Genomic DNA, 86,402 nt, shown 5'->3' with positions numbered 1-86,402 from the left:
ACACCACGGTGAAGACGGCCTATACGCTGGCCTGAGCACGGCCCTTAGGGGTTCTCTGGTTTGCTGCTTCTCTTTGCCGGGCCTTGTGCCCGGCTTTTTCATGGCGCGGTGGCGATCAGCCCAGCAGCGCTGCCCTGATGGTCTTGACGCCGTCGGCGTTGTCCCAGACCCCTTCTTCCAGCGCGGCATGAATGGTCTTGTCCAGCGCGGCAGCCAGCTGCTCGCGTGTCTGGGCAGCCTGGGGGCTGGCGTCCAGCACGATGCGCAAGGCGGTGGCCAGTGCCGTGATCTGGGCCGTGAGATTGACGACGGTGGTGTTGGAGCTCATGAATCAGTCCTTGAAAATGCGATGAACAAGGCAGCGAGCGGGGGGCGCAACGCGGGTCGCTCGGCTGTCGACGGCCCTCAGTGTCGCGCTGGTGGATACTGCTGTTAACGTGTCAACAATGAACAGCGGCCGCGAAGATTTCGCCTGGTTTCAAGGGCGGAAAGTCTTCAGATGCTTTGGGGTAAAGCGCCGGCAGCTATCGTTTTTGAGATCTATATAAGACAGGAGAGACAAGAGCATGAGTCTGAAGAGAGTCTGTATCTACGGTGCCGGTGCCATTGGCGGCTGGCTGGGCGTGGCGCTAGCCAGGGCGGGCTGCGAGCTGAGCGCCGTGGCGCGAGGCCAGACGCTGGCTGCGCTGCAGCACAACGGCCTGACGCTGGTGCATGGCGAGGAGCGCCAGACCGTGGCCGTCAATGCGCAGCAGGACCCGGCCGCCCTGGGCGTGCAGGATCTGGTGGTGATTGCCGTCAAGGCACCGTCCATGCCCGATGTGGCGCGTGCCCTCGCACCGCTGCTCGGCCCGCAGACACTGGTGCTGACCGCCATGAACGGCGTGCCCTGGTGGTTTCTGGCCGGTGGCGTGGATGCCAGCCTGCGCGGCCTGCAGCTCAGGGCCGTGGATCCGCAGGGCGAGATTGCGCGCGCCATCCCCACGCAGCAGGTCATTGGCTCGGTGGTGCATGCCAGCTGCTCACTCGACGCGCCGGGTGTGGTGCGCCGACATTTCGGCAACAGCCTCATCATGGGCGAGCCTGCGGCCCTGCCCGGCGATGCGACCACGCCGCGCCTGCTTGCGCTGGCCGAGCTGCTGCGCGCGGGCGGTATCGAGGTCAGACTCAGCGACAACATCCAGCGCGATGCCTGGTACAAGCTCTGGGGCAATATGACCATGAACCCCGTCAGTGCCATCACGGGCGCCACCACGGACCGGATTCTGGGCGATGAGCTGGTGCGCAACTTCATCACGGCCGTGATGCTGGAGGCCCGGGAAATCGGCGCGCGCATCGGCCTGCCGATTGCCGACAGCCCGCAGGACCGCCATCAGGTCACGCTCAAGCTGGGCGGCTTCAAGACCTCCATGCTCCAGGATGTGGAAGCCGGCAAGCCGGTGGAGCTGGACGCGCTGGTAGGCGCCGTGCGCGAGATCGGCGCCATGTGCGGCATGAGCACGCCGTTCACCGATGCGCTGCTGGGGCTGACGCGGCTGCGGGCGCAGCAGCTGGGCCTGTATCCGGTGTAAGGCTGTGGCGGGCAGGGCGGTCTTGGGCCTAGACTAGACGGCATGAGCACCACATCTACCCAGACCGCCACTCCCAAATCCACCTCCGCGCAGGACCGCCATTGGGCCACGCTGTGCGTGGTGACGACGACCGTGGGGCATTCGGCCGAGGCCGAGGACATGGCGCGGGCTCTGGTCTCGGCCAAGGCTGCGGCCTGCGTGCAGACCGAGCGCATCACCTCGTATTACGAGTGGGATGGCGTGCTGCAGACCGCTCCCGAATGGCGACTGACCTGCAAGACCCTGCCCGAGGCCCTGCCGCGGCTGACGCAGCTGCTGCGCAGCCATCACAGCTATGAAGTGCCCCAGATCACCATGCGCACCGAGCGCTGCCTGAACGACTATGCCAAGTGGATCAAGCAGCAGGTGCAGCTCTGAAGCCTGAATAAAAAAAGGAGCGCCTTGCGCGCTCCTTTATTGGGTTTCAATGCTGAATCTATCTGAAATCTTTATAGATAAAGCGCTGGCAGCTATGGTTCTTGCACTTCAGGACAGCAGGGCCTGGGCGAACTCGCGTGCGCTGAAGGTTTCCAGATCCTCGATCTTCTCGCCCACGCCGATGAAGTAGACGGGCACGGGGCGCTCCTGCGCAATCGCGGCCAGCACGCCGCCCTTGGCCGTGCCGTCGAGCTTGGTGACGATCAGGCCCGTGAGCTGCAGCGCATCGTCGAAGGCGCGCACCTGGGTCAGTGCGTTCTGGCCGGTATTGCCGTCAATCACCAGCAGCACCTCGTGCGGGGCCGTGCCGTCGGCCTTGTTCACCACGCGCTTGATCTTCTTGAGCTCTTCCATCAGATGCAGCTGCGTGGGCAGGCGTCCGGCCGTATCGACCAGCACCACATCCTTTTTGCGCGCCTTGCCGGCGGAGACGGCATCGAAGCTCACGGCAGCGGGGTCGCCACCGTCCTGGCTGATGATTTCCACGGTGTTGCGATTGGCCCAGACGCCCAGCTGCTCACGCGCGGCGGCGCGGAAGGTGTCGGCGGCGGCCAGCAGCACGGACTGCTCGCCGTCGGCCAGATGCTTGGTCAGCTTGCCGATGGACGTGGTCTTGCCTGCACCGTTGACGCCGGCCACCATGATGACGGTCGGGGTGTGCTCGCCGATGGTCAGCGGCTTTTCCAGGGGCCTCAGCAAATCGGTCAGCGCATCGGCCAGCAGCGCCTTGACGGCGGCAGGCTCGGTGGTCTTGGTTTCCTTGACGCGGCGCTTCAGGTCTTCCAGCAGATGCTGGGTGGCCTTGACGCCGGTGTCGGCCATCAGCAGCGCGTCCTCCAGCTCTTCATAGAGCCGGTCGTCGATCTGCGTGCCGGTAAAGACGGTGGCGATGCTGGAGCCGGTCTTGCGCAGACCGGCTTTCAGGCGCTCCATCCAGCTTTGACGGGAATTTGGGGCTTGCGGCTTTGCGGTAGGCTCGGGGGCTGCTACAAAATCCTGAGTGGCAGGCTGATCTTCGCCGGCCTTGGCTGTCGCACCGCCGCCAAAGGGCTTGCGCCACCAGGAGCTGCTGCCATTTTCGGCAGGCGCAGCAGGCGTATCCTGTGGAGCGGGCCTGATTTGCGGAGCAGGAGCGGGCGCCGCAGCTGCCTGGGCAGCGGGCGTGGTGTTCACCGCATCGGGTGAATTGGGCTTTTTCTTGAAAAAACTGAACATTGGCGGGTTTTTAGAATCGCATCATTCTATGAAACATGTACGCGCACTCCCTGTACTGGGCTTAATGGCCTGTTTGAGCGCTGGGGCAGCCTTGGCTGCGCCGGGCGCATCGTCGCAACCTGTGCCTGCTGCTGCCGCCACGGCGGCCGCGCCGCAAGTGCAGCAGTTCACGCTGAAGAACGGCATGCAGCTGATTGTGCAGCCCGACCGGCGCGCGCCTACGGCCGTGCACATGGTCTGGGTACGCGTGGGCTCCATGGACGAGGTCGACGGCACCACGGGCGTGGCCCATGCGCTGGAGCACATGATGTTCAAGGGCTCCAAAAGCGTCAAGCCCGGAGACTTCTCGCGTCGCGTGGCGGCGCTGGGCGGCCAGGAAAACGCTTTTACCTGGCGTGACTACACGGGGTACTACCAGCAGATTCCGTCCAACCGTCTCGAAGACGTGATGAAGCTGGAGTCCGACCGTTTTGCCAACAACCAGTGGCCGGACTCGGAATTCAAGAAGGAAATCGAGGTCATCAAGGAAGAGCGCCGCATGCGCACCGACGACCAGCCGCGCGCCATGCTGATGGAGCAGCTGATGGCGGCCACCTTCATGGCATCGCCCTATCGCCGCCCCGTGGTGGGCTGGATGAGTGACCTGAACTCCATGACGCCCGGCGATGTGCGCGACTTCCACAAGCGCTGGTATGTGCCTGCCAACGCCGCCGTAGTGGTGGTGGGGGACGTGAACGTCAACCAGGTACGTGCCTGGGCCGAGAAGTATTACGGCAGCATTCCTGCGCGCGCATTGCCGCAGCGCAAGCCGCAGACCGAACCCAGCCAGATCGGCGTGCGCCGCATCGAGGTCAAGCAGCCGGCCGAGCAGGCTTTTATCGCCATGGCCTATCGCACGCCCACCCTGAAGAGCGTGGACAAGCTGCAGGCCGAGGACAAGGATGCGCTGGCGCTGCTGGTGCTGTCCGCCGTGCTGGACGGTTATGACGGCGCTCGCCTGGAGCGTGCCCTGGTGCAGGGCGAAGGCCAGGCCAATGGCCGCGTGGCCGATAGCGCCGGCAGCTCGGCCAACATCATGGGGCGCGGGCCCAGCCTGTTCATGCTGACCGGCGTGCCGGCCCAGGGCAAGACCGTGGCCGATGTCGAGGCTGCGCTGCGCGCCCAGATCAAGAAGGTGGCCGATGAGGGCGTGCAGGCCGAGGAGCTGGAGCGCGTCAAGACGCAGTGGATGGCTTCCAACGTCTATGAGCGTGATTCCGTCATGGGCCAGGCCCAGAACCTGGGCAACTACTGGATCCAGAACATGCCGCTGGATGCCGAGGACAAGCTGCTGGCCGAGCTGCGCAAAGTCACCTCTGACGATGTGAAGGCCGTGGCCGCCAAATATTTTGGCGACGACCAGCTCACTGTCGGCACCCTGGTGCCTCAGCCTCTGCCGGCGGGTAGCAAGCCCCAGCGTCCCATGTCGGGCAAGGCGGATGCCGATAAATCCATGCACTGAGCGCAGCGGAGAAACATATGAAAACTATGAAAAAGATAGCTGCTGGCGCTTTTGTAGTAAGCGCTGGAATGGGTTTTCTGACCCAGTCTGCCTGGGCCTTGCTGCCGATAGAGCATTGGACCCAGCCCAGTGGCGCCCAGGTCTGGCTGGTGCAAAGTCCCGGCATTCCCATGGTGGATGTGCAAGTGGACTTCGACGCCGGCAGCCGTCGTGATCCCGAGGACAAGGTGGGCCTGGCGACAGCCGTGGCCATGATGTCCTCCAAGGGGGTCAAGGCGGCAGGCGATGCACCTGCGCTGGATGAAAACGGCCTGGGTCAGGCCTGGGCCGATTTGGGCGCCAGCTTTGGCGCCAGCGCGGGGCGCGACAGCTTCAGCTTCGGCCTGCGCACTCTGACCGAGCCCAATCTGCAGCAAAAGGCCGTGGCCCTGGCGGCGCGCCAGATCGCCTCGCCAAGTTGGCCGGAAGCCGTGTGGCAGCGTGACCGCGAGCGCTGGAGCGCCTCCATCAAGGAAGCCGATACGCGTCCCGGCACCGTGGCCTCCAAGGCCTTCCGCAAGGCTGTGTTCGGCAGCTCGCCCTATGGCTATCAGACCACGGTCGACAGCCTGGGGCGGATCGATGTTTCGGCCATGCAGGATTTTCACCGCAAGCTGATTGCCGCCTGCCGCGCCAAGGTCAGCGTGGTGGGAGCGGTCAATCGTCAGCAGGCCGATGCCATGGTCAAGCAGTTGCTGGGGCCGCTGCAGGCCACCAATGGCAACGACTGCCCGCCGCTGCCTGCCGTGGGCAAGGTGCAGGATCTGCAGCAAGCCAAGGTCGAGAACATTCCGTTCGAGTCGGCCCAGGCCCAGGTGCTGATCGGCCAGCCCGGCATTGCGCGTAACAACCCCGATTTTCTCGCCGTGATGGTGGGCAACCACATTCTGGGCGGCGGCGGCTTTACCTCGCGACTGATGGAAGAGGTGCGTGAAAAGCGGGGCCTGACCTATGGTGTCTCCAGCGACTTCTCGCCGGGCCTGGATCGCGGCGCCTTCATCATCGGCCTGCAGACCCGCCCCGATCAGGCGGCCGAGGCGCTCAAGGTCTCGCAGGACGTGTTGCGCAAATTCATTGCCGAAGGTCCTAGCGACAAGGAACTCAAGGCGGCCAAGGACAATCTGATCGGCGGCTTTGCCTTGCGCATAGACAGCAATCGCAAGCTGCTGGGCAATGTGGCCAACATCGCCTGGAACGGGCTGCCGCTCGATTATCTGGAGCACTGGACCGATCGCGTTCAGGCTCTGACCACCAAGGACGTGAAGGAGGCGATGCAGCGCATGGTTCAGCCCGAGCGCATGGTCACCATCACTCTCGGAGCCAAGCCATGAGCCGCAGTGCCATCAAGCTACACACCCCCGCAGGCCGCAAGGCGCTGGACAAGATGATTCACGAGTCCGAGCGCAAGGCGCAGGAGCTGGCAGCCAGCCGCCCGGCCCGCCCCGGAGCCAAGGCCGCCCAGCCTGCCGCAGCCAAGCCGGCGGCCACCGGGGCCGGTGAAATCCGCATCATCGGCGGGCAATGGCGTCGCACGCGCCTGGCCGTGGCGCAAAAGCCCGGTCTGCGTCCCACGCCCGATCGCGTGCGCGAGACCCTGTTCAACTGGCTGGGCCAGGACTTGAGCAACTGGAAATGCATCGATGCCTTCGCGGGCACGGGGGCGCTGGGTTTCGAGGCCGCATCGCGCGGCGCCAGCAGCGTCATCATGAACGAGCAGGATGCCGCCCTGGTGCAGCAGCTGCAGCGCCTTCAGCAAAAGCTCGATGCCCGGATGGTCAAGGTGCAGCGCGGCGATGCGCTGAGCTGCCTGAAGACCGTGGCGGGCCAGGATCTGATCTTGCTGGATCCGCCGTTCGGGCAGACCGAGCTGTTCGAGCCCGCGCTCAAGGCCGCCACGGCGGCCCTGAATGACGGCGGCTTCATTTATCTGGAAGCTCCCGAAGCCTGGGCCGAGGACCGCTTGCTGGAGATGGGGCTTGCGCTGCATCGCTATCTGAAGGCCGGCGCCGTCCATGCGCATCTGCTGAAGAAGCAGTAAACCTTTGCTGCCGAACCGAGGGCTGCTGGCGCTTTGAGCAAAGGCGTCAGCAGCTCTTTTTTGCATGGGTCAACGCTGTGCAGGCCTGAATGCATAATCTCTTGACTGCTGCACTGCAGCAGCCCTCACCCTCATCAAGACCCGCAGGAGAGAGATAAGCCATGAGCCAGGACCTGATTGCTGTTTACCCCGGAACCTTTGACCCGATCACGCTGGGGCATGAAGATGTGGTGCGCCGGGCTGCACAGCTGTTTGGCAAGGTCATCGTCGCCGTGGCAGCGGGCCATCACAAAAAAACGATGTTCACGCTGGAGGAGCGCATTGCCATGGTGCGCGAGTCCTGCGCCAATTATCCGCAGGTGGAGGTGGAGAGCTTTGACGGGCTGCTCGCGCATTTTGTGCTCGCACGCGGCGCCAAGGCCATGGTGCGCGGCTTGCGCGCGGTGACGGACTTCGACTATGAGTTCCAGCTTGCCGGCATGAATCGCACGCTGATGCCCGAAGTGGAAACCGTGTTCCTCACGCCCAGCGATCGCTATCAGTTCATCAGCTCCACCTTTGTGCGCGAGATTGCCACGCTCAATGGCGATGTGGACAAGTTTGTCTCCAAGGGCGTGCATGAGCGCCTGATGCTCAAGGTCGGCCGCAAGGCCTGAGCCTTTCAGCCTCCCTGGCTGGTCATCTGGCTGCGATAGCTGCTGATGGTCTCGTGGACAAAGCGCAGCTTGTCCCAGGCCGGGCCCGAAATGGCGAATGGATAGGCGTCGCCATGGCCCAGGCTGCGATTCAGGCTGTTGTGCAGCAGCGTGAGCGGCACCCACTGGGACTGCATCACCGAAAAATCGGGCGGCACGGCCCCCAGCGGGTTTTGAATGAGCTGCTGGCCGCGGCTCGGGATGTCCGGCACGGTAATGCAGGTGCCGTAGCTGGCTGCGGTCTCCAGCAAATCCACCATGTGCAGATAGTGCGCCCAGGTTTCGGCCCAGTCCTCCCAGGGGTGGGCCGTGGCATAGGCACTGATGAACTGATTGCGCCAGCTGTTGTCCAGCGGGTTCTTGCCGTAATGGCGCTGCAGCGCCTGGGCATAGTCCTGATTCTCATAGCCGAACAATGCCCTGAAGCGCTCCAGATGCTCGCTGTTCGCTATCAACTGATCCCAGTAGAAATGCCCTGATTCGTGGCGCAGATGTCCTGTCAGCGTGCGATAGGGCTCGTGAAAGGCCTGGCGGCGTTTGGCGCGCTCGTCGTCGTCTGCCTCGACGACGTTGAGCGTGATCATGCCGCTGGCATGGCCGGTCATGACGGGGTTCTGGCCGGGCAGGTCTGCGAGCAGGGAAAAGCGCGGCTCGGCCACGCGGTGCCCATGAGGGTCCAGCAGGCCCAGCCTGGCCAGGGTGTAGAACAGCCTGCGCTTGGCGATCTCGATCTTGGCCCAACGCAGCTCATTGGCGGGATCGCTGTCGTCGGGCAGCCATTCGGTCTGTCGGCAGGAAACGCACAGCGGCTGCGGGTCTGAAGCCTCGATCGCAAAATTGCACAGGCTGATGTTGTGGCGGTGGGCGCAGGGGCGATAGCGTGCGTCGGGAGACCCGATCGACGGCAGAATGCCGACGCGCAGCTGATCGGGCAGAAATGCCTGGCTTGCACCGCAATGCACGCATTGCAGGCTTTCAAAATAGATCAGGTGCCCGCAGGCCTCGCAGTTGAAAACTTGCATTCGAACACTTTAATGGGGAAGTCCGCTGACCGGAGTAGGAAAAAAAACAAAGCCAGCTCAAAAGCTGGCTTTGGGGCTGTAAGCGCTGCCCTTAGGCAGGGCCTTGCCTCAGGCGGGCCGCATCAGGGCCTGACCACGATGCTGTTGCGCACGTCGCGCACATGCTTGGTCGTGCGGGCAATTTCGCCGGCACGGGCTTTTTCTGCTTCGGATTTGGCAAAGCCCGACAGCTGCACGGTGCCGTTCATGGTTTCCACGCTGATGGCGGTTGCCGAGACATTCTTGTCTTCGGCCATCTTGGCCTTCACCGCTGTGGTGATGCCGGCGTCATCTACATAGGAGCCCACAGTCTGCTGGTCACGAGCCACCGAACAGGCTGTGGTTGCCAGCACGGTCGTCGCAGCGACCAGACTGAAAGCCAAAGCACGAGTCAGATTCTTCATATGGTTCTCCCTTGGTTTTGAAAAGGCGCAAAGCACGCCTGCGAAAGCTAGGAACGTCAACACGCTCCAAGAGTTACTTCCTGCGCGAGCGGCCCAGAAAGAAGGCCGTTGCCAGGGCCGCCCCGGTCGCAGCGGCGATCAGCACGGAACGCCCGGGTTGTTCCGAGACATACTTGGTGGTCGCATCCGCTGCTGTGTTTAACTGACGGCGTGCACGGTGCGAGCTGTCGGCCCAGAAGTTGATGCTGCGCTCGGCCAGGTCCTGTGCGCGGTTGGCCAGGTTGTCGATCAGCGGGTTCTCGCTGTCGTCGAGATTGCGTATATGACGCCCTGTGGAGTCTATCGCCTCGGAGGCCGTGCGCCTTGCGCGGCGTGCGGTGTCCTCAACCTTGTCGGCAACATCCTCGGCTACGTCGCGTGCTTCATTGACCATCTTGTGGGCGGCCTGCTTGCCTGAGTCCACGGCATCCTGCGCTGCGTCGGCCATCTTGTGCGCAGCATTCTGGGCAGATTGGGCGGCGTGCTTTGCCGTGTCCTTGACGTCGGCTGCCACATCCTTGGCGGCGCCCTTGAGATCTTCAACCGTGTCCTTGGCGTCTTTTACGGCTTGGCTCATTGTTTGGAACTCCCTGAAATCTAGAAATTTTCGTGACAGCGTGTGCAGTAACGCCGGTCTGCGGAACCCTGCCTCCAGGAGGCAGAAGTTGAGAACGATCATGGCGAATACTGGTGGTTTGTGCAATGTGCATGAACAAAGTTCTACACATTCGGTCGCTTGGTCATTTCTTCACGAGGCCCATCAGGAAGGTGATGACGGCCATGACCAGAAAGACGAAAAACAGAATCTTGGCAATACCTACGGCGCTGGCCGCAATCCCGCCGAAACCGAAAACTGCAGCGATCAAGGCAATCACCAGAAAGACAATGGCGTAGTGCAACATGGTTTTCTCCTTTCGAATGCAGACCGACAGGCATTGCTGTACGGCCATGTATTGACTGTAGAGAACTGCGCAGCCCAAGCTTGACGGTGAGCTTCTGTCACCAGGGTCGGGGTATTTAGGGACAGTCATGTAGGACTGCGTTGACCTGCGCACCGAGTTCAGGTGTTTGCCATTGTCAAGGGAATGACTGCCGAGATAGTGGTTCCCTTGCCGGGCTGGGATGCTACGGTGAGCCTGCCGCTAACGGCTTCGACACGGTGTTTCATGCCTGCCAGGCCATGGGAGTTGGGGCGCATGCTGGCCGGCTCGAACCCTTGACCATCGTCCTGAATCTGCACGGCCACATAGGTGGGATAGTTGTGCACCGTCACGATTACATGGCTGGCCCTGGCGTATTTTCCGATGTTGGTGAGGGACTCCTGTACGACGCGATAGACCGTCAGCTGCGTGGACTCAGGCAGGTCCACTTGCTCCAGGCTGCATTCCACCTCGATGTTGCTGCGATCACCGAATTCTCGGGTCAGGATTTCCAGGGCGGTGGTCAGGCCCAGGTTGGAGAGAGAAGAGGGGCGCAGGTCCTCAATGATGCGGCGTTTGAGTGCAATTCCGCTGTTGAGCGTCTCGATCAGATGGGTGATGCGTTCGGAGACGTCGGGTATCGAGGTGTCGATCTTGGACTTGAGGCGCGCTACGTCCAGTTTCGCGGCGGTCAGCAGCGAGCCCAGCTCGTCGTGCAACTCGCGTGCCAGGTGCGCTCGCTCATCCTCGCGCACCTGCTGCAAATGGGTGGCCAGCTCGGTGAGGGCCGCTGTGCGGTCGCGAACGACTTCCTCCAGACGATTGCGTTCATCGCGCTGAATCTCCTGCTCGCGCTGATGTGAGTGCTGCAGCGCATTGGCCTGTCGCAGATACATGAAGAAGCCCAGAATCCCCAGTGCGGTCACTGTCGCAATTCCCAGGCGTGACAGACCCAGCGTTTGTTCGATATCCGCGAGATTGGACTTGACGCGCTGGTCGATGCTGTCCATCAGGGTTTTGATGTGGCCCCGTATGGCATCCATGTTTTCCATGCCTACGTCGGTAAACATCACAAAGCGCCACGCTTCATCGTTGCCCTGGCGATAAAGGCGCAGGCTCAGCTCCATTTCGCTGGTCTTGCGCTCGACCTGGCGGGCCAGCGGAGTAAAGGTTGCCAGCTCTTTGGGATCCATGATGAAGATGCCGCGCAGCTCGTCCATGCTGCTGCTGATAGCGGCGGAGGCGGAGTTATAGGGCTCCAGATAGCGCTCCTCTCCTGTCAGCAGGTAGCCGCGCAGGCCGGTTTCCGCATCCAGCATTTGCTGCATCAGCAAATTGAGCTTTGCTCTGGTGGCTTGCGTCTTGGTGAGCGTGTCCAGAGCCTGCAACGAGCGCTTATAGCCTGCTTCATTAATGCTTACCATTAAGACTGCCGCAATGACTGCGATCGTCAGGCTGACTGCAATTTTGCGGATATTGGTCCAACGCATCTACTTCCTCTCACCTACAAGGCAATTACCTGATATTCTGCATAACCGTAGCGTCAACGACTGACATCATAGTGCGGGTCTTAAAATGTGATGCGCCCTGGAGATGAGCGCAGTTTCATGAAAAGAGGTGTTCATGATAAAAGTAGGCATAGTGGATGACCATGCGATTGTTCGCTCGGGGTTACGCCAATTCCTGTCGGAACATGTAGATCTGAGGGTCGTGGGAGAAGCGGGCAATGGGCGGGAGGCCATTGACCTGGTTCGGGAGCATGAAATTGACGTGCTGCTGATGGACTTGTCCATGCCGGGGCAAAGCGGCATCGATGCCTTGGCCATGCTCAGAGCCAAAGCACCTGATATGGGCATCCTGATACTAAGTGGATACCCTGAGGAGCATTACGCAATCAACTTGATTCGTCAGGGTGCCAGCGGATATCTCAACAAGGAGTGCGATCCTCAGGATATTGCAGAGGCCATCCGGACTGTGGCTCTTGGAAGGCGTTACCTGACGCCGGCAGTCGCAGATCTTTTGGCCCAGCAACTCAACCGCAAGGATGATGTTCCGGCACACGAGCAACTGTCGGAGCGTGAGTTTCAGGTATTTCTGAAGCTTGCGCGCGGCGAGACGGCTGGAGATATCGCCAAATCGCTTTCGCTGAGCGTGAAAACAGTGAGCACTTACCGGACAAGACTCATGGAAAAAATGGGCCTTTCCTCAAATAGCGACCTGACCTACTATGCGTTGAAAAATCGATTGATCGATTAATGGAAGCTCAAATAAAAAAGGCTTGAAATATTCAAGCCTTTTTTACTTTGCGTTATTTTCAAGATTTACTGGTATTTAAATCAATACAGAAATCGATAAGCGCATCTATTTCGTTGGATTTGTCAAATACGGCATCTGCGCCGAGTTCAAGGCAGCGCTGTCGTATATCGGCAGTCGCGTAATTGCTCAACACGAGCAACTTTTTCTGCGGTGGTCGATGTTGAAGGCTTGTGACGATGCCCAGACCGCTGCCCTCGCGCAAGAACAAGTCCACGATGACCAGATCCCAGGCGTCAGGGTTGTGGCTGAGCCAGCGTACAGCATCGGCTTCGGTCTCTGCCACCCCGACCGCTTCCACATCGGCAAGCTCCGCCATCGTCGCAATCAGGTTGTCGCGAATCGTGGGATTGTCTTCAACAAAAAAAGTACGCAGTTTCACGACGGTAGCAAGCTGATGAGGTGGACGCCAAGGATCAAGCGGTGAGAGTCATTTCAATTCGCAATGTGGAAAATCAACTACGGCCCATGAAAAAATCATTGTATTGTCATTTTTTGTAATTTGTGTTTGGCGTTCCGCAGACATCACAGGTTTTAACCCTAGCTATTTTCATCCTACTCCACTCCATGGAACGTGCATCAAGCATTTGAAGTTGTCCGACAGAAGATCGGCCAAAACCGACAATCAGCTTCAGTGCTTCTGCTGCCTGCTGGGTGCCTATCAGTCCAACCAGCGGGGCAAAGACGCCCATGGTTGAGCACTGAACCTCTTCGAATTCAGCCTCTGGCGGAAAGACGCATGCATAGCATGGGCTGTCGGGGTTGCGTGGATCAATGACCATCAGCTGGCCATCGACACGGATGGCCGCTCCTTCGATCAGGGGGACGCCGTGACGTACGCAGGCCGCATTGATAGCCTGGCGCGTCTTGTAGTTGTCGGTGCAGTCGAGCACGATGCTGGCCTCGGGCAGCAGCTCGTCGAGCAGGGTATCGGTTGCACGCTGCTGGATGCAGCGAATCTCGATCCCGGGATTGATGGCATGTACGGCAGTGCGGATCGATTCCACCTTGGGCATGCCTATGCGTTCGGTCGTGTGGGCAATCTGGCGCTGCAGATTGGTCATGTCCACGACGTCGTTGTCGACGATGGTGATGCGCCCCACACCTGCCGAGCCCAGATAGAGTGCGGCAGGCGAGCCCAAGCCGCCCGCTCCAATGATCACTGCATGCGCCGCCAGAATGCGCTCCTGGCCTTCGATGCCGATTTCGTCGAGCATGATGTGACGGGAATAGCGTAGCAATTGATCGTCATTCATCGGTTTGCTTCCATGGTTCCAAGAAAAAAGCCGGGCAAGCCCGGCTGATTTTGAGCGGGTTTCATAACCCGGTGCTTATTTTTTGCTCTTGTCGGATTCGCCTTTTTCGGGCGCTTTCTTGTCAGCGGGCTTTTTGTCTGCTGCCGTCGCGTCTCCGGGCTTCTCTTCGATTTTGCGCTCCGTCAGGGTTTTGCTGACCTTGACGGGCTGGCCCTTGAGCTTGTTCAGTGCCTGTTGCAGCTGAAAGTCCTTTTCAGACCCGAATTCGGGCAGGCGGCGTTCGGCGGCTGGCTTCTTGGCTTCCTCTTCCAGGCGCTTGCGCGCTTCCTCGCGGGCCTTTTCAAGTGAATCGTTCTTGACCTCCGCACCCTGTCCGCTGGACAAATGCTTTTCAAGGTCTGCTTCACGCATGCTCAAGGCAGCAAACAAATCGCCGTCTGCAGTCTCATCGACCATCACATCGGGCACGATGCCCTTGGCCTGAATGGACTTTCCGCTAGGCGTGTAGTAGCGCGCCGTCGTCAGCTTGAGAGCCGTATCGGGCCCCAGGGGGCGCACGGTTTGCACCGACCCCTTGCCAAAGGACTGGCTGCCCATGACGGTAGCGCGTTTGTGATCTTGCAGAGCTCCGGCAACGATTTCGCTGGCCGAGGCCGAGCCTTCGTTGACCAGCACCACCAGAGGCAGCTTTTTGAGGGCCGCAGGCAGGCGCTGCAAGGGGTCGCCAAAACCGCGCTGAGCGTAGAACTCGGGCGAGGCCTTGTAGACGGCCTTGCTTTCAGCCAGCTGGCCGTTGGTGGAAACCACGGGCACATCGGGGGGCAGGAAGGCTGCAGAGATGGCTACGGCCGCATCCAGCAGCCCGCCGGGATCGTTGCGCAGGTCCAGCACCAGTCCCTTGAGATTGGGCTCCTGCTTGTAGATTTCCTCGACCTTGCGCACAAAGTCGTCCACGGTGCGTTCCTGGAACTGGCTCAGGCGGATCCAGCCATATCCGGGCTCGATCACCTTGCCCTTGACCGATTGGGTCTTGATTTCTTCACGGGTGATGGTGACGGGGAAGCTGCGGCTTTCATCCTTGCGCAGGATGTTCAGGCGCACCTTGGTATTGGGTTCACCACGCATGCGCTTGACAGCGTCATTGAGCGTCAGGCCCTTGACGGCCGTGTCGTCGATCTTGGTGATCAGGTCGCCGGTCTTGAGGCCTGCTCGGAAAGCGGGCGAGCCTTCGATGGGGGAGACGATCTTGATCAGCCCGTCTTCCATGGTGATCTCGATGCCGACGCCAACGAACTTGCCGGAAGTGCCTTCCTTGAATTCTTTGTAGGTTTTCTTGTCGAAGTACTGGGAGTGCGGGTCCAGGCTGGAGACCATGCCGGAGATGGCATCGGTGATCAGCTTCTTGTCGCTGACCTGCTCCACATAATCGGTCTTGATCAGGCCGAAGACGGCCGACAATTGCTGGATTTCTTCAAGTGGCAGAGGCGTCACACCCCCGCGAGCCAGCGTCTGCAGGGATACGGTGGTCAACGCACCGGCGACCACGCCCACAGAGATCCAGCCTGCAATTTTGATTTTTTGACCCATAGCACCCCTTAAACCATTCGCAATATACACCTTGGACGGCGGAAGGCCCATGAGGTTCCACAGGCCTTTTGCCGTGTCAGCCCGGTTCAGACCGCGCAAGCGGCCTGAACCGGGGCGGTGAGGAGGTCTCTCTCAGGCCTTGCCCTGGGCCGCAACTGCCGCTGCTGCCTTGGCTGCGGCTTCGGCGTCGCCCAGGTAGTAGTGGCGGATGGGCTTGAGATCGGCGTCCAGTTCATAGACCAGAGGAATGCCGTTGGGCACGTTCACGCCCACGATCTGGTCGTCGGCGATGTTGTCCAGATACTTGATCAGGGCGCGGATGGAGTTGCCGTGAGCAGCAACGACCACGCGCTTGCCGGCCTTGATGGCGGGGGCGATGGACTCTTCCCAGAACGGCACAACGCGGGCAACCGTGTCCTTGAGGCATTCGGTCAGCGGGATCTGCTCGGGCTGCAGCTTGGCGTAGCGCACATCGCTGCGTTCGCTGCGGGGGTCGGTGGCTTCCAGGGCGGGAGGCGGCACGTCGTAGCTGCGGCGCCAGACCAGCACTTGCTCATCGCCATACTGCTTGGCCATATCGGCCTTGTTCAGACCTTGCAGACCGCCGTAGTGGCGTTCGTTGAGACGCCAGCTATGCACCACGGGCAGCCAGGTGCGGTCCATTTCATCTTGCACATGCCACAGGGTGCGGATGGCGCGCTTGAGCACGCTGGTATAGGCCACATCGAAGTCATAGCCTTCTGCCTTGAGCAGTTGGCCGGCCTTCTTGGCCTGTTCGACGCCGGTGGCAGTCAGATCCACATCGGTCCAGCCGGTGAAGCGGTTTTCTAGGTTCCAGGTGGATTCACCGTGGCGGATCAGAACGAGCTTGTACATGGATTCTCTCAAAGTAGCAAAGCAGTAATGACACAAAGTCAAAAGCGTGCATTTTAGAGGCTGGGCTTTGTCCGGGCATGAGGCAAGGAAAGCCGGAGCGATCCGGCGCCGGCCGGCGCGCTATTCCTGTAGCGAGCTTCGGGGATTGTGCGCAGCGCCCACTTGCGGCTCAGGGCGCGTCAACCGGGGCTATGGGCTTGCAGGCTGCAGGTTTGTGGCCCGTTGCTGCGGCCCGCAGGCTGGCCTGCCTCTAAAATCGTTCGGTTTGCCATCCCAAGGAATGACGTGAAATTCATCATTGATAACTGGTATTTGATCCTGATTGCCGTGGCTTCGGGTGTGATGCTGCTGCTGCCCGCGCTGCGCGGCGCGACCGGCGGTTCGCTGTCGGCCGCAGCTGCGGTGCATCTGATCAACCGCGAAAAAGCCGTGGTGCTGGACGTCTGCGAGCCCGAAGAGTTTGCCGCCGGCCATGTCAACGGCGCCAGGAACCTGCCGCTGAGCCAGTTGGAAGAAAAGCTGCCCACCACCGTCAAGAACAAGCAGCTTCCCGTGGTGCTGGTCTGTGCAACGGGCGCCCGCGCCGCGCGCGCCGAGGCGGTGGCCAAGAAGCTGGGTTACGAAAAGGCCCAGGCACTGGCTGGCGGCATGAAGGCCTGGCGCGATGCCGGCCTGCCGGTTGAAAAAGCCTGATCCGGCCCCAACTGAGAACCCTGACGCATGCAGCGTTGCATGCTGCATTGCAAAAACACCGAGGAAGTTGCCCATGCAAGCCGTGAAGATGTACACCACCGCCGTCTGCCCTTATTGCATCCGTGCCAAGCAGATTCTCCAATCCAAGGGCGTGGAGCAGATCGAAGAGGTGCGCATCGACTTTGATACCGCTGCCCGCGATCACATGATGCAGACCACGGGTCGCCGCACCGTACCCCAGATCTTCATTGGCGAGACCCATGTGGGCGGTTGCGACGATCTGATGGCGCTGGATGCCAAGGGCGGTCTGCTGCCTTTGCTGAAAGGCTGATGCATCTGCGCCGCCCATGCCGTCCCAGGACATGAATTTGCACTTTGTGCCGGATGCCAGGATGCATTCATTGGCGGCCACTGCATAATGCCAAGTGCTATTTTCTTGGAAATGCCTGCTGTGAGGATAGCTGCGTGCTGATCCTACGTGCAGGCATTTTCATTTCCCCCTCAAGATTTTTCTGAAAGACCAAGCTCATCATGGCCGAACAAGACAACAGCCCCGTGTTCCAGATCCAGCGCGTGTATCTGAAGGACCTGTCCCTGGAGCAGCCCAACTCTCCCGCCATCCTGCTGGAGCAAGAGCAGCCCAGCGTGGACATCCAGTTGGGCGTGGAAGCCACCCCCGTGGCTGAAGGCGTCTACGAAGTGGCCGTGACCGCCACGGTTCAGACCAAGATTCAGGACAAGACCGTGTTCCTGGTCGAAGCCAAGCAGGCCGGCATCTTCGAAATCCGCAACGTGCCCGAAGACCAGATGGGCGGCGTGATCGGCATTGCCTGCCCCCAAATCATCTACCCCTATCTGCGCGGCAACGTGGCCGACGTGGTGACCCGCGCCGGCTTCCCTCCCGTGCACCTGGCCGAAATCAACTTCCAGGCCATGTACGAGCAGCAGCAAGCGGCTGCCGCAGCACAGGCCGAAGGCCAGCTGCCCCAGTAAGCTGACGGCAATTGCTGATTCCTGCGATGTGCAAGAATCGGCAGCCAGGCAAAGAAAGAGGCCCTAGAGGCCTCTTTTTCTTGTGGGTTGTGCGCAAACTGCTATCAAAATTCAGGTATGAAAATTCTTGTCATCGGCGCTGGCGCCTGGGGTACGGCCATGGCCATCAGCGCGGCCACCCATAAGGACCAGGATCGCGTCAGCCTCTGGGCGCGGGATCCGGCGCAGGCGCAGCTCATGCAGGCCGAGCGTGCCAACAGCCGCTATCTGCCCGGCATCCGCTTTCCGGATGCACTCACGGTGGTCAGCGGCGATGTGATGGACCATGTGGCGGATGCCGATCTGATTGTGCTGGGCACGCCCATGGCGGCGCTGCGCCAGTGGCTGGGCCAGCTCAAGGATTGCCGCCGGCCCGTGGTCTGGCTGTGCAAGGGCTTCGAGGCCGTGGCCGCCGACGCCCCTGCCGGCAGCTATGGGCTGATGGCGCACGAGGTCTGCCAGCAGGTGGCGCCGCAGCTGCAAAGCGGTGCGCTCAGCGGCCCCAGCTTTGCGGCCGAGGTGGCACGCCAGCAGCCTACGGCTTTGGTGGCAGCCAGCGCCCATGAGGGCGTGAGCGAGCTGCTGGTGTCGGCCTTTCACGGCGAGGCCATGCGCGTCTATGCCAATCACGACATCGTGGGCGTGGAAGTGGGCGGAGCCGTCAAGAATGTGCTGGCCATTGCCACGGGTCTTTGCGACGGCCTGCAACTGGGGTTGAACGCGCGCGCAGCCCTGGTCACACGTGGCCTGGCCGAGATGACGCGTCTGGGAGTGGCGCTGGGCGCGCGCGCCGAGACCTTCATGGGCCTGTCCGGCCTTGGCGATCTGGTGCTGACCGCCACCGGCGATCTCTCGCGCAACCGCAAGGTGGGTCTGCTGCTGGCCGAAGGCAAGAGCCTGGAGCAGGCCGTGACATCGCTGGGCCATGTGGCCGAGGGCGTGTACAGCGCCCGCACCGTGCTCGCCCGGGCACGCCAGGTCGGTGTGGAAATGCCCATCACCGAAACCGTGGTTGCCCTGCTGGACGGCCAGCTGCCGGTCACCGAGGCCGTGCAGCATCTGATGGTGCGTGATCCGCGCGGCGAATAAGCCAAAAGCCAAAAGCCAATAAGCCAATAAGCCGATAAGCCGATAAGCCGATAAGCCGATAAAACGATAGCTGCTAGCGCTTGATATTCATGGATTTCAGATATTTTTCTATCTGAAAGTCAATGGATTAGGGCGGTAGTAGCTATTGTTTTTAATGGCGCTGACCGGCAGACTCAGGCGCTCCCGGCGCGCTACCTTGTCTCTCTGATGCTGAGCCAGGCACTCGCTGCCCCGCACAGCGCAATGACGAGCATGCCCAGCACGGCCCATTGGTCGGGGATATGGCCATAGACCAGCCAGCCGGCCAGCAGCGCGCAGGGAATCTGGCTGTAGAGAAACGGCGTGATGGTCGCGGGCTCGGCGTTTTCATAGGCCTTGAGCAGCATCAGATGTCCCACGGCGCTGCCTGCGCCCATGGCAATCGCGGCCAGCCAGAGTGCGGCGCTGTCCGGCAACTGCCAGGACCAGGGCAGGGCCATGCAGGTCAGGCTCAGGGCCAGCAAGCTGGTGTAGATCTGTGTGGTCAGCGGGCGCTCCTTGCCCGCCATGCGGCTGCTCAGGATCTGATAGGCGGTGTTGGCCAGCAGCTGCAGCGCAGGCCAGACGAGGGCCCAGCCGCTGAACTGGCCGCCGCCGGGCCGCAGGATGACCAGCGTGCCCGCAAAGCCCAGCGCCACCAGCACCCAGCGCAAGGGGCTGACCTGCTGGCCCAGCCAGAGCGCGGCCAGCAAGGTCAGGGCCAGCGGCGTCAGCGCCACGATGGCCGTGAACTCGGCCAGCGGCAGATAGCGCAGGCTGAGCATGGCCAGCGCATTGCTCAGGCAAAACAGAATGGCGCGCAGGCACTGAAAGCCCGGGCGCTGGGTGCGAAAGATGTCCAGTCCATGGCGAGCCACGCCAAAGCCCACGGTCAGCGCCGACTGCAGCGCATAGCGCAGCCACAGAGCCATCAGCAGCGGCAGCAGGGCGCCCGCATATTTGGAGCCCGTATCGAGTATCGAAAAACAGGCGCAGGCCAGCACCGTCAAGCCGATGCCCGTCAGCGTGTGGCGATGGACTGAAGGGGCGGAGTGCTGTGACATGGAAGAACTTGCCGGGCACTGCGCGGTGCCTGGAGAAAAGACTTCAGGTGATTTGGACCTGAAGCGCTTGATGAATAAGCGCTAGCTGCTATCGAACCAGCTAGCCATGGTGCAGTATGACGCCCGTATCGCATGAAACCGGCGCACACCAAACCAGTGCAGCCGAGCAAGGGCCGCCCCGCTGCGAAGGCTGCGTTCCCCTCCCTTAGCGCGCAGCGCGTAGAGAGAGGGGCGCCCGGCCAGGGGAAGGCGCGGGGCCGCCCAGGCAAAGCGCCTCAGGGGGAGCTTGAATTACAAGCCCAGTTCCAGCGCCAGCAGTTCTTCCACCGTCTGTCGACGGCGAATCAGCTGGGTCTGCGCGCCATCGACCAGCACTTCGGCGGCCAGCGGACGGGTGTTGTAGTTGCTGGACATGGAGCTGCCGTAGGCGCCCGTGTCATGAATCACCAGCAGGTCGCCCACGCTGGCGCCGGCCAGCGAGCGCGGCAGCACCACGCCGCCGTCGCCCTGGGTGAAGACATCGCCCGATTCGCACAGCGGGCCGGCCACTACGCTGTCCTGCGCGGGCAGGCTCTGGCCGTCGCGGCGCAGCACTTCCATGCCGTGGTAGCTGCCGTACATGCTGGGGCGCATCAGTTCGTTGAAGCCGGTATCGACCAGCACGAAGTGGTTGCTGCCCGCATTCTTGGTGGCGCGCACGGTGCCCAGCAGCACACCGGATTCGGCAACCAGGAAGCGGCCGGGCTCGAGCTCCAGACCCAGGCTGTGGCCCACCAGACTTTCGGCCTGCTTGCGCGCCGCATCCCACAGGCCGTGGTAGTGCTGGGTGTCGATGGTGGCATCGCCAGCACGATAGGGGATGGACAGGCCGCCGCCGGCACTGATGGCGTGCAGATCGACGCCAGCCGCCTTGGTGCGCTCGACCAGCTTGACCATGGCGCCGCAGACTTCCTGCAGATGGCCGTAGTCCACGCCCGAGCCGATATGCATGTGCAGGCCGGCCAGCACCAGGCCGCCCGCCTTGATGGCGTCCAGCGCGTCTTCCAGCTCGGTGTGCCAGATGCCGTGCTTGCTGTGCTCGCCGCCGGTGTTGGTCTTGTTGCTGTGACCGTGGCCGAAGCCGGGGTTGATGCGCAGCCAGACATGGTGGCCCCTGGAGACGGCAGCCAGCTGGTGCAGCATGTCGATGGAGCCCGCATTCACGGGAACCTTGTGCTCCACCACGGTGGCCAGCGTCGCCTCGTCCATCACGTCGGCCGTGAAGACGATGTCGGCAGGCTCGCCAAAGCCGGGCGTGAAGCCCGCTGCCAGCGCACGCAGGACTTCGCCGCGCGAGACCGCATCCACCTTCACGCCCTGCTCGCGCATGAGCTTGAGGATGTGGATATTGGAGCAGGCCTTCTGGGCAAAGCGCACGGTGTCGAAAGCCTTGAGCTGGGCAATGCGCTCGCGGATGGTGGCGGCGTCATACACCCACAGCGGCGTGCCGTACTGGTCGGCCAGGTTCCAGAGCTGTGCGGGAGAGAAGGGGTTTGCCATGGGCGGTCTCTTGAAAGGGAAAGGTTGCGCGCATCATGCATGCGCCTATCTATTCAGTCCAATAGCTTGATTTTTGAAGATCATTCAATCTTGATATGCTTTGCGCATGACCGATTCAGAAGCTTCTCAGCGCATCACCCATCGCCATATCGAGGTGTTCCGTGCCGTCATGACGGCCGGCAGCGTCACCGGCGCGGCGCAGCTGCTCTATACCTCCCAGCCCACGGTAAGCCGCGAGCTGGCGCGCATGGAGCAGCTGCTGGGCTATGCGCTGTTCGAGCGCGTGCAGGGCCGGCTGCGTGCCAATGCGCGGGCCTTGCTGCTCTGGGACGAGGTGCGGCGCAGCTGGCAGGGCCTGGAGCGCGTGATCGACCGTGCCGTGGAGCTGGGGCGTCCGCAAGGGGCGAGCATCAGCGTGCTGTGCCTGCCGGCGCTCAGCCATGCCTTGCTGCCGGGCGCGCTGGCACGTCTGCAGGCCAGTCACGGCGCAGTGGCAGTGAGTGTGAGCACCCAGGAGGCACCGCTGCTGCAGGAGTGGATGGCGGCCCAGCGCTTCGATCTGGGCCTGTCCGAGCTGGCCGATGCACCGCCGGGAACGCGCAGCCAGCCCTTGCCTGCCATGGACGAAGTGGCCGTGCTGCCCGCCAACCATCCACTGGCGCAGAAGACGCTGCTGAGCGAGAGGGACTTTGAAGGCGAATCCTTCATCAGCCTGGCACGCGACGACCCCTACCGGGCCCAGATCGATGCGGTGTTTGCCCGCGCCGGCGTGCAGCGCCGGCTGAGCCTGGAGACCGCCAGCGCAGTGGCCGTCTGCGCCATGGTCCAGCATGGACTGGGTCTGGCCGTCGTCAACCCGCTGACGGCGCGGGCCTGCGCCGGCCCGCAACTGGTGGTGCGGCCGCTGGCGTTCTCGATAGCGTTTCAGGTGCATATGCTGCTGCCGCTGCACCGGCCCGCCGATGCGGGCCTGCCCTGGCTGACTGCGGCACTGGAGCAGGAGGCACTCAGCCTGCTTGGGCACAGGCGCTGAGTTTGGCGATAGGGCTTTCGCAAGTGAGCTTGCGCAAACTTCTATGTTGCAGTGCACAATAAAGCGCCTGAATGCAAGGAGTTACACATGCCTGAATCCGCCATCCCTCACCGCACTGCCAGCGAGCTGCTGGACATCAGCATGGCCGTGCCTCAGGTCATCAACCACCGGCTCACGCGCATGGCGCTCAGCGGTCCGGTGCTCTCCGCGCGCGATCAGAAGGAGTTCACGCGCATGGTGGTGGAAAAGCAGGTCGCCTTCAGCCAAGCCTGGCTGACCATGGGGGCCGAAATGTTCAAGGTGCAGCAGCAACTGTGTCTGGCCTGGATGCGCAACCCCTGGACCATGAGCCAGAAGCTGCCCGTGGCAGCCGACAAGGTGGCGGCCAGAAGCCTGGCGCCGATTCGCCGCAAGGCGGTGGCCAATGCCAAGCGCTTGTCGCAGACCAGCCTGAAATAAGCGGCCACCGGCCGCCAAACCTAGACCCTGATGCGTTCTATGAGCCGCTGACTGGCCTCGTCCAGGCCCTTGAGCTCCACGCGGCAGCCATGCTGGCGCAGGCGCTCCATCACCTTGTCCAGCGCGCCCACGGCGGTGATGTCCCAGAAATGAGCACCACTCACATCGATGCGGGCCTGCCTGCCGGCCGCGGCACGCACGTCGAAGGCCTCGATCAGCGCATCGGCCGAGGCAAAGAACACCTGGCCGCTCACCGTCCAGGTATAGAGATCGCCGGCCTCGTCCAGGCTGCCCCGGACCTGCAGCATATTGGCCACCTTGAAGGTGAAGAACACGCCTGAGAGCAGCACGCCGGCCACCACGCCGGCGGCCAGATTGTGGGTGGCGATGGTGATGACCACCGTCACCAGCATCACCGAGCTGGACAGACGCGGGTGGCGCACCATATTGCCCAGGGACTTCCAGTCAAAGGTCGAGACCGACACCATGACCATGATGGCCACCAGAGCAATCACCGGCACCCGGGACACCCAGGGCTTGAGGGCGACCATCAGAATCAGCAGAAACACCCCGGCAAACAGGGTGGACAGACGACCGCGGCCGCCGTATTTCACATTGCCCACGGCCTGGCCGATCATGCCGCAGCCCGCAATGCCGCCGAACAGGCTGGCCGAGACATTGGCCAGGCCCAGGCCCGTGCATTCGCGGCTCTTGTTGCTGGGCGTGCCCGTCAGGTCGTCCACCACGGCTGCCGTGAGTACCGACTCCAGCAGGCCCACCATGGCAATGGCCAGGGCAGGCAGGGCGATGATGCGCAGCGTCTCCAGGCTCGCGGGGATTTCGGGCAGGGCGAACAGCGGCAGGCTGTCTGGCAGATGACCGAGATCGGCCACGGTCTTGAGCGGCAGACCCATGAAACTGGCCAGCAGTGTCAGCACCAGCACGCAGATCAGAGGTGAGGGAATGGCGCCCAGCGCCTTGAGCTGCAGTCGCTGTCCCAGCCAGGGCAGGCCGTAGATCAGGGCCAGGCCCAGGGCCAGCATGACCCAGGTGGCGGTGTTGGCGCCATGCAGATGCGGCAGCTGGGCTGAAAAGATCAGAATGGCCAGCGCGTTGACAAAACCCGTGCGCACCGAGCTGGAGACAAAGCGCACCAGAGAGCCCATCTTGCACAGGCCGAAGGCGATCTGCATGGCCCCGGCCAGCAGGCCTGCGGCCAGCAGATATTGCAGACCATGTGATGCGACCAGCGGCGCGGCCACCAGGGCCACCGAGCCGGCCGCTGCCGAGACCATGGCCGGGCGCGCGCCGAACACGGCAATCACGATGCTGATGATGAAGGAGGCGTACAGCCCCACGGCCGGGTCCACGCCCGCGACAAAGGAAAAGGCAATGACCTCGGGAATCAGCGCAAACGTGGCGACGGCACCGGCCAGCAGCTCGCGCGGTACGCTGGGCGCCCATTCGGCGCGCCATCGGCTCAGGGAAAAATTGGGGTTCATATCGCAGCAGCAAGTGAGGCGCTGTCTGTACAGGGCAGGCAGCGCCGGTGGGCGATGTTAAGCAGTGCCCGGGACTTTTGCTGCGTGAGGGTCAGCCAGGGCGCTTGAAGCACACCATCTTGGGCCTGAAGCGCTGCAGCACCTCGCCGCGCTGGTTTTTGGTGTGGGAGAGCACGCGCACCAGGGCCCGGTTGGGTTTGGACTGGGAGGGAATGATCTCCACGATTTCGGACTCCACCTGCAGCACGTCACCGGGGCGCGTGGGCTGGGGCCAGGCCAGCTCCTCCATGCCGCCGCCGATCACGCCGTCGGCCAGGGGAATGCTCTGCGTCACCAGCAGCATGCTGATGGAGGCCGTATGCCAGCCGCTGGCGGCCAGGCCCTGGAAGAAGGTGTGCTTGGCAGCTTCGGGGTCGAGGTGAAAGACCTGGGGATCGAACTGCCTGGCATAGGCAATGATTTGCGCCTCATCCAGCGGGTAGCCCTCGCTGACGAACTTCTGGCCAACGTACAGATCGTCCAGATACAGTTTTTCGCTCATTTGGCTCCTCTTTCCTTCTTGGGTGTGGAGTAGCCGACAGTATGCGCGGCAGCGGCCCCGGCCGCTGTTGCCAAGGTGCCAGAGCGCTATGCTCGGACGCATGAATTTCGAGTTTGAAGATTCCGAGGTCGCCGCGATCAGCCTGCACAGCGGCGCGCTGCAGATCCGCTTTTCCGCGGCCCGTGTGCATGACAGTGACCGAGCCGGCGCTGGCGAGGGGCTGTGGCAGCCGTTGCTATTAATATGCAAGCACATTGCGCAGACTGACAAAGCGCTGGAGGCGGATCTGACTCCAATTCTGGCCGCTGTGGGCCGTGTCCGGCAAGCGCAGCTGCATATTGCCGGGCAGCGCCTGCGCCGCCTGCCCCTGCCTTTTGCCAGCGATGCCGGTTTTGTGCTGGAGCTGGAAGTGGGCGACGGCCTGTTTTGCCGGCTCAAGGGGCAGGGACTTGAGCTGCAGGCTCTGCCCGGTCGCTCATCGGTAGACTCCTACCAGTGCTGAGAGTGCTCGAAGCCTCTGCATTGCTCTTGATGCCTGACACTGGCGCGGCCCGAAGTTGACACGGGCGCGGCCCGAAGCAGAGACACAGGGCAAGGGACTGATCCTGGGCCGGCCGCGCCGCAGCAGGTGTGCTGCCCGCCGCCCGCCGCCCGCATGCCTCCGCCACAAAGCGCCTGAGAGGGATTCGGAATCCTAGAACTCCAGGTTGTCTATGAGCCTGGTGCTGCCCAGGCGTGCCGCGCCCAGGGCCACCAGCTCGCCGCTGCGCGCATCGGCAGGCGTCTGCAGATCGCTGCGCTGGCGCACGCTCAGATAGTCGGGCTCCCAGCCCTTGGCGCGCAGCGCGGCCATGGCCTGCGCTTCGAGATCGGCCAGATTGCCGCCCTGGCGTGCGGCATCGGCCAGGGCCTTGAGCGCCTGCGACAGCGCCATGGCCTGCACACGCTGCTCATCGCTGAGGTAGCCGTTGCGCGAGCTCAGTGCCAGGCCGCTGTCGGCGCGCGCCGTGGCGCAACCGATGATCTCTATGGGCAGGGCGAACTGCTGCACCATGCGGCGGATCACCATCAGCTGCTGATAGTCCTTCTGCCCGAAAACGGCCGCTCCGCCGCCCGTGGTCGCAAACACGGCCTGGAACAGCTTCATGACCACGGTGCAGACGCCGGTAAAGAAGCCGGGGCGGAAGTGCCCCTCCAGAATATCTGCCAGCTGTGCATCGGGCTGGACCTTGAAGGTCTGCGGCTCGGGGTAGAGGTCTTTCTCCCTGGGGGCGAAGACGATGTCGCAGCCCTCGGCTTCGAGCTTGGCGCAGTCGGCATCGAAGGTGCGCGGGTAGCTGTCGAAGTCTTCGTGGGGCAGAAACTGCAGGCGGTTCACGAAGATGCTGGCCACGGTCACATCGCCATGCTGGCGGGCCTGGCGCACGAGGCAGAGATGGCCCTCGTGCAGATTGCCCATGGTGGGCACGAAAGCAGGGCGGCCGCGACCGGCCAGGGCGGCGCGCAGGTCGGCGATGGTGTGAACGATTTGCATGACTCAAACAGTGGGGGAAAACAAATAGGACTTACACAAACAAGAGTGCAACAACGGCCTGCCTTCTGAGACAGTCGCCCGGCCCGAGCCCGTTTTGCGTAAGTCGTGACAAAAACAAAGGCCCGGCCTTACCAAGCATGCAGCGCATTGTCGGGGAAGCTGCCATTCTTGACGGCCTGCACATAGGCTTCCATGGCACCCTTGACGCTGCCTGCATCGGCCATGAAGTTGTGCACGAACTTGGCCATCTTGCCCAGGTTCACGCCCAGCATGTCGTGCAGCACCAGAACCTGGCCGGCCGTGCCACTGCCCGCGCCAATGCCGATGGTGTGGCACAGCGGCAGCTCCTCGGTCAGCTGGGCGGACAGGGCTGCTGGCACCATCTCCAGCACCAGCATGGCGGCCCCGGCGTCCTGCAACTCCAGCGCATGCTGGCGCAGCGTGGCTGCGGCCTGCTCATCCTTGCCCTGGACGCGGTAGCCGCCCAGGGCATGCACGGTCTGCGGCGTCAGTCCCAGATGGGCGCAGACGGGCACGCCGCGATCGACGAGAAAGCGCACGGTGGGAGCGGTCCAGCCGCCGCCTTCGAGCTTGACCATATGGGCGCCGGCCTGCATCAGCTCGCAGGCACTGCGCATGGCCTGCTCGGGACTTTCGGCATAGCTGCCGTAGGGCATGTCGGCAATCACCCAGGCCGTGGCCTGGGCGCGGTGCAGGCCGCGCGTGACGCTGGCCGTGTGATAGGCCATATCCTGAAGCGTCACGCCCACGGTGCTGTGCAGGCCCTGGCAGACCATGCCCAGCGAGTCGCCGACCAGGATGCATTCCACACCGGCAGCATCGGCCACGGCGGCAAAAGTGGCGTCATAGGCCGTGAGCATGGTGATTTTTTCCCCGGCCGCGCGCATCTGGGCCAGGCGCGGCAGGCTGACAGGGCGGCGCTGGGGCTGGGGCGAAGAGGGGGGAATGGTGCCGTAAGGCGTGCCGCTGGCGGTCATGGGATGTCTCCTGGTCTTGTCTATGGCCTGGCCCCGCAGAAAAAGCCTGCAGGCAAATTTGCCCGCGAGTCTATGCGATGCTGCGCTGCAGCGCCACGTTGAAAAGGGTATGGCTGCTGTCGGCCACCTTACTATGCTGTGTGGTCTGCATTGCATGGCCCTGCGTTCTGCGGCCTTCCCTTTCTTTTTTGCACAAGGTGGTTCATGTCCATGCTCGAGTCCCCGCAGTCCTCGGTTTCAGCGCCTGTGTCAGCCGTTGCCTGGCAGGGATTGCGCAACGTGAGCTGGCTGGAGTCGCTTTCCGACGAGAGGCTGTCCGTGCTGGCGGGGCAATGCCGGTGGCACAGGCTGGAAACTGGGCAGGTGCTTCAGGGGGCCTATACCGACCGCCGCATCTATATGCTGATCAGCGGGCAGCTCAGTGTGGCGGGTCACAGCATCAGCGGGCGGGCCATGATCGTGGGGTATCTGGGACCGGGTTTTTTCTTTGGTGCCTTTGCTGCGCAGCCGCCGCGCACCGTCGCGGTGCAGGTGCAGGCCACGCAGGCCAGTCTGGTGGCATCGCTATCCAATACGGAGCTGGAAGCGCTGATCATGAGCGATGTCCAGGTCATGCGCGCCGTGATTCAGCGGCTGAACGAGCTGACGGGCGTGCTGGCGCGGCGCGTGGTCAGCCTGGGAACCCTCACGGTGCGCGGCCGCCTGCATGCCCAGTTGCTGGAGCGCGCCGAGATGGCGGGAGTCGAGAACGACGAGGCGCTGCTTTCGCCGGCCCCGCGCCAGAACGACCTGGCCCTGATGCTGGGCACCAGCCGTGAAGAGGTCGCACGCGAGATGTCGCGGCTCACGCGCCTGGGCCTGCTCAGGCGCGAGGGGCGCAATCTGCGTCTTTGCCGCGTCGATGGCCTGCGACTGCTGCTCGAAGAAGCGCATTGACTTTTCGCAATGTGAAATGAGTTTTTGCGTGAGAAAACGCACAGACGGCCCATGGGGGCCGGGCGCATAGTTCAGTCGTGCAGCACGCGGCAGGTCTTCTTTCCGCTGCTGCGCCGTTGAAAGGATTGAAAATGCGCTCCCTCACCCGTTTGTTGACTGCAGCTGTACTGACCGCCAGCGCCGCAGTTGCCATGGCCCAAGACCTCCCCCAAACTTCCGTAACCTCCAGCAAAAGTCGTGCCGAAGTGATGGCCGACCTTGAGATGTACCAGCGTGCAGGTCTTGGCTATATGCCCACGCCTGCGGCTTATGTCGAAACAGAATTCAGCACCGAGTACCGCAAGGCTTATGCCGAATATCAGCGTCTGCTGGCCAGCCCCGCCTACACGGCTGCCGTAGCCAAGTACCAGTCGCAACTGGGCGGCAAGTAACAGAGTTCTCTCTTAGCCACCCGACAGAGGTGGCCCATTGGTGGATGCGCGCTGAGGGAATCCTTCAGCGCGTTTTTTTATGCCGGCAATGCCAGGCTGATGGATATAGCAAGTTTGATAGCATTCGGCGCATATCGATAGTGCGCTTGCAGGTGATCTGACTTGAAAACCGTTCTTGATTTCACCGCTCCCTGGCAGGCGGGTGCTGCCCGTCTGCAGCATGGCTTTGGCGAGCCCGAGCGCATATTGCAAGCCCATGCTCCCGAGGATGTGCCGGCCGTGCTGGAGGCCGTGCAGCAGGCGGCCGAACAGGGCCTGTGGTGCGTGGGCTGGCTGGCCTACGAGGCGGCCGCTGCTTTCGACCGGGCCTATGCCCAGGCCGTGCATGCCGCGGCAGCAGGCCAGCCGCTGGCCTGGTTCGGCCTGCACCGCGCGCCGCTGGCTGCCTGCGGGCAGAACCCGCCCGTGCCTTGTGCGGCAATACATTGGCAGACGGCTCTGAGCCGCGAACAGTTCGATGCCCATGTGGCACGTATCCATGCGGCGATTGCAGCCGGCGACTGCTATCAGATCAATTACACCGCCCCCCTGTCTGCCGAGCTTGAGGCGCCGCAGGATGGCGATTCCAGCGCACTGGCCCAGGTGCTGTTCGCAAGACTGCGGCAGGCCCAGCCCGGAGGCTATGCGGCATTGGTCGATTGCGGCGACATGCAGGTGCTGTCGCTGTCGCCGGAGCTGTTTTTCGACTGGGACGGCGAGCGGATTCTGACCCGCCCCATGAAGGGTACGGCGGCGCGCGGCAAGACCCCTGAAGCCGATGCACGGGCTGCGCAAGCTATGCGCGAGTCGGCCAAGGAGCGGGCCGAGAACGTGATGATCGTGGATTTGCTGCGCAACGATCTGTCACGCATAGCCGTGCCGCACAGCGTGAAAGTGCCGCAGCTGTTTCAGGTTCAGGCGCTGCCGGCTGTCTGGCAGATGACTTCGGATGTGGTGGCACGCACACGCTCGGATGTGCGGCTGGTGGATGTGTTCGAGGCGCTGTTTCCTTGCGGCTCGATTACCGGGGCGCCCAAGCGCCAGGCCATGCGCCTGATTCGCGAGCTGGAGCCCGAGCCTCGTGGCGTCTACTGCGGTGCGCTGGGCGTGGTGCGACCCGGGGCTGAGTCGGGGAGCATTCACGCAACGTTCAATGTTCCCATTCGCACAGTGGTGCTCAGGAACGGGGGCCTGAGCTGCGGCATAGGCAGCGGCATCACGGCCAGCGCCAATGCGGCCGACGAATGGATGGAATGGCAACACAAGCAGACTTTTCTGAAGGTGCTTGAGCAAGGCGTTTGAGCATGAACACGAATCTTGAAATCCTCGAAACCCTGGCACTCAAGGATGGCCGTTGGCAGAATTGGTCCTTGCACTGGGCTCGTTTGCAAATCACTGCGCAGCATTTCCGCTATCCGTTGATGCAGATGCAGCTGGAGTCCGATATGGAGCGCATGGCCGGGCAGACTCATGCCCTGGGCGACTGGCGCGTGCGGCTGGCGCTTTCGGTCACCGGTGAAGTGCAGATCACGGCCGAGCCCTTGCCGCCCACGGTCCAGCCGGTGGCGCTGCAGCTGGCGCATCAACCCATTGCAAACGCGGTGGCGCATAGCGATGTGGTGCGTTTCAAAACTTCGGTACGTCAGCATTACGACGCTTTCAAGCCCCAGAGCGTCGACATTTTCGATATCGTGCTTTTCAACGAGGACGGTCAGATCACCGAAGGCACGCGCGGCAACATTGCCGTGCAGCTGGATGGGCGCTGGGTCACCCCGCCGCTGCAATGCGGGCTGCTGCCGGGCGTGGGGCGGGCACTGGCCCTGTCCCAGGGCCGGCTGACAGAGCAGGTGGTGACGCTGGAGCAGGCGCGTCATGCCGGCGGCTGGGCCTTTATCAATAGCCTGCGTGGCTGGCTGGATGCTCGTTTGATCGCCTAGGCCTGGTTTGTTATCGTGCGGATGTAAGCAACCTGGAGGAGTCTGAGCCATGGATGACGACGACTTTGATGCCCTGTATCTGGATCTGATGAAGGAATTCCTGGCCACTGCCACGCCCCTTCAGTGGCTGGCTGTGGTCACCACCATGAACTACGACAACGGCAGCGCGCTGCCCGACTGGATCAGCAAGCATCCCAAGCTGGAGCCGGCCGTTGCCAAGGCCTTGTACTGGTATCAGCAGCCGGGCTACTTCCAGCACTATGCTTCGCAGGACAAGGTACCCAGCATCAACCGCTCAGGCTGGGCCCGTGTGCAGGCGCTGAGCCAGCGCTTTGAACAGGGCAATCTTGCACCCGCCACCATTGGCTGGGATCCGGCCAACGATCTGGCTTCGCCCACGGGCAATGACAAGCACCCTGGCTATGACTGGACCAGCGAAGCCGTCAAGGGCGATGAAGCCAAATGGCAGATTCCGGCCATCATGCTGCAGGCCGTGCCCGGCGAGCAACCCGATATCTATGCCTATGTCGACGAGCATGGCTGGGAAGACGGCATGCCGCCCCATGTCCAGGAAGAGCTCAATGCGGCCATGGATGGCGATGAAGTCGAGGATGAGGACTGAGGCCCAGAGCCTGTGCGCGATGGCCTGGCAACGGCTGTAGCTCAGGGCATGCAAGCATGCTTGCAACCCAAGCCCTGAGCCTGGGAAGGGGAAAAAGTGCTTTGAGTATCTTCTGGTGATACTGTGTGAAGAAACTCTTGGCTTGAGCGAACGGATTTTCTACTATCCGTTCACCACAACTTCTGAGACCCGCTCATGAACTCGCAAGCCATCACCAGCCACAAGCCTTCCTCCGCCTTTGTCGGCGCATCCTGGGCCGCCTTGCTGCTGGGCATCGCCGCCTTCCTGGTCGGGCTGTGGAATGCCGCCATGCAGCTCAACGAAAAAGGCTTTTACTTTGCCGTGCTGGTGCTGGGCCTGTACTCGGCCATCTCGCTGCAAAAAACCGTGCGCGACAAGCTCGAAGGCGTTTCCGTGACCGGCATTTACTACGGCATCAGCTGGGTGGCGCTGATCATTGCGGTGCTGCTTCTGGGCGCAGGTCTCTTCAACGCCACGTTGCAGCTCAGCGAAAAAGGCTTCTATGCCATGGCTTTTGCACTGGCTCTGTTTGGTGCGATTGCCGTGCAGAAAAACACCCGCGACAGCCTGAGCGCCGACGATGGAGCAGCAGAGCGCAAGCGCAGCAAGAGCGAGCGCAGCGGCCCTGCCCTGGTGATGACCGATCCCGCCAAGCCTGCCGATGTGCCCGAGCAGGTGGCCAACAACCGCTGAGCCGGAAAGCCGTTTGACGGCTGAAGATCAGGCGCCCCTTTGGGGCGCCTGATTGCGTTGGCGCAGCTGCAGTTGCTGCGCCACAAACTGCTTGAAGACTTCATGCAGTGTTGCATTGGCTGCCCCATCTGCGCTCCAGTTGTGCAGCTGTGCCAGGGCCTGGGCTGCAGCCTCGAAGCTGGAGAGCTGCCCTGGCAGATGTGCCTTGCGGATGGCGTAGCCGGAGTCCTCCACATTTCGGAGGGGCAGGCGCGGCAGGGCTTGCAGTGCAGGATTGAGATAGAGCATCTTGCGGCTTTTGCGCCAGGTGCCGTCGATGACCACCAGCCGAAGGCGCTCTGGCGGCTGCGGCCAGGGCAAAGGCAGAGGGCTGGCCGCAGCCAGCCCCAGGGCGGCATCCTGCTCTGCGGTATCGGGGTAGAGCAGCAGGCTGTAGCGTGGCGCACTATCGGCCCGACTTGCCCAACAGGCCCAGCCGCCATGCAGAGCCTGTTCCAGTTCGGCTGCATCAAATTCCTCGCCCACCATGACCCGGCTATGCGGCAGGCACAGATGCAGCAAATGCCCCGTGCCCTTGGCTTCATGCACCTCCATGGGATGCATGAGGATCAGCACTTCGACCTGATGCGCGACCGCCTGCGCCAGCGCGCAGACGCAGGTGCGCAGTGCTCGGTGACAGTGGGGGCAGCGGGGGCGAGGGTCAGGTCTGCTCATGATTCAGGAGCTGCTTGCTCTTTCGAGGTAAGGGATTGATGCGATTTTTATCTCAAACCAAGGTCCCTGAAACAAAAACGCCCGCGAGCATGGGCTGCGGGCGCTGTTGCAGGAGTCGTGAAGGACTTAGAGGCGACCCTTGAAGTAGGTGGCCTTGTCCATATCGGATACGTCCACGCTCAGCTGCACCATCACATCGGCAGGTTGGGGCACGAGGCGGCGCAGCACTTCGGCAATGCCGTCCGACATCTGCTTCTTGGCTTCGGTGCTGCGGCCTGCCATCAGTTGCAGGTGCACATGGACAAAGCCACGGTTATCGGGCTGGGTGCCGATATAGACATGGTCCATGTTCAGTCGGGCAATGCGGGCCTTCACATCGGCTTCATCGAGAACGGTGGGGTGGGAGCAGACCACGGCGTTGATGTCACGCATCAGTGCGCGCTCGTTCAGGCCGGTCAGGTTGTCGGTGTATTCAATATGCAGATGAGGCATGGAGTTCTCTCGCTCGGTGTTGGAGGCAAAAGCCGTTTTTACAGCATCTGGGTGGGCACTTTGTGGCGCAACTCGACCTGTTTGTTGCTGTCGTCCACAAAGACCAGCTGCGGCTGGTGCTCGGCCACATCGCTTTCATGAACCTGGGCGAAGGCGGCAATGATGAGCAGATCGCCCACGCTGGCCCGGCGAGCGGCCGAGCCGTTGACGGAAATCATGCCCGAGCCGCGCTCGCCCTTGATGGCGTAGGTCACAAAGCGCTCGCCGTTGTCGATATTCCAGATATGGACCTGTTCGTTTTCAGCAATGTTGGCGGCATCCAGCAGATCCTCATCGATGGCGCAGGAGCCTTCGTAGTGCAGCTCGCATTGCGTGGTCTTGACGCGGTGGATCTTGGATTTGAGCAGGGTGCGGAACATGATTGTCTCTCTGGGGCGCTTTGCGCGTTGCTGGAATGGGGCAGGCCTGTGCTTGCGAAAAATCACGCAAGTCTAAATGCGATCGGCAAAACCCATCTAGTTCATAGAGGGCATTGACAGGGAAATGCCGTGCTGCGCATTGACGAGGGCGCCGACTCTACCGATGGTCCTTGTAGGACCATACAGCGATTGTTTGTAAGATTGTTGTTTTGTTGAGAATTTAAGGGTTGTAACTAATGTTTCATTTTCACTTTGTTTAATGACTTCAGTCCCAGACGGGGCCCGTCCAAGGCAGGCCGTAGCCGTACTGCATGGGCTTTCTCATTTCTACAAACAAGTGAACAGCATGAAACGAACTCTTCTCGCCCTTGCCGCCCTGACCGTCTCCGCCGGTGCCCTGGCTCAATCCAGCGTTACCGTCTTTGGCGTGGCCGACGTGTCGGTGGCCCACATCTCCACGACCGGCAAAAGCGTTTCCGGTCTGGCCAACGGCGGCAACTCCAGCAGCCGTCTGGGCTTTCGCGGCGTGGAAGATCTGGGCGGCGGTCTGAAGGCCGATTTCTGGCTGGAAGGCAGCCTGAGCGTGGACGACGGCACGGCTTCCGGCTTCAAGTTCGATCGCCGCTCCACCGTCAGCCTGTTGGGCAACTTCGGTGAAGTGCGCCTGGGCCGCGACAAGACCCCCGCCTACCAGAACCTGGAGACCTTCCACGCCTTTGGTGATACCGGCATGGGCGCCATCAACGGCCATAACCTGATCAGCGGCTCGGCTGCAGGCACCTCCGAAGGCTCCAACCCCAAGCGCAACTCCAACGCCATCAGCTATCTGCTGCCCAAGCTGGGCGGTGTCTACGGTCAGCTGACCCACAGCTTTGGCGAGCAGGCCGGCGACCACAGCCTGGCCAGCTCCACCGGCGTGCGTCTGGGCTATGCCAACGGTCCCCTGAACGTTGCTGCAGCCTACGGCATCGCACGTGGCGGCACGGCTGCCGTCGGCGTGGACTACAAGACCATGAATCTGGGCGCTTCCTACAACTTCGGCGTTGTCACTCCCATGCTGCTGATCGCGTCCGATCGCGGCAATGGCAAGCGTGTCGATCTGTACAGCCTGGGCGTGAAGATGCCTCTGGGCGCGGGCGAACTGCGTGCTGCCTACACCTGGTACAAGGACAAGAAGCAAAGCGATGCGGACTCCCAGCGTCTGGCTCTGGGCTATGGCTACAAGCTGTCCAAGCGCACCGAAATCTATGCAGCCGTGGCACGCATGAGCAACGACGACAAGGCTTCCCGCAAGCTGGGTTCGTCGCTGAGCCCTACACCCGCTGTGGGCAAGAGCCTGACGGGTTACGAAATCGGCCTGCGCCACAATTTCTAAGAGCATGGTCAGCAAAGAGCTGCGGCGGCTGCCGCACTTTGCTGCCCGATGATCTTGCCGAGTTAGGCCTCCTGGTGGGAAAGCCGTCTGACTCTCAGCAAGCTGGCCCCGCAATAGCGGGGCCTTTTTTTGTTGCAGCTGCGCGCCTGTCCTCAGGGCAGATCGAGCACGCAGCCATCGCCGATGCTGTCGCGCCAGACACGGATGCGGCTGGGCGCTGGCTGAAGGTCGGCCAGGGCATTGGCGATGAAGAGACAGAGGTTTTCCAGCGTGGGCTTGCCCAGGCCCGGCACTTCATCGAGAAAGTGATGGTCTAGCTGATCGCGCAGCAGCTCAAGGCGCGCGCGCAGGTGGCCGAGGTCGATGACCATGCCGTTGTCCGGATTGCGCGGGCCGCTGACGCTGACTTCCGCCCAATAGGTGTGGCCGTGAATGCGGCGACTGCTCTCGGTTTCGATGGCTCGCTCCAGGGTGTGGGCAGCATCGAAGAAAAAACGCTGGTGAACGGTGAACTGCATAAACGTTATTTCTGGCTTTGCGCATGCAACCGGCACGCACCAACGCCAGTGACAGCAAGCAAGGGCCTGGGCCGGCCGCGCCGCCCCGCAGCGAGGCTGTCGTCTCCCTCCCGCGTAGCGAGAGAGGGGGAAGGCGCGAAGCGACTCAGGGGGTGTTTCATCGAATGCCCGTGAGCTTGTGGGTTTGCAGACTCAGGCGCCAGGCGGGGCGCTGCATGCATTGCTCGATACAGGCGGCAATATTGCTGCTCTGCATGGCGTTGTCCATGGGCTGCAGAAAATAGTGCTGGAATTCGGTGCTGGCTTCAATGGCCGCCAGGTCGAATGTGGGCTGAGGCCAGACCAGCTTGAGCTCCTGGCCGCTGCGCTGAATCCAGTCGGCGCCGGCCTTGGGGCTGATGCACAGCCAGTCTATGCCCTCGGGCGCGGCCACCGTGCCGTTGCTTTCCACCGAGATGCGAAAACCGCGCGAATGCAGGGCGGCGATCAGGGCCTCATCGACCTGCAGCAAAGGCTCGCCACCCGTCAGCACCACCATGCGGTGCCGGCTGTCGTCGGCAGGCCACTGGCTCAGAATGCGCTCGGCCAGCGCATCGGCGGTGGCGAACTTGCCGCCCAGGGTGCCGTCAGTGCCGACAAAATCGGTGTCGCAGAACTGGCAGATGGCATTGGGCCTGTCCTGCTCACGGCCCGTCCACAGATTGCAGCCCGCAAAGCGGCAGAACACGGCGGGCGTGCCGGCCTGGCCGCCTTCGCCCTGCAAGGTGTAGAAAATTTCTTTGACGCTGTATGTCATGTCGAATGTGTCGCGTCAAGGCGCGGTGGAACAGGAGGCTGGCGTGCTGCAGCCCGGGATACGAATGTAAGCCCTTGCTGAACTTCTGGTGGGCCATAGGGTTACAAGGCGCGTGCCTTGCAACCGGCCTCAAGCCTCACACCGGGGTATAGGCCAGGCGCACATAAATGGGCGCGTAGGCTTCGGCCTGGGTGATTTCGATCAGCGTTTCCTTGGCCAGCTCCAGCATGGCGATAAAGGTCACGACCAGCACGGTCGAGCCTTTTTCAGGGTTGAAGATGCGCTCGAACTCCACGAAACGCTGGCCCTGCAGCTGCTTGAGGATCTGGCTCATGTACTCGCGCACCGACAGCTCTTCGCGCGTGATCTTGTGGCTTTGCACCAGCTTGGCGCGCTTGAGGATGTCGCGCCAGGCCGCTTGCAGCTCGCCGATTTCCACATCCGGAAAGCGCGGTTGCAGGCTTTGCTCGATATAGACCGTGGCCTTGAGAAAATCGCGCCCGTAGGTGGGCAGCTGCCCCAGCTGCTGGGCGGCCAGCTTCATCTGCTCGTATTCGAGCAGGCGGCGCACCAGCTCGGCGCGCGGGTCCTCGGCTTCCTCGCCGTCCTCCTGCTTCTTGGGCGGCAGCAGCATGCGCGACTTGATCTCGATGAGCATGGCCGCCATCAGCAGATATTCGGCTGCCAGCTCCAGATTGCGGCTGCGCACCTCGTCCACATAGGTCATGTACTGGCGTGTCACGTCCAGCATGGGGATGTCGAGGATGTTGAAGTTCTGCTTGCGGATCAGATAGAGCAGCAAGTCCAGCGGGCCTTCAAAGGCTTCGAGAAAGACTTCCAGCGCATCGGGCGGAATATAGAGATCCTGGGGCAGCGCAAACAGCGGCTCGCCGTAAAGGCGTGCCAGAGCCACCTGATCGACGACCGAAGGCGACGGGTCAGGGGCGTCCGGGTTCTGGCCCGGCAACAGGGTCTGTTCTTCAGCCTCGCTCATGGTCTGCTATGGATTGCAGAGCTGAGCGCGCTTGATGAATAAGCGCTTGAGGCTGATTTCATCGAAAAGATCAGGAGTGGTTGGTCTGGTACACGTAGGGCTGTTGTTCCACGCGGCTGGCGCGCAGATCTTCCCAGACTTCATAGTTCACGTCCTTGTCCCACAGCAGGGCGCGACCGGCTTGCTGCTGCTTGTCCAGCTCGGGCTTTTGCTGCTTCAGGTCGTTGATGAAGTTGGTGGTGTCGGAACGGTAGTCGGGGCGACGGAAGAAAGACATATGTGTAAAACCTCTCAGAACAGCGGATTTTAGCCCGTCGCGGACGCCAGGCCCGCGCCGGGCTATTTCAGCTCCTTGAGAGAGATCTGCGCGAACTCCTTGCATTCGTCCGAGGCCAGGGGCGAATCGACGATCTTGCGCAGCACGGCTGCAAATTCGGCGGCTCCGACCGGGTTCGGGTCGCCGCGCTGAAAGTCTTCATCCACGCGCATGGTGCGGTCCAGCCAGCCCATCACCTGCACGCTGGGTTGGCGCTCCAGCGACGCCAGCAAGGCCGGGGTGTAGGCGGCCATGGGGTGCTCCTCGATCAGGCTGCCGAACGGGCCGGGGCCGCCATAGTCCAGTTCGGGATAGGTTTCAATCAGCGTCAGGATATGCGGCAGGACCTGCTCCAGTGCCGCGTCCTGCAGTGTCTCCAGGTGCTCGTAGACGGGATCGATGATCAGCCATTTGTCCTGCTGATCCCGGGCCGCCTGCGCGGCGTTGGTGAATTGGGAAAACAGTTGCTCAAGGGTTGTGCTCACAGGGAATGGCTCCGTTTTGACAAGCGTTTGCAAAAGTGGCGCGTGTGCGCGGGTGGCTTGCTGTCAGAATTCGCATTCTGTCTGGCAAGCATTGTGATTCAAGTCCATGAATATTTTTTCCCGTGTGACGGCGGCCCTGGCGGCCGCTGCAATCAGCACCCTGGCGCTGCTGGGGTGCGACGAGCAGAAGATCAAGGAGCTGGAGGAAGGCCTGTCCACCGAGGCCGATGTGCGCGCAAAGTTTGGCGAGCCCGAACGCATCTGGAACGAAGAGGATGGCTCGCGCACCTTTGAGTACAACCGCCAGCCGGCCGGTGCCAGGAACTACATGATCACCATAGGCGCGGACGGCAAGATGAGTGCGCTGCGCCAGGTGCTGGCCCCGCATGTGTTTGCGAGGATCGTGCCCGGCATGGAGGAAAACGAGGTGCGCCGCATGCTGGGCAAGCCCGCCAAGATGATGACTTACCAGCTCAAGCAGGAAACCGACTGGGACTGGAACTACATCGATCCGCCCACGCGCGAGATGCAGTTCACGGTGACCTTTGGCTCCGATGGCCGGGTGCTGCGCACGCTCAACCGCGAACGCCTGCCCGACGAGTCGCGCGGCTGAGCGGCCCTAAAGGGGGCGGATCTGCTCAAAGCCCTGCCTGCGATGGTGCAGTCAGGGCTTTTTGGCATCTGTCTTGGCATCCGATAGGGAGGCGCTGCGCGCATACGTTGGTGACGGGTGCGCTGGATTGCTTCTGAATTGATAGCTTGCAGTGCTTTAACAGTAAGCGATGGGGGCCGAAAAGCTAAAGGTTCTTGATGGAGGTGCTTCCGAAATTCCCCTTCGGGATTTGTTGCGTTGCAGCAAATCATGTGCATACAGCATGAGTCCATCCGTAAAATTAAGGGGTTACCCGGTGTTATCCGCACCGGCACGCCCCGGTCTTTATCGAGATCATGGGCATCAATCTTGCTGTCTTACCCGACATGTCCACACCGCTATCTTCTTCGGCCAGCTCTGCTCTGGCCGGCCGCATGGATGCCCCCGCTGCTGCGGCACCGGCCACTTCGGGCCTGCGCCATGGCCGCTTCGAGGACGCGCAGGCCCTGTTCACGGGCTCGCTGTTTGTCTCCATCACCATGATGCTGTTTGCGCAGGCGGGCTTGCTCACGGGCAGCACGGCGGGCGTGGCCTTTTTGCTGCACTACGTGACGGGACTGCCTTTCGGCGCCGTCTTCTTTGTCATCAATCTGCCGTTCTACTGGTTTGCCTGGAAGCGCATGGGCGCGGAGTTCACGATCAAGACCTTTGTCTCGGTCGCCATGCTGGCACTGATGGCCGATGTGGGCCCGCGCTTCATCCATATCGACTACCTGAATCCGCTCTATGCGGCCGTGGCGGGCGGCTTGCTCATGGGATCGGGTTGCCTGTTCCTGGCACGGCATCGCTCCAGTCTGGGCGGGGCCACCATCGTCTCGCTCTATCTGCAGGACCGTTACGGCATTCGCGCCGGCAAGGTGCAGATGATGATCGACTGCACAGTTGTGCTGCTGGCGCTGGCCATCGTGCCGCTGGAGCGCGTGGCGTATTCGGTGCTTGCGGCGGTGATCATGAGCATGTTTCTGTGGATCAGTCATCGTCCCGGCCGCTATCAGGGCAACTGAGGCCTGTCATTCATGAAAAAGCCCCGCCCCGGTGCAAACCGGGCGGGGCTTTTTCATTGCCGGGCCGCCCCAAGATGAAAACGCCGGGGCCGCCTAGGCCCTCTCGGAGGGGGCGCGGCCACATGTAGTGGGCAAGCGTGGTGAGCCATTTCTCATGGCTCTCGCCATTAGGCGACGCTGATCGTCTTCTGGGCACTCAGCGTCTGGCCCTGCTCGTCCTTCCACTGCATCTGCAGCTCGCCGCTTTCCCGGGCCACAAAGGTGAACTCGATATAGGGGTTCTGCGCAATCGAGATGCCTGGCTCCCAGCTGAACAGCAAGGCGTTGCCCAGCCGGGCTTCGAAACGGCTCACGATATTGCGCGGACGCACCTTGCCCGTGGCCGGGTCGGTGCGCAGACCGCTTTCCATGACATGTTCCATCTGCGCGCGCACGCGCAGCACTTCGCCTTTCTTGGGGTTGGCATTACTGACCCATACGCGGGGTGGTTTATTCATCAAAATTCCTTTCAGTTCAGGCATCTATCGTGAATGTGGATGCAGCTACGCCCCATACCAGAAGTGGGCCTGGGCCAGCAACCGCCGCGCAAAGGCCGCCCTGCCGCGCGGGCGGTGTCCCCCTCGGCCACGCAAAGCGTGGCACAACAGAGGGGGAGGGAGCGCAGCGACTCAGGGGGTGTTTACAGATTCACATGCCGCAGCCGCTGGCGGCCACGGTCGTTGCCTGTTTGGCGATCAGTATCTTGCCGCTTTTCATGCGTGCCAGGGCATGAACGGTCTGCGACTGGGACAGGCGTATGCGCACCGCCGCCTCGGCCGCTCCGGCCGCAGCCGTGAACTGCATGCGGCAGGCCAGCGGCGAGGGGTTGAGCTCGGCCAGCACGATGATCTCCTCGCACCAGTCCTGCTCGGTGATGGGCAGCGTCGCCTTGACCTTGACGGGAACGGCGCTGGGGTTGTCGGCCAGCACGGGAACCTCCAGCTGCAGGCCTTCGGCCAGGCCAGGCTTGCCGCCCGTGAATTGCTCCATGATTTTCCTGAACTCGGCCGGGTTGGGGGCCAGCGGCCCGACCAGCGAAGGCTTGGCCGCGCTGCTGGCCTGGGCCAGGGCCGAGGCGGGAAGTGCCAGACCGGCCCCAGCCGCCGCCGCGCCCAGCACCAGACTTCTACGGGAGGTGTGCTTGAACATTGCTTTTCTTCAATCCAATTAACAAAACTTCAATACTCGCACCGGCTCCAAGCGAGAGACGCCAAGCAAGAGCCGCCTCGCGGCGGGGGCGCCTAGCAGAGGGCGTCGTCCCCCCTCCCGAAGAGAGAGGGGGAAGCGGCAAAGCCGCTCAGGGGGAGATTTAAGTGCCCAAGAAATCTCCGAACTTGCCGTTGATCCAGGCAAAGTCTTCCTTGACCAGATCGGAGGTACGCACATCCATGTCGATCTGGGTCTGGTTGACCTGGCCGCTGGCGTCCACCTCGTATTCGAACTTCACCGAAATTTCCTCCTGAGGGTCGCCGTTGACCATCATGTAGCAGAGGTTGTCGGGCAACCGGGCCACGACCTCCTTGCCGGCCACGCGCTCGGCAATGTTCCGGGCCACGATCTTGCCGACGTAATTGGCCACATGGCCGCTCTTGGGGTAGTGGCCGAACTGGGGCGAGATCGCGCCCATCAGATCGCCGACGAAGTACACGCGGTCGTCGCTTCTGGCATGGAACAGACGGTTGTGCATATCGGCCCAGCCCGTGGGCTTGCCGGTGGCCGCATCCTTGCCGATCAGATCGGCCTTCCAGACCATGTCGGCCGCCTGGTGGGGCGGCATCAGGATGGCGTCGTCAAACTTGAAGTCGCCTGCGGCGGTCTTGATCTGCTTGTTGAAGGGGTCCACTTCCTTGACGCCGGCGTTTGGCACATGGGTGATGATGTCTGCGTACAGCTCTTCGAAAGCCTGCTTGTAGCCCACGCCGATGGGGGCGATCTTGGGCTTGGGGTCGAGGATCAGGATCTTGCCGGGAATCTTGTTCTTCTTGATATGCCAGGCAATCAGGCAGGCGCGCTCATAGGGCGAGGGCGGGCAGCGATGCGGCGGAGGTGGCAGCGTCATCACCAGCGTGCCGCCCTTGAAGTTCTTGACCTTGCTCTTGAGCGAGAGCATTTCCTGATTCGGGATATAGGCGTTGGGAAAGTGGGTGCGCGTGTACTCGATGGCGCGCTGGTCGTTGCCGAACCAGGCCTCGTAGTCGTTGCGAATGCCGCCCGAGAGAATCAGGAAGTCGTACTCGATCAGGCCATGGGCCGTGCGCACCAGCTTTTTGTCGCGCTCGAAGCCGTTGACTTCGGTTTGCAGCAGCGTGTAGCCGTATTTGTTGGCCGGGTGCAGCATGTCGCGGTTCACGAAGTCCGTACCCACGATATCCACCAGCCACTTGTTGCTCATGGGGCCGGACCAGAAGGTCGGATTGCGCTCCAGCAGCACGACGTCGGAAGCGGGAATCAGCTCGCGCAGATAGCGTGCCGCCGTGAGGCCGCCCCAGCCGCCGCCGCAGATCACGATGCGCGGACCCTTGCCCTTGCGCGGCAGGATGGGCGTCTGGCTGCTGATGATGGCGGGTGCAGCCATTGCCGGGCCGGCAGCGGCGCCCAGAGCGAGTGCGGGCGGAGTCCAGAGGAAATGGCGACGTTGCATGAGCATTGCTCCTGTAATGGGAATGGGGCCTGATCAAGGCCTCGGATTCGGGGGAGGGGCAAGCAAGCTTGGGCGCAGCGCGGTGGGATTGCCTCTCAGCCGACACGCGGCACAAGCACAGCTGGTGGCTGGAGATTCTAGGAGCAGGCCCTGATCCGGAATCGGTGAATACCCAAGCGAAGCCAGCGCTATTGCTGGCGCAGCAGGCGCAGACTGAGAAGCGCTCCGAGCAGGATGCCGGCAACGGCCGCAAAACTGGCCAGCGACAGCGTGGACAGCCCGCTCAGCCCCTGGCCGATGGAGCAGCCTGCGGCCAGTACGCCGCCAACGCCCATCAGCAGGCCGCCACCGGCGCTGGCAGCCAGGCGGCTGGTGGAGTCAAAGCCTTCCCAGCGCGCCTTGCGGCTGCCAAGGGCTGCGAGAAATGCGCCGGCGAGCACGCCCGCCGTCAGCGCCAGGCCTATGCCGGGCTCGCGGCCCACGGACAGTTGCAGATAGAGCTGGGTCTCGGCAATCGGTCCGATAAAACTCAGCGAGGTGAGCCGGGCCGGCTCGAACTCATCGACCCCGATATGCGCAGTCAGCCACCAGCCGGCAGCCACCAGCAGGCCTATGAGCACCGCACTGCCCCACTGCAAGCGGCTTTGGCGCAGGCCGGGGCGCAGCAGGGCGTAAGCCAGCAGCGCCAAGGCGGGCACCAGCGCGATCAGCCAGGCGCTCAACCCAGGCAGATAGGCTGTCAGGGTGGCATGGGTCAACGTGACGGGGGCGAGGGCCTGCAGCCAAAGGCGCAGAGGGGTCAGTACACCGGTCATGGCCAGTTGCGCGCCCAGCGCCAGAAATACGACGGTGACCAGGCAGCGCAGATTGCCGCCCGCCAGCAGCACCAGAGAGCGTGCTCCGCAGGCGCGGGCCAGCACCATGCCGATGCCGAACAGCAAACCTCCAATCAGCACGCCGGCAATGGAAAAGCTGGGCCGCACAATGGCAGCCTGGCCCAGATCAAGCATTCCAAGAGCCTGCAGCCCCTGCGAGGCCAGCAAGGCAACCGCCAGTGCCAGGGCAAAGCCCTGCAGCGCAGGCGCCTGGCCGGGCGCCACTTCCGAATCCAGCCCCATCTGCTGGCGCAGGCCACGCAGCAGACAGAAACGTCCCAGCCGCGCGGCAACGCCAAAAGCCATGCCCAGCAAAAAAACAGACCACAACAACATATCGATGACTCAAGCAAGGCAAGCGGCAGCGCAGCCTTGAAATACGGCTGCTTCCGGCTTGGGGCGCGCTGGGGAGGGCCACCAAGCAAGGGCCGCCCCGCCGCGATGGTGGCGTCCCCTTCCCGCAGTGCGAAGCACGTAGAGAGAAGGGGAAGGCGCAAAGCGCCTCAGGGGATGAGCCAGTTAACTACCCCAGATATCCGCGCTGATCGCCTTGTACCAGGCCGCGCCGTAGTCGGCCTCGGCCTTGCGGAAGGCGGCATCGCCGTTCAGGGGGCTCACGCCGCCGGAGTCGGGCACCTCGATCAGCTTGCCCGCTGCCGTGCGGTAGACGCCGGCCACGGAGATGCCGTAGTCGGTGCCGATCAGGCTGTAGCAGGTGTTGGCAAAGGCCGCAGCAGGCAGGGGCTGGCCGCTCAGTTCGGCGGCAATCGCGGCAGCGGCCACCTTGCCTTGCGTATTGGCGGCAAAGCCGGACTTGGGCATGGGCGCAGCAATCGTGGCGTCGCCCAGCACATAGACATGCTGGATCTGGGTGGATTCAAAGGATTCGGGCTTGACGGGCACCCAGCCGCTGGCGTTGGTCACGCCGGCGCGGTCGGCGATAAAGCCGGCCTTCTGGGGCGGGATGACGTTGAGCACATCGGCCTTGTGCCGGGTTCCGAAAGCGGTTTCCACTTCCAGGTTCTTGGCATCCACGCGCGTGACCTTGCCGTCATCGGCCTGCTTGACCCACTCGATCATGTCGCCGTATAGCGCCTTCCAGCCCTGGATGAACAGACCTTGCTTGGAGAAGGCGTCCTTGTCGTCCAGCAGCAGAATCTTGGACTTTGGTTTGTGCTGCTTGAGGTAGTGGGCCACCATGGCGGCGCGCTCGTAGGGGCCGGGCGGGCAGCGGAAAGGGTTGGCAGGGATGACCATCACGAACTTGCCGCCATCGGGCATGGCTTCGAGCTGCTTCTTGAGCAGCTGGGTCTGTGCTCCGGCCTTCCAGGCATGGGGGGCGAGTTGGGCGGCCGCCTCGTCATAGCCTTCCAGCGCATTCCAGCGCATGTCGATGCCGGGCGAGAGCACCAGCTTGTCATAGCTCAGCGCCTGACCGTTGGACAGCAGCACGCGCCTGGAGTCGGTCAGGACCTGGTCGGCACGTGCATGGACCACGTTCACGCCGGCCTTGCGCAGACCGCCGTAGCCGTGGCCAATGCTGTCCCAGCTGCGCAGGCCGGCCAGGTACAGATTGGAGAAGGGGCAGGTATAGAAGCGCTCGGCCGGCTCCACCAGCGTGACCTGGATATGCGGTGCGAACTGGCGCAGATAGCGCGCGGCCGTGGCTCCGCCAAAGCCGCCGCCGATAACGACCACATGGGCCGAGGCTGCCTTGGCCTGCACGATGGCTGGCATTGCGAAGCTGGCTGCGCCGGCGGCGGCACCGCCGAGAATTTGACGACGATTGATCTGCATTTACGGGCCCTTCTTGCTGAACCACTGGGCCAGCGCTTTGAGTTGCTCATCGTCGTAGCCCTTGGCCAGACGGGTCATGACGGTGGCGTCCTTGGCGGTGCCGGCCTTGAAGGCCTGAAGGCGTTGCAGCAGATGGGCCTCAGGCAGGCCGCGCAGCTGGGGAATGACGCCCGTGGAGCGGCCGTCCGGGCCGTGGCAGTTGGCGCAGCTGGCGGCCAGCACGGCCACATCCTGCACACGCAAGGAGGTGGCGGCAGAGCTGGCCAGGCTGGGCAGCGGCGCTGCCAGGGCAAAAGCCAGCCATAGCGCAGAGCGCGCTGAAGTGAGCAAGGGTTTCGATCGCATGGGGCCTCCCGTTGTCCCCACGCAAGGCCGCGTGGGGGATTTATGACCTCGATGCCTGAATGTGCGCGGCCTTTGTTATCTGTGGCGAATGTCGAGCATTCTTCTGGGCAGGGGCGGAGCAGGCAGAGTTGATGGAGTCGGATTCTAGGAAGTGGACCGCTCCTGGCAAGCTCAATATCCCGGTGGTGTAACAGGAAGTTATTGGTTATTTAGTTATGCGCTGCGCTTGTGCTTGCAGGGCCGCGCCAGGGCATGAAAAAACCGCATTGCGCTATCTAATGTGTAGCGCAATGCGGTTTTCCGTGAACCGATGCGGGCGGTTCGTCAGTATTGCTGCGGCAGCCCGTCAGAGGGCGCGGCAGGTGCGGGGCTGGCGGTCGTTGCCGGCATTTCTGCCGCTGCGGGAGCGGTGGGCGAGGGATCGCGGTAGCGAATATTCACGCCGCTGGTATCGGGCGGGTCGTCATCCATCAAGGCATCAGCGGCCTTGCCCACGCCCTTGCCGACGATCTTGGCTGTGCCGATGGCGGCATCGGCAGCCAGGCCCACGGCCCCGGCCGTCACGCTGATGGCGGTGCCGGTGACGGCGATCACGGTGCAGCCCGAGAGCGCCAGGCATAAAAAAGCTCCAGCCAGCCAGAAACCGCAGGAGCCTGATGAGGCATGCCCCCGCGAGGAGACACCGAGCAAGAGCCGCCTCGCGGCGAAGGTGTCGCCCCCCCGGGGGGAAGGCGCCGAAGGCGACTCAGGGGGGATCATGAGATCAATGAATCCGCATGCCGGGCATGGCGCCGGGGAAGGGCTCCAGCACATAGATGCCGGGGTGGGTCTTCTCGTCGGCGTGGCTGGCGGCCAGCACCATGCCTTCGGACAGGCCGAACTTCATCTTGCGCGGTGCCAGATTGGCCACCATCACCGTCAGCTTGCCCTGCAGTTGCTCAGGCTGGTACATGCTGCTGATGCCGCTGAACACATTGCGGGTCCTGGGCTGGCCCCTCTCGTCCTTCTCGCCCACGTCCAGCGTCAGCTGCAGCAGCTTGGTCGAGCCTTCCACCGCCCTGCATTCCACAATCCTGGCGATGCGCAGATCGACCTTGGCAAAGTCGTCGATGCTGATGGTCTCGGCCAGCGGCTCGCCGCCGGGGGCATTGGGGTCGATCACGGGCTCGGCCTTCTTGGCGGCCTTTTTCTCGGCCTTGGCGGGTTCGGCAGCGGGGGCGGCCTGGCCAGCGGGCGCTTCGAACAGGGCTTCGAGCTGCTTGGGATCGACACGCTGCATCAGGTGCTGGTAGATGCCGATCTGGTGGCCTGCGCCCAGGGGCTTGACCACGTCGGCAAAGCTCTCGGGCGGCACGATGAGGAATCGGGCCACTTCGGCGGCCACGCCGGGCAGGATGGGGCTCAGGTAGATGGTCAGGATGCGGAAGGCTTCGATGCAGGTCGTGCACACATCGTGCAGGCGTGCATCCATGCCTTCCTTCTTGGCCAGCTCCCAGGGCTTGTTGGCGTCCACATAGCTGTTGACCTTGTCGCACAGCAGCATGATCTCGCGCGCGGCACGGGCGCTGTCGCGGGCCTCGTAGGCGGCGACGATGGCGGCTTGCTGCTCGCGCAGCGCGGCCAGCAGGGCCTGGCCGTCTTCGCTTACCTGACCCAGCCTGCCGTCAAAGCGCTTGCTGATGAAGCCTGCGGCGCGCGAAGCGATGTTCACGTACTTACCGATCAGGTCGGAGTTGACGCGCAGCATGAAGTCTTCGGGATTGAAGTCGATGTCTTCGTTCTTGCCGTTGAGCTTGGCGCCCAGGTAGTAGCGCAGCCACTCGGGGTTCATCTTGAGCGACAGGTACTTGAGCGGATCGAGGCCGGTGCCGCGGCTCTTGCTCATCTTCTCGCCGTTGTTCACGGTCATGAAGCCGTGCACGCAGATCCTGGTCGGCGTCTTGCGGCCGCTGAACTTGAGCATCGCGGGCCAGAACAGCGTGTGGAAGGTGATGATGTCCTTGCCGATGAAGTGGTACTGCTCCAGAGCGGGGTCGGCCATATAGGCGTCATAGTCCTCGCCGCGCTTGTTGAGCAGTTCCTTGAGCGATGCCAGATAGCCCACGGGCGCATCCAGCCAGACATAGAAGTACTTGCCCGGAGCATCGGGAATCTCGATGCCGAAATAGGGGGCGTCGCGGCTGATGTCCCAGTCGTCCAGGCCTTCGCTGGTCGAGCCGTCAGGGTTGGTGCGCACACCGAACCATTCCTTGATCTTGGCCGCCACTTCGGGCTGCACATGCTTGCCGTTCTGCGTCCACTCGGTCAGGAACTCCACGGCGCGCGGGTCGGAGAGCTTGAAGAAGAAATGCTCGGACGACTTCATCACCGGCGTGGCACCCGACAGGGCCGAGAACGGGTTGATGAGGTCGGTGGGCGCGTAGACCGAGCTGCAGACTTCGCAGTTGTCGCCGTACTGGTCCTTGGCGTGGCAGCGCGGGCATTCGCCCTTGATGAAGCGGTCGGGCAGGAACATGTTCTTCTCGGGGTCGAAGAACTGCTCGATGGTGCGGGATTCGATGAAGCCGGCGGCCTTCAGGTCCAGATAGATCTGCTTGGACAGCTCGTGGTTTTCGGCGCTGTCGGTGTTGCTCCAGTTGTCGAAGGCGATGTGGAAGCCGTCGAGGTACTGCTTGCGGCCGGCGGCGATGTCGGCCACGAACTGCTGGGGCGTCTTGCCGGCCTTTTCGGCGGCAATCATGATGGGCGCGCCGTGGGCGTCGTCGGCGCCCACGAAGTTGACCGCATTGCCCTGCATTCGCTGCGCACGCACCCAGGTGTCGGCCTGGATGTATTCCATGATGTGGCCGATGTGGAAGTTGCCGTTGGCATACGGCAGGGCGGTGGTGACGAATAGTTTGCGTGCGGTCATGAGGAAACAGCTTTCACAGAGAACCCGTCATTCTAGAAGGGCTTGGCTTCAGGCTGCGGGCGCGGGTTTTGCGGCGGCGCCCGCCGAGTTCGTTCGGCAACGGTAGTTGCTTTGTTTTTTGTAGCTAGTTACGCAGTTTGCATATTGTTTTCAATATGAAAACAATGTTAATTCTATGAATATAAAGCGTAAGTAGCTCCTAAATTAGAAGCGTTGGCCGAGGCTGCGCTCAGCTCACCGAAGGTCTTTTGTTGCGATACATGTCCTGGTCGGCCACCTTGAGCAGGCTTTGTGCATCCTGAGCATCTCTGGGATACAGGGCCTGCCCCACGGATGCGCCCACGGTCACGGCTTCCCCCTCGGGAATGCCTTGCAGCGTGCTCAGCGGCTGTTGCAGCGCATGCTCTATCTTCAGGCGCACGGCCTGAACCTGCTCCTCGTCGCTGACGCCGCGCAGGATGAGGATGAACTCGTCACCGCCCAGGCGGGCAACGACATCGTCGGGGCGCAGCAGATTGCGCAGGCGCAGGCTGATCTCGGCCAGTGCCAGATCGCCGTTGTCATGGCCCCAGCGGTCATTGAGCGGCTTGAAGCGGTCCAGGTCCACGAACAGCAGGGCAAATGGGGCGGCCATGCTCCGACCGGGCAGGGGGCGGGTGAGTGTGGTCAGAATATGCTGCAGTGCGCTGCGGTTGCTGGCTCCGGTCAGTGGATCGGTAAACAGGCTGTGGCGCATGCGGTGGAAATTGTGGGCCAGTTCACCAATTTCATCGCGGCGCTGCACTTCGATCGGCGTGTCGATTTCGCCCTGGCCCACGCTGCGTACGGCGCGGGTCAGCGAGCGCATATCGTTGGCCACGGCGCCGAAGATGCGGGTGCCGATGACGACGGCCACGACCAGGGCCAGCAAGCCCAGGCTGCCCACCATGGCCATATGGCGGTAGACACCGGCCAGCATGTCCTTGTGCGGTACGGCCACCACGGCCATCCAGTCCTGACCGGCTCCATTGCTCAGACGCCGGTAGGCAATGCGAATATGGTTGTGCCTGTCATCTTCGAGCAGGGCTGTGCCGAGGGCGTCGCTGGACGGCGAGGCCTGGAAGGCGCCCCGGATTTTGTCGTACACCGCCTGAATCAGCGGGTCCTGGCTGTTGGCGGCGGTCATGCGCTCCAGCTTGCCGTCTTCGCGCCGGTGGATGTTGGGCATGCCGGTGGCGGCGATCAGGGAGCCGTCGGCCTCGATGATGAAGGCGCGACCATGTTCGCTCAGGTGCAACTGGTTGACGAATTCGTTGAGAGCACGCAGCGAAATATCAGTGGCAACCACACCCTCGAGACTGCCCTTGCTGGAGAGGATGCGGCGTGCGCGCGTGAGCACCAGGTCCTTGGCACTGAAGTCGATATAGGCAGGAGTCCAGATCACATCGGCCGATTGCGCCGCAAGCTTGAACCAGGGGCGCTGGCGCGGCTCGAACAGATTGGTTTCGGTGGATTCGTAGATCGGCTCGGCATGCATGCCGGCGACCTTGAAGTAGCTGCGGTGCTCGCCGGGCTGGGTCTTGAGGCGCAACTGGCCCAGTTCTGGGGCCACTCGCTTGAGAGCAATGCCCTGGCCCGCGATATTGGCGTAGTACACATAGTCATTAGGCCGGGTATGCAGCGAGGTCGCCACCCACAGCCGGGAGATCAGCTCGGGAATATGTTCGCGGATATCGGCAGCTACGGGCTGGCCGCTGGGAAACGCTGCCTCCAGCACGGCGCTGGACGGGTACAGGTGGCGATCCACGATCAGCGCGATACGCTCGGCTTTCTCTTCCATCACCTGCTCGGACAAGGCGGACACCGTGTTGCTGCCGGTCCAGTACCAGAGCATGCCCAGGGCCGATGTCAGCAGCGCAATCAGGGCAACAAAAGGCAGGATCAGCGAAAGCTTGAGCGATTTGGAAGCGCGGATGGGCTGTGGGGATGGAGTCACTAGGCGGTTGTCGGAAAGATGATGAAGGTCATGCAAAGTGTCTCACGCATCATTTGCCTGTCTCCTTTCGCATCATTAACATTTGTTACATTCTTGAGGCCAACCCAGGAAGGCGCACAGCTCCTCACTTCGGGCCAGCGTGTCTTTGCGCCCCAGTGCTATCAGTTCACGGGTATAGCCTTGCTCAAACAGCAGGTAGCTGGCCAGCGCGCCATCGCGCATGGGGTTGCCCGTGCCGGCGCGCACGCCCAGCGTGGCCAGCAGGGTGCGCACGGGCAGCGGCAGCTTGTCGATGTGGCGCGTGGCAATATCGTCGATGCGCTCGCTGGGGGTGATGGCCAGTACCTCGATAGGGCGCAGCCGGCTGTGGATGCGCTCGGCCGGCGAAATCAGGCTCAGCGTGTGATTGATGCGTTCGGCACGCTCTATGTCCACAGCCAGCGTGTCCAGGAAGATGCTCGACAGCGCGTGCCCGGCCACCTGGGCCAGGGTGGGATAGCTGGCATCGGCCTGCGGCTGGCTGCTCACAGGCTCGTGGCGTCTGCCCGCGCCGACCACCAGCAGCTTGCTGGCGCCGAGATGGATGGCCGGGGCCAGGGGCGCAGTCTGGCGCATGGAGCCGTCGCCGAAATGCTCGAGATGTCCGTCCATGGGCAGCGGCATGGCTGGAAAGATGAAGGGAAGGGCCGACGAGGCCAGCAGGTGATCGGCGCTCAGCAGGGTCTGAACGGCCTTGCGCTGGTCGCGCACCCAGGGGCTCAAGGCTTCGCGAGTCTGAAAGAAAGTGATGTGCTGGCCGCTGCTGTAGCTGGACGCGGTGATGGCCAGGGCGTGCAGATGACCGCTGTCGATGAGTTGTGGAATGCGCTCGAACGGCATGAGGCCGCTGTTCATCAGGGTTTTGAGCGGAGCGTTGTCCAGCAGCGAGCGCGGGCGCATGCGGCTCCAGCGGGCCAGCGCCCAGCCCAGCGACAACAGCGTTAGCCAGCGTGCGCCGCTGCGCAGCACGCTGAGCGAGTCGGTCTTGTAGATTTGCTCGGTATGCATATGGCCCCAGACATGCAGCATGCGCCGCACTGCGCTGTCAAAGGCATCGGCATGGCAAGCCAGGGCTGCAACATTGATGGCGCCTGCCGATGTGCCTGCAAGCACTGGAAAGGGGTTGGGGCCATGCTGCAGACCGCGAGCGCGGCGCAGCTCGGCGATGGCTGCCAGCACGCCGACCTGGTAGGCAGCCCGGGCGCCGCCGCCGCTGAGCAACAGGCCGGTCTGCCCGATGCTGGAGCTGGGGCCTACGGAGCTCTGCCGCTCTGCTTCGGCAAGACTGGTTGGGAGGGGGGGAGAGAACTTCACTGCCGCCATGGCTGCAGTGTGCCCGGATTGGGCCGCGGGCGGTAGGTGGGCCGGGCCATCGAGCGGGCCGGTGGCGGCCCTGGGGACAGTCTGAGGCGGGCGTCAGCTCTTTTTCTGGTTCTTGGCGATCAGCGTGGCAATGGACTTGGCATCCAGCACCACCAACTGATTCTGCGCAGCCCAGCTGGCGGCATTCTCGCCCAGAGGCTGCAGAGCCACGTAAACGCAGAGATCGGCTTTCAGCTTGTGTTGCGCGGCCTGCAACTCGCGCAGCGGCTCCACGCCGTGGGCGGCGGCCTTCCAGCGGCGCGCGCCGACCACGCTGGTCTGGCTGTTGCGCGTCAGCAGCAGATCGGCACCGGCCTGGTTCAGGCGCTGAACCTCATAGCCTTCGGCTTGCCAGGCCGTCTGCAGCTGTGCGCTGAAGTCGGCCCAGGACTGCTCGGCAATCACCTGCTGAATCTGCTCCAGCCTTGCCGGGCTGGGGGCCCGCAGCTGCCTGTAGCAGGCAATGCAGCCGACGACGAAGAACGGGAAGGCGCCCAGCGCGGCAAAAGGCGAGATGTCTTTGGGGAACACCGCCAGCGACACCAGCACCACGGCAGCGCAGATCGCAAAGCTGATCCACCAGCGCGAGCGCATCAGGACTGCGAACAGGGAATTTTCGGCCATCTTCAGTTTCACGGGCTGTCTCTCAAATCTTGGGCAAAGGGCTGCATTGTCTCCTGTGCACAGGGGTTGGACAGCTTCGCTAGACTATCCCTCATTGAAGAAACCTCTGGAAAACTAAATCCAATGGCTGTTACAGAACAAGCGCTTCTGAGCGCGCTGGCCACCGTGCTTGATCCGCACACTGGCAAGGACTTTGTGAGCACGCGCGCCCTGCGCAATCTGCAGATCGCGGGTGACGACGTCTCGTTCGACGTGGAGATGGGCTATCCCGCCAGCAGTCTGCATCCTGCGCTGCGCAGCCAGTTCATCGCTGCGGCCAGGACGGTGGCCGGCGTGGGCAATGTCTCGGTCAACATCACCACCAAGGTAGCCTCGCATGCCGTGCAGCGCGGCGTGCAACTGCTGCCCGGGGTGAAGAACATCATCGCCATCTCGTCCGGCAAGGGCGGCGTGGGCAAGAGCACGACCACGGCCAATCTGGCACTGGCGCTGGCCGCCGAAGGTGCCCGCGTGGGCATTCTGGACGCCGACATCTACGGCCCCAGCCAGCCCATGATGATGGGCGTTTCGGGCAAGCCCGAAAGCCATGACGGCAAGACCATGGAGCCGCTGGAGAACCATGGCGTGCAGGTCATGTCCATCGGTCTGCTGGTCAACAACGACCAGGCCATGATCTGGCGCGGCCCCATGGCCACCCAGGCGCTGGAGCAGATGCTGCGCCAGACCAACTGGAAGGATCTGGACTATCTGCTGGTCGACATGCCGCCCGGAACCGGTGATATCCAGCTGACGCTGTCCCAGCGCGTGCCCATGACGGGCGCCGTGGTGGTGACCACGCCACAGGACATCGCCCTGATCGATGCCAAGAAGGGCATTCAGATGTTCGAGAAGGTCGGCGTGCCGATTCTCGGCCTGGTCGAAAACATGGCCGCCCATGTCTGCACCAATTGCGGCCATGTCGAGCATATCTTTGGCGCCGACGGCGGCAAGAAGATGGCCGGCGAGCAGAACATCGACTATCTGGGCGCGCTGCCCCTGTCGCTGCAGATCCGTCTGCAGGCCGACAGCGGTAAGCCCACGGTGGTGGCCGAGCCCGAGAGCGAAGCCGCCCAGGTCTACAAAAAGGTCGCCCGCGATCTGGCCGTGAAGGTAGCTCTCAAGGCCAAGGACTTCTCCAGCAAGTTTCCCACGATCACGGTTAGCAGCAATACCTGATGAACCTGCTGACCTCCATGCGTTATCTGGTGGCGCTCAATGAGCACCGCCATTTCGCGAGGGCGGCGCAGGCCTGTCATATCACGCAGCCTGCACTGTCCAATGCGCTCAAGGCGCTGGAGGACGAGTTCGGAGCCGTCATCGTCAGGCGCGGCCGCGTCTTCGGCGGACTGACCGCCGAGGGAGAGCAGGTGCTGGCCACGGCGCTGTCCATGCTCAGGGCCGAGGAGGCGCTGAGGCAGGATCTGAGCGCCGCAGCCGGCCAGCTCAAAGGCCTGCTGCGCATGGCTGCCGTGCCTACCGCCATCCCCATGCTGACGCGCTTTGCTGCGCTGCTGCGTGCCCGGCATCCGGGCATCACGCCCATGGTGCTCTCCATGAGCTCGCTGGAGATAGAAACCGGACTCGAAGATCTCACGCTGGACCTGGCCCTGGGCTATAGCGAAAGGCTGGAGTCGGGCAGCCGTGCGGCGCGCAGCGCCCGCATCTCCGTCTGGCCGCAGTATCAGGAGCATTATTTTCTGCTCAGTCCTGCGGCTGAAGAGCAGAGCCAGAAGCCTGTGAAATGGTCTCAGGCGGCCAGGCTGCCGCTATGTCTTTTGACGCCGGACATGCATAACCGGCTGATTGTGGACCAGAGCTTCATGGCGGCAGGCTGCGAGGTCAGTGCGGCCATGGAGACCAATTCCGTGCTGAGCCTGATGCTGGCCGTGACTGAAGGCGGTTTGCACAGCGTGCTGCCCGGCGCGCTGGTGGCGACGCTGCCCGATTCGGACCGGATCTCGGTGCGCCCTCTGACTGCACCCAAGGTGCAGACGGCCATCGCTTTCCTGAGCCCGTCGCAGGAGCAGGCCACCCGGGCCCAGCAGGCCGCCCTTGTGCTCATGCAGTCCCAGGACTGGCGCCAGCAATGTGCGAGCTTTGCCGGGGCCGTGCGCTGATTTGCAATTTGAATCGCTGCATCAATTCAAAGAATTTGACCTGAGTTGCGGCCGGGGCTGAAATACGGCATGAGACAAAGGGCGCTGGTGCGCTCTTATAAAAAGGCCGCCCCATGCCCCACAACCCGATTGCGCAGCCGCAGGAGTCTGCGCCGCTGCTGCTCAGCCCTGAACAGCAGGATGCCCTCAAGCAATGTCTGGCACGCTTTGGCCAGGAACCTGGTGGTCTGCTGCCGCTGCTGCATTCCCTGCAGGACAGGCTGGGCTTCATCCCTCGTGCTGCCGTGCCCGCCATTGCCGAGGCCCTGAATCTTTCGCGAGCCGAGGTTCATGGTGTTGTCAGCTATTACCCGCATCTGCGCGAGCAGCCCCATGGCAGGACACTGATCCAGGTCTGCCGGGCCGAAGCCTGCCAATCGCGTGGTGGCGATGCACTGCTCGCCCATGCGCAGGCGAAACTGGGCTGCCAGGCCCATGGCACGAGTGCCGATGGCAGCGTGACGCTGGAGCCTGTTTACTGCCTGGGGCTGTGCGCCCAGTCGCCGGCCGTGATGGTCGATGAGAGCGAAGTCCATGCGCAGATGACTGCGGACCGGCTCGATGCCCTGCTGGAGGAAATTCAGCAAAAGCAGCTTGAAACCAAAGCAGATGAACCGCAGCCAGCTCTCGAAAGTGAAGCTGTCGCTGCCACGCGCATCTATGTGCCACGCGATGCCGCAGCCCTGGCCGTGGGCGCGGATGCAGTGGCCCAGGCGCTGCAGCGCGAGTGCGCGGCGCGAGGCCTGGCGGTGGAGTTGGTGCGCAATGGCTCGCGCGGCCTGCTGTGGCTGGAGACCCTGGTCGAGGTCGAGACTGCACAGGGCCGCGTGGCCTACGGCCCGGTTCAGGCGGCCGACGTGCCGGGTCTGCTGGACGCCGGCATGCTGCAGGGCCAGCCCCATGCGCTATGCCATGGGCTGACCGAGCAGATGCCTTATCTGGCACGGCAGGAGCGGCTGACTTTTGCGCGCGTGGGCATCATCGATCCGCTGAGTCTGCAGGACTACGAGGCCCATGGCGGCTGGCAAGGCCTCAGGTCCGCTGCGGCCATGGCGCCCGAAGCCATCGTCCGGCAGGTGCTGGACTCCGGCTTGCGCGGCCGCGGCGGGGCGGCATTTCCGGCGGGGATCAAATGGAAGACCGTGGCGGCTGCACCAGGTCCGCAGAAATACATTGCCTGCAATGCCGACGAAGGCGATTCGGGCACGTTCGCCGACCGTCTGCTCATGGAGGGCGACCCGTTCTGCCTGATCGAGGGCATGGCGATCGCTGGTCTGGCCGTGGGAGCGACTCAGGGCTATATCTATGTGCGCAGCGAATATCCGCATGCGATTGCGGTGCTGAACGAGGCGATTGCGCGTGCCAGTGCTGCGGGCTGGCTGGGCGGCAATGTGGCCGGCAGCGGTCAGGCGTTCTACCTGCAGGTGCGCAAGGGGGCGGGCAGCTATGTCTGCGGGGAAGAGACCGCCATGCTGGAGAGCATCGAAGGCAGGCGCGGTATTGTGCGTGCCAAGCCGCCGCTGCCCGCGATCGAAGGCCTGTTCGGCAAGCCCACGGTCATCAACAATGTGATCACGCTGGCGACCGTGCCCATCATCCTGGCCAGGGGAGCGGCCTTCTATCAGGGTTATGGAATGGGCCGCTCGCGCGGCACGCTGCCGTTCCAGCTGGCAGGCAATATTGCGCAAGGCGGCCTGGTGGAAAAGGCCTTCGGTCTTACGCTGCGCGAGCTGGTGCAGGACTTTGGCGGCGGCACGGCCACGGGCCGGCCCGTCAAGGCGATTCAGGTGGGCGGGCCGTTGGGCAGCTATGTGGCCCGCGAGGACTGGGATGCGCCACTGGACTATGAAGCCTATGCCGCAAAAGGCAATGTGATAGGCCATGGCGGGCTGGTCGTGCATGACGATCAGGCTGATATGGCGAAGCTGGCGCGCTATGCCATGGAGTTCTGCGCCATCGAGTCCTGTGGCAAATGCACGCCCTGTCGCATCGGCTCCACGCGGGGAGTGGAGGTGATAGACCGAATCACGCGTCAAGGTGGTGCGGAGCGTGCGGCCAATGTGGCACTGCTCGAGAGCCTGTGCGACACCATGCAGCATGGCAGCCTGTGCGCCATGGGCGGCATGACCCCCTATCCGGTGCGCTCTGCGCTGCAGCACTATCCGCAGGACTTCGGTATCGAGTCCGTGCAGACCGTGAACCCCGTCTGAAGAGAGAGCCATGCTGGAACATCTGAAGAACACCGATTGCGGAACGCCTGCCAGCCTGTCCGAGGAGCTGGTCACGCTGCATATCGACGGCCGCGAGGTCACCGTGCCCAAGGGCACATCGCTGATGCGCGCAGCCGTCGATGGCGGCATCAAGGTGCCCAAGCTCTGTGCCACGGATTCGCTGGAGCCCTTTGGTTCCTGCCGGCTGTGTCTGGTGCAGATCGAGGGGCGCAAGGGCTTTCCAGCGTCCTGCACCACGCCTGTCGAAGCGGGCATGCAGGTGCGCACCCAGAGCCCGCAGCTGCAGGAGCTGCGCAAGGGCGTGATGGAGCTCTATATATCCGATCACCCGCTCGATTGCCTGACCTGCTCGTCCAACGGCGACTGCGAGCTGCAGGACATGGCCGGAGTGGTCGGTCTGCGCGAGGTGCGCTATGGCATGGATGGAGCCAACCACTTCAAGGGCGAGGCCAGGGCCGAGGTCGATACCTCCAATCCCTATTTCAACTACGACCCCAGCAAGTGCATTGTCTGCAATCGCTGCGTGCGCGCCTGCGAGGAAACGCAGGGTACGTTTGCACTGACGATCAGCGGACGCGGTTTCGAGTCTCGCATCACGGCAGGCCAGGGCGACGGCTTCATGGCCAGCGACTGCGTGAGCTGCGGCGCCTGCGTGCAGGCCTGTCCCACAGCCACTTTGCAGGAAAAGACCGTGGTCGAGCTGGGCCAGAGCGAGCACAGCGAGATCACCACCTGCGCCTACTGCGGTGTGGGTTGCGGCTTCAAGGCCGAGATGAAGGGCGAGCAGGTGGTGCGCATGGTGCCCTGGAAGGACGGCAAGGCCAACGAAGGCCATGCCTGCGTCAAAGGGCGTTTTGCCTGGGGCTATGCCACGCACAAGGACCGCATCACCCAACCCATGATCCGCGCGAAGATCACCGACCCCTGGCGCGAAGTCAGCTGGGAGGAGGCCATTGGCCATGCGGCCAGCGAATTCCGCCGCATCCAGGCAAAGCATGGCAGGGACTCGATTGGCGGCATCACCTCGTCGCGCTGCACCAACGAGGAAACCTATCTGGTGCAGAAGCTGATTCGCGCAGCCTTCGGCAACAACAATGTCGATACCTGCGCGCGCGTCTGTCACTCGCCCACGGGCTATGGTCTGGGCCAGACCTATGGCACGTCGGCAGGCACGCAGACCTTCAAGTCGGTCGAGCACTCCGATGTGATCATGGTGATCGGCGCCAATCCCACGGCGGCGCATCCGGTGTTCGGCTCGCGCATGAAAAAGCGGCTGCGTGGCGACGCCCGACGAGCTGGTGCCGGGTTGATCGTGATCGACCCGCGCGAGATCGAGCTCGTCAACTCGCCCCATGTCAAGGCCGACTACCACCTGCAGCTGAGGCCCGGCACCAATGTGGCCATGATCACGGCGCTGGCCCATGTGATCGTCACCGAGGGCTGGCTGGCCGATGCCTATATTGACGAGCGCTGCGACGCCAAGTCCTTTGCGCAATGGAAGGAGTTCGTCGCCCGGCCCGAGAACTCGCCCGAGGCCACGGCCGACATCACCGGCGTGGCACCCGAGCTGGTGCGCGGCGCGGCGCGGCTGTATGCATTGGGCAGTGCGGACCATCCGCAAGGAAAGCAGGTCAACTCCGCCATCTACTACGGCCTGGGCGTGACCGAGCATGCGCAGGGCTCGACCATGGTCATGGGCATTGCCAATCTGGCCATGGCCACGGGCAATGTGGGCCGCGAAGGTGTGGGCGTGAACCCGTTGCGCGGCCAGAACAATGTCCAGGGTTCCTGCGACATGGGCAGCTTTCCGCATGAGCTGCCGGGCTATCGCCATATCTCGGACAGCATCACGCGCGCCGAGTTTGAAGGCGCCTGGGGCGTGAAGCTCAGTCCCGAGCCGGGCTTGCGCATTCCCAATATGTTCGAGGCCGCGCTGGAAGGCAGCTTCATGGGCCTGTACTGCGAGGGCGAGGACATCGTGCAGTCCGACCCGAACACCCAGCATGTGACGGCAGCGCTGTCGGCCATGGAGTGCGTGGTGGTGCAGGACATCTTCCTCAACGAAACCGCCAAGTACGCCCATGTGTTCCTGCCCGGCTCGTCCTTCATGGAAAAGGACGGCACCTTCACCAACGCCGAGCGCCGCATTTCGCGCGTGACCCAGCTCATGCAGCCGCTGGCCGGCTATGCCGACTGGGAGGTGACTCAGCTTTTGTCCAAGGCGCTTGGCTATCCCATGAACTACGGCCATCCGCGCGAGATCATGGCCGAGATTGCGGAGCTGACTCCGACTTTCGCAGGTGTGAGCTACGAGAAGATCGAGCGCCTGGGCAGCGTTCAGTGGCCCTGCAATGAAGGCACCGAAGAGGCGGGCACGGCCATCATGCACAAGGAAAAATTCGTGCGTGGCAAGGGCCGTTTCATCATCACCCAGTATGTGGCCACGGATGAAAAGGTCACGCAGCGCTTTCCGCTGCTGCTGACCACGGGGCGCATTCTCTCGCAGTACAACGTGGGCGCGCAGACGCGGCGTACGCCCAACAGCCACTGGCATGGCGAGGACAGGCTGGAGATCCACCCCCATGATGCGGAGGATCGCGGCATAGGCGATGGTGACTGGGTGGGCATTGAAAGCCGTGCTGGTCATACGGTGCTGCGCGCCGCGGTGACCGAGCGCATACAGCCCGGTGTGGTCTACACCACCTTCCATTTTCCCGAGTCGGGCGCGAATGTGATCACCACCGACAGCTCGGACTGGGCCACCAACTGCCCCGAGTACAAGGTGACGGCCGTGCAGGTACTGCCCGTGGCGCAGCCTTCAAGCTGGCAGCAAGGCTACAAGCGTTTCAACGACCAGCAGCTCGGTCATCTGGCCGCGGCTCAGCTGGAGATGGGAAGTCAGTGATGGACGTGAACAACCTGATCCGCATGGCCAATCGCATAGCCGAGTTCTTCGAGGCCATGCCCGAGCATGACGAGGCGCTTGACGGTGTGGCCCAGCATATCCAGAAGTTCTGGGAGCCGCGCATGCGGCTTCGCATTCTGGCGGCCTTGAACGAGCCCTCCGAGGCAGCGCAGCTGCGACCTCTGGTGCGTGATGCGTTGCACAAGCATGCCGCGCTGCTGGGGCCTGTGCAGGCATAGCGCAGTGCGCCAGACAGCAGCGGCATGCATCCATCCATCCATCCATCCATCCGGAACGTGTTGTGCGGGTATATTGGGTCTTCAGATCCCTGATCTGAGCCGCTGCCCGCGATCGAATGGCTGCGGCTTTTTTTGTTGGCCATCTTCATGACTTCCGAATCCGTCAAAAGCTCTTTGATGAGCGCGCATCTGCGTCTTCTGGGCATGGCCCTGATGTGGGGCGCTTCCTGGCCGGCTGGCCGCATTCTGGCGCTCAATATGCCGCCGCTGGCGGCGTCGGCGCTGCGCTTTTTGCTGGCCGCTACCCTGCTGCTGCCCTGGCTGTATTTTTCGGGCGGGCTGGGTGCTCTGAGGCACTGGTCTGTCAAGACCTGGCTGGGCATGTTTGCCGCAGGCGCGACCGGGGTGTTCGGCTACGCCAGCTTTTTCCTCACAGGTCTGCAGCATCTGCCTGCGGGCAAGGCGGCGCTGCTCATCACGCTCAATCCGGTGGTCACGCTGGCGTTTGCCGTGTGGCTGTTCAAGGAACGCATCAACGCCACCATTGCCCTGGGCATGCTGCTGGCGGCTTGCGGTGCCGTGGTGGTCATCTCGCATGGCGATCCCATGCAATTGCTCAACGGAACGGTGGGGGTGGGCGAGATGCTGATTCTGGGCTGCGTCGCCTGCTGGGTCTGCTACACGCTGATCGGCCGCGCCATGCTGGCAGGCGTGGATGCGCTGGCTGCCACCACCGTGACCTCCATTTTCGGTGCCTCGCTGCTGCTGGCCGCCAGCCTGATGCTGGAAGGTCCGCAGGGGCTGGTTTCGGCATTCCAGGCCAGTGGCACGGCCTGGACGGCTATGGTCTTCATGGCCTATGGCTCCACGGCCCTGGCCTATGCCTGGTACTTCGCGGGCGTCAAATCTCTGGGCGCGGGTGCCGCATCGGGCTATATCACGCTGGTGCCTGTGATCGGCGTGCTGCTTTCTGCCCTGCTGCTGGGTGAAAGCATTGATGGATCGATGGTGCTGGGCGGTGCCATGGCGGTGCTGGGCACGGCAGTGATGAACTGGGGGCGCCGCACGGGTGCCTGAAGCTGCTTGCGACCTGCTTAAAGCGGATCGTATCGCGCATATTTTGGGTTGAACCAGCGCAGATCCTGTTTGCCCAGGGTGTGCAGATGAGTCTTGGCCTGCAGCAGCAGCGGCTGCTGCAAGTCCTTGAACTGCAAGGTGCGTGATCTACCCGCCTCCTCCAGTCGAAGCACACTGGCCTGCGCGCTGGTGTCGCTGTAGCTGCGCACCACCAGGCTTAGATTGCCCAGCGTGAAGCGGTAGATGTCGTATTCGTAGTAGTACTCGTAAAAGCCCTCGGCATCGGGCTCACTGGCGTCGATATGGTGGCTGCATTCCACTTGCAGGCTACCTGTGCTCATGCTTTAGCTGCAATCGGTGTGCAGCCGGTGTGTGCCGCACTTCACGCAGCGAAACAGGTAGCCGCCCACCGGATCACCGGTCTTGCTGATGGCCTGCAGATAGCGCTCCGGCATGCTGGCAATATCGGCCTGCAACTCCTGCTCCAGCTGCTTGATTTCGGTATGGTCGGTGTAGCCCACAAAGGCGCAGGGCTGATCGCAATGCACCAGCCATTGCTCCTGCTGCCAGCTGTGATAGCTGGGCGTGCGTTCGCAGACCTCCAGCAGCAGCACGCGATCCATGACGATGCTGTCAGGTTCGCCGGGATCGGCGCTCACGCCTTCAATGCCCAGGTAGTCGTTGAATTCGCCCTCATAGTGCTTGGCCGCGCTGCCGTCGGCAATGCACCAGGGGCAGAGATAGTCCGGCTCTTCGCGGCTGTAAAACGAGCTGTTGTACTTGAGCTCACGCGCTTGGCCGCAGCAGGAGCAGGTACCGCTTTCGGCCACAAACAGATCCAGCGCATAGGCGTTGGGGCTGAGACGAAATTTCGGCAAATCCATGGAATGCTCCGTTTAGCGTGGATTTTTCTTTGCGATAGTCTGCAGCAGGTTCTGGCAGGCGTCCTCGATCAGATCGAGCACATGCTCAAAGCCTCGCTCGCCACCATAGTAGGGGTCGGGCACTTCAGGCTCCTCAAAGCGCTGACAGTAGTCGGTCAGCCGCTTCATGCGCTGCTGCTGGGCGGGCGTGGCGATGCGGCGCGCCGCAACCTCATTGGCGCTGTCCATCACCAGCACCAGATCGAAAGCGTCAAAATCCTGCTTCATCAGCTGCCGCGCACGCTGCCGGCTGAGGTCATAGCCCCGGCGGCGTGCATGCTGCTGGCTGCGAGCATCGGGAGCCTCGCCCACGTGATAGCCGTGCGTGCCGGCGGAGTCCACCTGCACCAGATGCTGCAGACCCGCATCCGCCACCATTTTTTCCAGCACGCCATGGGCTGTGGGGCTGCGGCAGATGTTGCCGGTGCAGACCATCAGAACGCGAACGGGTCTGGCGGCAGTCATGGCTGATCTTTCGCTGTGGCTTGTACCTCGGCCAGGCTGGTTTCCAGTGTGCGGATCTGGGTCTTGAGCTGGCGCATGCTGCTTTGCATGGTCACGCCCAGCAGCCGGCGCATGCCTTCGAAGAACAGCACCATGAACAGCACCACGGGCAGCACGCCCCAGCGCAGCCAGGGCGTGGCCTGGTTGATCCAGGCCACGGCGCAGACCACCACGGCCATGGCCACGGCAAGATAGTTCCATTTCCTCGAGCTTTGCATCTTGCTTTCGTACTTCTGTGCAGTGGCCTCGAGCTGCTGTTCGGTGACTCTGAGTTTGGCAATGGACGCCTGAATCTCTTCAAGGCTGGCGGGCTTGTCTGAGGGCATAGGGCAGATGGTCGGTATGAGAGGAGGCGGGTGTTATGCCTGCCGGAATCCATTTGATAGCTGAAATCGCCTGGTGGACAGGCGATGCGGCGATATTTGATCAGAAGCGGTGTGTGCGGCTCAATGCATCGAACTCGTCGCTCCACTGCTGGCGCAGGCTGCGTTTTTCGCTCTCGTCTATCCAGGCCGCATCGATGCCGTTGAGCATGAAGTCCTTGAGGTCGGCCATCGAAAAACCAAAGTCGCTGACCATCTTGGTCCAGGCTCCCGTGGGGTTCACATGGTGCAGCGTGGGGTCGTCAGTGTTGGGGTGCACACGAAGGCCCAGGCCGGGCATCTGGCGAATCGGGTGGTCCAGCGCCCAGCGCTCTGGTGCCAGCGTGCGCAGATAGTAGGAATTGGTCGGCACCACGGTGAACACAATGCCCAGATCGGCGCAGCGCCGGGCCAGCTCCGGGTTGTCGATGACGGTGTAGCCGTGGTCGACGCGGTCCACCTTGAGAGTCTCGATGGCCGTTTGCAGATTGTTCCAGGGCAGGCCGAACTCGCTGGCATGGGCCGTGGTCTTGAGGCCGTTGCGACGCGCCAGCGCATAGGCTTCGACAAACAACTCGGGCGGGCGCTCGTTTTCACGGTAGTCGATGCCGATGCCGGGCACATCGTCATGGCGGTTGTCCAGCATCCATTGCACCATCTGCACGGCGGCCTCGGCCGGGGCTTCGCGGTCTATCGACGGCACCAGGCGGCCGCGTATGCCGCAATCCTTTTGCGCGGCTGCGGCGCCGGCCAGGATGGCTTGCTGGGCGGCGGCATAGCTCATACCCGAACACTGCACCGTGCCCGTGGGGTTCCAGAAGAATTCGGCATAGCGCACGTTGTGCGCGGCGGCATCCTGCAGGTATTCATAGGTAATGCGCTCCAGGTCGGCCGGCGTCTGCAGCAGCCACTCGTCGAGTGCGCGCAGCACGCGCAGCACGCCCACGGGCTTTTCGCCGCGCGTGTAGAAGGCCTCGATCTCTTCGGGAGCCAGTGGCGCCTGGGCGCGCTGCGCCAGTTCGATGAAGGTATTTTTTCTGACCGTACCCAGCAGGTGGCAGTGCAACTCCATCTTGGGGATGGCATGGGCAAAGGCGGTCAGTTCAGGTGTGGGGGCGGTAGGCGCGGCATTCATGCCGAAGATGGTAGTGGCTTGCGATCAGCCTTGCCGTAGGCAGTTTTACGTTACTGCGCGAAGAACAACTTCGGCACGGACGCCGCCAGCATGGCAATGCCCGAACAGGTCAGCAGGCTCAGCACGATCTGGCGAAAGCGCGCATCGCTCACGCCCTTGTAGACGCGGGTGCCGAAGATCACGGGCACCAGCACCGCCGGCAGCACGATGGCGAACGAGGGCCACATGGCAGGCTTGACCAGGCCGGTGGCCAGATAGCTGGCCATGGTGACGGCCAGCACGGAGAGATTGAAGTTCTGGATCACCGTGCGCTGCACATGGCGCTCAAAGCCGCGCAGCGTGCACCACAGCGTGGGCACAGTGCCGCTGAAGCCGCCCAGCCCGCCCATGGCGCCGCCGATCAGCCCCGCAAGCGCATCGGTGCTGCGGGCCAGCAGGCCGCCGCCCAGCGTCAGCCGGGGCAGATGTGTGCTCAGCAGCATGGTAGGGCACCACAGCACCAGCAGACAGCCCAGACCGAGCTTGAACCAGTCCATGTTGAGATGCGGCATCACGGCCACGCCCATGGGAATGCCGACCAGGCCGCCGGCGATGAACGGCAGCAGCGATTTCCAGTGGAAATCGCGCCGTACGGTGAAGGCCGCGATGATCTGGCCCGTGAGGGAGCCGAACACCGAAAGCACGGCTGCCAGCTGCGGCTCCAGCACCCAGGCCCAGAAGGACATGGCCACCATGCCGAAGGCAAAGCCCGACAGCCCCTGCACAAAGCCTGCCACCGCAGCCCCCAGGGCCACCACCAAGATCACTTCCACGTTCTGGTCTCCGTCTGAAGGCATAGATTATCGTCCCGCTCAAGCAGGGCATTGCCATGCAGTTTGGGCATGGCGTCAGGCCGCTGCGCTATCGTGCAGACCATGCAAGCATCATCTGTCTGGATTCTGGGACTGCGCAATCTCTGGCGCGATCTGCGCGCTGGCGAGCTGCGCCTGATCATCGTGGCCGTTCTGCTGGCCGTGGCGGCACTGAGCTCGGTGGGCTTTTTCGCCGACCGCCTGCAGGCCGGCCTGCAGCGCGACGCCCGTCAGCTGCTGGGCGGCGATGTGGTGGTGGTCAGCGACAATCCCGCCCCGACGGTTTTTGTGCAGCAGGCCAGGCAGCAGGGGCTGCAGAGCGTGGCCACGGCCAGCTTTCCGACCATGGCGCGGGCCGCTCAGGAGCAGGGCGGTGCCAGCCGCCTGGTGGCGCTCAAAAGCGTGGAGCCCGGCTATCCTTTGCGCGGCGTGCTGCATCTGAATCAGGGGCCGGGGCAACCGGATCTGGAGGTGCGCGCGATTCCTGAAAACGGCCATGCCTGGGTGGATGCGCCGCTGCTGGAGGCGCTGGGCCTGAAGCTCGGTGACCGATTGCTGCTGGGCGATGCAAGCTTTCTTATCTCGCACATCATTGCCATCGAGCCCGACCGCGGTGCGGGTTTCATGAGCTTTGTCCCGCGCGTGATGATCAACAGCGCCGATCTGGCCGCGACGCGCCTGGTGCAGCCGGCCAGCCGCATCACCTATCGCCTGGCTGTGGCTGCGCAGGCAGACGCAGGGCGCGGCGCGCAGCGGGCCGCGCAGGACTATCTGGGCTGGGCGCAGGAGCTGGCCAAGAGCCTGCATGGCGTGCGTGTGGAGTCGCTGGAAAGCGGCCGCCCCGAAATGCGCCAGACCCTGGACAGGGCCGAGAAGTTCCTGAGTCTGGTGGCGCTGCTCTCGGCACTGCTCTCGGCCGTGGCCGTGGCACTGGCTGCGCGCGCCTTTGCCAACAGCCATCTCGATGCCTCGGCCATGCTGCGCGTGCTCGGCCAGAGCCAGCGCCGTATTGCCCTGGCCTATGTCGTGGAGTTTGTGAGCATCGCCCTGGCCGCCAGCGCGGCCGGCGTGCTGCTGGGCTGGGCCGTGCACCATGTGTTTGTCTGGCTGCTGGCCGGACTGGTCGAGTCCGCCCTGCCTGCGGCGAGCCTGTGGCCCGCATTGTTCGGCATGGGCATGGGGCTGACGCTGTTGCTGGCTTTTGGCCTGCCGCCCGTGCTGCAGTTGGCGCAGGTGCCGCCGCTGCGCGTGATGCGGCGCGATCTGGGGGCGCTCAAGCCAGCATCGTGGCTGGTGCTGGGTGTGGGTGTTACGGGTTTTGCGGCCTTGCTGATGGTCGCCAGCCGCGACATCAAGCTGGGCCTGATTGCCGTGGGCGGCTTTGCCGTCGCCGTGCTGTTGTTCGCGGGCCTGGCCTGGCTGGCCGTCAAGCTGCTGCGGCAGGTGGTCAATGAGAGCACGGCGCCGCGCTGGCTGGTCATGGCCACGCGCCAGGTCTCGGCCAAACCCGTGTATGCCGTGGTACAGGTCAGCTCGCTGGCCGTGGGGCTGCTGGCTTTGGTGTTGCTGGTGCTGCTGCGCACCGACCTGATTGCCAGCTGGCGCAAGGCCACGCCGGCCAATGCGCCCGATCGCTTTGTCATCAATGTCCAGCCCGATCAGGCGCAGGACTTTCAGGCCGCGCTGAAAAAGGCCGGCGTGCACAGCTATGACTGGTATCCCATGATTCGCGGCCGGCTGATCGCCGTCAACGGCAAGGCCGTCAGCCCCGATGACTATGAGGAAGACCGTGCCAAGCGCCTGGTGGACCGGGAGTTCAATATCTCCAATGCCGAAACCATGCCGGATCACAATCAGATCGTGGGCGGCCGCTGGCAGGCGGGCGAGCAAGGCGCGATCAGCATGGAAGAAGGCATTGCCAAGACCCTGGGCCTGAAGCTGGGCGACACGCTGCGCTTCGATATCGGCGGCGAGGAGAGCGAGGCCCGCATCACCAGCCTGCGCAAGGTGGACTGGAGTTCCATGCGCGCCAACTTCTTTGTGATCTACCCCGTGCAGCATCTGGAGAACGTGGCCGTGACCTACCTGGCGGCCTATCGCGCGCCCGACGTCAAGGGCTTTGACAATGCGCTGGTCAATGAATTTCCCAACATCACCAATGTCGATCTGAGCAGCACGCTGGCCCAGGTGCAGCAGGTGATGGACCAGGTCATACGTGCCGTGGAGTTTCTGTTCGGCTTCACGCTGGTGGCAGGGCTGGTCGTGCTGTTTGCCTCCGTCACCGGCACGCGTGAGGAAAGAGCGCGCGAGTACGCCATCATGCGCGCCGTGGGTGCCAGGTCGAGCCTGCTGCAGCAGGTGCAAAGCGCCGAGCTGGCCGGAGTGGGCCTGATGGCCGGCTTTCTGGCCAGCTGCGTGGCCCTGGCCGTGGGCTGGGCGCTGGCGCGCTGGGTGTTCGATTTCGAATGGAATGTGCTCTGGTGGGTACCGCTGGTGGGCGCGCTGGCGGGCGCATTGCTGGCCTGGCTGGCCGGCTGGTGGGCGTTGCGCGAGGTGGTCAGCCGCCCGGTGATGATCACGCTGCGCCAGGCGGCGGAATAAGGCTAGCCCTTGAACAGCCGCTCGCTCGCAAAGTCCACAAAAGCCCGGACCTTGGGCGAGAGCTGGCGGCTGGAGGGCCAGAGTGCCGAGAACTGCCCGCTATGGGTGAGTTGCTGCGCCAGGACCTGCTGGAGCTCGCCACGCGCCAGTGCGTCGCGAGCCAGGAAGTCGGGCATATAGGCCAGGCCCAGGCCTGAGACGGCCGCGCCCAGCATGGCTTCCATATTGTTGCAGACCAGGGCGATGGGCATGGCCGGCAGCCCAGGCAACGTCCATTCCTCGAGCTTGCCGCTGTTCAGAAAGCGATAGCGCAGGCTGGCGTGTCCCGCAAGGTCGGCTGGTGTGAGCGGCACGCCGCGCTCGATCAGATAGGCCGGCGAGGCCGCGAGAATGAAGCGAAACGGCCCCAGTCGGCGTGCCACCAGCCGCGAGTCGGCCAGCTCGCCGCTGCGGATGACCACATCGAGGCCGGCCTCTACGACATCGACCAGGTGGTCGTTGAAGTCCAGATCCAGTTCCACTTCGGGATAGCGGGCCTGGAATTCGGGCAGCACGGGCAGCAGAAAACGGTAGCCGATGGTGGGCAGGCTCACGCGCAGCCGGCCGCGCGGCGCTTGGGCGGCGGCCTGCATGGCAGCACGTGCATCGTGCAGCTCGTCGAGGATGCGCCGGCAGCGTTCATGAAACAGAGTGCCTTCCTGCGTCAGGCGAACCTGACGTGTGGTGCGATGGAACAGGCGCAGGCCGAGCTGCTGCTCCAGGCGCGCCACGTTCTTGCCAACGGCCGAGGCCGAGATGCCGAGCGCGCGGCCGGCCTCGGCAAAGCTCAGGAGATCGGCGGCACGTACAAAGGACTCAAGTCCGCTGAAGCTGTCCATGGTGATTGGCAACCTTTGGTTGGGATTGTGGGGAGTTTTAACGCTATTTTCGTTTCATTGGAGCGCTTTTATCGTTCATGTCTGATTGATTCACGACGCCAGCCCTCCATGCCTTGCTCCACTTCCCCATCCCGCCCGCACACGGATCTTCCTGTTTACGCCCGCCGCGCATCGCCTGCCTGGGTGCTGCTGTCGGTATGCCTGGCCGCGCTGGCCATGCCGCTGAGCTTTACCGGGCCGGCCGTGGCGCTGCCGGCGCTGCGCGAGGCGCTGGGCGGCAGCCCTCTGGCGCTGAACTGGGTCACCAATGCCTTCATGCTGAGTTTCGGTGCCACGCTGATGGCGGCAGGAGCACTGGCCGATATCTACGGGCGGCGGCGTGTGTTTCTGGCGGGGCTGGCCGTAGTGGTTGGCAGCGTGCTGCTGCAGGTCTGCCTGCAAGGCAAGGGGGCCATCATCGGCTTCAACCTGCTGCGGGCGCTGCAGGGGCTGGGTGCGGCTGCTGCACTGGCGGCAGGCACAGCAGGCCTGGCCCAGGCCTACGATGGTGCCAGGCGTACCCGGGCCTTCAGTTTCGTAGGTGCCTCCTTTGGTGTTGGGCTGGCCTTTGGGCCCTTGCTGTCGGGCTGGTTGCTGCAAAGCTGGGGCTGGCGCAGCGTGGTGCTCAGCGCAGCCGCCGCTGCATTCGCTGCGCTGTTGCTGGGCCTGCGCCATATGCCGGAGTCCCGTAATCCGCAGGCGCAGCGGCTGGACCTGCCGGGTGCGCTGTCGTTCACGCTGGCGCTGGCTCTGTTGACCTGGGGCATGCTGCAAGTTCCGGAAACGGGCTGGTTGCATGGCCGCACATGGCTGCCCCTTGCGGCAGCCCTGCTGGCGGCAGCGGCCTTTGTGCAGATCGAGCGACGCAGCCCCCATCCCATGCTGGATCTGTCGCTGTTCCGTTATCCGCGCTTTGTCGGCGTGCAGCTGCTGGCTGCAGCACCTGCCTATGCCTTCGTGGTGCTGCTGGTGCTGCTGCCGCTGCGCTTCATCGGCGTGGAAGGCCTGGCGCCGCTCGCGGCCGGGCAGCGCATGTTCGTGCTGTCGCTGCCCATGCTGTTCGTACCACTGCTGGCGGGCTGGCTCTCGCGCTGGCTGTCGGCGGCCTTGCTCTGTGGGGCGGGGTTGCTGGTCTGTGCCATGGGCTTGCTGTGGCTGGGCCGTTGCGCGCCCGGCTCGGACCTGGCGCAGATGGCCGCACCGCTGCTGCTGATCGGTCTGGGCATAGGGCTGCCCTGGGGGCTGATGGACGGGCTGGCCGTGACGGTGGTGCCGCGCGAGCGTGCCGGCATGGCCACGGGCATCTTCAGCACCGTTCGTGTGGCAGGCGAAGGCATTGCCCTGGCCGTGGTCGGGGCGGTGCTGGCAGCGCTGCTGGCGCGGGAGCTGACGGCCATCTGGCCGTCCATGCAGCATGGCTCGGCCGTGGCCCAGATGCTGGTCACCGGCAACATGCAGGGAGCACTGGCGCTGATGCAAGGCGCATCAGCCGTAGAGCTGCTCAAGGCCTATGGCCTGGCCTTTTCCAGCTTGCTCGATGTGCTGGCCGGCGTGACGGTGCTGACGGCCGTTGGCGTTTTCGCATTCCTGCGCTCGGGTACGGACATGCCGCATGTCCGACAATCGGGACTGACTCGCAAAGCCGCTACACATGCAGATTGAAGAAAAGCCCCCGTTTGACACCCCCTACGAATGGATAGGTGGCGAAGACAAAGTCCAGCAGCTGGTTGCCCGTTTCTATGACCTCATGGATCTGGAGCCTGGCTACAAGGAGCTGCGCGCCGCCCATGGCAGCACGCTCGACGACGCGCGCCAGAAGCTGTTCTGGTTTCTCTGCGGATGGCTGGGCGGCCCCGACTATTACCAGGATCGTTTCGGTCATCCGCGTCTGCGCATGCGCCATATGCCGTTTTCCATCGGTATCCAGGAGCGCGACCAGTGGGTGGCCTGCATGGATCAGGCCATGGGCGAGACCGAAGTACCCGAGGCCCTGCGCACGCGCCTCAAGGCCAGCTTCATGAACACGGCGGATTGGATGCGCAATCGCGGCGCCTGAGTTCCTGGACCGAGTTTCAAAGCGTCAAATTTCCTTCATGACGCTGTAAAAAGCCCTGTAGACACTGCCTGTTTTTCAACAAGCAGGGTCAACCATGCAGGATTTCGATTTGCCCGGCGCAAAGCTGCGCTCGGGCGGTTTCTTCTCGGCAGTGCAGCAACGCCGCCATGTGCTGACGGCAGTGGGCTGTGCCGCATTGCTGGCTGCCTGCGGCGGCAGCGACGACGGCAGCACAACGCCTGTCAGCGCGCAGCCTGCCACGGCGACGCTGGCCGTTTTGGAGACCACGGATCTGCACTTCAATGTGCGCAGCTATGACTATTTCAAGCTGGCCGAAGACAAGACCTATGGCTTCGAGCGCACGGCCACGCTGATCCGTGCGGCTCGCAAGGAATTTGCCAACACGCTGCTGGTGGACAACGGCGACACCATCCAGGGCACGGCCCTGGCTGACTACGAGGCCGAGGTAAAGCCCATACCCTGCACGCAGCAGCTGTCCATGTACAAGGCCATGGGTGCGTTGAGCTTTGACGCGGGCACGCTGGGCAATCACGAATTCAACTACGGCCTGCCCTTTCTCAACCAGGTGCTGGGCGGAGGCCTGGATGTGGATGGCGTCGATGCCAGCCAGAAATGCGCGGGCAACGGCTATCCGGCCGTACTGGCCAATGTCTACAGCAGCAAAACCAAGAAGCCGCTGGTTCAGCCCTATGCCGTGCTGGAGCGCACCATGGTGGCCAAGGGCAGCGATGGCAAGGAAGTCAAGCTGCCCATCAAGATCGGCGTGATCGGCTTCACCACGCCGGGCATCATGAACTGGGACAAGCGCTATCTTGAAGGCAAGGTCTACACCGAGGGCGCGGTGGAGGCTGCCGGCAAATACGTGCCAGAGTTGCGCGCCAAGGGTGCCGATGTGGTGGTGGCCCTGCTGCATGGCGGTCTGGACGGCTCGGCCTATTCGGCCACCATGGAGAACCCCGGCCTGTATCTGTCCAAGGTGGCGGGTATCGATGCCATGGTCATGGGTCACCAGCACAGCGTGTTCCCCGATCTGTCGGCCAAGCCCGCCTACAGCCAGAGCGGCGTGGACAACCAGGCCGGCACCATCAACGGCGTGCCTGCAGTCATGGCCAACTCCTGGGGCAAGGCGCTGGGCGTGATCCAGCTGCCGCTGCAATGGGACGGCAAGAAGTGGAGCGTGGCCAAGACCGGCAGCAAGAGCGAGCTGCGCAATATCCAGAACAAGGATGCCGCAGGTGCCACGGTGTTTGTGGATGCCGATCCGGCTGTTGCTCCGCTGATCGAGGCACAGCATCAGGCGGCCATCAGCTATGTGAAGACGCCCATCGGCAGCACGGACTTCCGCATGAGCACGCTGTTTGCCGATGTGGGCGACCCCGGTGCGATCCAGATCGTCAACCAGGCCCAGCAGGCCTATGTGGCCAGCTACATCAAGGCCAATCTGCCGCAGTACGCCAGCCTGCCAGTGCTGTCGGTGAGTGCGCCGTTCAAGTCCGGCTTCCAGGGCGGCAAGGACTTCACCGATGTGGTTGCCGGCCCTCTGGCCATCTACAACGCGGCCGACCTGTATCTCTACCCCAACACCGTGTACGCGGTGAAGGTCAATGGCGCGGACATCAAGAGCTGGCTGGAGGCTGCCGCCAAGCGCTTCAACCAGATCGATGTGAACAAGGCGGCCGAGCAGCCCTTGATCAGCAGCTTCCCGGGCTACAACTTCGACATGTTCACCACGGCCGATGTGCAGTACGAGATCGATGTGACCCAGCCGCTGGGCAGCCGCATCAAGAACCTGAGCTATCTGGGCAAGCCCATGGATACGGCGCAGGAGTTCGTGATCGCCACCAACAACTACCGTGCCACCAGCGGTGCCAGCTTCATCCCCAAGCTCGACGGCTCGTCGGCCATCTGGGCGTCGCCCGATGCGAACCGCGATGTGGTGATCGAGTATGTGCGCAAGAACCCGCAGATCACCAGAGCCGCCAATGGTGCAGCCAAGAGCTGGCGCTTTACCAAGGTGACGACGGCCGGCCCGGTGGTGTTCAGCTCCGGCACCAATGCCTTGAGCGTGGCCCAGGCCGCGGGCCTGACGGGAGTGTCCTTGCTGGCCGCGGATGACGGCTTGGGCAAGGGCATGAGCAAATACCAGCTCGATCTGTCCAAGTAGGCGGCGTTGCCGCAATGACTGCCGCCGTGGCTGCAAAAGCCACGGCGGCTTTTTTTCTGGGACTGGCTATGATGCGAGAAATTTTTTCAGGGATAGGGAAGAGGGTATGACGACATATATCGCGCTGGCAGTGGTGGTGGTGATCGTGATCTGGGCAATTGCCCTCTACAACCGCTTGCGCACGCACAAGAACCAGGTGGAGAACGCGTTTGCGCAGATCGATGTGCAGCTCAAGCGCCGTCATGACCTGATTCCCAATCTGGTGGAAGTCGCCCGCGGCTATATGCAGCATGAGGCGCAGACGCTGGAGGCCGTGATCCGCGCACGAGGCGAGGCCGTCAGCGCTGCCGACAAGGCCCGTCAGTCGCCGGGCAAGGCGCAGGCCATGGGGGCACTGATGGCCGCGGAGCAGGTGCTGGGAGGTCAGGTAGGCCGCTTGATGGCGTTGGCCGAGGCCTATCCCACGCTCAAGGCCGATGCCCGCATGCAGCAGCTCGGCGAAGAAATCACCAGCACCGAGAACCGCATCGGTTTTGCGCGTCAGTCCTATAACGACGAGGTGCTGGAATTCAACAACCAGGCCGGACAGTTCCCGGATCTGATCGTGGCGCGGCTGGTGGGTTTTGTGCACATGGACATGCTGGCTTCGACTAAGAGCGAGCAGGAACGCGCCGTCCCTCAGGTCAGGTTCTGAGCGCATGCGTTTCTGGGAGCGACAGCGCCAAGCCAGGCGCAGTACGCGCTGGTTGCTGCTGGTGTTCGGCCTGTGTGTGCTGGCTGTGGTGGCGTCGGTGCATCTGGGCCTGATGCTGGCCTGGTGGCTGGGCACTCTGGCATTCGGCGGCTGGGACTATCCCACGGGCTTTGCAACGGTGAATATCTGCGTGACCTTGCTGCTGGTGCTGGGCGGCTGCTGGATAGAGCTCGACCAGCTGCGCCACGGCGGGCGCAAACTGGCCCAGCGCGTAGGGGCACGCGAAGCCAGAGCCGGCAGCTCGCTGGCCGAGCAGCAACTGTGCAATATCGTCCATGAAATGTGCATTGCGGCGCACTGGCCCGCACCCCAGGTCGCGGTGCTGGCGCGCACCGAGGCCATCAATGCCTTTGCGGCGGGCTGGGATGCGCAGGACGCCGTCATTGCCGTGACCCAGGGTGCGCTGGACCAGCTCAGCCGCGAGGAAATGCAGGGTCTGGTAGCGCATGAGCTGTCCCATCTGCGCGAGGGCGACACGCGGCTGAACATGCAGCTGGCCGGCATGGTCTACGGGCTGGAGCTGATTCACAACTTCGGCCAGAGCCTGCGCGAGCGCGACAGCATCCTTACGCAATGGTTCGGCCTCTTCATCCAGGCTGCGGGATTTGTCGGCTGGCTCGGCGGCCAGTTGCTCAAGGCCGCCGTATCGCGCCAGCGCGAGTATCTGGCAGATGCCCGTGCCGTGCAGTGGACGCGCAGCAAGGACGGGCTGGGCGGTGTGCTGCGCAAAGTGCTCACGCAGCGTGAACTGGCCGAGCAGCAGTACGGCAGCTGGCAGCAGGATGCGCGCAGCCACCAGGGGCTGGACAAGCGCATCGTGCAGCACATGCTGCTGGCCGAAATTCCCCATGCCAGCCGCCTCGAAGACTGGCTGGAATCCCACCCCACGGTGCCCGAGCGCATACGCCGCATATACGGCCGCGATATGCGGCCGCTGCCCTTGCCGCTCAACACCGTGCCGCAGGGAAGATAGGCTTTGGGGGCCCAGGCCCCATGCCGACAGGCGCGGCCGACAGGAACGAGCAGCTATCAGGTCGTCAACACGTTCTCAGAACAGCTTGCGCTTGCCCGGCTGCAGCAGCACCACCAGCGCGCCCGCGCCACCTTCGGCCGGGCGGGCCTGGACAAAGGCCAGCACCTCTTTCTTCTGCACCAGCCAGCGCTGCACCTTGCCCTTGAGCACGGGGGTGCGGCCCGGCGAGCCCAGGCCCTTGCCGTGCACGATGCGCACGCAGCGTACGCCCGTGCGGTGCGACAGCCGGATGAACTGGCCCAGCGCCTCGCGCGCTTCGTCCGAGCGCAGGCCGTGCAGGTCCAGCTGGCGCTGAATGCTCCAGTGGCCGCCACGCAGCTTGCGGGTCACGTCCAGACCGATGCCGGGGCGGCGAAAGCTCAGCTGATCGTCCACGTCCAGCAGGGTGCTGACATCGAACTCGTCGCTCATGGCTTCGCGCAGCACGTTCTGTTCGTCCAGCACCATCTGCAGCGGCAGCGGCGAGGGGGCCGGCTCCAGAAAGCTGACTTCGTTGCGCGAGCGCAGCGGCGTGACCTTGCCGACGCTGAGCGCAAACAGATTGCGTTCACGCTCGCGCGCAGCACGCGCCTGGGCCTGCGCGAGGGCCAGGGCTTCGGCCTGTTCGCGCATCTGCTTGAGATGGCGGGAGATGCCGGCCAGATCCTGTAGCGAGCGGTGTGCGTGGCTCATAGCAGACCCTCTTCGGCCATGGAGCAGGCGGCGCCCGGCCCGACGATGATGTGGTCGAGCACGCGTACATCGATCAAGGCCAGAGCGGCCTTGAGAGTGGCGGTCAGCGCGCTGTCGGCACTGCTGGGCTGCACGTTGCCGCTGGGGTGGTTGTGCGCGAGGATCACCGCGCCGGCCTGATGGTGCAGGGCGCGCAGCACGACTTCACGAGGGTAGACGGAAGTTTGCGTCAAGGTACCGCGAAACATTTCTTCAAGAGCCAGCAAGCGGTTCTGGCTGTCCAAAAACAGCACGGCAAACACCTCGTGCGGTCTGGCCGCCAGATGCAGCTGCAGATAGTGCTTGACGGCCTCGGGGGAGGAAAAGACTTCCCGCTCGCGCAGCTGCTGTGCCGTGGCACGGCGGGCCAGCTCCAGCACGGCCAACAGCTCGGCGCGCTTGGCCGGGCCCAGGCCTTTGACGGCTGTCAAAGCCTTGTAGTCGGCGGCCAGCAGCCCGGCCAGACCGCCTGCTCCCTGGCGATCACCGGGCAGCTTCAGCAGCTCCTGCGCCATCTGCAGCACCGTCTTGCCGGCGATGCCGGTGCGCAAAATGACGGCCAGCAGCTCGGCATCCGAGAGCGCAGCCGCACCCCGCTGCGCGAGCTTTTCGCGCGGCTGGGCATCCAGGGGCAGGTCTTTGATGGGCATGGGTGTCAGTGCTCGCTTGCACAAGGCGGGGAAGGGGCGGGCCGGCCATCTCAACGCAGCGGCGAAGAGGTTATAGGCTCGCTCTTACAATGCAGCCCAGTTTATCGGGACTTTCATGACCACAAGCGCAACCCCTTCGGATCTGCCCGTCGTGCAGGCAGGCTCTTTTCTCACGCTGCATTACCGCCTGGCGGGCCCTGCGGGCGATGTGATCAATACCTTCAACGAAAAGCCGGCGACGCTGTCGCTGGGTGCGGGCGAGCTGTCGCCGGCCATGGAAGACAAGCTGATCGGCCTGGCCGAGGGCACGCACAGCACTTTCGAGCTGCCCGCCGGCGAGGCTTTTGGCGAGCGCAACCCCGACATGATGCAGTGGGTAGCCCGCAAGCTCATGAACGAGCTCGGCGACCCGCATGAGCAGTACACCGCAGGCGATGTGGTGCAGTTCCCCACGCCCGACGGCAGCGGCAGCTACGCCGGCGCGGTGGTGCAGGTGCGCGAGGACGGCGCCGTGCTGTTCGACTTCAACCACCCGCTGGCCGGCCAGCCCGTGACGTTTGAAGTGAAGCTGATCGGGGTACTTTGAGGTGGTGGGAGCCAAGGAAGTCCTGCTGGCCGAGCCGCGCGGCTTTTGTGCCGGGGTGGATCGCGCTATCGAGATCGTGGAGCGGGCGCTGGCCAAGTTCGGCGCGCCCATCTATGTACGCCACGAGATCGTGCACAACACCTTTGTGGTCAACGACCTCAAGGCCAAGGGTGCCATCTTCATCGAGGAGCTGGACGAGGTGCCGCCCGGCTCCACGCTGATCTTCTCGGCCCATGGCGTCTCCAAGGCCGTGCAGCAGGAGGCCGAGCGCCGCGGTTTTGCCATCTTCGATGCGACCTGCCCGCTGGTCACCAAGGTGCATGTGGAAGTCGCCAAGCTGGCCAAGGAAGGCTACGAGTTCCTCATGATCGGCCACAAGGGCCATCCGGAGGTCGAAGGCACCATGGGCCAGCTCTCCGAAGGCATTCACCTGGTCGAGGACGAGGGCGATGTGGCCAAGGTGGCGCCGCGCCAGACTGAAAAGCTGGCCGTGGTGACGCAGACCACTCTGTCGGTCGATGACGCCGCAGGCATCAAGGCCGCCATCAAGGCACGCTTTCCGCTGGTGCGCGAACCCAAGCAGCAGGACATCTGCTATGCCACGCAGAATCGCCAGGATGCCGTGAAGGTGCTGGCACCCCAGGTGGATCTGGTCATCGTCGTCGGCAGCCCGACAAGCTCCAACAGCAACCGCCTGCGCGAGCTGGCCGATCGCCTGGGCACGCCCGCCTATATGGTGGACAACGCGCTCGAGCTCAAGCAGGAGTGGTTTGCCGATGCGGCCCGCGTGGGGCTGACGGCCGGGGCTTCGGCGCCCGAGGTGCTGGTCGACGAGGTCATCGCCCGCATCCGGCAACTGGGCGCAGTCGCCGTGCGCAAGATGGACGGTATCGAGGAAACCATCAAGTTCCCGCTGCCCAAGGGTCTGAAGATCGACGCGGCCACGGGCCTGGAGATCGCAGTGCGCAAGGCGCCCGAGACCGGACATTGAGTTCTGACAAGCTGACTGCTTGTAACTTCATAGCGCCTTGCGCACGGTATTCAAGGACTTCAGATGGTTTTTATCTGAAAATCTATGAATAGCCTGCGCAAGGCGCTTTGCTTTTGATAGCTGACTGCTGCCATCCCCCGTGTATCGGCCGGGTGCAGCCAGTCGCTCTAAAATCTCCCTCTATGCTCGACATTCAACTTCTCCGCAAAGACCTGGATTCAGTCGTCGCCCGACTGCAAACCCGCAAGAACCCCCAAGCCTTCCTGAACGTGGAAGCCTTCAAGGCGCTGGAATCCGAACGCAAGTCCATCCAGACGCGCACGGAGGAGCTGCAGTCCAAGCGCAACCAGCTGTCCAAGCAAATCGGCATGTTGATGGGCAAGGGCGAAAAGGACGCCGCCGAAGCCGCCAAGGCCGAAGTGGCTGCCATGAAGACCGAGCTGGAACAATCGGCCACGCGCCTGGAGCAGATCCAGACCGAGCTGCAGGCCATGCTGGTGGCCGTGCCCAACCTGCCTCATGAGTCCGTGCCCGTGGGTGCCGATGAGGAAGGCAATGTGGAAGTGCGCCGCTTCGGCACGCCGAGGAATTTCGACTTCGAGATCAAGGATCACGTCGATCTGGGCGCGCCCATCGGCCTGGACTTCGAAGCCGGCGTCAAGCTCTCCGGTGCCCGCTTTACCGTGATGCAGGGGCAGATCGCACGCCTGCACCGTGCGCTGGCCCAGTTCATGCTGGACCTGCAGACCGAGCAGCATGGCTACACCGAATGCTATGTGCCTTACATCGTCAACAGCGATTCGCTCAAGGGCACGGGCCAGTTGCCCAAGTTCGAAGGCGATCTGTTTGCGGCCCAGAAGGGCGGCCAGGATGCCGAGCCCCTGCCCGACACCGCAGCTCTGTACCTGATTCCCACGGCCGAAGTGCCGCTGACGAATCTGGTGCGCGACGAAGTGCTGGCTGAAGACCGTCTGCCCATCAAGCTGACGGCACACAGCCCCTGCTTCCGCTCGGAAGCCGGCTCCGGCGGCCGCGACACGCGCGGTCTGATCCGTCAGCACCAGTTCGACAAGGTCGAGATGGTGCAGATCGTGCATCCCGAAAAAAGCTATGAAGCGCTGGAAGAGATGACCGGCCACGCCGAAGCCGTGCTGCAAAAGCTGGGCCTGCCGTACCGCGTGATGAGCCTGTGCACGGGCGACATGGGCTTTGGCGCTGCCAAGACCTATGACCTGGAAGTCTGGGTGCCGGCACAGGGCACCTACCGCGAAATCAGCTCGGTCTCCAACTGCGAAGCCTTCCAGGCGCGCCGCATGCAGGCCCGCTTCAAGAATGCCCAGGGCAAGAACGAACTGGTGCACACGCTCAACGGCTCCGGCCTGGCCGTGGGCCGTACGCTGGTCGCCGTGCTGGAGAACTATCAGAACGCCGACGGCTCGATCACCGTGCCTGAAGCACTGGTTTCGTACATGGGTGGCAAAACTTTGCTGAAGGCCTGAATTTTTAGGCTACAATAGACGCTTCGACACAGGAGAGGTGGCAGAGTGGTCGAATGTACCTGACTCGAAATCAGGCGTACGTGCAAACGTACCGTGGGTTCGAATCCCACCCTCTCCGCCAATGCGGCTGTAGCTCAGCTGGATAGAGTACTTGGCTACGAACCAAGGGGTCGTGGGTTCGATTCCTGCCAGCCGCACCAAACGTTAAGCCTCAGAGTAAAAATACTCTGAGGCTTTTTCGTTTCTGGCATCTGCGTTTCTGGCATCTGCGGGAGATAGGCGTTTGGCAGAAAGGCCTGGACACAGCAGTGTCCAGGCCGGGCCTTGGTCAGGTCTTGCTTTAGGCCTGCATCCCTGCGCTGGCCAGCACGGCCAGGGCGCATGAAGCGATGCGGCTGGCCACGGAGTCGGAGCGGCTGGTCAGCACGATGGGCACGCGCATGCCCAGAACCAGGCCCGCGCATTCGGCGTTGGCCATGTAGACCAGCTGCTTGTAGATCATGTTGCCGGCTTCCAGGTTGGGGGCCAGCAAGATATCGGGGCGACCGGCGACATCGGAGACGATGCCCTTGTTGTGCGCCGAGTGCAGGGAGATGGCGTTGTCGTAGGCCAGTGGACCATCAAAGATGCCGCCCGTGATCTGGCCGCGGTCGGCCATCTTGCACAGGGCTGCCGCATCGATGGTGCCGGGAATGGCAGGGTTGACGGTCTCCACGGCCGACAGCAGGGCCACGCGTGGCTGGGCTATGCCGATGGCATGGGCCAGATCGACCGCATTCTGGGCGATGTCGCGCTTTTCCATCAGGCTGGGGAAGATGTTGACCACGCAGTCGGTCATCAGCAGAGGGCGGTCGTAGCCCGGGATGTCCATGATGAAGACGTGACTGGCCCGGCGGCTGCCGCGCAGACCGGCTTCGCGTGCCACGGCCGCGCCCAGCAGATCGTCGCTGTGCAGGCTGCCCTTCATCAGGGACCGGGCCTGGCCATCGCGGCACAGCGCTGCGGCCTGGGCCGCGGCGATGCGAGGGTCGTCCGCCGTGGAGTGGATCTCGGCGGCAGACAGATCGAGACCCGCAGAGCGGGCCGCGGCTTCGATACGCTGGCGCGGTCCTACCAGCAAGGGCCTGATCAGGCCGGCTTCCGCCGCTTGCATGGCTGCCTGCAAAGAGCTGGCATCGCAGGGGTAGGCCACGGCCACGGGAATCGGGCCGCGGGCCCGGGCCTGGTCGATCAATTGCTGGAGATGTGGACGCGGCGTGGCGGGCGCATCGTCGGCGGCCACGGCAAGTGAGAGTGAGGGAGTCATGAAAGCTCCTGCGGGGAAGTACAAGGCCCGGCGCGAGCAACGCAGGGGGTCGGGGAGTCGGCTTTCGAGGGCCTTGCGCTTTACCCAAGGCGCATGAAACCGGCGCGGCCCGACCAAGGGACACCGAGGAAGGGCCGCCCCGCACCGAGGGTGTCGCCCCCCTCCCCCGCGCAGCGGGTAGAGAGGGGGAAGGCGCGCAGCGCCTCAGGGGGTGTCAGACGGCGTCAGACAAAGTCCTTGTACTTGTCCAGCATGCGCACGGGCTTGGACAAGGCGTCGCGGCGGAAGGGATCGCCGAGCTCGCGCGTGCACATGATCTCGATCACGCAGGTCTTTCCTTCCTTCATCTGCATGTCGATGGCTTTTTGCAGTGCCGGGCCCACGTCCTCGATGTGGTCCACCACGATGCCTTCGGCGCCCATGGCCTTGGCGATGTCGGAGAAGCTTTCGCTCTCGAGCTCGCCGGCCACGAAACGGCGGTTGTAGAAGTCCACCTGGTTCTTCTTTTCCGCACCCCATTGGCGGTTGTGGAACACCACGGCGGTCACGGGGATGTCGTGGCGCACGGCGGTCATGATTTCCATCATGCTCATGCCCCAGGCGCCGTCGCCTGCATAGGCGATGGCCGGGCGATCGGGTGCTGCGCACTTGGCTCCGATGATGGTGGGCAGGGCATAGCCGCAGTTGCCGAAGCTCATGGGGGCGAAGAAACTGCGCGGCTCGTCGAAGCGCAGATAGCTGTTGGCCACCGAGTTGATGTTGCCGATGTCGGTGGACACCATGACGCGCGCCGGCATGGCTTTTTCGAGTTCGCGCAGCACCTGGCGGGGGTGCAGATAGCTGCCACCGGTCGGCGTGCGCTCGCCCTTGGCCTCTTCGATCATGTCCAGGCTGTAGGGGTCGCGCTCGTGGGTCCAGCCGTCAAGTTCCTTCTCCCAGGCGGCTTTTTCCGTGGCGATGGTGTCGGCGCGCGCTGCCTTGGTGGCGTCACAGCCCAGCGTCACATCGGCCAGGCGCCTGCTGAGTTCGGCCGCGACGGCCTTGGCATCGCCGTTGATGCCCACGGCAATCTTCTTGACCAGGCCCAGATTGGTGTGGTCGGCCTCGATCTGGATGATCTTGGCGGTCTTGGGCCAGTAGTCCATGCCGTGCTGGGGCAGGGTGCCGAAGGGGCCCATGCGCGAACCCAGTGCAATCACCACATCGGCCTGGGCGATCAGCTTCATGGCGGCCTTGGAGCCCTGGTAGCCCAGTGGGCCGGCCCACAGCGGGTGCTTGGCGGGGAAGGCATCGTTGCGCAGATAGCCGGTGGCCACGGGCGCGCCCAGGCGTTCGGCCAGTTGCCTGGCTTCTTGCACGGCATCGCCCATGACCACGCCGCCGCCGGCCAGGATCACCGGGAACTTGGCGGTCTTGAGCAGGTCCACGGCGGCCTGCAGGCTGGCCTCGCCGCCATGGCCGCGGTCCACGCGCATGGGCTTGGGAATCTCGCACTCGATCTCGCCGTAGAAGTAGTCACGCGGAATATTGAGCTGGGTCGGGCCCATCTCGGACATGGCGCGGTCGAAGACGCGACCTGTGAACTCGGCCATGCGCTTGGGGTTGCAGACATGGCCCTGGTACTTGGTGAACTCCTGGAACATGGGCAACTGGTTGGCTTCCTGGAAGCCGCCCAGGCCCATGCCCATGGTGCCGGTCTCGGGGGTCACGATCACCACCGGGCTGTGGGCCCAGTAGGCTGCGGCAATCCCGGTCACGCAGTTGCTGATGCCGGGGCCGTTCTGGCCGATCACCACGCCGTGGCGGCCCGAGACGCGGGCATAGCCGTCGGCCATATGGGCCGCACCTTGCTCATGCACCACGGGGATCAGGCGAATGCCTGCGGGGGCGAAGATGTCCATGGCATCCATGAAGGCGGAACCCATGATGCCGAACATCTCGCTGACGCCATTGGCGACGCAGGTTTCCACGAATGCTTCCGAAGGGGTCATCTTGTGAACGCCTTCAACCACTTTACGATTGTCCGTTGCAGCCATCTCTGTCTCCTTGAAAATTTGAAACCTATGGTTCCGAAAAAAGAAATAACGATGTCAGTCTATGGCATTTTTTTGCTTTCATGCAAATAAATTTCTTTTTATGGAATAAATTGACTCAAAAAATGGAAATTACTATGATCGACAACGATATGAAGCACAGCGAAGACACCCCCTCGGCTCGCCTGGACGGAGACACGCCCAATCTGCGTTTGTTTGCGCTGCTGGAGGCCGTGGCGCAAAAAAGCCAGCCCTTCACCCTGCAAACCATGGTGGAAGAGACGGGGCTGCCCAAGCCGACCATGCACCGCATGCTTGCGCAGCTGGAGGGCGCCGGAATCCTGCAAAGAGATGGCAACGGGCGTCACTACGGCACGGGCCAGCGGCTGATGCGGCTGGCGCAGAACGTGCTGCTCAACAACACCACGCATGGCGCGCGGCATGCGGTGCTGACCCAGCTGGTGCGCGAGCTCGGCGAGAGCTGCAACATCACGGCTTTTTCGGGCAGCGAGGTCCTGTATCTGGACCGCGTGGAGACGCCGGTGCCGCTGCGCTTTTATCTGCATCCGGGCTCGCGTGTGCCCGCGCACTGCTCGGCCACGGGCAAGCTGTTCCTGAGCCAGATGTCGCCAGCCCAGCGCCGCCGGCTGCTGGCCAATGTGCCGCTGGAGGCGTTCACCGGCAACACGCTGACGACCTTCGAGGCGCTGGAGCAGGAGCTCGATCAGGTGCGGGCTCAGGGCTATGCCTTCGACAACGAGGAGTTTCTGCCCGGGCTGCTGTGCCTTGGCGTGCTGGTGCCCGCCCCCCATGGCAACTCCAATATGGGGCTTGCCGTGCAGGCACCCATCATGCGTTTTTCCAAGGAGAAGGCCTTGTCCTTTCTTCCCAAGCTGCAGGCGGCCGTCGCGGCGATCGCCCGTATTAACGATGACGTTCCACCGGAAGCCGACGATGACTGACCTGAGCCTGCTGCAGCCCACCCGCACCGTCAGCGTGCGCGATGTATTTGGCATCGACACGGACATGAGCGTGCCGGCTTTTGCCGAGCCGGGCGAACATGTTCCCGCCATTGACAAGGCCTACCGCTTGAATCCGCAGGTGACGCAAGCCATCCTGGCGGGCTTTGCGCACAACCGGCGCGTGGTCATTCAGGGCCTGCACGGCACGGGCAAATCCACGCATATCGAGCAGGTGGCCGCCAGGCTGAACTGGCCTTGCGTGCGTGTGAATCTGGACGGTCATATCAGCCGCCTGGATCTGGTGGGCAAAGACAGCATCGTGCTGCAGGAGGGCAAGCAGGTGACCCAGTTCCAGGAAGGCATCCTGCCCTGGGCGCTGCAGCGGCCCGTGGCCATGGTGTTTGACGAGTACGACGCCGGACGCCCCGATGTGATGTTCGTCATCCAGCGGGTTTTGGAGCGTGAGGGCAGCTTTACCCTGCTCGATCAAAAGCGCGTGATCCAGCCGCATCCGTGCTTTCGGCTGTTTGCCACCATGAACACCCTGGGGCAGGGCAATCTCAACGGGCTCTATCACGGCACCCAGCAGCTCAACCATGCCCAGCTCGATCGCTGGAATCTGGTCACCAGCCTGAACTATCTGCCCCCGGCCGAGGAAGCGGCCATCGTGCTGGCGCGCGTGCCGGATCTGGCCACCGCCGAGGGGCGCCGCAAGGTGGACGCCATGGTGGCGCTGGCCGGGCTGACGCGCAAGGGCTTTGCGGTGGGAGACCTGTCCTTGCTGATGTCTCCGCGCACGGTGATCAACTGGGCCGAGAACATCGCCATCTTTCACGACCTGAAGCTGGCCTTCGAGCTGTCATTCCTCAACAAATGCGAGCCTGCAGAGCGCGCCATCGTGAGCGAATATTTCCAGCGCTGCTTCGCCCAGGAGCTGGCGCAGCCCTCGGAATCTGCACTGGCGTTGCTGGCATGAGCGCCGGGACCTCCGGCCCTGCCTCGCTGTCCAGCATGGAAGCCTGGGGCGGCGCCATGCTGCGCGCTGTCACCGGCGACGCCAGCCTGCAATGGAGCGGCCAGACGCTGTACCGGGGCACCACGCCCATACCCCAGGCGGCGGCCCACCATAGCCAGGTGCCGGTGCAGCAGACGGATCAGCGCGGCCTGCTCGACAGCATGGGACTGCGTCTGCAGTGGAGCGACCAGGCCTTGTTTCAGGCGCATCTGCCCCAGGACCCGGTGGAGCGCATGGTGTTTGAACTGCTGGAGCAGTTGCGCGTGGAGAGCTTGGTGCCCGAGGCCTGGCCCGGAGCGCGCGAGAACATGCGCCAGCGCTTTGTGAACTGGTGCCAGGCCTTCGTGGATTCCGGCCTGACGGAAAGTAGTCTGGGAATTTTGCTGTTTACCGTGGCCATCACGGCCTGGAGCCGGCTGACCGGGCACGAGATACCTGAGCGCATGGCCGATCTGGTGGAGTCCACGCGCATGTCCATGGCTTGCCCGCTGGGCCGACACTGGGATCGGCTGCGGCGCTTCAGAGACCGGCAGCTCCAGTTTGTCGAGCCTGCCCTGGCCCTCAGCCGCTGGGTCGGCATGGCGGTGCGTGCGGCGCAGGACGATGCACCACGCGGTGCCGGCGGCCCCAGGCGGCGCAGCAGCTTTGCCCTGCCTCTGCATTTTGAGTCCCACAGTCAGGACGGCATGCCCGTGGCGCAAAGCGGCGACAGCCGGGCCTGGGCCGGCACCGCGCAAAGCTACCGGGTTTTCACGCGCGAGTTCGATAGGGAAGTGCAGGCCGGTGAGCTGATCCGCGCGTTGCAGCTGGCCCAGTTCCGTGAGCAGATGGACGAGGAGCTGGCGCGCTCGGGATTGCAGCAGGCCGGGCGGCTGGCGCGCTATCTGCAGCAGCGCCTTGCCAGCACGCAGCGCAATGGCTGGAACTTTGGGCTGGAGGAAGGTCATCTGGACGGCAGCCGCCTGTCCCAGCTGGTGACGGACCCGCAGCAGCGCGCGATCTTCAAGGACGAGATGCAGCGCCCCATCAACGAGACCGCTGTCACTATTCTCATGGACTGCTCGGGCTCCATGAAAACCTATGCCAAGCCTCTGTCGCTCTTGCTCGACGTGCTGGGGCGGGCGCTGGAGATGGCCGGAGCGAGCGTGGAGATACTGGGCTTTTCCACGCAGGCCTGGAATGGCGGCAGAACGCGCCGCCGCTGGCAGCGCGCCGGTCAGCCCCAGTTTCCGGGGCGTCTCAACGAGCGCCTGCACATTGTCTTCAAGGACGGGGCCAAGCCCTGGCGTCATGCCCGGCAGGGCATTGCGGCGCTGCGCAAGCCCGACATCTTTCGTGAAGGCATCGACGGCGAGGCCGTGGAATGGGCGTGCCAGAGGCTGCGTGCAAAGACCGCACAACGTCGCATCCTGCTCGTCGTCTCCGATGGCTGTCCCATGGATACGGCTACCCATCAGGCCAATGACGAGCATTATCTGGATCAGCATCTGCGGCAGGTTCTTGCCGCCCAGGAACGCATGGGAGGCGTGAAGGTCTGCGCCCTGGGCGTCGGGCTGGATCTGGGGGTCTTTTACCGTCAAAGGCTTGCCGTCGATCTGCAGCACGATATCGACGAGGCCTTGCTGTTTTCGGTGGCCGAGATGTTGTGCCGGCGATAACCGGGACGGAGCGTGCGAGAGGTATCACGCAAGGCCGGGCAAGCACAGGCGGCAAGCCGAAAAACCGTAAAGCCGTAAAGCCAGAAACAGAAAAGCGGGAAGGCGCAATGCCTGCCCGCTGTCTGCTTGCCGGAGTCACCCCCGTCGGGGAATCGGCCGCTCTTACATGCGTCCCTTCCAGGGAACCAGGCGCTTTTCGACCCAGCGCATGAACAGGTCGAACACGTAGGCGATCACACCGATGACGATGATGCCCATGATCACGATGTCGGTGCGCAGGAAGTTCGAGGCGTTGAGCACCATCTGACCCAGACCCACGTTCGCCGCCACCATTTCGGCGGCAACCAGAGTCGTCCAGCCAAAGCCGATGGCAATGCGCATGCCCACCAGAATGTCGGGCAGGGCCGCCGGCAAGATCACATGGCGGATCACCTGGAAGTAGCTCGCACCCATCGAATAGGCGGCATTGATCTGCTC

The 86,402-nt window shown here is 63.2% G+C and carries 89 protein-coding genes and 2 tRNA genes (1 of these 91 cut by a window edge); 43 read left to right on the top strand and 48 right to left on the bottom strand.

Annotation, left to right across the window (positions count from 1 at the left end):
- Positions 1–115: 115 nt before the first annotated feature.
- Entirely contained in the window at positions 116–328 is a 213-nt protein-coding gene (locus P353_RS10780) for a hypothetical protein (RefSeq protein ID WP_034368954.1), read from the bottom strand.
- Positions 329–566: 238 nt separating this feature from the next.
- On the opposite strand from P353_RS10780, the gene P353_RS10775 reads away from it, so the two are divergent.
- On the top strand, positions 567–1,571 hold the full coding sequence (locus tag P353_RS10775) for a 2-dehydropantoate 2-reductase (protein WP_034368952.1): 1,005 nt from the start codon (positions 567–569) through the stop codon (positions 1,569–1,571).
- Positions 1,572–1,613: 42 nt separating this feature from the next.
- Positions 1,614–1,988 carry a divalent-cation tolerance protein CutA gene (gene cutA, locus P353_RS10770; protein ID WP_034368950.1) on the top strand — a complete coding sequence of 125 codons (375 nt, stop codon included), beginning with the start codon at positions 1,614–1,616 and terminating at the stop codon, positions 1,986–1,988.
- Between the two features lie 108 nt (positions 1,989–2,096).
- Here the strand turns inward: cutA and ftsY are convergent, their stop codons facing one another.
- Complete coding sequence (gene ftsY, locus P353_RS10765; RefSeq protein WP_034368948.1) at positions 2,097–3,263, bottom strand: signal recognition particle-docking protein FtsY; 1,167 nt, start codon at positions 3,261–3,263, stop codon at positions 2,097–2,099.
- 64 nt (positions 3,264–3,327) lie between these two features.
- Here ftsY and P353_RS10760 point away from each other — a divergent pair, with 64 nt between their 5' ends.
- From P353_RS10760 to coaD, 4 genes are all read left to right on the top strand, one after another.
- A complete protein-coding gene (locus tag P353_RS10760; RefSeq protein WP_034368946.1) occupies positions 3,328–4,764 on the top strand; it encodes a M16 family metallopeptidase in 1,437 nt (478 codons plus the stop codon).
- Positions 4,765–4,781: 17 nt separating this feature from the next.
- Positions 4,782–6,134: a M16 family metallopeptidase gene (locus tag P353_RS10755; RefSeq protein ID WP_034368944.1), complete on the top strand. Its 1,353-nt coding sequence runs from the start codon at positions 4,782–4,784 to the stop codon at positions 6,132–6,134.
- Complete coding sequence (gene rsmD / locus P353_RS10750; RefSeq protein WP_034368943.1) at positions 6,131–6,841, top strand: 16S rRNA (guanine(966)-N(2))-methyltransferase RsmD; 711 nt, start codon at positions 6,131–6,133, stop codon at positions 6,839–6,841. The genes P353_RS10755 and rsmD overlap by 4 nt, the downstream gene beginning before the upstream one ends.
- Positions 6,842–7,002: 161 nt before the next feature.
- A complete protein-coding gene (gene coaD / locus P353_RS10745) occupies positions 7,003–7,497 on the top strand; it encodes a pantetheine-phosphate adenylyltransferase (RefSeq protein WP_034368942.1) in 495 nt (164 codons plus the stop codon).
- Positions 7,498–7,502: 5 nt separating this feature from the next.
- Here the strand turns inward: coaD and P353_RS10740 are convergent, their stop codons facing one another.
- The 5 genes from P353_RS10740 to P353_RS10715 all read right to left on the bottom strand — a co-directional run bounded on the left by P353_RS10740 (position 7,503) and on the right by P353_RS10715 (position 11,450).
- On the bottom strand, positions 7,503–8,558 hold the full coding sequence (locus P353_RS10740) for a zinc-binding metallopeptidase family protein (protein WP_034368941.1): 1,056 nt from the start codon (positions 8,556–8,558) through the stop codon (positions 7,503–7,505).
- A gap of 122 nt (positions 8,559–8,680) precedes the next feature.
- A complete protein-coding gene (locus P353_RS10735) occupies positions 8,681–9,001 on the bottom strand; it encodes a BON domain-containing protein (RefSeq protein ID WP_034368939.1) in 321 nt (106 codons plus the stop codon).
- 73 nt (positions 9,002–9,074) lie between these two features.
- Positions 9,075–9,617 (bottom strand): hypothetical protein, encoded by a 543-nt coding sequence (locus P353_RS10730; RefSeq protein ID WP_080750510.1) that lies wholly within the window; start codon positions 9,615–9,617, stop codon positions 9,075–9,077.
- Between the two features lie 163 nt (positions 9,618–9,780).
- On the bottom strand, positions 9,781–9,942 hold the full coding sequence (locus P353_RS28055; protein ID WP_003051882.1) for a DUF1328 domain-containing protein: 162 nt from the start codon (positions 9,940–9,942) through the stop codon (positions 9,781–9,783).
- A 158-nt stretch (positions 9,943–10,100) separates the two neighbouring features.
- Positions 10,101–11,450 (bottom strand): CHASE3 domain-containing protein, encoded by a 1,350-nt coding sequence (locus tag P353_RS10715; RefSeq protein ID WP_034368937.1) that lies wholly within the window; start codon positions 11,448–11,450, stop codon positions 10,101–10,103.
- A 133-nt stretch (positions 11,451–11,583) separates the two neighbouring features.
- On the opposite strand from P353_RS10715, the gene P353_RS10710 reads away from it, so the two are divergent.
- Complete coding sequence (locus P353_RS10710; RefSeq protein ID WP_003051886.1) at positions 11,584–12,216, top strand: response regulator transcription factor; 633 nt, start codon at positions 11,584–11,586, stop codon at positions 12,214–12,216.
- 58 nt (positions 12,217–12,274) lie between these two features.
- Here P353_RS10710 and P353_RS10705 read toward each other — a convergent pair whose 3' ends face one another.
- From P353_RS10705 to gpmA, 4 genes are all read right to left on the bottom strand, one after another.
- Entirely contained in the window at positions 12,275–12,655 is a 381-nt protein-coding gene (locus P353_RS10705) for a response regulator (RefSeq protein ID WP_034368935.1), read from the bottom strand.
- A 106-nt stretch (positions 12,656–12,761) separates the two neighbouring features.
- Positions 12,762–13,529 (bottom strand): HesA/MoeB/ThiF family protein, encoded by a 768-nt coding sequence (locus P353_RS10700; RefSeq protein WP_034368934.1) that lies wholly within the window; start codon positions 13,527–13,529, stop codon positions 12,762–12,764.
- Positions 13,530–13,604: 75 nt separating this feature from the next.
- Positions 13,605–15,116 carry a S41 family peptidase gene (locus tag P353_RS10695; RefSeq protein ID WP_034368932.1) on the bottom strand — a complete coding sequence of 504 codons (1,512 nt, stop codon included), beginning with the start codon at positions 15,114–15,116 and terminating at the stop codon, positions 13,605–13,607.
- Positions 15,117–15,248: 132 nt separating this feature from the next.
- A complete protein-coding gene (gene gpmA, locus P353_RS10690; protein WP_034368930.1) occupies positions 15,249–15,992 on the bottom strand; it encodes a 2,3-diphosphoglycerate-dependent phosphoglycerate mutase in 744 nt (247 codons plus the stop codon).
- Between the two features lie 285 nt (positions 15,993–16,277).
- Between gpmA and P353_RS10685 the strand changes: the two genes are divergently transcribed.
- The 4 genes from P353_RS10685 (at position 16,278) to P353_RS10670 (ending at position 18,806) form a co-directional block, all read left to right on the top strand.
- A complete protein-coding gene (locus P353_RS10685) occupies positions 16,278–16,685 on the top strand; it encodes a rhodanese-like domain-containing protein (RefSeq protein WP_003051897.1) in 408 nt (135 codons plus the stop codon).
- A 73-nt stretch (positions 16,686–16,758) separates the two neighbouring features.
- On the top strand, positions 16,759–17,016 hold the full coding sequence (gene grxC, locus P353_RS10680; protein ID WP_034368929.1) for a glutaredoxin 3: 258 nt from the start codon (positions 16,759–16,761) through the stop codon (positions 17,014–17,016).
- Positions 17,017–17,216: 200 nt separating this feature from the next.
- Positions 17,217–17,678, top strand: a complete 462-nt coding sequence (gene secB, locus P353_RS10675) for a protein-export chaperone SecB (protein WP_003066740.1) — start codon at positions 17,217–17,219, stop codon at positions 17,676–17,678.
- A gap of 117 nt (positions 17,679–17,795) precedes the next feature.
- Positions 17,796–18,806: an NAD(P)H-dependent glycerol-3-phosphate dehydrogenase gene (locus tag P353_RS10670; protein ID WP_034368927.1), complete on the top strand. Its 1,011-nt coding sequence runs from the start codon at positions 17,796–17,798 to the stop codon at positions 18,804–18,806.
- Between the two features lie 191 nt (positions 18,807–18,997).
- Here the strand turns inward: P353_RS10670 and P353_RS10665 are convergent, their stop codons facing one another.
- Positions 18,998–19,888, bottom strand: coding sequence for a DMT family transporter (locus P353_RS10665; RefSeq protein ID WP_034368925.1), 891 nt, complete (start codon positions 19,886–19,888; stop codon positions 18,998–19,000).
- Between the two features lie 291 nt (positions 19,889–20,179).
- On the bottom strand, positions 20,180–21,427 hold the full coding sequence (gene lysA, locus P353_RS10660; protein WP_034368923.1) for a diaminopimelate decarboxylase: 1,248 nt from the start codon (positions 21,425–21,427) through the stop codon (positions 20,180–20,182).
- Positions 21,428–21,533: 106 nt separating this feature from the next.
- On the opposite strand from lysA, the gene P353_RS10655 reads away from it, so the two are divergent.
- Positions 21,534–22,460, top strand: a complete 927-nt coding sequence (locus P353_RS10655) for a LysR family transcriptional regulator (RefSeq protein ID WP_034368921.1) — start codon at positions 21,534–21,536, stop codon at positions 22,458–22,460.
- A gap of 87 nt (positions 22,461–22,547) precedes the next feature.
- Positions 22,548–22,919: a polyhydroxyalkanoate granule-associated phasin gene (locus P353_RS10650; protein WP_003066750.1), complete on the top strand. Its 372-nt coding sequence runs from the start codon at positions 22,548–22,550 to the stop codon at positions 22,917–22,919.
- A gap of 20 nt (positions 22,920–22,939) precedes the next feature.
- Here the strand turns inward: P353_RS10650 and P353_RS10645 are convergent, their stop codons facing one another.
- Together P353_RS10645 and P353_RS10640 are read right to left on the bottom strand one after the other, a co-directional pair.
- Positions 22,940–24,421 (bottom strand): SulP family inorganic anion transporter, encoded by a 1,482-nt coding sequence (locus tag P353_RS10645; RefSeq protein ID WP_034368920.1) that lies wholly within the window; start codon positions 24,419–24,421, stop codon positions 22,940–22,942.
- A gap of 91 nt (positions 24,422–24,512) precedes the next feature.
- Positions 24,513–24,962 (bottom strand): MaoC family dehydratase, encoded by a 450-nt coding sequence (locus P353_RS10640; protein WP_003072667.1) that lies wholly within the window; start codon positions 24,960–24,962, stop codon positions 24,513–24,515.
- A gap of 100 nt (positions 24,963–25,062) precedes the next feature.
- On the opposite strand from P353_RS10640, the gene P353_RS10635 reads away from it, so the two are divergent.
- Positions 25,063–25,464 carry a hypothetical protein gene (locus P353_RS10635; RefSeq protein ID WP_034368918.1) on the top strand — a complete coding sequence of 134 codons (402 nt, stop codon included), beginning with the start codon at positions 25,063–25,065 and terminating at the stop codon, positions 25,462–25,464.
- Positions 25,465–25,656: 192 nt separating this feature from the next.
- Here the strand turns inward: P353_RS10635 and panC are convergent, their stop codons facing one another.
- Positions 25,657–26,496 carry a pantoate--beta-alanine ligase gene (gene panC / locus P353_RS10630; protein ID WP_034368916.1) on the bottom strand — a complete coding sequence of 280 codons (840 nt, stop codon included), beginning with the start codon at positions 26,494–26,496 and terminating at the stop codon, positions 25,657–25,659.
- Positions 26,497–26,624: 128 nt separating this feature from the next.
- Entirely contained in the window at positions 26,625–27,494 is an 870-nt protein-coding gene (panB, locus tag P353_RS10625) for a 3-methyl-2-oxobutanoate hydroxymethyltransferase (protein WP_003072672.1), read from the bottom strand.
- Positions 27,495–27,698: 204 nt separating this feature from the next.
- Between panB and P353_RS10620 the strand changes: the two genes are divergently transcribed.
- The 6 genes from P353_RS10620 to yiaA all read left to right on the top strand — a co-directional run bounded on the left by P353_RS10620 (position 27,699) and on the right by yiaA (position 32,173).
- Positions 27,699–28,430: a Crp/Fnr family transcriptional regulator gene (locus P353_RS10620; protein ID WP_034368915.1), complete on the top strand. Its 732-nt coding sequence runs from the start codon at positions 27,699–27,701 to the stop codon at positions 28,428–28,430.
- Between the two features lie 131 nt (positions 28,431–28,561).
- Positions 28,562–28,861, top strand: a complete 300-nt coding sequence (locus P353_RS10615) for a DUF4148 domain-containing protein (protein WP_034355729.1) — start codon at positions 28,562–28,564, stop codon at positions 28,859–28,861.
- Positions 28,862–29,023: 162 nt separating this feature from the next.
- On the top strand, positions 29,024–30,202 hold the full coding sequence (gene pabB / locus P353_RS10610; protein ID WP_034368914.1) for an aminodeoxychorismate synthase component I: 1,179 nt from the start codon (positions 29,024–29,026) through the stop codon (positions 30,200–30,202).
- 2 nt (positions 30,203–30,204) lie between these two features.
- On the top strand, positions 30,205–30,837 hold the full coding sequence (locus P353_RS10605) for an aminotransferase class IV (protein ID WP_034368912.1): 633 nt from the start codon (positions 30,205–30,207) through the stop codon (positions 30,835–30,837).
- Positions 30,838–30,886: 49 nt separating this feature from the next.
- Positions 30,887–31,459, top strand: a complete 573-nt coding sequence (locus tag P353_RS10600) for a DUF4274 domain-containing protein (protein WP_034368910.1) — start codon at positions 30,887–30,889, stop codon at positions 31,457–31,459.
- A gap of 195 nt (positions 31,460–31,654) precedes the next feature.
- Positions 31,655–32,173, top strand: a complete 519-nt coding sequence (gene yiaA / locus P353_RS10595; RefSeq protein WP_034368908.1) for an inner membrane protein YiaA — start codon at positions 31,655–31,657, stop codon at positions 32,171–32,173.
- Between the two features lie 27 nt (positions 32,174–32,200).
- Here yiaA and P353_RS10590 read toward each other — a convergent pair whose 3' ends face one another.
- The 3 genes from P353_RS10590 to panD form a co-directional block, all read right to left on the bottom strand.
- A complete protein-coding gene (locus P353_RS10590; RefSeq protein ID WP_034368907.1) occupies positions 32,201–32,887 on the bottom strand; it encodes a tRNA-uridine aminocarboxypropyltransferase in 687 nt (228 codons plus the stop codon).
- A 126-nt stretch (positions 32,888–33,013) separates the two neighbouring features.
- The gene (locus P353_RS10585) at positions 33,014–33,379 is read right to left on the bottom strand and encodes a 5-carboxymethyl-2-hydroxymuconate Delta-isomerase (RefSeq protein ID WP_034368906.1); all 366 of its coding nucleotides are present in this window, start codon (positions 33,377–33,379) and stop codon (positions 33,014–33,016) included.
- A 38-nt stretch (positions 33,380–33,417) separates the two neighbouring features.
- A complete protein-coding gene (gene panD / locus P353_RS10580) occupies positions 33,418–33,798 on the bottom strand; it encodes an aspartate 1-decarboxylase (protein ID WP_003065787.1) in 381 nt (126 codons plus the stop codon).
- 346 nt (positions 33,799–34,144) lie between these two features.
- On the opposite strand from panD, the gene P353_RS10575 reads away from it, so the two are divergent.
- A complete protein-coding gene (locus tag P353_RS10575) occupies positions 34,145–35,173 on the top strand; it encodes a porin (protein WP_034368904.1) in 1,029 nt (342 codons plus the stop codon).
- Between the two features lie 152 nt (positions 35,174–35,325).
- On the opposite strand, the gene P353_RS10570 is transcribed toward P353_RS10575, so the two are convergent.
- From P353_RS10570 to P353_RS10550, 5 genes are all read right to left on the bottom strand, one after another.
- Positions 35,326–35,691: a 6-pyruvoyl trahydropterin synthase family protein gene (locus tag P353_RS10570; RefSeq protein WP_034368903.1), complete on the bottom strand. Its 366-nt coding sequence runs from the start codon at positions 35,689–35,691 to the stop codon at positions 35,326–35,328.
- Positions 35,692–35,848: 157 nt separating this feature from the next.
- Complete coding sequence (queE, locus tag P353_RS10565; RefSeq protein WP_034368901.1) at positions 35,849–36,487, bottom strand: 7-carboxy-7-deazaguanine synthase; 639 nt, start codon at positions 36,485–36,487, stop codon at positions 35,849–35,851.
- A gap of 136 nt (positions 36,488–36,623) precedes the next feature.
- Positions 36,624–37,481 carry a segregation and condensation protein A gene (locus tag P353_RS10560; protein ID WP_003051948.1) on the bottom strand — a complete coding sequence of 286 codons (858 nt, stop codon included), beginning with the start codon at positions 37,479–37,481 and terminating at the stop codon, positions 36,624–36,626.
- Between the two features lie 70 nt (positions 37,482–37,551).
- The gene (locus P353_RS10555) at positions 37,552–37,758 is read right to left on the bottom strand and encodes a DUF3460 family protein (RefSeq protein WP_034368900.1); all 207 of its coding nucleotides are present in this window, start codon (positions 37,756–37,758) and stop codon (positions 37,552–37,554) included.
- Positions 37,759–37,820: 62 nt separating this feature from the next.
- Positions 37,821–38,282 (bottom strand): hypothetical protein, encoded by a 462-nt coding sequence (locus tag P353_RS10550; protein WP_034368899.1) that lies wholly within the window; start codon positions 38,280–38,282, stop codon positions 37,821–37,823.
- A gap of 106 nt (positions 38,283–38,388) precedes the next feature.
- Between P353_RS10550 and P353_RS10545 the strand changes: the two genes are divergently transcribed.
- Both P353_RS10545 and P353_RS10540 read left to right on the top strand, forming a co-directional pair.
- Positions 38,389–38,895, top strand: a complete 507-nt coding sequence (locus P353_RS10545; RefSeq protein WP_034368897.1) for a hypothetical protein — start codon at positions 38,389–38,391, stop codon at positions 38,893–38,895.
- A gap of 335 nt (positions 38,896–39,230) precedes the next feature.
- Positions 39,231–39,938 (top strand): YitT family protein, encoded by a 708-nt coding sequence (locus P353_RS10540; RefSeq protein WP_034368896.1) that lies wholly within the window; start codon positions 39,231–39,233, stop codon positions 39,936–39,938.
- Between the two features lie 167 nt (positions 39,939–40,105).
- Here the strand turns inward: P353_RS10540 and soxZ are convergent, their stop codons facing one another.
- From soxZ to P353_RS10485, 11 genes are all read right to left on the bottom strand, one after another.
- The gene (soxZ, locus tag P353_RS10535; RefSeq protein ID WP_034368893.1) at positions 40,106–40,435 is read right to left on the bottom strand and encodes a thiosulfate oxidation carrier complex protein SoxZ; all 330 of its coding nucleotides are present in this window, start codon (positions 40,433–40,435) and stop codon (positions 40,106–40,108) included.
- A 190-nt stretch (positions 40,436–40,625) separates the two neighbouring features.
- Positions 40,626–41,126, bottom strand: coding sequence for a thiosulfate oxidation carrier protein SoxY (locus tag P353_RS10530; protein ID WP_034368892.1), 501 nt, complete (start codon positions 41,124–41,126; stop codon positions 40,626–40,628).
- A gap of 160 nt (positions 41,127–41,286) precedes the next feature.
- Positions 41,287–42,618 (bottom strand): FAD/NAD(P)-binding oxidoreductase, encoded by a 1,332-nt coding sequence (locus tag P353_RS10525; RefSeq protein WP_034368974.1) that lies wholly within the window; start codon positions 42,616–42,618, stop codon positions 41,287–41,289.
- Between the two features lie 188 nt (positions 42,619–42,806).
- Positions 42,807–43,829 carry a YeeE/YedE family protein gene (locus P353_RS10520; RefSeq protein ID WP_034368890.1) on the bottom strand — a complete coding sequence of 341 codons (1,023 nt, stop codon included), beginning with the start codon at positions 43,827–43,829 and terminating at the stop codon, positions 42,807–42,809.
- A gap of 183 nt (positions 43,830–44,012) precedes the next feature.
- The gene (locus P353_RS10515; protein ID WP_034368888.1) at positions 44,013–45,290 is read right to left on the bottom strand and encodes an NAD(P)/FAD-dependent oxidoreductase; all 1,278 of its coding nucleotides are present in this window, start codon (positions 45,288–45,290) and stop codon (positions 44,013–44,015) included.
- Positions 45,291–45,620, bottom strand: coding sequence for a c-type cytochrome (locus tag P353_RS10510; protein WP_034368887.1), 330 nt, complete (start codon positions 45,618–45,620; stop codon positions 45,291–45,293).
- Between the two features lie 339 nt (positions 45,621–45,959).
- Positions 45,960–46,229: a hypothetical protein gene (locus tag P353_RS10505; protein WP_230847764.1), complete on the bottom strand. Its 270-nt coding sequence runs from the start codon at positions 46,227–46,229 to the stop codon at positions 45,960–45,962.
- 169 nt (positions 46,230–46,398) lie between these two features.
- Positions 46,399–48,546, bottom strand: a complete 2,148-nt coding sequence (gene metG, locus P353_RS10500; protein WP_034368885.1) for a methionine--tRNA ligase — start codon at positions 48,544–48,546, stop codon at positions 46,399–46,401.
- A 229-nt stretch (positions 48,547–48,775) separates the two neighbouring features.
- The gene (locus tag P353_RS10495; RefSeq protein ID WP_034368883.1) at positions 48,776–50,521 is read right to left on the bottom strand and encodes a sensor domain-containing diguanylate cyclase; all 1,746 of its coding nucleotides are present in this window, start codon (positions 50,519–50,521) and stop codon (positions 48,776–48,778) included.
- Between the two features lie 75 nt (positions 50,522–50,596).
- Positions 50,597–51,883 carry a patatin-like phospholipase family protein gene (locus tag P353_RS10490; protein WP_034368881.1) on the bottom strand — a complete coding sequence of 429 codons (1,287 nt, stop codon included), beginning with the start codon at positions 51,881–51,883 and terminating at the stop codon, positions 50,597–50,599.
- Positions 51,884–51,976: 93 nt separating this feature from the next.
- Positions 51,977–52,546: a restriction endonuclease gene (locus tag P353_RS10485; protein ID WP_034368970.1), complete on the bottom strand. Its 570-nt coding sequence runs from the start codon at positions 52,544–52,546 to the stop codon at positions 51,977–51,979.
- Positions 52,547–52,669: 123 nt separating this feature from the next.
- On the opposite strand from P353_RS10485, the gene apbC reads away from it, so the two are divergent.
- From apbC to P353_RS10455, 6 genes are all read left to right on the top strand, one after another.
- Positions 52,670–53,761 (top strand): iron-sulfur cluster carrier protein ApbC, encoded by a 1,092-nt coding sequence (apbC, locus tag P353_RS10480; RefSeq protein WP_034368879.1) that lies wholly within the window; start codon positions 52,670–52,672, stop codon positions 53,759–53,761.
- Positions 53,761–54,702 carry a LysR family transcriptional regulator gene (locus P353_RS10475; RefSeq protein ID WP_034368877.1) on the top strand — a complete coding sequence of 314 codons (942 nt, stop codon included), beginning with the start codon at positions 53,761–53,763 and terminating at the stop codon, positions 54,700–54,702. Before apbC ends, P353_RS10475 begins: the two co-directional genes overlap by 1 nt.
- A 113-nt stretch (positions 54,703–54,815) precedes the next feature.
- Entirely contained in the window at positions 54,816–56,951 is a 2,136-nt protein-coding gene (locus tag P353_RS10470; RefSeq protein WP_034368875.1) for a formate dehydrogenase subunit gamma, read from the top strand.
- A 10-nt stretch (positions 56,952–56,961) separates the two neighbouring features.
- Positions 56,962–59,877, top strand: a complete 2,916-nt coding sequence (fdhF, locus tag P353_RS10465; RefSeq protein ID WP_034368873.1) for a formate dehydrogenase subunit alpha — start codon at positions 56,962–56,964, stop codon at positions 59,875–59,877.
- Positions 59,877–60,116 carry a formate dehydrogenase subunit delta gene (locus P353_RS10460; RefSeq protein WP_034368872.1) on the top strand — a complete coding sequence of 80 codons (240 nt, stop codon included), beginning with the start codon at positions 59,877–59,879 and terminating at the stop codon, positions 60,114–60,116. Before fdhF ends, P353_RS10460 begins: the two co-directional genes overlap by 1 nt.
- Positions 60,117–60,263: 147 nt before the next feature.
- Positions 60,264–61,193, top strand: a complete 930-nt coding sequence (locus tag P353_RS10455; protein ID WP_198529054.1) for a DMT family transporter — start codon at positions 60,264–60,266, stop codon at positions 61,191–61,193.
- A 17-nt stretch (positions 61,194–61,210) separates the two neighbouring features.
- Here the strand turns inward: P353_RS10455 and P353_RS10450 are convergent, their stop codons facing one another.
- From P353_RS10450 to P353_RS10425, 6 genes are all read right to left on the bottom strand, one after another.
- Positions 61,211–61,534, bottom strand: coding sequence for a hypothetical protein (locus tag P353_RS10450; protein ID WP_080750509.1), 324 nt, complete (start codon positions 61,532–61,534; stop codon positions 61,211–61,213).
- Positions 61,535–61,537: 3 nt separating this feature from the next.
- Positions 61,538–62,077 (bottom strand): CbrC family protein, encoded by a 540-nt coding sequence (locus tag P353_RS10445; protein ID WP_034368870.1) that lies wholly within the window; start codon positions 62,075–62,077, stop codon positions 61,538–61,540.
- A 12-nt stretch (positions 62,078–62,089) separates the two neighbouring features.
- Positions 62,090–62,581: a low molecular weight protein-tyrosine-phosphatase gene (locus P353_RS10440; protein ID WP_080750508.1), complete on the bottom strand. Its 492-nt coding sequence runs from the start codon at positions 62,579–62,581 to the stop codon at positions 62,090–62,092.
- Positions 62,578–62,946, bottom strand: a complete 369-nt coding sequence (locus P353_RS10435) for a hypothetical protein (RefSeq protein ID WP_034368867.1) — start codon at positions 62,944–62,946, stop codon at positions 62,578–62,580. Before P353_RS10435 ends, P353_RS10440 begins: the two co-directional genes overlap by 4 nt.
- A gap of 100 nt (positions 62,947–63,046) precedes the next feature.
- Positions 63,047–64,117, bottom strand: a complete 1,071-nt coding sequence (locus P353_RS10430) for an adenosine deaminase family protein (RefSeq protein ID WP_034368865.1) — start codon at positions 64,115–64,117, stop codon at positions 63,047–63,049.
- Positions 64,118–64,167: 50 nt separating this feature from the next.
- On the bottom strand, positions 64,168–64,953 hold the full coding sequence (locus P353_RS10425) for a sulfite exporter TauE/SafE family protein (protein WP_034368864.1): 786 nt from the start codon (positions 64,951–64,953) through the stop codon (positions 64,168–64,170).
- Between the two features lie 45 nt (positions 64,954–64,998).
- Here P353_RS10425 and P353_RS10420 point away from each other — a divergent pair, with 45 nt between their 5' ends.
- Positions 64,999–67,569 carry an ABC transporter permease gene (locus P353_RS10420; RefSeq protein WP_080750507.1) on the top strand — a complete coding sequence of 857 codons (2,571 nt, stop codon included), beginning with the start codon at positions 64,999–65,001 and terminating at the stop codon, positions 67,567–67,569.
- A gap of 2 nt (positions 67,570–67,571) precedes the next feature.
- Here the strand turns inward: P353_RS10420 and P353_RS10415 are convergent, their stop codons facing one another.
- Entirely contained in the window at positions 67,572–68,447 is an 876-nt protein-coding gene (locus tag P353_RS10415; protein ID WP_034368862.1) for a LysR family transcriptional regulator, read from the bottom strand.
- A gap of 216 nt (positions 68,448–68,663) precedes the next feature.
- On the opposite strand from P353_RS10415, the gene P353_RS10410 reads away from it, so the two are divergent.
- The 5 genes from P353_RS10410 (at position 68,664) to P353_RS10390 (ending at position 74,454) form a co-directional block, all read left to right on the top strand.
- Positions 68,664–70,148, top strand: a complete 1,485-nt coding sequence (locus P353_RS10410) for an MFS transporter (protein ID WP_034368964.1) — start codon at positions 68,664–68,666, stop codon at positions 70,146–70,148.
- Positions 70,138–70,542, top strand: a complete 405-nt coding sequence (locus tag P353_RS10405) for a group II truncated hemoglobin (protein ID WP_003052030.1) — start codon at positions 70,138–70,140, stop codon at positions 70,540–70,542. The genes P353_RS10410 and P353_RS10405 overlap by 11 nt, the downstream gene beginning before the upstream one ends.
- A gap of 94 nt (positions 70,543–70,636) precedes the next feature.
- A complete protein-coding gene (locus P353_RS10400; protein ID WP_034368860.1) occupies positions 70,637–72,727 on the top strand; it encodes a bifunctional 2',3'-cyclic-nucleotide 2'-phosphodiesterase/3'-nucleotidase in 2,091 nt (696 codons plus the stop codon).
- 106 nt (positions 72,728–72,833) lie between these two features.
- Entirely contained in the window at positions 72,834–73,421 is a 588-nt protein-coding gene (locus P353_RS10395; RefSeq protein WP_034368859.1) for a LemA family protein, read from the top strand.
- A gap of 4 nt (positions 73,422–73,425) precedes the next feature.
- Complete coding sequence (locus P353_RS10390; RefSeq protein WP_034368858.1) at positions 73,426–74,454, top strand: M48 family metalloprotease; 1,029 nt, start codon at positions 73,426–73,428, stop codon at positions 74,452–74,454.
- Between the two features lie 75 nt (positions 74,455–74,529).
- Here P353_RS10390 and P353_RS10385 read toward each other — a convergent pair whose 3' ends face one another.
- Both P353_RS10385 and radC read right to left on the bottom strand, forming a co-directional pair.
- Entirely contained in the window at positions 74,530–75,186 is a 657-nt protein-coding gene (locus tag P353_RS10385) for a Smr/MutS family protein (RefSeq protein ID WP_034368855.1), read from the bottom strand.
- A complete protein-coding gene (gene radC / locus P353_RS10380) occupies positions 75,183–75,875 on the bottom strand; it encodes a RadC family protein (RefSeq protein ID WP_034368853.1) in 693 nt (230 codons plus the stop codon). The genes P353_RS10385 and radC overlap by 4 nt, the downstream gene beginning before the upstream one ends.
- A 115-nt stretch (positions 75,876–75,990) precedes the next feature.
- On the opposite strand from radC, the gene P353_RS10375 reads away from it, so the two are divergent.
- The 5 genes from P353_RS10375 to P353_RS10355 all read left to right on the top strand — a co-directional run bounded on the left by P353_RS10375 (position 75,991) and on the right by P353_RS10355 (position 79,151).
- Positions 75,991–76,461, top strand: a complete 471-nt coding sequence (locus P353_RS10375) for an FKBP-type peptidyl-prolyl cis-trans isomerase (RefSeq protein WP_034368851.1) — start codon at positions 75,991–75,993, stop codon at positions 76,459–76,461.
- Position 76,462: 1 nt separating this feature from the next.
- Entirely contained in the window at positions 76,463–77,452 is a 990-nt protein-coding gene (gene ispH / locus P353_RS10370) for a 4-hydroxy-3-methylbut-2-enyl diphosphate reductase (RefSeq protein WP_034368849.1), read from the top strand.
- A 182-nt stretch (positions 77,453–77,634) separates the two neighbouring features.
- The gene (serS, locus tag P353_RS10365) at positions 77,635–78,951 is read left to right on the top strand and encodes a serine--tRNA ligase (RefSeq protein ID WP_034368847.1); all 1,317 of its coding nucleotides are present in this window, start codon (positions 77,635–77,637) and stop codon (positions 78,949–78,951) included.
- Between the two features lie 31 nt (positions 78,952–78,982).
- Positions 78,983–79,072, top strand: a tRNA-Ser gene (locus P353_RS10360).
- A gap of 2 nt (positions 79,073–79,074) precedes the next feature.
- Positions 79,075–79,151, top strand: a tRNA-Arg gene (locus P353_RS10355).
- A gap of 140 nt (positions 79,152–79,291) precedes the next feature.
- On the opposite strand, the gene P353_RS10350 is transcribed toward P353_RS10355, so the two are convergent.
- Complete coding sequence (locus P353_RS10350; protein ID WP_034368845.1) at positions 79,292–80,257, bottom strand: bifunctional enoyl-CoA hydratase/phosphate acetyltransferase; 966 nt, start codon at positions 80,255–80,257, stop codon at positions 79,292–79,294.
- Between the two features lie 224 nt (positions 80,258–80,481).
- Positions 80,482–82,293 (bottom strand): sulfoacetaldehyde acetyltransferase, encoded by a 1,812-nt coding sequence (gene xsc / locus P353_RS10345; RefSeq protein ID WP_034368844.1) that lies wholly within the window; start codon positions 82,291–82,293, stop codon positions 80,482–80,484.
- Positions 82,294–82,427: 134 nt separating this feature from the next.
- Between xsc and P353_RS10340 the strand changes: the two genes are divergently transcribed.
- Genes P353_RS10340 through P353_RS10330 form a run of 3 tightly spaced genes read left to right on the top strand, consistent with a single transcriptional unit; the run spans position 82,428 to position 85,925 of the window.
- On the top strand, positions 82,428–83,252 hold the full coding sequence (locus tag P353_RS10340) for an IclR family transcriptional regulator (RefSeq protein ID WP_034368841.1): 825 nt from the start codon (positions 82,428–82,430) through the stop codon (positions 83,250–83,252).
- Positions 83,245–84,228 carry an AAA family ATPase gene (locus P353_RS10335; RefSeq protein ID WP_034368838.1) on the top strand — a complete coding sequence of 328 codons (984 nt, stop codon included), beginning with the start codon at positions 83,245–83,247 and terminating at the stop codon, positions 84,226–84,228. The genes P353_RS10340 and P353_RS10335 overlap by 8 nt, the downstream gene beginning before the upstream one ends.
- Positions 84,225–85,925: a cobaltochelatase CobT-related protein gene (locus P353_RS10330; protein WP_034368837.1), complete on the top strand. Its 1,701-nt coding sequence runs from the start codon at positions 84,225–84,227 to the stop codon at positions 85,923–85,925. The genes P353_RS10335 and P353_RS10330 overlap by 4 nt, the downstream gene beginning before the upstream one ends.
- A gap of 162 nt (positions 85,926–86,087) precedes the next feature.
- Here P353_RS10330 and P353_RS10325 read toward each other — a convergent pair whose 3' ends face one another.
- Positions 86,088–86,402, bottom strand: the 3' end of a protein-coding gene (locus P353_RS10325; RefSeq protein WP_034368835.1) for an ABC transporter permease subunit. 567 nt of this gene lie beyond the right edge of the window; the window shows 315 of its 882 coding nt (coding positions 568–882); the start codon falls outside the window, past its right edge; its stop codon occupies positions 86,088–86,090.

The sequence above is a fragment of the Comamonas testosteroni genome, from assembly GCF_000761245.1.
GTDB lineage: Bacteria > Pseudomonadota > Gammaproteobacteria > Burkholderiales > Burkholderiaceae_C > Comamonas > Comamonas testosteroni_C.
The sequence above is the reverse complement of the archived record's forward strand: the minus strand, read 5'-3'. Positions and strand labels throughout refer to the sequence as shown.

Bases quoted from the DNA above. Each gene is read 5' to 3' on its own strand.
- P353_RS10780 (WP_034368954.1), bottom strand. From the start codon at position 328: ATGAGCTCCAACACCACCGTCGTCAATCTCACGGCCCAGATCACGGCA.
- P353_RS10775 (WP_034368952.1), top strand. From the start codon at position 567: ATGAGTCTGAAGAGAGTCTGTATCTACGGTGCCGGTGCCATTGGCGGC.
- cutA (WP_034368950.1), top strand. From the start codon at position 1,614: ATGAGCACCACATCTACCCAGACCGCCACTCCCAAATCCACCTCCGCG.
- ftsY (WP_034368948.1), bottom strand. From the start codon at position 3,263: ATGTTCAGTTTTTTCAAGAAAAAGCCCAATTCACCCGATGCGGTGAAC.
- P353_RS10760 (WP_034368946.1), top strand. From the start codon at position 3,328: ATGGCCTGTTTGAGCGCTGGGGCAGCCTTGGCTGCGCCGGGCGCATCG.
- P353_RS10755 (WP_034368944.1), top strand. From the start codon at position 4,782: ATGAAAACTATGAAAAAGATAGCTGCTGGCGCTTTTGTAGTAAGCGCT.
- rsmD (WP_034368943.1), top strand. From the start codon at position 6,131: ATGAGCCGCAGTGCCATCAAGCTACACACCCCCGCAGGCCGCAAGGCG.
- coaD (WP_034368942.1), top strand. From the start codon at position 7,003: ATGAGCCAGGACCTGATTGCTGTTTACCCCGGAACCTTTGACCCGATC.
- P353_RS10740 (WP_034368941.1), bottom strand. From the start codon at position 8,558: ATGCAAGTTTTCAACTGCGAGGCCTGCGGGCACCTGATCTATTTTGAA.
- P353_RS10735 (WP_034368939.1), bottom strand. From the start codon at position 9,001: ATGAAGAATCTGACTCGTGCTTTGGCTTTCAGTCTGGTCGCTGCGACG.
- P353_RS10730 (WP_080750510.1), bottom strand. From the start codon at position 9,617: ATGAGCCAAGCCGTAAAAGACGCCAAGGACACGGTTGAAGATCTCAAG.
- P353_RS28055 (WP_003051882.1), bottom strand. From the start codon at position 9,942: ATGTTGCACTACGCCATTGTCTTTCTGGTGATTGCCTTGATCGCTGCA.
- P353_RS10715 (WP_034368937.1), bottom strand. From the start codon at position 11,450: ATGCGTTGGACCAATATCCGCAAAATTGCAGTCAGCCTGACGATCGCA.
- P353_RS10710 (WP_003051886.1), top strand. From the start codon at position 11,584: ATGATAAAAGTAGGCATAGTGGATGACCATGCGATTGTTCGCTCGGGG.
- P353_RS10700 (WP_034368934.1), bottom strand. From the start codon at position 13,529: ATGAATGACGATCAATTGCTACGCTATTCCCGTCACATCATGCTCGAC.
- P353_RS10695 (WP_034368932.1), bottom strand. From the start codon at position 15,116: ATGGGTCAAAAAATCAAAATTGCAGGCTGGATCTCTGTGGGCGTGGTC.
- gpmA (WP_034368930.1), bottom strand. From the start codon at position 15,992: ATGTACAAGCTCGTTCTGATCCGCCACGGTGAATCCACCTGGAACCTA.
- grxC (WP_034368929.1), top strand. From the start codon at position 16,759: ATGCAAGCCGTGAAGATGTACACCACCGCCGTCTGCCCTTATTGCATC.
- secB (WP_003066740.1), top strand. From the start codon at position 17,217: ATGGCCGAACAAGACAACAGCCCCGTGTTCCAGATCCAGCGCGTGTAT.
- P353_RS10670 (WP_034368927.1), top strand. From the start codon at position 17,796: ATGAAAATTCTTGTCATCGGCGCTGGCGCCTGGGGTACGGCCATGGCC.
- P353_RS10665 (WP_034368925.1), bottom strand. From the start codon at position 19,888: ATGTCACAGCACTCCGCCCCTTCAGTCCATCGCCACACGCTGACGGGC.
- lysA (WP_034368923.1), bottom strand. From the start codon at position 21,427: ATGGCAAACCCCTTCTCTCCCGCACAGCTCTGGAACCTGGCCGACCAG.
- P353_RS10655 (WP_034368921.1), top strand. From the start codon at position 21,534: ATGACCGATTCAGAAGCTTCTCAGCGCATCACCCATCGCCATATCGAG.
- P353_RS10650 (WP_003066750.1), top strand. From the start codon at position 22,548: ATGCCTGAATCCGCCATCCCTCACCGCACTGCCAGCGAGCTGCTGGAC.
- P353_RS10645 (WP_034368920.1), bottom strand. From the start codon at position 24,421: ATGAACCCCAATTTTTCCCTGAGCCGATGGCGCGCCGAATGGGCGCCC.
- P353_RS10640 (WP_003072667.1), bottom strand. From the start codon at position 24,962: ATGAGCGAAAAACTGTATCTGGACGATCTGTACGTTGGCCAGAAGTTC.
- P353_RS10635 (WP_034368918.1), top strand. From the start codon at position 25,063: ATGAATTTCGAGTTTGAAGATTCCGAGGTCGCCGCGATCAGCCTGCAC.
- panC (WP_034368916.1), bottom strand. From the start codon at position 26,496: ATGCAAATCGTTCACACCATCGCCGACCTGCGCGCCGCCCTGGCCGGT.
- panB (WP_003072672.1), bottom strand. From the start codon at position 27,494: ATGACCGCCAGCGGCACGCCTTACGGCACCATTCCCCCCTCTTCGCCC.
- P353_RS10620 (WP_034368915.1), top strand. From the start codon at position 27,699: ATGTCCATGCTCGAGTCCCCGCAGTCCTCGGTTTCAGCGCCTGTGTCA.
- P353_RS10615 (WP_034355729.1), top strand. From the start codon at position 28,562: ATGCGCTCCCTCACCCGTTTGTTGACTGCAGCTGTACTGACCGCCAGC.
- P353_RS10605 (WP_034368912.1), top strand. From the start codon at position 30,205: ATGAACACGAATCTTGAAATCCTCGAAACCCTGGCACTCAAGGATGGC.
- P353_RS10600 (WP_034368910.1), top strand. From the start codon at position 30,887: ATGGATGACGACGACTTTGATGCCCTGTATCTGGATCTGATGAAGGAA.
- yiaA (WP_034368908.1), top strand. From the start codon at position 31,655: ATGAACTCGCAAGCCATCACCAGCCACAAGCCTTCCTCCGCCTTTGTC.
- P353_RS10590 (WP_034368907.1), bottom strand. From the start codon at position 32,887: ATGAGCAGACCTGACCCTCGCCCCCGCTGCCCCCACTGTCACCGAGCA.
- P353_RS10585 (WP_034368906.1), bottom strand. From the start codon at position 33,379: ATGCCTCATCTGCATATTGAATACACCGACAACCTGACCGGCCTGAAC.
- panD (WP_003065787.1), bottom strand. From the start codon at position 33,798: ATGTTCCGCACCCTGCTCAAATCCAAGATCCACCGCGTCAAGACCACG.
- P353_RS10575 (WP_034368904.1), top strand. From the start codon at position 34,145: ATGAAACGAACTCTTCTCGCCCTTGCCGCCCTGACCGTCTCCGCCGGT.
- P353_RS10570 (WP_034368903.1), bottom strand. From the start codon at position 35,691: ATGCAGTTCACCGTTCACCAGCGTTTTTTCTTCGATGCTGCCCACACC.
- queE (WP_034368901.1), bottom strand. From the start codon at position 36,487: ATGACATACAGCGTCAAAGAAATTTTCTACACCTTGCAGGGCGAAGGC.
- P353_RS10560 (WP_003051948.1), bottom strand. From the start codon at position 37,481: ATGAGCGAGGCTGAAGAACAGACCCTGTTGCCGGGCCAGAACCCGGAC.
- P353_RS10555 (WP_034368900.1), bottom strand. From the start codon at position 37,758: ATGTCTTTCTTCCGTCGCCCCGACTACCGTTCCGACACCACCAACTTC.
- P353_RS10545 (WP_034368897.1), top strand. From the start codon at position 38,389: ATGAATATTTTTTCCCGTGTGACGGCGGCCCTGGCGGCCGCTGCAATC.
- P353_RS10540 (WP_034368896.1), top strand. From the start codon at position 39,231: ATGGGCATCAATCTTGCTGTCTTACCCGACATGTCCACACCGCTATCT.
- soxZ (WP_034368893.1), bottom strand. From the start codon at position 40,435: ATGAATAAACCACCCCGCGTATGGGTCAGTAATGCCAACCCCAAGAAA.
- P353_RS10530 (WP_034368892.1), bottom strand. From the start codon at position 41,126: ATGTTCAAGCACACCTCCCGTAGAAGTCTGGTGCTGGGCGCGGCGGCG.
- P353_RS10525 (WP_034368974.1), bottom strand. From the start codon at position 42,618: ATGCAACGTCGCCATTTCCTCTGGACTCCGCCCGCACTCGCTCTGGGC.
- P353_RS10520 (WP_034368890.1), bottom strand. From the start codon at position 43,829: ATGTTGTTGTGGTCTGTTTTTTTGCTGGGCATGGCTTTTGGCGTTGCC.
- P353_RS10515 (WP_034368888.1), bottom strand. From the start codon at position 45,290: ATGCAGATCAATCGTCGTCAAATTCTCGGCGGTGCCGCCGCCGGCGCA.
- metG (WP_034368885.1), bottom strand. From the start codon at position 48,546: ATGACCGCACGCAAACTATTCGTCACCACCGCCCTGCCGTATGCCAAC.
- P353_RS10490 (WP_034368881.1), bottom strand. From the start codon at position 51,883: ATGGCGGCAGTGAAGTTCTCTCCCCCCCTCCCAACCAGTCTTGCCGAA.
- P353_RS10485 (WP_034368970.1), bottom strand. From the start codon at position 52,546: ATGGCCGAAAATTCCCTGTTCGCAGTCCTGATGCGCTCGCGCTGGTGG.
- apbC (WP_034368879.1), top strand. From the start codon at position 52,670: ATGGCTGTTACAGAACAAGCGCTTCTGAGCGCGCTGGCCACCGTGCTT.
- P353_RS10475 (WP_034368877.1), top strand. From the start codon at position 53,761: ATGAACCTGCTGACCTCCATGCGTTATCTGGTGGCGCTCAATGAGCAC.
- P353_RS10470 (WP_034368875.1), top strand. From the start codon at position 54,816: ATGCCCCACAACCCGATTGCGCAGCCGCAGGAGTCTGCGCCGCTGCTG.
- fdhF (WP_034368873.1), top strand. From the start codon at position 56,962: ATGCTGGAACATCTGAAGAACACCGATTGCGGAACGCCTGCCAGCCTG.
- P353_RS10460 (WP_034368872.1), top strand. From the start codon at position 59,877: ATGGACGTGAACAACCTGATCCGCATGGCCAATCGCATAGCCGAGTTC.
- P353_RS10455 (WP_198529054.1), top strand. From the start codon at position 60,264: ATGACTTCCGAATCCGTCAAAAGCTCTTTGATGAGCGCGCATCTGCGT.
- P353_RS10450 (WP_080750509.1), bottom strand. From the start codon at position 61,534: ATGAGCACAGGTAGCCTGCAAGTGGAATGCAGCCACCATATCGACGCC.
- P353_RS10445 (WP_034368870.1), bottom strand. From the start codon at position 62,077: ATGGATTTGCCGAAATTTCGTCTCAGCCCCAACGCCTATGCGCTGGAT.
- P353_RS10440 (WP_080750508.1), bottom strand. From the start codon at position 62,581: ATGACTGCCGCCAGACCCGTTCGCGTTCTGATGGTCTGCACCGGCAAC.
- P353_RS10435 (WP_034368867.1), bottom strand. From the start codon at position 62,946: ATGCCCTCAGACAAGCCCGCCAGCCTTGAAGAGATTCAGGCGTCCATT.
- P353_RS10430 (WP_034368865.1), bottom strand. From the start codon at position 64,117: ATGAATGCCGCGCCTACCGCCCCCACACCTGAACTGACCGCCTTTGCC.
- P353_RS10425 (WP_034368864.1), bottom strand. From the start codon at position 64,953: ATGCCTTCAGACGGAGACCAGAACGTGGAAGTGATCTTGGTGGTGGCC.
- P353_RS10420 (WP_080750507.1), top strand. From the start codon at position 64,999: ATGGCGTCAGGCCGCTGCGCTATCGTGCAGACCATGCAAGCATCATCT.
- P353_RS10415 (WP_034368862.1), bottom strand. From the start codon at position 68,447: ATGGACAGCTTCAGCGGACTTGAGTCCTTTGTACGTGCCGCCGATCTC.
- P353_RS10410 (WP_034368964.1), top strand. From the start codon at position 68,664: ATGCCGCTGAGCTTTACCGGGCCGGCCGTGGCGCTGCCGGCGCTGCGC.
- P353_RS10405 (WP_003052030.1), top strand. From the start codon at position 70,138: ATGCAGATTGAAGAAAAGCCCCCGTTTGACACCCCCTACGAATGGATA.
- P353_RS10400 (WP_034368860.1), top strand. From the start codon at position 70,637: ATGCAGGATTTCGATTTGCCCGGCGCAAAGCTGCGCTCGGGCGGTTTC.
- P353_RS10395 (WP_034368859.1), top strand. From the start codon at position 72,834: ATGACGACATATATCGCGCTGGCAGTGGTGGTGGTGATCGTGATCTGG.
- P353_RS10390 (WP_034368858.1), top strand. From the start codon at position 73,426: ATGCGTTTCTGGGAGCGACAGCGCCAAGCCAGGCGCAGTACGCGCTGG.
- P353_RS10385 (WP_034368855.1), bottom strand. From the start codon at position 75,186: ATGAGCCACGCACACCGCTCGCTACAGGATCTGGCCGGCATCTCCCGC.
- radC (WP_034368853.1), bottom strand. From the start codon at position 75,875: ATGCCCATCAAAGACCTGCCCCTGGATGCCCAGCCGCGCGAAAAGCTC.
- P353_RS10375 (WP_034368851.1), top strand. From the start codon at position 75,991: ATGACCACAAGCGCAACCCCTTCGGATCTGCCCGTCGTGCAGGCAGGC.
- serS (WP_034368847.1), top strand. From the start codon at position 77,635: ATGCTCGACATTCAACTTCTCCGCAAAGACCTGGATTCAGTCGTCGCC.
- P353_RS10350 (WP_034368845.1), bottom strand. From the start codon at position 80,257: ATGACTCCCTCACTCTCACTTGCCGTGGCCGCCGACGATGCGCCCGCC.
- xsc (WP_034368844.1), bottom strand. From the start codon at position 82,293: ATGGCTGCAACGGACAATCGTAAAGTGGTTGAAGGCGTTCACAAGATG.
- P353_RS10340 (WP_034368841.1), top strand. From the start codon at position 82,428: ATGATCGACAACGATATGAAGCACAGCGAAGACACCCCCTCGGCTCGC.
- P353_RS10335 (WP_034368838.1), top strand. From the start codon at position 83,245: ATGACTGACCTGAGCCTGCTGCAGCCCACCCGCACCGTCAGCGTGCGC.
- P353_RS10330 (WP_034368837.1), top strand. From the start codon at position 84,225: ATGAGCGCCGGGACCTCCGGCCCTGCCTCGCTGTCCAGCATGGAAGCC.